Source organism: Vibrio sp. 1557, assembly GCF_033340175.1.
Classification (GTDB): Bacteria; Pseudomonadota; Gammaproteobacteria; order Enterobacterales; family Vibrionaceae; genus Vibrio; species Vibrio alginolyticus.
This window is the reverse complement of the sequence record NZ_JAWOVZ010000019.1, coordinates 1-91,306: the sequence shown is the minus strand read 5'-3', so window position 1 is coordinate 91,306 and position 91,306 is coordinate 1. Positions and strand designations below refer to the sequence as shown.

Genomic DNA, 91,306 nt, shown 5'->3' with positions numbered 1-91,306 from the left:
TTAAAATACAAAACGCCCGATGAAGTACATCGAGCGTTTTAGTTAAAAAGTGTCAACCCATATCAGGACGGGTCAAACACGTTTTTTGTGCGCTTCTGATAGGGCAGTCGACTAGGCTGCCTTAACGAACTTTGCTAGGAATGCATCCTTACGTTCATTAAAGCGGCGTACAAGGTCATCAACCGCTTCTTGGTCATATGGCTTCAAGCCACTGGCAACCATGCGCTTAATACCTTTACCAACGACTTCACCGTCTTCTTTAAACGCAAAGTTTAAGGTGACTACACCTCGTTTTCCTTCTACGTCGAATGTTGCGCCAGTGAAATCCACCTCTGGATGCGTAAGGTCTAAGCGTGAAAATTCGACTTCCATGCTTTCATAAATAACTAATGGACGCTGGCAGTTAATCATCATTTGCTTCTCTTCCATAAGAGGAACCATGATGTGAGGGAAGTTCATACCAGAAAATTGCACGTAATTTGTCACTACATGCTCAATAAATGCCGGATCGTGGTTAGTTTCACCTTCACGGGACATGTGTAAGTATTCTTTACCTGCCTCGTCAACAACAGCGCTTTCTTTGTCACACTTATTTTCAATATGAAGTGCTACACCATCGTTTACCATGCCAGAGAAGTTAAAACGCATCTTTTGGCTAACGCCTTCTTTACTAAGAAGCACAGCGAAAAGTAAATCTCCAGGGACACAAAAGCGTTTGTTGTCTTCATCATGAATTGGGTTGTAGTCACCTGCGACACGTTTTGCAAAGTGGCTTGCTTGTTCGCGAGTGAACTGAAACTGGTGATTAGTGTTTGAAAAATAAGGTGTTAGAAACATAATTTTTACGTAGTAACCAAAACTGTGTGGGATTATATGCGAATATCTGCGTAGCAATGGTCCATCCAGTGAAAACTTCACCGTATCCTAACAATAAGACACAATTTCGGCGGATAAACCGTTAAAAACGCATACTTTAGCAACGCTTTTATTTGTGAAAACAATAAACAACGACCTTTTCGCTCGCCTATCTTTTAAAGTATAGCCATCAAAGTAGACTGGCGTTCATAAATAGTGCCATCAACATGTTTAATCGTATGTAAAAAGGCTCCACGCTGAACGTAGAGCCTTCAAGTCATTATCTGTTTATTCGATGAAATGCCAGTTATGCTTGGTTATTGAACACTTGGTAACAAGCTCTCTGGCATGAGCGTGTTGTGGATAGCCAGCTTAAGCAGAGTATTTGCCTGTTCAATGTCTGGAGCAAAGTAGCGATCTTTATCGTAGAACGATACTTTTTCACGCAACATTTGTTTCGCAATCTCAATACGCTCAGAGGACTTGTTTGGTGCTCTAAAGTCTAGGCCTTGTGCTGCTGAGAGGTATTCTACCGCCAGAATACCGCGAGTGTTTTCGCCCATTTCTTTCAATCTGCGAGCCGCGAATGTTGCCATTGACACGTGATCTTCTTGGTTTGCAGATGTTGGCAAGCTGTCTACTGACGCTGGGTGAGCGAGTGTTTTGTTTTCACTTGCTAACGCAGCAGAGGTAACCTGAGCAATCATGAAACCAGAGTTCACACCACCATTGTCGACTAAGAAAGGTGGTAGTTTTGATAGCGCGCTATCGATAAGTAATGCCATACGACGTTCAGACAAGCTACCGATCTCGGCAATCGCAAGTGCTAGGTTGTCGGCTGCCATTGCAACAGGCTCCGCATGGAAGTTACCGCCAGAGATGATGTCACCATCTTCAGCAAACACCAACGGATTATCTGATACGGAATTAGCCTCTACTTGTAATACTTCGGCCGCATTGCGGATTTGCTGTAAACACGCGCCCATCACTTGAGGCTGACAGCGCAAAGAATACGGGTCTTGTACTTTTTCACAGTTAGTATGCGAATCACCTATTTCACTCGTTGTGTCTAACAAATGACGGTATGCGAGTGCTGCGTCCATCTGGCTGCGATGACCACGTACACGGTGAATGCGCGGATCGAATGGACGTCGGCTGCCGAGAGCGGCTTCAACAGACATTGCACCACAAACGGTTGCTGACGCGAAAAGATCTTCCGCGATAAACAGGCCTTCCAATGCAAACGCTGTGGATGCCTGAGTCCCATTTAGTAGCGCTAAGCCTTCTTTTGGCGCCAGAGTGATAGGCTCTAGACCTGCGATTTTTAATGCTTCTTGCCCGGAAATGATATTACCGTTGTGGCGAGCTTGTCCTTCTCCCAGTAATACTGTGCTCATATGGGCTAGAGGAGCTAAGTCACCTGATGCGCCAACAGAGCCCTTTTTAGGTACGCAAGGGTAAACTTGTGCGTTGACTAGGTCGGTCAGCATATTAATGACTTTTAGGCGAATCCCAGAAAAGCCACGAGACAGACTATTGATTTTTAATACCATCATCAGACGAACCGTTTCATCTGACATAAACTCACCGATACCTGCCGCATGAGAAAGAACGATACTGCGTTGAAGTGTTTCTAAATCTTCTGGTGCTATTCGTGTGTTAGCCAATAGCCCAAAACCAGTGTTAATTCCGTAAACCGTTCTATCTTCCGCGATGACTCGGTCTACGACTTGCGTGCTTTCTTCAATGGCCGGAATGGCTTCAGGATCCAAAGTAAGGTTGACTGGTGAACGGCTCACTTGGCGTAGTTCGTTTAAGCTAATATGACCTGGCTTTAGCGTTAAATTTAACATCTCTTTCATCCTTACTTGAGCTTCTTCAGTTCTTCGTTGAGCATTGGCAAATCTAGCCCTTGCTCTGCTGCACATTGTTTAGCGATATCGTATCCCGCATCAGCATGACGCATCACGCCTGTTGCTGGGTCGTTATGCAGCACGCGGGCAATACGTTCTGAGGCATCTTCACTGCCGTCACAGCAGATAACCATACCTGAGTGTTGCGAGAAGCCCATACCTACGCCACCACCGTGGTGTAGTGAAACCCAAGTTGCGCCGCCCGCCGTGTTGAGTAGCGCGTTTAATAATGGCCAGTCTGATACGGCGTCAGATCCGTCCATCATACCTTCGGTTTCACGGTTCGGGCTTGCTACAGAGCCAGAGTCTAAGTGGTCTCGACCAATGACAACGGGCGCCTTAAGTTCGCCATTTTTCACCATTTCGTTGAATGCTTGACCAAGACGCTCACGATCTTTAAGACCAACCCAGCAAATACGCGCAGGTAAACCTTGGAACTGGATGCGTTCGCGAGCCATATCTAGCCAGTTATGTAAGTGCGGATTATCTGGAATTAGCTCTTTTACTTTTTGGTCGGTTTTATAAATGTCCTCAGGATCGCCAGAGAGAGCAGCCCAACGGAAAGGACCGATACCTTCACAGAATAGAGGACGAATGTAGGCTGGAACGAAGCCAGGGAAATCAAATGCGTTTTCTACGCCTTCTTCCAAGGCCATCTGGCGGATGTTGTTACCGTAGTCGAGTGTTGCGGCGCCGCGATTTTGCAGCTCTAACATCGCTTGAACTTGCACAGCCATGGATTTTTTCGCTGCTTTTACGACCATTGCTTCATCTTGCAAACGCATTTCTGCTGCGTGAGACATGCTCCAGCCCTGTGGTAAATAGCCATTGAGCGGGTCGTGTGCAGACGTTTGGTCTGTTACGACATCAGGCGTGATATTACGTTCTACCAGCTCAGAGAAAACGTCTGCTGCATTACCTAGTAGACCAATCGATACTGGTGTGTCTGACTCTTTAATGATAGCTAGCGCTTCACCTAAAGAAGTCGCTTTCTTATCGACATAGCCTGTACGTAGGCGGTAATCGATACGTGATTCATCACACTCTACTGCAATCATGGAGAAGCCCGCCATTGTACCAGCGAGAGGTTGAGCACCACCCATGCCACCAAGACCACCCGTTAGAATCCAACGGCCATTTGCGTCACCGTCAAAGTGTTTTTTTGCAACAGATACGAACGTTTCGTATGTGCCTTGTACGATACCTTGCGAGCCAATGTATATCCAGCTGCCAGCGGTCATTTGGCCGTACATCATCAAGCCTTGTTTATCGAGCTCGTTGAAGTGTTCCCAGTTTGCCCAATGCGGAACAAGGTTTGAGTTTGCGATAAGCACGCGTGGGGCATTTTTATGAGTAGGGAAAACACCAACAGGCTTGCCTGATTGAACTAAAAGCGTTTGGTCATCTTCGAGTCTTTCAAGTACTTCAACAATCTTGTCGTAACATTCCCAGTTTCGCGCTGCTCGGCCAATGCCGCCATATACAACCAGTGAATGTGGATGTTCTGCAACATCAGGATCAAGGTTGTTCATCAGCATACGAAGAGGGGCTTCGGTTAGCCAAGATTTTGCGCGCAGTTTATCTCCGTGAGGTGCACGAATTGTTCTGCTTGTATCAAGTCGTGGATCTTGTCCCTGGCGCTGTGTCATTTCAGACTCCTTTAGTTTCTCGTGATGACCAAGTACTTGCTTGGTCGTAATAATCAGTGGCATCTGGGATGCATTATGGTTTGTGCTGTTTTTCCGCCATTGCGTTGGCGATATCCCAACACAAACGGGCAGCTAATCGTGCTGTTTGACTATCGACGTCATAATTTGGGTTGTATTCGGCGATATCAGCCAGCATTAACTTATTTTTGTAATGAAGAATTCGATCTAAAAAGGGGGCAATTGTGTCGTAACTCACTCCCCGAGCTGCTGGTGCGCTGACTCCAGGTGCGGTTGCGGCAGGAAATACATCCAGATCAATGGTCAAATAGAGGTGGTCACAGTCGTCAATAAAATGCTGAAGCTGAGTTAAGTGATAACTGTGGTTTAAGTAGCAGAGCTGATTGTCCTCTACATACCAAACATTTAACGCATCTGCTTTTTCAAATAGCGCTTTAGTGTTGCTACTGCGGCTTACACCAATACAAGCGTAATGAAAGTCCCAATCGTTACGTTGACAAAAATGATGAATTTGGTTGAAGGGTGTACCAGAGCTCGGTCTTATGTCGGCGAGGTTACTCTCGAATGCGCGCAAATCGAAATGCGCATCGAAATTGATAATGCCGATTTTAGGCTTCTTCTCTGGATGGTGCGCTTTAAAATATTCCGCTAAGCCGGAAAACGAGGCCCACGCAATCTCATGCCCACCACCCAGCACGATGACTGGCGTATGGGGCAGTGCGCTTGAAATGGTTGCTGCACATAGAGCTTGGCTCTCTTCCAGTAAGTCGTCTTCACACACCACAGTACCTAAGTCATATAGTGGGGCGTCTTGGTGCCATGCTAAATTAGCGAGTGCTCGTCGGATTAAGTCTGGCGCTTTTTTCGCGCCAATGCGTCCTTTGTTTCTCGCAACGCCAGCGTCGGTAGCAAAACCGAGTAATGAGACGCCATGCGCAACGGCACTCAACTCATCTGCTTTTTGGCGTTGAACAACGTGATGAATTCGCTGACCAAGCTTGCCGTCCTCGGCATCATGACGGCCTTGCCAATGAAATAGGGGAGAGTGTAGGTCGAATTGAGACATATTATTGGCCTCCGTGTGAAATGTATTCACCATTTACTATACGACCTACCAGACGTTTTGCTCCGACTTGATAGCTTAAATCCGCAGGGTTTTCGATATCCCAGATAGAGAAGTCCGCATCAAACCCTACTTTGATTTCGCCACGTGAGTTTTGATAACCCAGAGCTTTGGCTGCATGTTGCGTTACACCACGCAGTGCTTCTTGCGGTGTAAGGCGAAATAGCGTGCACGCCATATTCAGCATGAGTGTGAGATCAGAAAATGGTGATGTACCTGGGTTGACGTCCGTAGCAATTGCCATCGGCACGTTATGCTCTCTCAATAACTCAATCGGTGGTAACTGAGTCTCTCTTAGAAAATAAAAAGCGCCAGGCAATAGAGTGGCGACGGTGTTTGATCGAGCAAGTGCTTTAACACCTTGCTCATCTAAAAACTCGATGTGATCCGCTGACAGACCGTTGTATTGCGCAGTGAGGGCTGTACCACCGAGATTAGAAAGTTGCTCAGTATGCCCTTTAACCTTTAAGCCGTGGCGTTTTGCAGCTACAAACACTTTTTCTGTTTGTTCAAGATTGAAACCAATCGATTCACAAAAAACATCGACACTCGTAGCTAATTCTTCCTTTGCGACAACAGGGATTATGTCCTGACAAATGTGCTCAATATAATCATCTGCACGACCTTGAAACTCTGGCGGAATAGCGTGAGCGGCGAGAAGTGTAGTGGTGATTTTAACTTTGCGCTCTTGCTCTAGCATTTTGGCGGCACGGAGCATTTTTATTTCATCATTCAGTGTCAATCCATAGCCAGATTTCACCTCGACAGAAGTGACGCCACTCGCGAGTAACCCATCTAAACGTGGTAACGCTAACTCAACTAGTTGTGCTTCGGTTGCAGAGCGTGTCGCATGTACCGTTGAGAGAATCCCGCCGCCTTGTTTGGAAATTTCTTGATATGGCACGCCGTTTAAGCGCATTTCAAATTCGTTGGCACGATTGCCCGCGTAAATAAGATGAGTGTGGCAGTCGATCAAACCTGGCAGAACTAACTGGCCTTGAAGATCGATACTCTGAGGGTAATGTTGGGCAGACAACAGAGACTCGGTTTGCGGTGCGTCTTCACCAATGGCACAGGTACTGATCGCAACGATTTTTCCAGATTGAATACCAATGCGCGCTGGAGGCGTTGGAAGGTATCCGCATTCTCCCGATTGCATGGTAACTAGACGTGCGTTTTCAATCAGCAAATCCATGTTTGTGTCCCTGTGTTTATTTGTATCATTAAATGTATATACAAATAAATAGAGCAAAATAAGAACACTGACAAGGTTGATGTTGCTAAAATGTGATCAAAACGTAGATCTAGAGGACAAATCTTGTCCTTAAATGAGCACTTTTGAGCTCAGCTTATATTTGCTACCAGGGTGATAAAGTAGGGCGGTACTGACTAATTTATCTTGGCTCCACGTTCTGCGATTCAAGAGAAGGCAAGGTTCATTGGCTTGCATTTTTAAGTCTTGCTTAATACGGCTTTCAGGCACAATTGCCTCTACAGTATGTTCTATCGCGCTGAGTGGGCAATTATTTGACAGGTATTGATTTGGAGTGATTTGTGTGAAGTCTTGATTTAAATAACTCGGAGCATATTGGCTATTCACCCAGCGGAGCTCCAATTGAATCGGCGTTTGGTCTTCATAGTGAATAATTTCACTGTAAAACACTGTCGTGCCTAGCATAACGCCGAGTTTTGTCGCAATGTTGTCATCTGCTTTTATGGCAATCTGTTTGAGCACTTTACTGCCATACTTTCGCCCTCTATCGCTGACTTCTTCGGCAATGTTTCGAATGTCTAGCAGGGGAGATTCTGACTTTTCACTAGGATCACACACGAACGTGCCTAAGCGTGGGCGACGTTGTAATCGGCCCTCATTAACTAAATCCCGAATTGCTTTGTTCACTGTCATTCTACTGACACCAAATTGCTCGGTAAGCTCAATCTCGGTGGCGATGCGATGACCAACTACCCACTCTCCAGCCTCAATTTTATCCAGGATAAATTGTTTAATTTGAATGTAGAGTGGTGCAGACATAATCATTTTCCTTTATTTGACTATACAAATACTGCTTAATTTAGGTACAAATTGCAAACATTTCTCGACGAATGTACAGCTTAGTGACCGAACAATCCTATTGCAGGGCTGAATGACTCTTGCTGCTGAGCATTATTTGGATTGATGATTGAATTCAAACATTTTCTTGTGGTCTATTGCTTGCACAGCAGAAAACAATTGTGTAAACAAACGATCATTAGAAGAAAAGTCGCTAAAAAAGGAAAAATATGTTTAAAAAATTGAAAGCATCACTGGGGATCGGCTCTGCAAAAGTAGATACCATTTTGGACGAAATGAGCGTGTTTCAAGGAGCGACGCTGAAAGGGCATGTTCATATCAAAGGCGGAGACGTCGAACAACAAATTGATGCTATTACGATTAAATTGAACACGGAAATGAAAGTCGAAGTGGATGATAGCGTAAGTTACCAAACCTTCACTATTGATCAATTGAAAGCAGTTGACCCTTTTGTGATTCAACCTAATGAAGAAAAGCAGGTTCCGTTTGAGCTAAAACTGCATGATGAAACGCCAATTACTGCGGTTAGCGCACTTAAGAATCAATGTCATGTTTGGGTCGAGACGACGTTAGATATTGATTTTGCGATTGACCCGCGTGACCGTGACTATATTGAAGTGAAACCACTACCAGTAGCATCTCGGGTTATTCAAGCGATCGAGCAAGCTGGCTTCACTATGGTTAAAGCCGATGTTGAAAAAGGCTTTTTGCGCGGTGGCTCGTTTGCCTCTCGCTCTGGTATTTATCAAGAGCTAGAGTTCCGTAACAGCGGCTTTATCTCATCAAAAGAAATTGAGCTCTCTTTTATTCTGGAAGGGCAGGTCATGCATTGTTTGGCAGAGATTGACCGTTCGCTCAGCTTGGCTGGTGACCAATATCGCTCGTTTACGTTGCCGATCAATGCAACCGATGCTCAAGTCGCTGCCGCAGTTGCACCAACGCTAAATCTATAGCTCTCATCAACTTGATGAAAATATGTACCGATATCCTATTGTGAAAGCGATATCGGTACTGTTATCCATGTTTCTTGCGTTCTCTACGGCTAAAAACTCAAGCGCTGAATTTTCCATTAGATATCGATAGCCCAATACCAGTTCATTAGAGGCATCAGCAAACTCTGTGGGCCCTTCTGTTGAGCCTTGATACCAATGATATTCCAACATCAGGTGATGGTTATCTTCTAAGGCATAACGGTACCCACCCGCAATGGCAATCGTATTATGTCGATAGGGCAGATCGAGCAAGGCACGGTCATCCGAGCGAAAAGTCATGCCAATCATCGAATAAAATGCATGAGCATCACTTAAGTAGCTGTAGTTTAATTGGAAGCCTTGCTCGAAACTGCTACCTTGAAAAGTACCGTGAGCCACATCGTTAAAATACAAACTGCCGCCAATCGATAGGCCGTGATGTTCATTTTGGAACACTTGATACTGTAAGTAAGTAGATAGGTTATTGGCCAGTGTTTGTCCTTCGAAATCATCTTCAAGCACATCATATTGCGGCATTGAAATGTAAAAACGATCTCTGTCTACTTTATCCCGCCCATTTTGTCCGATACCGAAAAGTTTATGGAAGCTTTTCGTCAGTCCATCTAAATGGTTGTCAGCGGCAAAGACCCATCGATAGTTGAGCTCCCACTGCCAACGGTTGCTGACTTGCCATTTGCTGCCTAATTCGATTTGATTGTGGTAATAATCCAGTGCGTATTCATCAGTATGAGCCCAAACACTTGCCACGGTTCCCGAACCATAGGCTTCGACAAACCCAGAGGGCAGACTGTGTCCTGAACGTAGTATGTTGGTGTGACTAACCACTTGCATTGGGGATTGTGCGTAAGAACGCAGCGGGCCATATAAGTCACTTGATGCGAAGGCTTGCAAAGAACATATCGAGGTGCTTAGAAGCACCATAAAGCGCGATTTGAAATAGACCATGATGAATACCTACATACAAACTACTCTATAAAACAACTATATACCTAAATCGCACGTTGAGCTCTCGCCAAGCGTGTTAAGCTTTGTATCGGTTCACACGTAATAGGCAATATTGTAATTTGTTGTGTAAGTTCATTGAGGGGTAATTCCGTTTACAAGTTATGCGGTCTCTTAAAAAAGCATGATCAGATTGTCGTGACGGGTCTGCGGTTAAGTTCTTATGACAAAACAAAATCGCGCTTTGCATTCTAAATGTGAGCTAGGTACAATCCCACTTTCGATAACGGTCCGGTATTCGTGTTACCGAGAGGCCTTTATTGACTCTCAACTATTTTCAACAAATAGCTTCTAATTTGAATAACATGTGTTGCTTGGTGTGCAACACCACTGTAAAGGACATAGCATGCCTATTATTACTCTTCCTGACGGCAGTCAGCGTCAATTTGACAACCCAGTATCTACTATGGAAGTTGCGCAATCGATCGGTCCCGGTCTTGCCAAAGCAACTATCGCTGGTCGTGTAAACGGTAACCGCGTTGATGCGTGTGACCTAATTGAAGAAGACGCAAGCCTTGAAATCATCACAGTTAAAGATGAAGTAGACGGTCTAGAAATCGTTCGTCACTCTTGTGCTCACCTTCTTGGTCACGCTCTTAAGCAGCTTTACCCTCAAGCTAAAATGGCGATTGGTCCAACCATCGACAATGGCTTCTACTACGATATCGACCTAGACGAATCTCTAACGCAAGAAGATCTTGAAAAGATTGAAAAGCGTATGAAAGAGCTAGCGAAAACCAAGTACGAAGTGGTTAAGAAAAAAGTAAGCTGGCAGGAAGCGCGTGATACGTTTGAATCACGTGGCGAACCATACAAAGTGGAAATCCTTGACGAAAACGTATCTCGTGATGATCGTCCAGGCCTTTACCACCATGAAGAATACATCGACATGTGTCGTGGTCCTCACGTTCCTAACATGAGCTTCTGTCAACACTTCACTTTGCTGAATGTTGCAGGTGCTTACTGGCGTGGTAACAGCGACAACAAAATGCTTCAACGTATCTACGGTACGGCTTTCCACGACAAGAAAGCACTGAAAGCGCACCTAACTCGCCTAGAAGAAGCGGCGAAGCGTGATCACCGTAAGATTGGTAAGCAACTAGACCTATTCCACATGCAGCAAGAAGCACCGGGTATGGTGTTCTGGCATCACAATGGTTGGTCTATCTTCCGTGATCTAGAAGTATTCATCCGCGCTAAGCTAGATGAGTACGGTTACCAAGAAGTGAAAGGTCCACTTATGATGGACCGTGTTCTTTGGGAACGCTCTGGGCACTGGGACAAATACGCTGATGCAATGTTCACAACTTCTTCTGAGAACCGTGAATACGCGATTAAGCCAATGAACTGTCCAGGTCACGTACAGATCTTCAACCAAGGTCTAAAATCGTACCGCGACCTACCGCTACGTATGGCTGAGTTTGGCTCATGTCACCGTAACGAACCATCTGGTGCACTACACGGTATTATGCGTGTACGTGGCTTTACTCAGGATGACGCTCACATTTTCTGTACTGAGAGCCAAATTCAAGAAGAAGTAACAAACTGTATCAAGATGGTGTACGATACGTACCAAACATTTGGTTTCGACAACATCGTAGTGAAACTGTCTACTCGTCCAGAGAAACGTGTAGGTTCAGATGAAATCTGGGATCAATCTGAAGAAGCATTGAAGCAGTCTCTTGAATCGATGGATATCCCATACGAAATTCAAGAAGGCGAGGGTGCGTTCTACGGTCCTAAGATTGAATTCACACTATACGATTGTCTAGACCGTGCGTGGCAGTGTGGTACTGTCCAGCTAGACTTCAACCTACCAGGTCGCTTAGGTGCAACTTATGTAGGTGAAAACAATGAACGTCTTGTACCGGTAATGATTCACCGTGCGATTCTAGGTTCACTAGAGCGCTTCATCGGTATCCTTATCGAAGAATATGCTGGTTTCTTCCCAACTTGGTTGGCGCCAGAACAAGCAGTTCTTATGAACATTACTGATAAACAGTCAGGTTATGTTCAAGAAATAGTACAAAAACTACAAAAAAGTGGAATTAGAGCTAAAGCGGACTTGAGAAATGAGAAGATTGGCTTTAAAATCCGCGAACATACTTTGAAGCGTGTACCGTATATGCTTGTTGTTGGTGACCAAGAAATGGAAGCTGGCGAAATTGCAGTGCGTACTCGTAAAGGTAAAGATCTTGGTAAATTTAAAGTGGATGATTTTATTGCATACATCCAAGACGAGATCTCTAGCCGTAAGCTCAATCTGGAGGAATAAGCTATTAAAGGCGGAAGACGTGGCCAACAGCCGGTAAAACAAAACCCGCACCGTATCAACGGTGAAATTCGTGGTATTCGTGAAGTTCGACTAACAGGCGCTGACGGTGAATCAGTTGGTGTTGTATCGATTCAAGAAGCCATTGCAGCTGCTGAAGAAGCTGGTATGGATCTCGTTGAGATCAGTCCTAACGCCGAGCCACCTGTTTGTCGTGTGATGGACTATGGTAAGTTCCTCTTCGAGAAGAGCAAAACTGCTAAAGAGCAGAAGAAGAAGCAAAAGCAGGTCCAGATCAAGGAAGTAAAATTCCGTCCTGGAACTGATATTGGAGACTATCAGGTAAAACTACGCAACCTGACGCGTTTCCTTGAAGAAGGCAACAAAGTGAAAGTAACAATTCGCTTCCGTGGCCGAGAGATGGCACACCAAGACATCGGTGTTGACGTTCTAAATCGTCTTAAGGAAGATACTGCAGAAATTGCTGTAGTTGAATCTTTCCCTAAGAAGATTGAAGGTCGCCAGATGATCATGGTGCTAGCCCCTAAAAAGAAGTAATTAACGGCTCATCAAGTAATTAAAACCTAGCCGCTTTCCTTTATATAAAGGCATATGGCTGGGTTTTGTTCGCCCTAATTACGTTGTTTATTAAACCTACTCAATGCGGAGTTATTCATCATGCCTAAGATGAAAACCAACAAAGGTGCTGCTAAGCGTTTTAAGAAAACTGCTGGTGGTATTAAGTACAAGCACGCTACAAAACGTCACATCTTGACTAAGCGTACTACTAAGAACAAGCGTCAACTACGTCCGAATGCAATCCTTCCAAAATGTGAAGTGGCTGCAGTAATCCGTATGTTGCCATACGCTTAATTCTTTTTAGTTATCAATCGTTTAGTTTAGGAGAAGCATAATGCCTCGCGTAAAACGTGGTGTACAAGCTCGTGCACGTCATAAGAAAGTTCTAAAACAAGCTAAAGGTTACTACGGTGCGCGTTCACGCGTTTACCGCGTAGCTTTCCAAGCAGTTACTAAAGCTGGTCAATACGCTTACCGTGACCGTCGCGCTAAGAAACGTCAATTCCGTCAACTATGGATTGCACGTATCAATGCGGCATCTCGTCAAAATGGTCTATCTTACAGCCGTTTCATCAACGGTCTTAAGAAAGCATCTATCGAGATCGACCGTAAGATCCTTGCGGACATCGCAGTATTCGACAAAGCTGCATTTGCAGTTCTAGTTGAAAAAGCGAAAGCTGCTCTTTAATTAGCAGTTTAGGATTAAGAGAAGGAGAGCATTAGCTCTCCTTTTTTATTGCTAAAATTTATACCCAAATGACTTTTAGCTTGGCTATTTAGAGTATTGTTTATCAGTCTTCTCAATTTATTGGTTAGCATCTTATGTTAGTTATAAGGTAGCTTGGGTATAAATTTTTACGTTTATAAGGGATTAAAAATGATCTACACAACGACCGAAAGCATTCCTGGCCAGCAGATCTCTGAAATCAGAGGGGTTGTAACTGGTAATGTTGTTCAATCAAAGCATATTGGCCGTGACCTCATGGCGGGTATCAAGAGCATTGTTGGCGGCGAAATTCGTGGTTACACGGAAATGATGACCGACGCGCGTGATATTGCTATACGGCGCATGGTGGCGGACGCTGAATCTAAAGGTGCCGATGCAATTGTAGGGATTCGATTTACCACAAGCTCAATCGTAGATGGCTCTTCGGAAATTTTGGCATTTGGTACTGCAGTGAAACTAGCGGACTAGTCTACTTGAATAGCATTGCAAAAATGCTAATAGAGAGCGGTGAATTATTATGCATTTACCGTTCTGTTCCTTTTAGGTTAATTATTCTAGATTTTTGCAGAGCGAATAGATTTATATTCTCAACTTTACGTTACTATTAAAATTAATCACGATAATTTAGAGTGATTGCTTTACTTTTATTTTGCATATTATTTTATATCTATAATGAAATTGAATTCATATTGAATTTTTCATTTGTTGTGTGAATTCTACTTTCAGTATATTAATTCATGTTTTTCTTATAAAAATATGAACTTATACCTTGCCAAGCGGTTCTAAATTGTTACAAATACTATACAGCTGTAACATTGCCAAAAGGAATTGTAGATGAGAGATCTGACTCCCGAATACTTGCTAGCCGCATTACGCCAAGCGATTAAAACAAAAGGGCTAACATATCGAGAGCTATCTGAGAAAATGGGTATGCCACTATCTACCTTTAAGAGACATCTTACAAGCACGAATCTCGCTTTAGATAAGTTGCTGGAATATTGTAGAGCGGTTGATTGCACGTTAGATGAACTACAAAAGCTCGCAAATCAATTGCAAGGTGAAGACGAGGATTACTTTAGTCGTACGCAGGATGAGGTATTCTTTCAATTCCCTCACCTTTACGACTTTTATCGTGAATTGAGAATGCTTCGAGGTAAAGACGGTTATTCTATTTTAAAGAAAAAGTATGACTTGTCTGAGCAGAGCATGTCTGATTACTTAAAAGCATTAGAGTTGTTGGATCTCGTTTACGTTGATGAAGATAAAAATATAACGCTGCACGGGCCTTTATATTATAGCTATGCAGAGAACTCCAAGCTCAACGACAAATATACAGAAATCATAAAAGAGCAGACGACTACCCACGATAAGTGTGTTCGCGTTGCTTTGGCGCGTATGAAAATTACCGAAGAACAGCTTTTGTTACTGGAAGATCAAGTCGCAAAGACCGTCATCGATTTTCATTCCAAAAATGTTGTAGCAGAGAACTTTAATGTCTCTGATTTTACTAATATTGTTCTACTTGCTGGGCCACATCAGCCAGTCACATTCTCTGACGGCATTATTGAGACAGAGGGGCGATTTATTGATGATATTCGTTATGCCATCGCAGCTGCAGGTGATAAGCCAAGCCTATCTATATAGATTTTGAGCCTTTTTTGAAGAGAGTTTCTGAAAGGGCGTTGCAAAAGAAAAAGCCTAAGACAGCAAATACTTTGTAAGTAGGGCATTCAGCGGTGTTTGCTCTTAATTCAGACTTAAAGTGTTTTGGGCTTATTTCGAATAATACCTGTTCAGCATCTACTTTCGTTATTTTTAACATGCTGATTTCCTTCGTTGTTCCTCCCAAAGCCTCTCTCGCTTCCTCTACAAAGAAACCATTCTCGTTGAACCAAGCATCCTGTAGCTACTTGGGTATGCATAATTGGTAGCTATTTATCTTCTAATTATAAATTCATACTTGAAATGTTTGTTTTTTGATCTATTATGACGAAGTGTCATTTATGACGGTTCGTCAACTTTAGTTGCGTTCCTGTATTAAAGAATCGTGTTACAATTATTGGGAGTGTGTTGGTATACGGATCAAAGGATTATGTTTAACTTTCGCTGTAAAAAATATAGCAAGCAAGACGGATGTCGTGTGTCTTCAGGGCTAACAAAAAAGCAACAGGCGATTGCTGATCGTGAGATAGAGCTTATTCAATTGGCTAAGTCTTTAGTTCAAGAGCAAGGCTTTGCCAACTTAACGATGGACAAGCTTACAGCGTCAAGCCCTTATTCTAAAGGGACGATCTACAATCATTTTTGCAGCAAAGAAGATGTGATTCTTGCGCTTTGTATTCATTCGCTGAAAAGCGAAGCAATATTTTTCGAACGTACCGCCAAATTTAATGGCAATACCAGAGAAAAAATCATTGCGATGCATGTAGGTTATCGTATTTACGCTCGTATGGAGCCAGTACTATCAACCTGTGCGATTGTTGCAAAGACGCCCTGGGTTCTAGAGAAGGCTTCACCTAAACGTGTGAATGAACTGAATAACTTGGAAGAACAAGTAATAGATGGTGCTGATGCGCTGGTGAACAATGCGGTAGAATGTGGTGATCTTAAGTTTTCTCCCGCAATTGGTTCTGATGCTATTGTATTCGCCAACTGGTCTATTGCCTTCGGTTCAAACGCTTTGGCGCAAAATGCATCGAACAGTCGATGTATTCAGCGAATTCAAGACCCATTCTCAGTGCTGCACAACGCGAATATGTTACTTGATGGTTTAGGTTGGTCGCCTTTATCTACAGAATGGGACTACCGTAAAACCTGGCGTCGAGTGGAGCAGGAGTTATTTAGTGAAGAGCTTGCTTATTTAGAGTCAGTGAATCGCTAATAAACTGGAAAGGTCAATCTGACGTTATGGTTGGCTTTTTTATCGCACTATTGTGACGAATCGTCATTAAATCTCGAAGGTTGGCGTTCAGCCAATGATCACGAGAAGCATAGGAAGTTACTAAAAACTAACTTATGTAGCCAAATTCATTCGATCTAAAGTTTGCATGTCGAGTTTGTCTGGTTATTTACAGCATTTGCTGTTTTTTTAGTTTTTAAATTTGACGAAACGTCACAAAAGGAGAGTGTGATGCCACATCACAACGTTCAACAATACGCCCGTTCAGGGTGGGGTAAGCTACCAACGAATTACAGTGTATTGGTGATGCTTGCTACCGTTTTATTGATTGTCATAGCAACTATTGGAGGAAAAAATCTTTACTTTAGAGGAGATTACGACATCTTCTTTGATGGAACAAATGAGCAGTTACTTGCGTTTGATGAAATTCAAACCACCTTTGCAAAATCTGACGGTCTTGCTTTGGTTATAGCGCCAAAGAGCGGCACTGTTTTTACTCCTAGCACATTATCTCTTATTCAGCAGATCACTGACGAGGCGTGGCAAGTTCCATACTCCACCCGCGTTGATTCCCTCGCCAACTACCAGCATACCGAAGCGTTTGAAGATGATCTTCTTGTCGAAGATTTACTGTATAGCGAATATGAATTGACACCTCAACGAATAGAGAAAGTCAAAAGTATTGCGTTGAGTGAGCCGGTTTTGAAAAGTTCACTGATTTCTGAAAAAGGAGATGTCACGGTCGTAAACATTACGGTCCAACTCCCTGAAATAGATAAAACTGCTGAAGTACAAGAGGTGGTTGCTTACATAAACGGAATGATTGAGCGTTATCAGCAAGTGTACCCAGACACGGAATTCCACAAGGCTGGTATTATTGCAATGAACTACGCGTTTATGACCGCAGCCCAAGATGATAGCGCAACATTAGTGCCTACTATGTTACTAGTGATATTGGTGTTTCTGACCATCATGTTGCGCTCATTGCTTAGCGTCATCGCGACGCTCATCGTTATTATCGGCACGGTTATGGTGACAATGGGCTTGTCAGGATGGGCTGGTATGTTCTTAAGCACGGCGACCGTTAATGTGCCTACCTTGGTGATGACGCTTGCCGTCGCAGACTGTGTACACATCATCGCGACAATGCGTCAGTCTATGCAAAACGGCTTTAGTAAAGCCCACTCTATTGAGCGAAGTATTGCGCTCAATTTCATGCCTATCTTGATTACCTCCATTACCACCGCGATCGGCTTTTTAATGATGAATATGTCGGATTCTCCAATCCTGAGAGATTTCGGCAACCTATCAGCCCTTGGCGTCATGGTTGCTTGTTTCCTTTCCATCACGTTACTTCCCGCCTTGCTTAATATCCTTCCGGTTGCGGTGAAGTCGGATACTTCTGATGAAAGAAAGCACTTTATGGATCATTTAGGAGATTTCGTGGTGTCAAAGCGACATGCTTTATTGCCGTTGTCGGTGCTTGTTATTGTCGCGAGTGCGAGCTTGATTCCACTGAATAAAGTCAATGATGAATCCGTCGAGTACTTTGGCCATAGCAATGAATTTCGCCGAGCGGCTGATTTTATGGAAGATCGAATCAGTGGCATGGCGAACATCAGTATCGCGATAAAAACCAACGAATCGCAGGGCATTGCCGATCCTAATTTTCTCAATTCCGTGGGTAAATTTACTGACTGGCTAAGGTTGCAGCCAGAAACGGACCATGTTGCGACCTTGAGCGATGTTTATAAGCGCCTAAACAAGAACATGCATGGAGATGATCAGGCTTATTACTCGCTCCCTCAAGACAGAGAATTAGCGGCTCAATATCTGCTGCTTTATGAAATGTCACTACCGTATGGTTTAGATTTGAACAACCAAATCAATGTAGATAAGTCGTCGATCAAGATGGTTCTCACCGTGGAGAACTTGGGCAGCGTCGAGCTTGTTGATTTGGAAAATCGCATTTACCAATGGTTTAACGAAAACGCGCCTCAATATGATGTTGTTGCGTCTAGTCCTTCATTGATGTTTGCGCATATTGGTGAAACGAATATGGCCAGCATGCTGTCAACCTTGCCCATTACTCTTGTCTTAATCTCTGCATTACTGATCTTTGCCTTGCGTTCGTTCAAGCTTGGCTTAATTAGTCTTGTCCCGAATATTGCTCCTGCGCTTATTGGTTTTGGTATTTGGGCGCTGGTTTCTGGCGAGATTAACTTGGGATTGTCTGTCGTTGTGACATTAACGCTTGGTGTTGTTGTCGATGACGCCGTTCACTTTCTTTCTAAATATCAACACGCTCGTAAAGATGGCCACAGTGCGGAGCAAGCGGTTCGCTACGCCTTTCGTACCGTGGGGCGCGCACTCTGGATTACGACGGTCGTGCTTGTTGCTGGTTTCTCTGTTCTGGCGATGTCGAGCTTCCGTTTAAATGCCGATATGGGACAGCTGAGTGCCATTGTCATCTTTATTGCCCTTGTTGTGGATTTCATCTTCCTACCGACTCTACTGATGTTGTTTGACAAAGGCGTTTACGACGAGGTGGAGCGCCGAAATAAGCTTAAATCAATTGACTCTCAAACCAAGACTGTTACTCAGTCATAACGAAATAAAAGGATTGAACATGAATTTAGTAAAAAATGCCGTAAAAGTATCAGTACTTTCTGTCTCGCTTATTATGAGTCATGCGGTGTTGGCGGATGAAGCCAAAGGACTAGAAATTGCCCAAGAGCGCAAAGCCCGTGATGAAGGGTGGGGGGATTCTGTTGCTACGATGCAAATGATTCTGCGAAACGCGCAAGGAGAAAGCAGCACACGTTTAATGCGCTTACAATCACTCGAAGTTGATGACGATGGTGACAAAGGGCTCACGATATTTGATGAACCGAGAGATGTAAAAGGCACCGCGTTTCTCAACCATTCTCATACGGTGGGTGCCGATGACCAATGGCTTTACCTTCCTGCACTGAAACGTGTGAAACGTATTTCCTCGCGTAACAAATCAGGTCCTTTTATGGGCAGTGAATTCGCGTATGAGGATCTCAGTTCCTTTGAGATTGAAAAATACCGTTTCAACTACCTAAAAGATGACAGCATAAACGGGCAAGATGCTTTCGTTGTAGAGCAAATTCCGACCGATAAGAACTCAGGTTATACCAAGCAAACGGTGTGGTTAGATAAAGCGCATTATCGTCCACTTAAAGTTGAGTTTTACGACCGCAAAGGCTCTTTGTTAAAAACGCTTTCTTTTTCCGATTACAAGCAATATCTCAACCAATATTGGCGAGCGCACACTATGGCGATGACAAACCATCAAACAGGAAAAAGTACTGAGCTAACGACTAGCGAAATGCGTTTTAACACTGGATTACAAGACAATGACTTTCATAAGAATGTGTTGAAGCGAGTGAGGTAGTGGAGGAAAAATGAAGCGATTAAATGCTGGGTTGTTGCTTAGTGCAGCAGCCTTTTTTTACTCGATGCCTCTGACTGCCGTCGAGCTCGCAGGACAAGTCAATATTGAGCATCGTCAGTTTTTTAAAACGGGCTCTCAGGGTCAGAGCAAAGCGCAAACGTCATTGGTTTTGCAGCCAGAATTTTACTGGGAGATGCAAAATGGTGATGCAAACTTTACTTTCACACCTTTCTATCGTCTGGATGGTCTAGACGATGAGCGAAGTCATGGCGACATACGAGAGGCACTTTATCTGACTTATTGGGATGATTATGAGCTTCGAGTTGGGATTAGTAAGGTCTTTTGGGGAGTGACTGAATCAGCCCATTTAGTTGATGTAGTAAACCAAACAGATGCCATTGAAGCCGTCGATGGTGAAGATAAACTCGGTCAGCCGATGTTACATTTTACCTCTTTCAAAGACTGGGGCACCGTCCACGCAATGTTGTTACCTTACTTTAGGGAACGAACGTTTGCGGGTACAGAAGGCCGCTTGCGAACCGAACCCGTTGTCTCTGATGATGCTATCTATGAATCAAGCAGAGAAGAGAAGCACGTAGATGTGGCTTTTCGATATTCGAAAATGCTTGGCGATTGGGACGTAGGCCTAAGCTATTTATATGGAACAAACCGGGATCCTTACTTTCGTTTAGAGTACGGAGAATTAAAGCCTTACTACGCTCTGATGAGTCATGTCGGTCTGGATGTGCAAGGAATTGTTGGCGATTGGTTATGGAAACTAGAAAGTGTTTATCGAGATAGCGCTGATAATCATGTCGGTCTTGTGACGGGTTTTGAGTATACCTTCGTCGGTGCATTTGACACGGTTTGGGATGTGGGAGTTATTGGTGAGTACCTCTATGACAGTCGTGGGAACAACGCACAAACTATCGGTCAAAATGATGTGTTTGCAGGTATTCGTTGGGCGCTCAATGATGAGGACGGAACGGAAGTATTGATGGGAATCACGAAGGATTTAGATAACGCTAATGTTTACAATGCTAAGTTAGAAGCATCGAGCCGAATATCGAATCACGTTAAGTGGCAAATTGATGCTTGGTTGTTTAAAAATGAAACACCAAATGATTTGCTCTACTTCGCTAGAGATGACGATTTTATCGAGCTATCTATTCAATACTATTTCTAAAACAAAAGGGCACAACTAAACGGCAGATTAACTAAAGATGACATTTTTGACGTTTTTGTGCTCTTTTTATTCAATAACCTCTTCTTTTCGTAATTCAATTTGGCATTGGTGCCCGGTTTGGCTACTATGTACAGCTATCAAAAAACCAATCACTCCCTTATGGACACTACCTACAGGTAGATGAGGAAACGATGCAACATCTAGAAGAGATCATTGCTAGCGCGAGCACTGCAATTGAAGCTGCCGAATCGCTAGTCGCACTTGATGAAGTGCGTGTTCAGTATCTGGGTAAAAAAGGTGAGCTAACTGCTCAACTTCAAAGCCTAGGCAAACTACCACCAGAAGAACGCCGTGAAGCTGGTCAAGAGATCAATAAAGCGAAAGGCGTAGTTCAGCAAGCTATCGCAGCTCGTAAAGATGCACTACAACGTGCTGAGCTTGAAGCAAAACTAGCAGCAGAAACAATCGACGTAACACTACCAGGTCGTCGTATTGAAAACGGTGGTTTACACCCAGTAACTCGTACTGTAGAGCGTATTGAGAAGTTCTTTGGCGAACTTGGTTTTAACACCGAGGCTGGACCAGAGATCGAAGATGCATTCCACAACTTCGATGCGCTAAACATCGCAGCTGATCACCCAGCGCGTACTGACCACGATACTTTCTTCTTCAACCCAGACTTGATGCTTCGTACTCATACGTCAGGCGTACAGATCCGTACGATGGAAAATGGTAAACCACCATTCCGTTTCATCGCACCAGGCCGTGTATACCGTAACGACTACGACCAAACGCACACGCCAATGTTCCACCAAGTGGAAGGCATGCTGGTTGATGAGAACGTAAACTTTGCTCAGCTGAAAGGCATCCTGCACGATTTCCTATGTAACTTCTTCGAAGAAGAAGTAGAAGTACGTTTCCGTCCATCTTACTTCCCATTCACTGAGCCTTCAGCTGAAGTAGACGTGAAAGGCAAAAACGGTAAATGGTTAGAAGTACTAGGCTGCGGTATGGTTCACCCGAACGTGCTACGTAGCGTAGGTATCGATCCTGAAAAATACTCTGGTTTCGCATTCGGTATGGGTGTTGAGCGTCTAACAATGCTTCGTTACGGCGTGAACGACCTACGTGCGTTCTTCGAGAACGATCTTCGTTTCCTAAAACAGTTCAAGTAATCCAGAGGGTTCATCAACATGAAATTCAGCGAATCATGGCTTCGTGAGTGGGTAAACCCTGCGGTTACTACTGACGAGCTAACTCACCAAATTACAATGGCCGGTCTAGAGGTAGACGACGTTCTTCCTGTTGCAGGTTCTTTTACTGGCGTTAAAGTCGGTCACGTTGTTGAATGTGGTCAACACCCAGATGCAGACAAACTGCGCGTAACTAAAGTTGACGTGGGTGAAGAAGAGCTTCTAGACATTGTTTGTGGCGCACCTAACTGTCGCCAAGGTCTGAAAGTAGCAGTAGCAACAGTTGGTGCTGTTCTTCCAGGTGATTTCAAAATCAAAAAAGCGAAACTACGTGGCCAGCCATCTCACGGCATGCTTTGTTCATTCACTGAACTAGGTATCGACGTTGAGTCAGACGGTATCATGGAACTAGCAGAAGACGCAGTAGTCGGTACCGATTTCCGTGAATTCCTAGGTCTAGACGACGTAACAGTAGACGTAGACCTAACGGCAAACCGCGCAGACTGTTTCAGCATTCGTGGTCTAGCTCGTGAAGTTGGCGTACTAAACCGTGCTGACGTGACAGAGCCATTAGTAGAAGCAGTTGCCCCTTCAATCGACGATAAAGTGTCTATCGAAGTGAAAGCTCCTGCTGCGTGTCCTCGTTACCTAGGTCGTGTTATTAAGAACGTAAACGTTCAAGCTGAAACACCACTATGGATGCAAGAGAAACTGCGTCGTTGTGGTATTCGCTCTATCGACCCTGTAGTAGACATCACTAACTACGTTCTTCTAGAGCAAGGCCAACCAATGCACGCATTCGATCTAGCGAAGATCGAAGGTGGCATCGTAGTTCGTATGGCTGAGCAAGGTGAGAAGCTAACGCTTCTTGACGGCAACGAAGCAGAACTAAACGCAGATACACTAGTAGTTGCTGACCATAACAAAGCACTTGCAATCGCAGGTATCTTTGGTGGTGAAGAGTCTGGTGTAACAACTGAGACTAAAGACGTTCTACTAGAGTGTGCATTCTTTGCACCTGACCACATCCGTGGTCGCGCACGCAGCTACGGTCTGCACACTGACTCTTCAATGCGTTTTGAGCGTGGTGTGGATTACGCACTACAAGTGAGCGCAATGGAGCGTGCAACACAGCTTCTTGTTGAAATTTGTGGCGGTGAAGTAGCACCTGTTGTTGCAGTAGAGTCTGAAGCAGACTTACCTAAGCCAAACAAAGTTGCTCTACGTCGTACTAAGCTAGACAACCTGCTAGGTCACCACATTGCAGATAGCGACGTAGTAGAAATCCTAGAGCGTCTAGGTTTGACTGTTGAAGCTTCAGAAGAAGGTTGGATGGCAGTAGCGCCAACATGGCGTTTCGATATCGCTATCGAGCAAGACCTGATTGAAGAAGTTGGCCGTATCTACGGTTATGACAACATTCCTAACCAACACCCAGCAGCAGCACTTAAGATGCACAACCACGTTGAAGCGGATCTTCCACTGAAACGCGTTCGTGATCTTCTTGTTGATCGTGGTTACCACGAAGCAATTACATACAGCTTCGTTGAGCCCGAGCAACAAAAGCTAGTTGTACCTGGTGTTGAGCCTCTAGTGCTTCCAAACCCAATTTCTGCAGACATGTCAGCAATGCGTCTTGGTCTTATCCAAGGTCTGCTGAACACGGTTGTTCACAACCAAAAGCGTCAACAGCCACGCGTTCGTCTATTCGAATATGGCCTACGTTTCATCCCATGTGAATCTGCAGAAAACGGCATGCGTCAAGAGCCTATGCTTGCAGGTGTTATTGCTGGTACTCGCGGTGAAGAACATTGGGATATCGAAACTAACACGGTTGATTTCTTCGACCTTAAGGGCGATCTAGAAGCGATTCTAGAGCTATCTGCGAACGAAAAAGCGTACTCTTTCGCTGCACTGTCACCTGAAAGCAAAAAAGCTAATCCAGCTCTTCACCCAGGTCAATCTGCGGCAATCATCGTAGACGGCAAAGAAGTAGGCGTGATCGGTACCGTTCACCCTGAGCTTGAGCGTAAGTTCGGTCTAAACGGTCGTACTATCGTATTCGAAATCGAATGGTCTGCAATCAACAGCAAAGTGATCCCAGAAGCGGTAGCACTTTCTAAATTCCCTTCAAACCGTCGTGATATCGCGGTAGTAGTGGATGAAGCTGTTGCATCTGGTGACATCGTTAACGCTTGTCTAGAGCAAGGTGGCGAGTTCCTTAAAGATGCGAAACTGTTCGACGTTTACGTAGGTAAAGGCGTTGAAGATGGTAAGAAGAGCCTAGCAATCGCTCTGACTCTACAGTCACTTGAGCGTACGCTTGAAGATGCTGATATCGCTGGTGCGGTTGACGCTATCGTTGCTCACGTTTCTGAGAAGTTTGGTGCGTCTCTGCGTGACTAATCTCGCGTAACGTATCTTCTTAAGAAATGAAAACCCTGCCAGTTTGGCAGGGTTTTTTATTTTTAGGATTACCTTATCGTTGTTCAAGTTCCTTACTGCTCGCACCATCCCTCATTACTTTAAAATACTAGACCAAACTAGGGATGGCCCTTACCCGAGATTAGGAACGTATTGTTTTTCAGCTAATACACGCTAACGATAGCTTGTTGGCGGTTAGGCAGCGAGTGAGAGGGTATAGCTAAGCAGAAGAGGTAGCGTAAGAATGCTGAAAAAGTTGCCAAATAGTACCATTGACGCCACTTTCATGGGTTCTATATTCAGCCTTTCCGCAAATAGGTAATTCATGACGGCTGGCGGCAGCATTGTGAAGAGCACCATCATTTGTAATTGCATCGTTGGAAGGGGAATTAACCAATAAATAAGTGCAAAAGCGACAGCACCAGTTGCCAGTGACTGCACGGTACACAACACACCAATCTTTAAACCGTCCAACCTTAAATGACACATTTGTGCCCCCAGAGATAAAAGCATCACGGGTACGGCCGCTTGCCCAAGTAGAGCCGTGGCTTCGTATAAAGGCGCCCATGCACCCACATTTGACACGTTGAGAAACAGAGCCAACGACGCTGCTAAAAAGATTGGCATCTTGACTATTTGCTTAAAAGGGTTGCCATGACTAAGCAGCATTACGCCTAAGCTGATATGCAAGCATGCTGACACGACAAATAAAAGCACTGCTGACGACAGCGCAATTTCTCCAAACGTATAGGTAAACAAAGGAATAGCTAGATTTCCGCTATTGCGAAACATATGTGGTGGCGCCCAGGTTTTAAACGAGAGTGACGTCCATCGACATACCGGGATCATGAGTAGTGCGGGAATTAAAACCGCGACAATTGCCGCCAAAAGAAGCGGCCCCTGATTTGAATCGAGCGGCATGCTAACGAGTGACGAAAATACCAGTGCTGGCGTAAATACCTCAATATTAATGCGGTTTATTGGGCGAAAGTCAGGCTTGATGTAACGACCGACCAAATAGCCAACTCCGACAAGAGCAAAAACAGGGAAAAGAATATTTATGATTTGATTAATCATGGTCGCCTAGAAGCAGTGTAAGAAGCTAATGAGGAAATACACGAACTTCCACATTATCAATCTTTATATATGGCGTCATCGTTAAACAGCGAGAAGCGTGGGTTTAATCAAGCTTTCTAAGCACAGTTGCAAAGTACAGGTGGTCATACCTTTTAATCTAATTGTTACGTATCGAGTTACATACAAATCACTGAATTTACGACAAGTTCTATGTCAAGTGTCTGTTAAATAACCAATATCTGATATTTTTATTAAATAGTGTTTAATGTTGATATTTAAACTACTTTTAGTTTTATAATCTGGATGTTTTTCCTGATAAAGATGAAACAAAAACAAAAATATCAAATTTCTGGCGTTTAACAATAATTTACGTAGTGCTATTCCTTTTGTTCGCCAAGAAAAAAGTTGGCGAAAATCATAAGCTTGTCATACACTTCCTGATGTAACCCCGATATGTTGTTGAATTGGTAGGGTAAAACTGCTCTGGCGCTACACTAACGTAGCATTGTTTAACATAGCTTTGAGGAAAGTTTTATGGCGCTCACAAAAGCCGAACTGGCAGAAAACCTGTTTGATAAATTAGGATTTAGTAAGCGGGACGCCAAGGAAACGGTGGAAGTGTTCTTTGAAGAGATTCGTAAGGCACTGGAAAGTGGCGAACAGGTAAAACTGTCAGGTTTTGGTAACTTTGATCTTCGTGACAAGAATGAACGACCTGGTCGTAACCCGAAAACTGGTGAAGATATTCCAATTACTGCTCGACGTGTAGTGACTTTTCGCCCGGGTCAGAAGTTAAAAGCTCGTGTAGAAAACCTGAAGAAAGTACAGTAAGCCGAATAAATGGATCACGCTAAGGCGTGGTCTTTTTTTGCGTAAAATTCGTGTGCATACAAATGAAAACCACCGCAATGCGGTGGTTTTTCTGTTTATGAGAGACGCTTAATGATATCGGTTACGCCGCTTCTAGATGCGTTGTTAAGTATGGTTGCCATGCTTGTTGGTACAAGTTCTTAGACTGTGTACGCATGTTGCGAATAGAGGCAAGCTCTATTTCGCTTAGCTCACGTTTTTCCAACATCGCTTGACGTTCTAGTTTCTGGATTTTTTCGTATAGGTCGTGTTCGGGACCGCTTTTTACATCTGCGATTGCTTTCAAGTGCAGTTGAACTTCGGCTACTAGGTTTGTTTTTGGTAAACGAACGAGCAAGTTCAAGTCTCTATATCCTGAAGGGCCAGGTTTTTTGAATCGATTTTTTACTTTCACAATCGTTGTTTCACGCTCTAACGTTTCATAAATGGAGACTAAGCTCGCGACGTCTTCAGCTACAATCGTTGCACGTGCTAGGTCAGTAATACGTTCAACTTTCCCATCTAACTCTAAAGCTATCTTTTCTTCTGCTCGTTGTTTGGATTTCACGCCTGCGAAGTATGGCTGAGCGTCATTAAGAAGTGCGGTACTCTTACAGATAGTTTCAAGTTCAAATTGTGCTTGGTGAGCTTTGCTGTAAAGGATGTCGAAGTCAGAATATGGCTGAGTTGGTGTGGTGTCGATTGACTGAATGCCATATAAACCGCTAAGGCTGTGTTTAAAAAGTTTCGAACAAACTTCGTTTTGGCTGGTTGAACGATTTTGTTCGCCACTAGGCGCAGGGGTAATTGGAAGTGCGGCAAATGCCGGTGCACGGCTAAGTACCAAAAGCATCAATGCTGTAGTACGAAGAAATAAGCTCATTCACTCTCCTTAACTTGCTTGTACTTAGAAAATAGGGAACATAAAGGTCGCTAAGTTCGGCAAATCAGGTACTAACTTATAAATGGGGCCATTACGAAAGATTCCAAGGTTTCAGTTTTATCTTGAAGTAGAATCGTGCGTTAGATCACCATTTCTCTTTTCTTTATTCTGATTATCAGATAAAGGCGCGTCTCCTATGAGACCGATTACATCCTATCACCGCAGTATTAACCAAAGATGAACGGCATAGACAAATTGAAAAAAAACGTTAGTCTTACCTCTCAAAATGAAAACAGCCGACAAGTAGAAAGTAAAATGAGAGACCAAGAATTTTGGCATAACAAATGGGCCAGCAATCAGATCGGATTTCACTTGGAAGATGTAAACCCGCTATTACCAGTATATTGGAAACACACTAATCCAAAGCGTGAAGATAAAGTGTTAGTTCCTTTATGTGGAAAGTCAGAAGACTTGATTTGGCTAGCGATGAAGCATGATTCGGTTGAAGGTGTTGAGCTAAGCCATATTGCTGTGCGTGCCTTTTTTGCTGAACATTTTTACACGCCAACGGTAACGCCTCTTAATGGCATGCACGAGCTTTATCAATTTGATGAGCTCTCTATTTATACTGGGGACTTTTTCACTGCACCAGTATCTCAAGCCGATATCATTTATGATCGCGCCGCGTTGGTTGCTTTACCGCAAGATATGCGAGAGGAGTATGTAGGGCGTCTCAAGCAACTGCTGAACCCAGGCGGTCGTATTTTGCTTGTTACACTCAACTATCCTCAAGAAGAGATGGCGGGGCCTCCATTTAGCGTGCCGGTCGAAGAGATAGAGCAGTTATTTTCAGGTTACAAAGTTACTTGTTTGAACGTAGATGAAGCTGACGAAAATCATCCTAAAATTGCGAAAAAAGGCTTAAGTCGCTTCTCTGAAGAAGTGTACTTAATCGAGAGTGAATAGGCTCTCTTCGGTTTGGAACACGAAATAGCGCAGCAATTTGAGCTGCGCTATTTTTGTATGAGTGGTTCGTATTTAATAAATGATATTCACTTTTGAAGCACTTTCAACAGCATCTTGAACGGCTTCTTCGGTGGTTTTTCGTCGCGTAAAGACAACACCTAAACGGCGGCGGCCATCGATTTCTGGCTTACCGAATAGACGAACTTGTGTTTGAGGTTGAGCTAAAGCTTTGCTTAGGTTTTCAAAGCGAATGTTTGTGGAAGTTCCTTGTCCAAGAATAACAGCAGACGCAGATGGGCCATATTGCACAATATTATTAATTGGCATTCCGGTAAACGCGCGCACGTGGAGAGCAAACTCAGACATTTCCTGTGAAATCATTGTAACCATACCCGTATCGTGAGGGCGAGGAGAGACCTCATTGAAAATGACTTTATCGCCTTTAACAAATAGCTCTACACCAAAGATGCCGTAGCCACCGAGCGCGTTTACCACTTTCTCAGCCGTGTATTCAGCTGCTTTTACTGCGTTTTCTGACATAGTTTGCGGTTGCCATGATTCGCGGTAGTCGCCATCTTCCTGACGATGACCAATTGGAGCACAGAAATGCACACCGTCAACGGCTCTGATGGTCAATAAAGTGATTTCGTAATCGAAGTCGATAAAACCTTCCACGATAACGCGACCTGCACCCGTACGCCCGCCTTCCTGAGCGTAATCCCATGCTTTTGTAACGTCGTCTTCGGTCTTGATAACACTTTGCCCTTTACCTGAAGAGCTCATCACAGGCTTCACCACGCACGGAATACCCACATGCTCAACCGCGGCTTTGAAGTCTTCAAAGTTATCTGCAAAACGATAAGGTGAAGTCGTCAATTCCAGTTCTTCTGCTGCCAAACGTCGGATACCTTCACGATTCATTGTTAGCCTGGTTGCCTTAGCGGTTGGAACAACATTCAGTCCTTTCTCTTCAAGCTCTACCAGTTTGCCGGTTGCGATGGCTTCAATTTCTGGTACGACGTAAGTAGGTTGTTCCTTCGTAATAACTTCTTCTAAGGCGTTCCCATCTAACCTGTCGATAACATAACTACGGTGAGCGACTTGCATCGCTGGAGCATTGGCATAGCGATCACAAGCAATCACTTCTAAACCAAGTCTCTGGCATTCAATGGCGACTTCTTTACCGAGTTCGCCAGAGCCTAAAAGTAATACACGGGTAGCATTTGCGCTAGTTGCAGTGCCAAACATAGTGTTCCCTTACAAAATAGAGTGATGAGACAGAAATTGCAGGAGATCATACTCAAGTTTCATGACAAAGCAAACGTTTGCTTTTGGTTTTTAGGTAATAAAAAAGCTCTACATGTTGTAGAGCTTTTTGTTGAATTTGTCGTTTATACGTTGACAAAACTAAGCGGAATATCTGGATTCAACGCTTCCAACGTTGATTGCGTATCGGCTAAGTGACTGATCTTACCTTCAGAGTTTTCTACCAATGCAGCGGCTTTGATGCTGTCAAAGGTTTCACCCGCAAGTAAAACTTGGATTAGCGCAACTTGTAGCGGTGGCAAGCTAGGATTAAACGCTGCATTTTCTGCATAAGCGCCTTGGAATACACGGCCGCTAGTCATCTCTAATGCTAAACCACTCAAGTTGTTGGTGTATGGAGAGTGGCTCATGTTCATCGCTTCAACTGCACTTTGGATGAGTGCGTCTTCATCATCACATGAGAATTGGTGTTTAACTTCTGCCATTAAGCCGGACTCGATACCGAGATCGTTTGGTCCAAAGGCTTCAGGCAGGTATTCATGAAGTGACTTTTCTTCGCGTTCTGGGAGCTGGATTTTAAGCTCGTTTGCGGTAGATAACTCATTCATGAACTGGCGGCAGTGACCACATGGGCTGAAGTTGATAGTGATATCCTTAACACCACGTTCGCCTTTCATCCAAGCATGGCTAATCGCAGACTGCTCTGCGTGAACCGTTTGACCCAACTGTACACCAAAGAATTCCATGTTGGCACCGAAGTAAAGGCGACCTGAAAGACCACGAACGATAGCGCCGACATAAAAGTCAGAAAGGGGAGCATAGGAGTACGCTGCGGCAAAAGGAAGTAGCGCAACACGAAGCTCTTTGTCTGATAGACCGGTAGCTGAAAGCAACTGCTCAAATTGTTGAACTGAAAGCGTAGCATCAAAATCATCAGCTTGGATGATAGGAGCAAGTTGTTTGGAAAGTGCTTCTGGAGCGCCTGCTAGCGCCTGTTCAATGCGACTTTTCATGTTGAATCCTTGTTATTGCATGGACAGTTATTCTATGTGAAAGATAGAAATGTTCCGTGCGTTAGATCACGATAAATAATGCAATTGATAATTCTGTTACATAATTAGAGTGAGCTCACACATGTATTCGATTGCACAGGTGTGAAGCGTTATCTCCGTCTCACAATTAACCATATCAGTATATATTCATATGACCAAGGAGCAGGAGTATGTTACCAACGCGACTTTTACCGCTATGCTACTTTATACTTACGTAATCTAGAGCGAGTGGTAGCAGCTAGAATGCTAATGCTATGAATGTATATCTCAGTCAAGTCCCTTCACGATATTACTGGGTGAGTTTGATAGATAAGATAGGGTTTTGAAAAGGGATAAGTAAGAAACGGAAAGGCTACGGCCTGCCGGAAGGAGGGCAGACCGAGAGCGCTTAACTATTGATATAGCCAGACCGCCAAAGCAAAAAAACTTGGAGCCAAAATAGAAGTTATGATCCCACATAAAACCAATGCGAGTGATGAGAACGCGGCATCTATGGGCTGTTTCTCTGCACAAGTAGCGGTGCCTAAGGCATGAGAGACTGTACCCATTGTCAGACCACGTGCAATCGGGTGTTTAATTCCAATTAAGTTGTAAATTGGGTATGCCAAAATCGCGCCCAATAAACCAACAATCAGAACCAAGATCGCCGCAACGGCAGCTTCACCACCGAGGTGACTCGAAATTTCCATTGCTATTGGCGTAGTGACGGATTTACCCACTAGACTTGCGATTAAACTGATATCTGCTTTGAAAGCGACTGCGATCAAGGTGGTTGTCATCATCGACATCACACTGCCTACTGTGCAAGCGAAAGTGATGATTCGCCAGTTTGCTTTAATTTGTGGTAGTTGTTCATATAGTGGATAAGCCAGAGCAACTACAGCAGGTTGAAGCAAAAAGCTAATTCCTTCGTTATCCGCATAATACTTTTCAAATGGCACATTTAAGTAAGTAAACAAAGGAATGAGCACTGCGATACTGATCAGCAAAGGGTTTGCTAGAGGATTGTTCACTTTGATTGCGATTTGGCGAGCGATAAGAAAAACCGCAATGGTAACAACTAACCACATATCAGTGTTTCTCCTTTAGCAAGTAGTCCAGCAGCCAAGCGAGGCTGACTAGTACAATGAGTGAGCCTCCAACTGCGCTGGCAATGATAGGGAGGGCATTAGCGAGTAGCATATCGAAATGTTGCATTAATCCGACGCTAATAGGAACGAACAATAAGATCATATAGCGGATAAATAGCGTGGCGCCCGGTTTGACCCAGTCGACTTTTACAAGCCCAAGAGTCATGGAGAAAAACAGTACGAGCATACCGATGACACTTCCTGGAACGGAAACGCCAGTGAACTTTTGAATGGTAATTCCGATGCCAAGTGCTCCCATGATGAGGAAGATTGAAATGAGCAGCTGGATCAGTTGTAAGAATCGTTCTTTAATCATTTTGACAGTATATAAACAACAAGCACACCATAAGGTGCGCTTGTATTAGGAGGAGTTAGGAAGCTAAGCTCTCTACATAACAGTACACGGATTTTAATATCGCAATCTTCTTTTCGTCACTTTCATGTTCGTGAACTAAGTTTTCTAAATTCAGCATGTACTCTTCAATTTGGCTTTCAAACACTTCTCGACAGTGTAGTGCCCAGCGTCTTTGTTCTTGCTCGTCTAATGTGCCTGGGAAGTTACGCGCACGATAGCGGAACAATAGAGGTTTAATACGCTTGTCATCAAATTCAATGTCTAATGCAGCAAGATTATTCGGGTCGGTTTCTCGAATGATATCCATAGCTGCGCGATCAGCCGGAGAAAAGAACCCGTCGTAAAGCTGTGTATCGACGTCATCACTTTTATCGAATTTACGCTCGACTGAAAAGAGGCTAATCAGCTTTTCTCTAATTTCAGGATGTTGGCGCAACAAAGCGAGATTAGCGAGACATTGCTGGCGATCAATGCCAATAGACTCTGCATTTTCAGCCGTTAACGTTTTTGCAGGGGCGAGAATAGGGCATTTGTTCAAATGAACTAGTTTAACTGGCACTGGTAGCAATTCACCAAGATCTTCGCGCTTAGTGTAGAGTCTTTCGTGCAGCTCTTCTGCGGATAGCTCAAGAATAGGTTGAGGGTCTTTCGCTAAATCGATGGTGATAACGGCATTATTATTGGTTGGATGCCAAGCAACAGGCACAATCCAGCTAGTGTACTGGCATTCGCGCCCTAACATGCCTGAAACGTGCATCAACGGTGTCATGTTGACGATGTCGACTAAATCATTGAGCTTGCGCTTTTGGCGCATAGAAAAAAAGTAATCAAACAATTTTGGTTGCGCTGCTTTTACTTTCTTTGCCATTTCGATAGTCGCAATCACATCTGCCATGGCATCGTGCGCGTTACTATGTTCTATGCCGTTAGCCACAGACAAGTGTTCTAATTTAAAGCTAGTGAAGCCATCTTCGTTTTCTGGCCATTCTACGCCTTCTGGGCGAAGGGCATGGCACGCGCGTAGTACATCGAGTAAATCCCAACGCGAGTTACCGTTTTGCCAACTCCATGCGTATGGATCGATAAAGTTGCGATAACAAGTATAACGGGTCACTTCGTCATCAAAGCGAATGCTGTTGTAGCCTAAACTGGTGGTATTTGGTCTCGCGAGTTCAGCGTGAATCTTAGCGATAAACTCTGGCTCAGAAAGGCCTTCTTGAACCGTTTTTTGCGGAGTAATACCAGTAATAAGCGCAGCTTCAGGAGACGGAAGATAATCAGCAGGTGGCTGGCAGTACATGACTAAAGGCTCGCCGATGATATTAAAGTTTTCATCTGTACGAACACCAGCAAACTGGCTTGGGCGATCTTTCGCGGGGTTGGTTCCCCATGTCTCATAATCAAAGAAGAAAAAAGTGGGCTGATTATCTTGGTGCATTCTGCTTACCGTTTACAAAACCGATGACAGTATTAGACCATTCAACGCCTTGACTAGCAACGAAAGATGCAAGTTGAATTTTTGAAAATGAAAAAAGCCGATGGCGAACCATCGGCTTGATATTTTATGTTTTATCGCTTTGGAAGGAATTTGAGTTCTATGCTCGTGTTTCTTCCAATGTTGCTTCACTTTCTGGTGACTTCAGCACTCGGCTAGCAATTGTACCCGCAGTCATTGAGCCTGAAACGTTTAGTGCGGTACGTGCCATGTCAATCAGTGGTTCAATAGAGATAAGCAGTGCCGCGATGGTCACAGGTAAGCCCATTGCAGGAAGAACAATCAAGGCTGCAAACGTCGCACCGCCGCCGACACCTGCAATACCAAATGAGCTGATGGTGATAATCGCAATCAATGACAGGATAAAGTGTAGATCAAGTGGGTTGATGCCCATTGTCGGAGCTACCATCACTGCAAGCATTGCAGGATAGATACCCGCACAGCCGTTTTGGCCGATAGTGGCACCAAACGATGCTGATAGGTTTGCAATCGCTGGTGGTACGTTAAGCTTCGTGATTTGCGCTTCTACGTTTAGTGGAATTGTTGCTGCTGAGCTACGAGATGTAAACGCGAAGGTCAGTACAGGCCAGATTTTCTTAAAGTATTCCGCAGGGCTAACGCCGACAAAAGAGACTAATACGCCATGAACAACAAACATCAGTGCGATAGCAACATAAGACGCCACAATAAAGCCAAGTAGGTTTAGGATGTCGCCTGCGCTTGATGTCGCTACCACTTTTGCCATCAGTGCTGCGATGCCGTATGGCGTTAGGGCCATGATCATCTTCACTAGTCGCATAACGATAGATTGAGCAGCTTCTACGAAAGTACGAATCGGTGATTCCAACTCTGCTTTTTCCATCATCACTTTACGAGCGGCGATACCAGTTAACACGCCGAAAATCACAACAGCGATAATTGATGTCGAGCGAGCACCTGTTAGATCAGCAAATGGGTTGGTTGGAATGAAGCTAACTAGCATTTGAGGAATAGTTAAGTCACTTACTGTACCGGCACGGCTTTCTAAAACGGCGATACGAGCGGTTTCACGCGCACCTTCAGTTAACCCTTCTGCTGACAGGCCAAATGTCGTTGTCACCAAAATACCGATAAGTGCAGCAATTGCAGTCGTTACTAGAAGAACAGAGATGGTCAGGCCAGAAATTTTACCTAAAGATCCACCTTTCTCCAACTTAACAACTGCAGAGATCATCGATACCAATACTAGTGGCATGATGACCATTTTCAGTAGACCAACGTAGCCACTGCCTACAATGCCTACCCATTCAAGTGTTTGAGCAATTGCGCTGTTGCCTTCACCGTGAATGAGTTGCAAAGCAAGACCAAAAAGAGAACCGGTAACAAGACCGATCAAAACGAGACGTGAAAGAGTGTGTTTCTTTTGTTGCTGATTAAATAGAAAGAACAATATTCCAACAAAGACGGCTAGAGAGGCTATCACTGCAAAATTCATAATTTGACCTTATCAACCAGCCGAAGTGGCGGTTGTTTTTTATACGGGGTTTTATACGGATTTATTTATGGAGCGTAAGATAACGCTCGTGATATAACTTTAAAAATGACAAACGGGTATTAGCTAGATCTAAAATGAATATAAAAACGAGATCTAAGTCGCGTGAGAGTGTGAATTAGCACGTTAATTGTACAAAATGGTTATTCGTAGTGATGCAGTAATTCACGCATTTCTTTCCTTTGTAAGTAAACCACCGAGTCTTCTTGATAACTGAAAAGTTGATAAATCATCGCTTTGGCGACATCTTCTGCTCGAATAGGTAAAAAGTTGGACAGTTTGCCTAGCATAAGTGGGCGAATTACCTTAAACAGAGTTTGTACTAACTTCTCGTCCATTCTTGGGTTTTGACGTTGACCAACAAGCGGGCCTGGGCGAACAAATACGATTTCCTCAAAATCCATAGCTTCGATTCGTTGTTCCATTTGTCCTTTACAAGCTAAGTAATGGGATGGCGATTTACTATTTGCACCGAGGCTAGAAACAACCGCAAGGCGTTTGACTCCGATTGTTGTCATTTGTTGGGCGACTTTGCACACCAGATCAACATCTACTCTACGCAAATTATCCTTACTGCCTGCTTGCTTAAGGGTCGTGCCTAAACAGATAAAGCCGATGGTTGGTGTTGGTTGGTTCTCATCCCATTGGTGGATAGAAAGGTCTGCATCAATGAGAGGAATAAGCTTGTTGTCCACATCTAGGACGCCATCGAGTGGGCGGCGAGAAAGATAATATAATGTTCCAACACCTGATTGATTTATGAGGTTTGCAATGACTTTTGAGCCTACTAAGCCAGTTGCACCGGCGATGATTGCGCAGGTGTTGTTATCCATATCTTTTCTCCTATATGGGAACATAGTCTAAGCTATTGTAGCGGATTTCAACGAGTTACTTATAATCTCGTGCAAGAAAGGTGAGACGCTCTGCGAACTCGGCAGACTATCCTGAGATAAACTTGATTAGCGCTGCCCCAATTGGATGCAAGTGTATACAATAGTGGGCGCGCAAAAACTGTCGCTGAACAAGACCTCTTGAACAACAGAACACCTCTCACCCAGACAACATCAAAGGAACGTAAAAAATGGATGACTCTTTTGCTGCGGAGATACAAGCACGCATAGATAACAAAACCAAACCCGTCGGTTCTTTAGGCTTATTGGAAAAGGTGGCACTGCAGTTAGCTCTTATTCAAAGTCAGAATAAACCTCAGCCAGTTGATTCCATCGCTATCTGCAAACCGAGCATGCTGGTATTTGCTGGAGATCACGGCGTTGCAGAGGAGGGTGTGAGCATTGCGCCAAGCGAAGTCACTCAGCAAATGGTGGCTAACTTTCTCGCTGGCGGCGCAGCCATCAACTGTTTTTGCGACATTAATGGCATTCAACTCAAAGTAATAGATTGCGGCATGTTGGCTCCTATTGATGTGCTGGTTCCAGAATTTAAATCCCATCCCAACTTGGTTGAACAACGGTTGGGTAACGGTACGGCTAATTTTTCTAAACAATCCGCGATGTCCCCAGAACAAGTGGCGTTAGGTTTAGAATATGGTGCGAAGATTGCTGAGCATACCATTTTGCATGGTTCAAACCTCTTAATGTTCGGCGAGATGGGCATCGGTAATACCAGTTCGGCCTCAGCACTGTTATCGGCGCTGAGCTCATTAGATATTGATTATTGTGTTGGCGTTGGCACCGGAATCAATCAACAGCAGTTGAGCCGCAAATATAAACTGGTAGCACAGGGGGTAAACCGATGTCGAGGTCTTGATACCAAAGCGATTCTCGCACAGGTTGGGGGTTTTGAAATCGTACAAATGGTGGGCGCTTTTTTAGAAGCCAAGCGGCTTAAAACTCCAGTTTTAGTGGATGGGTTTATCGTATCGGTAGCGGCTTATATTGCGACGTTGTTAGACGAAGAAACGCGTGAATACATGTTGTTTGCCCATCGCTCTGAAGAAAATGGACATAAATTTGTATTGGAACATCTTAAAGCAGAACCTCTGCTCGACCTTGGTTTACGGCTAGGGGAGGGAACAGGAGCCGCTCTTGCCTTACCCTTGTTAAAAGCTGCCGCTCAGTTTTACAACAAAATGGCGAGCTTCGAGAGTGCAGGAGTTACAGTATAGTGTCAGTCCCTGATAATTCTGAGAAAGTCACGCCGTCATCGTTAAGATACCAGTGGGAGTTATTTCTATTAGCTACCAGTTTTTTTAGCCGCTTACCCGTGCCCCAAGCGTTGCCTTACAGTGAAGAACGCATGAATCAGGCAGGCCGTTACTTTGCGTTAGTTGGTCTCGTGCTTGGAGCACTTTGCGCTTTGGTATTCTCGCTCACCTCAATTTTTTTCCCAGAGTCGGTTGCCATAGTATTAACGATGGTGTTTAGCTTATTGTTAACTGGGGCTTTTCACGAAGACGGCTTGACCGATATGGCGGATGGCATTGGCGGTGGCATGACCGTAGAGCGACGCCTCTCTATTATGAAAGACAGTCGTATTGGCACTTATGGTGCCGCCACTCTCATTATGGCGTTATTGGCTAAGTATGTTTTTTGGAGTGAACTGGCTAACTTGCCGCACTTTTGGTTGGTCATTGTCGTCGCTTACACCGCAAGCCGAGCACTAGCAGCGACGCTTATTTATGACATGCCTTATGTCAGTGACAGTGATACGTCGAAAAGTAAACCGCTAGCAAGTCGCCAGTCTTCTCTAGAAGTCTCCATTTTGTTGTTTACTGGTGGCGTAACATTGCTTGTGCTTGGTATCGCGGATGCGATCTTGATATCGCTTGTTCTCGTGGTATTTCGTTTGATGTTCAAACGTTGGTTAACCAAGAGAATTGGCGGCTTTACGGGGGATTGCCTTGGCGCAGCGCAACAGTTGTCGGAACTGCTTATTTATCTCACTATGATTGGGTTGTATCACTCCTCATGAAGCAATTGATACTCGGTGGCGCGCGCTCTGGGAAGTCGCATTTGGCAGAAAAAACAGCTAAGCAATTATCGGTCGCTTCTCAGCGAGCATTACACTATGTTGCAACCGCGCTGCCATTTGACCAAGAAATGCGAGAGCGAATAGCGCATCATCAAAAGCAACGCGGGGGCGAGTGGCAAGAGCATGAATGCCCCCTTCATTTATCTGAGTTACTGACAAATTTCGCTATCACCGATGTTGTATTGATCGACTGTTTAACCTTGTGGCTCAACAATTGGATATTTGAGTTAGGTGATGAATGTTCCAATGAGAAGCTAGAAGCAGAAATTGAAAAGCTTATACAGGTGGTACGTGGCTCAGATGCGACGTTAATATTCGTCTCTAACGAGGTTGGAATGGGCATTGTACCTTTGGGGGCGGTTAGTCGTTATTTTGTGGATAATGCAGGACGGATGAATCAAAAACTAGCCAGTGTTTGCCATCGCGTTACCTTTGTTGCTGCTGGTTTGCCGTTGGTTCTTAAAGAGTAGGATGGAACAAAATGAAAACACTCAATATCTATCTTGTGCGTCATGGAAAAGTAGACGCTCCACCAGGACTCCATGGCCAAACAGATGTAAAAGTTACGCCTGCTGATCAAGAGAGTATTGCTCGGGCTTGGGCCGAGAGTGGACGAGGTGTGGGTGGAATAATTTCTTCTCCGCTTTCACGCTGTCAAGAACTGGCAAACATCATTGCTGAACAGCAATTATTACCAGTAATGACGGATGAGTCTTTACAAGAGATGGCATTTGGTGATTTTGATGGTATGCCTTTTGATATGCTCACTAAGCAGTGGAAAAAGCTAGATGCTTTTTGGCAATCGCCAGCACAACATACGTTGCCGAATGCTGAGAGCTTAAGCACATTTTCTGAGCGCATATGTCGCGTTTGGTCTCAAATCATCAACGATATCAATGACAATCTACTTATCGTCACGCATGGTGGCGTCATTCGTATGATTCTTGCTCATGTATTGGAGTTAGATTGGCGTAACCCAAAGTGGTATTCGACGTTGTCGATAGGAAACGCTTCTGTCACGCATTTAACAATTACCATAGATGAGCAAATTTACGCCTCGGTGCGTTCGATTGGCGTACCTCTTTTAACTCGTTAATTTATAAATATTAAAATGCCCAGAACGATATTGCTTACGGGCATAGTCACGGAAGATGTCAGTGGAAGCCCATCTGCTAGGTGCAGGAAGCGAAAATTGACTCAGTTACATAAAAAGGAAATATAGAAATGACAACGCCGAGTTGGGATTTGTCCATCGTTTATAACGACCTTTCTGACCCACGAATTCAAGACGATATTGCTCTTGTAGAACAATGTATTGATCTTTTGAATAAACAATCAGCAGATTGTGGCAACGTAGAGATCATGCAAAATGCGATTTTGACCAATGAAGCTGCGAGTCGTTTAGCGGGCACAGTTGCAAATTTTGCGAGTTGTTATGCTTCTGTTGATGCAACAAACGCCGAAGCGAAATCGTTACTTGGTAAAATGACCCGCATCTTTTCGGAGCTTTCCCAAGCGTTCAGTCCCTTTGATTTGACATTAACTCATGCCGACGAAGAGTTTATCTTGCGCGTGTTAGACCATGAGAATCCTGATATCAGTGGGCAAGCTTTTTCTATCTTGAATTCTAGAAAGTTGGCGGATACTCGTCTTAGCAACGCAGAAGAACAGTTACTGGCTGCGATGAGTGTGGATGGCAAATCGGCTTGGGGTAACCTATACGATAACCTGACTGGCTCATTGAAAGTGAAGCTTGAGTACACAGATGGTAATAGTGAAGAGCTTGGGTTTTCTCAAGCGGCAAGCATTCTTTATGGTTCTGAATTCGAGCGTCAAGAAGCCGCGTGGCGAGGCGTACAAGATGCAATGCAAACGCACCAAGAATCATTCGCTGCGATTTTGAATGCGTTAGCAGGATGGCGCTTAACTGAAAACAAAAAGCGTTCTACGAAGCGTGAAGTTCACTTCCTAGAGCCGAGTTTGCATGGTAGCCGAATCCAAGCTGAAACTTTAAATGCGATGATGACCGTAGCCAAAGACAGTCGAGCTATTGGTCAGAAAGCGGGTTTATTGATGGCGCAAGTACATGGTCTGGATGAGATGAAACCTTGGAATCATCTGGCGGCTATGCCTGCTTTGAGCGGTGAAGCGAAGGTTTACGACTTTGATGAAGCGATTGAGGTTATTTGTGAAGCATTTGAAACAGTAAACCCTGAGATGTCGGAATTTGTCCGTTTGATGGTACAAAATGGTTGGATTGATGCCGCGCCAAATGCTAACAAGCGTCTTGGCGCATACTGCACCAAACTGCCAGCAACGCGAACACCGCTTGTGTTTATGACTTGGAGTGGCAGCCGGTCAGACCTTATGACTCTGGCACATGAACTTGGCCATGCGTTCCATAACTGGGTTATTCGTGATTTGCCACTTTGCCAAACTTACTACCCAATGACGTTAGCAGAAACCGCCTCTATCTTTGCAGAAAACATCGTTCGTGATCATTTGATTTCGAAAGCTGAGAGCGTTGATGAAAAGCTCGAGATGTTGTGGGAAGAGTTGTCATCTGCGCTAGCTTTAATGATCAACATTCCGGTTCGCTACGAGTTTGAAAAATCGTTTTATGAACGCCGCCAGGATGGAGAGTTAACCGCAGATGAATTCTGTGAGTTGATGTCAGAAACTTGGAAAGAATGGTATGGCGACGTAATGAGCGAACCGGATCCGTACTTCTGGGCAAGCAAGCTGCACTTTTCTATTGATAGCGTGAGCTTTTATAACTACCCATACCTATTTGGTTTCTTGTTTAGCAAGGGTATCTATGCACAGCGAGAAACCAAAGGCGAAGCGTTTTACACCGATTACATCAATTTGCTGCGCGATACAGGCTGCATGATGGCGGAAGATGTCGTCGAAAAGCATTTGTCGATGGATTTAACCCAGCCAACGTTTTGGCAGCAGAGTGTTGAGCTAGTGCGTGAAAAAGTCGATGAGTTTGAGCGTTTGCTCGCACAGCGCGGCTAAGTTTTTCGCAGTGTTGATGCATAATCTGCTTTATAGCTACAAAAATTTGATCAAATCATAATGATCTTAATCAGGGCTGTGGTAAAGTTCACAGCCCTAACACTTTGTAATTGTTTGAAAATTAAACGCCTCAATGCTTGATTTGAGTGCCTGGCGCGAAAAGGCATCGGATTTTCGAGGGAAATAGTGATTTCTACTCATAAGTGAGATCGCAGCAACAAAAATCCTTTGTACAATTTATTAACATATCCGCCGTGCTATTAAGGAGTAACGCATGACGAAGTCTCTCTTTCGCCAATCGTTTTTAACTGACACGTTAGATGTTCATATTGATGTTGCACCAGCGGAGCAGGTGCTTTCTAACGGTGTAAAACTTAAACTCTATCAGCGTGGTGTATTAGAAGTAATCCCTGCGAATTATACTCAGGATACGAAGAACATCATCATCTCTTGTGGGGTTCACGGAGATGAAACCGCACCGATGGAGCTGGTGGATTCCATTATTCAAGACATAGAATCTGGGTTCCAGACGGTCGATACCCGTTGTCTGTTCATTATCGCTCACCCAGAATCCACTCTGGCGCACACGCGATTCCTCGAAGAAAATCTCAACCGTCTGTTTGACGAAAAAGAACACAAACAGACAAAAGAGCTTGTTATCGCCGATACGCTTAAGCTGCTTGTTCGAGATTTTTATCAGGATACCGACCCGACAACACGCTGGCACCTTGATTTACACTGCGCGATTAGAGGCTCGAAGCACTATACGTTTGCAGTAAGTCCTAAGACTCGTCATCCTGTGCGCAGCAAGGCATTGATCGATTTCTTGGACAGTGCACACATTGAAGCAGTGCTCCTGTCAAACTCACCATCGAGCACGTTTAGCTGGTACAGTGCCGAGAATTTTGGTGCGCAGGCTCTCACAATGGAGCTTGGCCGTGTGGCTCGTATCGGTGAAAATGACCTCGATAAACTGACCGCGTTTGATTTGTCTTTACGTAATTTGATTGCGGAAACGAAGCCAGAACACTTACCAAAACCATGCATTAAGTATCGCGTAAGTCGCACAATCGTTCGTTTGAACGAAGACTTTGACTTTATGTTCGACGACAATGTTGAAAACTTCACCTCATTTGTTCACGGCGAAGTGTTTGGTCATGATGGCGACAAACCATTAATGGCGAAGAATGAAAACGAAGCGATTGTCTTCCCGAACCGCCACGTCGCAATAGGTCAACGTGCAGCTCTGATGGTTTGTGAAGTGAAAACCCGTTTTGAAGAGGGTGAGTTGGTTTACGATTAATCCAACATTGCTTTGAGAAGTTAATTGCAATTTACCGAGGCTTAACTGTAAGGTTAAGCCTCGTTTGTTTTTATCGGCCGCTATGGATTTTCAACAACTTATCCTGAACAAGGAACGACGCTGGCAACGTAACCTGATGGTTATGTCGATCGTGCTCGCTGTACTCTCTGCCATTCACTTGATGGTCGGAGAAATTTTCCTTTCTCCTTTTCAATCCTTATCTGCATTTGAACAGAAGTTATTGGTGGACTTGCGTTTACCGAGGTTAGTGTCTGCGGCAATTATTGGTGCTGCGTTAGCGGTATCTGGCGCGACGTTACAAGTGTTGCTTGGGAACGTGTTGGCTGAACCTGGCGTGCTTGGTATCTCTGGTGGCGCAAGCTTAGCAATGGTCTTAATCATGTTCGCGTCACCTGTTCTTCCTACCCCGATTGTTTTTATGTTGGCAGCGATTGCTGGCTCGATGGTATTCACGTTTGTTTTGGTGGCGATAGCAAGGGCAATGCACCTGACGACGGCTCGATTGCTTTTGGTTGGGGTCGCATTGGGTATTTTATCGAGCGCGATTGTGACGTGGGCATTTTACTTTAGTGATGATCTCAGTTTACGCCAACTGATGTATTGGTTAATGGGCAGTATTGGCGGTGCAAGTTGGTATCAACATACCGTTACTTTGGTGATGTTACCGGTGCTTATCTGGTTATGTTGTAAAGGCAAGTCGCTTGATAAATTGATGCTGGGTGAGATTCATGCGACCCAATTGGGTGTCGATGTGCATCAAATGCGTTGGAAATTGATCCTCGCCATTTCTGTTTTGGTGGGTAGCTCAGTCGCTTTGGGTGGCATCATCAGTTTTGTTGGTTTGGTGGTGCCGCACTTGTTGCGTTTGGCTTTTGGTACTGAAAACCGTTATTTATTGCCACTTTCTGCAATATCTGGTGCTGCGTTGCTTGTATTTGCTGACATCGGCGCAAGACTGTTATTGGACTCCGCAGAGTTACCTTTAGGTGTCATGACAACATCGATTGGCGCACCTATTTTCATCTGGATGCTGGTGAAGAGTCATGATGCACGTTAAACATATGTCGGTTGGTAGTCGATTATTGCCTCTTTCTTTTGAATGCAAAGCTGGCGAAATCGTACATATCGTTGGGCCTAATGGTTCCGGTAAGAGTACTTTATTGGCTGCGATTTCTGGTACGTTAAGTCACCGAGACGGTATGAGTGGTGAAGTGTACGTTGGCAACAAAAACTTGCTTACTTTACCGTTGTCAGAGCAAGCTCATGTTCGAGGTTATTTGTGTCAGCAATCGCGCCCAGCGTTTAATGTTGATGTGTTTCAGTATCTCGCTTTATCTCTGCCAAGTGGTGCTGAGATTGCGGATATCAAAGTGCGTGATGCTGTCAATATGGTGGTGGAGCTGGTACAACTGCAAGATAAGCTTCATCGCAGTATTCAAACATTATCCGGTGGTGAGTGGCAGCGTGTCCGATTAGCAGGTGTATGTTTGCAGGTGTGGCGTACCATTAATCCTTTTTCGCAGTTTTTAATTTTGGATGAGCCAGCAGCACCGTTAGATATTGCGCAAGAGGGTCTGCTCTATCAATTGATTAACACTATGGCGGCGCAGGGAATTGGAGTATTGGTTGCTAATCACGATCTCAATCGCACATTAAAGCACGCAGATAAAGTATTGCTGCTTAACAACGGTGTGCTGCACTCATCAGGAAGTGCCGATACTGTGCTAACGGAAGAAGCTCTCGGGGAAGTGTTCAATACTCAAGTCAAAAAGGTCATCGTAGATGAGCAACCTTATTTAATCTTTGATTAATGTTTAGGGACAATAAAAAACGACCTACTTGAGGTCGTTTTTTTTTAATCGAGATAGCCAAACTCAACGCTTATTGAGTTAACGGTTTTAGATCTGCAGGGCGGTAGTAAACAGATTTGAGTACTTTGCCTTTACGAATGGTTTTACCTTCCGATACGAAATCTTCGGCGCATTTCGCGATGATGTATTCACCTTTCTGCACCGCCATCAACTTGATGCCTTGTTCCGCGTAGAATGCTTCTGTTTCTGAGTACTCTTGCTCGTTACGGCATACTTTGCTCATGTTGCTTGAATGTACTTCATCCCAGCAAGGAATAAATTCGATACCACGGTTTACCGCAACGTTTAATAGAAGATCAATTAAGTAGCTGATCGCCAGGTTGTCTTCTATTTTGCTGTGGCCAAGATGAACGAGACGGCCCATTAATACATACACGCTGTCTACGATGGCATCTGCTTGCTCAGTTTTACAATCTGCTTCTGCTAGCTCTGTTAGCTCTTCGATCGCCAAAGAGGTGTGTAGTGTATCTGCTTGTGCATCAAGGCTTGCAGCGTCTGCGACTGGTAAGTCGAACGTACTACGGAACTCGGTGATATCACGGTATAAGTGATCAAAAATCTCTTGGGTTAGCTTTGACAGTTGCATTCTAATTTCCATTGAATCGATTGAAGCGGCAATGATACCAAACCGCACTTTGAACCCCAAGGGCATTGCATCTAACTGGTGATAAATCTGCCTTTGGGGAATGGTGGTGCTTAACGAAATAGGTAAGGGAACAGCTTTTTACGTTCTTCCTCTGAAAGGGCGGAAACACGAGCGATGTTCGTATCGGGAATGGATTTAGGATCAGGATAGTGTTTTAGTACCTTTTCCATACTCTCTTCGCGAATCAAATGGAAGATCGGGTAAGGAGAACGATTGGTCAGGTTTTCGTCGTCTTCAGGCCTTGCGCCGCCAAAACAGTAATCAGGATGGAAAGTCGCTACTTGGAAAATACCTTCCCAGTTTTGCTGCTTAATTAATCCTTCAACCCAATCTATGCAAAAGTTGTAGTCCCAGAAATCTTGTAGCATGTTGGGAACCACAACCAACGTGGTCTCAAGTTGTTCGGGTTCTGTGTTACTCAGCTCAATCAGCTGCAATAAAATATCTTCAAGAAGCGCTTCTTCTTGAGTCGCTTCACTAACAAAAATTTTGATTTGTTTATTACGTTGCGGTTTGGCAGCAAACGGACAAAGGTTGAGTCCGATTACCACATCGTTGAGCCATTGATCGACCTGTTGAGTGATCGCTTCGATATCTGTGTTTTGTGTTGAACGCGTTGACATACGACTTTCTGGTTTTTATTAAAGTAGCCCAAGCATAGCAGAGTTGGTTATCCAAGTAACCAGAGAGGTATTACGCAAATGAGCGTACCTTAGCTACTCTTTAAACTCGCAGCGTCAGGTGTTTGGTCAGTATGCTTTCTTTCGGCAATGTGTTTCAAATACGCAATCGCAGCAAACATCGCTAGGTAGACGGCGCTTCCCCCCATGAGAACACTCGACCAACCACCATGTTGCCAACAATAAAGAAGTAAGAATCCTCCCAAACTACCGCCTACATAGTAGTGTACTAAGTAGAGCGCTGTCGCGGTGGCTTTGGCACGAGTGGCATTCTGACCGACCCAACCGTAGGCGAGGGTATGAGTAAAGAAGGCACCAAAACTTATCAGCAACAACCCAAATAGCATTGCAGTCAAGCTTTCAACCGCCGCAATCCACATCCCCGTCATGCTCACTATCGCGCCCAAGAACATGCCGAGGATTGATGAATAACGTTTACTCCAGTGGCCTGCGCAACGAGAGGAGAAAGTTCCTCCCAAGTAACAAATAAAGATCAGTGAGGCCAACCCGACGGGCACATTGTGAGGTTCACTCACCAGACGGAACCCCATTACGGAGTAAAGGTTGACGAACAAAGCAAAGTTGAGTCCTCCTATCAGCATCGCGAACCATACGCGTTGGTTTTTAAAATGACCAATAAGCGCACGATTTTGATGGCGCAAGCTGCTTGATGACGGGGTGAAGTTGCGCTGTGTTGGCAATAAATAGTGAACGCCAATGACACCAAGAAGAGTGAACACCATCATAACTTCAATGGCGACATCAACATTGAAATTGTCCGCCAATAAGCCGCCGCTAATACGTCCTGCAATACCGCCTAATGAGTTAGCCGCAATGTACGTTCCAATTGCCATCGAGAAAGCGTGCTTGTCGAGCTCTTCTGCCATGTAAGCCACGGCGACCGCAGCAAAAGCGGCGAGCGCGACACCGATCAGTGCTCGACATACCACCAAAAACAGGAATGAGTCACCAAACAGCATCAAAGCGGAAAGGGTAGGAATCGAAAACAGACCGGCCATCATGACTGGTTTTCGTCCCACTGATTCTGATAACACAGCCATTGGAACGAGGCTAAAAGAGAGAGCGAGTGTTGAGGCCGCAAATAACCAGTTCACTTGCGTTTCTGAGATCGTAAAAATTTGGGCAAAAGTGGGCAGCATTGGCTGTAGTAGGTATAAATTTGAAAAAACCAAGAAGGAACCAAGCGCTAGCGAGAGCGTAATGCGTTTGTATTCCGGTGTGCCAAAACTGACCATGAATCCTGCCTAATGTGAGCAAATGGAGAGACTGTGATCAATCTATCAGTTCGTTATAAATTAAAAAAATATATTAAAAATATGGACACCATATATTTTTGATCTAATGGAATCGAAACAACTTAAACATTTTCTGGCGGTCGCTGAACACGGAAACATTACCCATGCGGCGAAAGCCCTGCATATTGCCCAGCCCGCATTAAGCATTTCTATCAAAAAGTTTGAGCAGTCTTTGGGCGTTACCCTATTTCGCCGTGATGATAAAAAAATCAGCTTAACGAAAGAGGGCGAAACGTTATTTGTACATGCTAAGCGGGTGATTCAACAGTTGCACGACGCGCAGCTCGCGATTGATGAGTTGAAAGGTTTAGCGAAAGGCGAAGTAAGACTAGGGACGCCATCAATGATGGGCAGTTATTTCTTTCCACGAATTGTGATGGCGTTTAAAAGCCAATTCCCTGAGTTAAAATTGACCTTGGTCGAAGCTGGAACTCAATCGATTCGTCGTATGCTGCTCAATGGTCAACTCGATATTGGTGTGATCAGTTGTGATAATGTGCCTGATGATCTAGAAACTGACCATTTGTTTACTAGCCAAATGGTCGCAGTTGTTTCACCTGAGCATGAGTTAGCCCAGCGACACGCTCTTACTTTTGATGAGTTCTTTGAACACGATTTGGTTATGTTTCAGCATGGCTATTTTCACCGCGAATTTTTGGATCAGGTGAGTGAGGAGCATGGGTTTACCATGAAGTCATCATTCGAGACCAACTTACTGCCTTTGATTTTGAGTATTGTAAAACAAGAGTTTGCGATTACCGCGTTACTGGAATTGGTGACTCAACATGAGTCGGGCGTTGTTGGCTTACCGTTTGAACCACCAGTTACGCTGGATCTGGCACTTGCTTGGCGCAAGCAGGGGTATTTATCAATAGCAGATCGAACGTTTATCGACTTTATCAAGCGCTACGTTTAAACGCAGCGCAGATTCATCGTCCGAGCACTAGTCGCCTTTGTACATCTTCTCGAAGTTCTTTGGGTTCCAGCCAATCATTACCCGATCACCAATTTTTAAAACTGGCACTGAACGAGCACCAAGCGCATCAAGTTCTTTGCGACCGCGTTGCATCTTAGCATTGCACAAACGATAGTTAATATTTTTCGAATCCAGATAACGTTGAGCATCTTTGCAGTGAGGGCATTTGTCTTTGACGTAAAGGACGACACGTTTCATTGAGTTTCTCTCCATTATCATTGGGAGGCGAAGTTTAACGGCCTTTCACCATAAATGAAAGGCGAAAGCTAAGGTGAAACTGTCCTTTATCTCAGGTATATTGAGCGCCTTTATTTTGTCATAACAGACGTTAACTCTATGCATCCGTCACTTCGATACATTCAAGGCTACCCACAAAACATCGTAGAGCAGGTGAGCTCATTGATAGCGAGTGGCAAGTTTGTTCCTTGGTTCGAAAAGCGTTATCCCGATAGGCACCAAATCAAAAGCGAAAGGGCGCTCTATGAGTACGCCATGGCAATCAAAAATCGCTACATGAAGAAAGCCGCGCCAATCAGTAAAGTTGTCTACGATAAGAAAATTCACGCGGTAAACAATGCGCTTGGTTTGCACAGTGTAATCAGTAGAAACCATGGTGGTAAGCTTAAGTCGAAAAACGAGATTCGCATTGCCAATGTATTTAAAGATGCGCCCGAGCCACTATTAAGAATGCTGGTGGTACATGAGTTGGCACATACTCGTGAGAAAAACCACGACAAGGCGTTCTATCAGTTATGTTGCTGCATGGAGCCTGAGTATCACCAACTCGAATTTGATGCTCGTTTGTTTATGATTTACCTCGATTTAAAAGCGAATTTGAATGAAGAACAATAATCACAACGCGAAGCAAGCAAAGCCAAAGGCTTCAAAGGCGGCTCAGAATACAGACGCGAATAAAGCCAAGCCGAAGCGTGTTAAAGACAAAGTTGCGCGCAAATCCTCGCAGCCTGCAGGAAAGAGCGAAGTCGAGTTCATAAAAATAGCGAAGAATGGTTTGCATGAGCGTAATGTTCATCGAGGTCGTTACGATTTTAAAAAACTCGTGGAAAGTGAACCACAGTTAAAGCCATTCGTTATCAAAAATCCGAAAGGGGAAGACTCCATAAACTTCTCTGATCCTAATGCTGTTAAAATGCTCAATAAAGCATTGCTTGCTGCGTATTATGGTATCGAGTTCTGGGACATTCCCGACACCTACCTTTGCCCACCGATTCCGGGCCGCGCTGATTACATTCACCGAGTGGCAGAACTACTTGATGGTGAAGTAAAAGGTCAGTACGCGCACCAAAAAGTGAAAGCGTTGGACATTGGCGTGGGAGCAAACTGTATTTATCCGATTGTTGGTGTAACAAAATACGGTTGGCACTATACGGGCAGCGATGTCGATCCAAAATCCATCCAATCGGCTCAAACGATCGTAGAGCACAATCGTGTTTTGACGGGAAAAATTGCACTGGTACAGCAATACAATGATGCCAATATTTATCGAGGTATCATTCAACCGAATGATCGTTATGATGTGACGACATGTAATCCGCCATTCCACCGTTCGGCGGAAGATGCCGCTATGGGCAGCCAGCGTAAAATCGATAATCTAAAAGCAAACCAGCGCAAGAAAGGGCTAAAACCTCAAACCGCACAAGTAAAGACAAGTAAACCTGCGTTGAATTTTGGCGGTCAAAACGCTGAATTGTGGTGTGAAGGCGGAGAAGCGGCGTTTATCCGAAAAATGGCGAATGAAAGCCAAGCTTTTGCCGCGCAGGTCTTGTGGTTTACAACACTTATATCCAAAAAAGACAACGTTCGCCCGATGCGTAAGCAGCTTGAAAAATTGGGTGTGAAAGCCGTTCGTGTGGTTGAAATGAGTCAAGGGCAGAAAGTGAGCCGCTTTGTAGCTTGGTCATACATGGATAAGCAACAGCGCAGAGCATGGATTGAACTCAAGTAACGTTGACCGTTTCACACTGAACAATAAAGTAGGAAGCCCGCTGATATCAGCGGGCTTCTATTTTGGGAGATCTAAAACTTAATGATGGGCTCACAATCTAGTGAACTGAGAGAGACAAAAGTATCTGTTTTGGCATAGTACAAGCCACAGGTTTCACCTCTTATCTGCAACGTATATTGGTCTGGAAGATCCGTATAGCTGCCATCCAACAGTTGATTGTTGTTCCCTTTTACTCGTCCTTTTTCAATCAACAAATGCGGTGAGGATTCAAATACGTTATTTGCGATTCTAGGTGCTGGTGTCCCTTGGATTTCTGCGATCGCGTTTTGAATCTCTATGACTGTTTCCGGAGAGTTCTTTTTACTCAATGCTTCAACGGGTTCTTGTGACATAGCTTGGCATCCTATCAAAGAAATCGAAGTGCCTAAGAAAAGCGCAACCCGAATCAGCATTCGTAAAAAGTTAGTTGATCTCAACATGAATTGCCTCTGTTCGTAGCGGAGAGCGAAGATCGCTTAACTCCGGAGATGAAATGTTACGCGGCATGGCGTTGAAACTTAAAGGGGATACTGGCGGACAGGTTCCTGTTTCCATGTAGTTTAGCGCCGCAGAAAGCATACCTTCAGACGGATCGCCTAATGGTTTTGTTAGGTCGTCATTGACCCAGCAACCTTCCACTCTATTGTCTAAGCCTAGCTCGGTATTGATTTGGCTCTTTGGAGTAGGAATAAAACCATCAGCGAAGTCGCCAAATTTTTTCTCGTTCGCCGACTTGAACTGAATAGTGTAGTACATAGTGCCGCAGTTTTGTTCTGGTGAGAACCCGTACGGTTTACCTGTGGTTTTTGAACCTATTTGGATAACCTCCACATCAATGCCGCGCAAAGCGTTGATTAGCAGTTCACTTGAGGAAGCCGTGCCTCCTGAAGTCAGCACATATACGCGCTTTTTGTTCAGTGTCGGAAGCACTTGATCCGAATATTTCTGTGCTGCCCAGTCTATTGCTAGATTCGTAAAGCGATAGATGTTATCCCCATCTTTAATGGTACGCATCACTTTGTCATTATGAATCAACTCACTGAAGACTCGGTTCTGACCAGCACCGCTTAGCATGTAGCCTACTTGCGAGGACTGAAGGACTAAGCCACCACCGTTGTAACGTAAATCAACGACGATCTCGTCAACATTCTCTGCTGAGAGCGTACTGAACGCCTCAATAAGCGGGGCTTGAGCGCTTGGTTCAAAGGAGTTGTATTGCAGATAGCCGATCCGCATACCATTTTGTGTAATCACTTTGGCATTTTTAACTGGAGAGGTCATGACATCAGAGGCGGTAAGCGTCACGGTTTTCTCTAGACCGCCAACACTCTCAAATGTGAAGGTGTAATCTTGATTGATGTCAGGGTTAAAGAGCGTTTTATTAATAAAATCAATGTCGGACTGACTACCGGTGTTAACCACATCAATATTATTGATTTTCAGAAGCTTATCACCACGAGCAATGCCGCTTCTATCAGCTGGCGAGGCTTCTTCAGTGTAGGAAATACGAACGTCTCGAGGTTGTACGCCACGTAGGAATGCCCAGTTAAAACCAAATCCAGCAACTAAACCGGATTGCGATGATTTCATATCATCCTCATAAGGGACGGTAAAATGGAAGCGATCTTTTGGTTTACCCGTCGCGGTAGTAGCAGAGGTGACCAGCGTATTGAAGTAATCAGTAACAGTTTTGTAGTTTGCTGGATTATTATCAGGAACCTCGTCATACCATAGATACGTTTCGTTAGTAAAAGCTCTTAAAAAGAGTTTTTCGTGTAATGCAGAGCCCAATTTATCTGGATAGGCGGCATAGTTGTCATATGGGTCCAGTCCGACGCGGGGCGTTTCACATTGGTTGATAAACGTTTTCGACGGTTGGCTAAAATCATGAACTTTCCACGTTGGACCGTTTGCACTGCTAGTGGACGGAGTAGGTGATGAGCTATCACCGCCACCACCGCCACAGCCTTGTAATAATGCGAGAGTGACTGCCGTTGCTAAAGAATACTTAAATTTCACTTTTCTATGTCCTTATAAATAATAGAATTATAATTATGTGTTTTGCTTTTGTTTTTATTAGCTAGGTGAATGTATTAATTTAATTTGTTCGTCTGCAAATTTATAGTTAAATAGTGTGAGGTAAATAACGTAAAAAAGTTGTCTTTTATACTTAAGCTAAATTAGTCATTACTTAAGTTTTCTGTCTATTTCAAAAGAGCTAACAAGACAATTAATAAGTGTGAAATTAAGACAAGTTCTTAGTTGACTAAGCGACGCTTGCTAAATAAAAAATCAGAATTAGATTCAGGAAACGCTTTGAATCAATAGTTTGGTAGGGATATATGATGTTATCTCGGGGGTGTTTGATTTATTTATCTGATGCTTTAACTTAATTTAGTGAGTTGAGCGACGTGCTTTAATAAGCTTCCGTCAATGTTAGGTAAATCATCAGCGAAAAATATCTGAGCACCGGGAGTGCAGCGCATTAATATATTTGTTAGTTCACCTTCATTGTTGGAAGTGTTAACTGCGTTAAGTTTCGCTAATTTATTACAAAGCTCGTCCTCTATTTGCACTTTCTGCTCTTCGGTGAGCCTAATGCGACCTATACATACGCCTGGGTTGATATCATGAGAAAGCGAATCTTGTTGAAATCGCTCTTTGAATAAGGTGTCTAATGCCGTACCTTCTTCCATAATAAATCGACGACCAGAACGGTAAAACAAGCCGTCTCCGAAGTTTTCGACATATCCTAGAATTTCCGCGATACGCAAATAGAATCGTAAGCTTGTATCAGAAAGTCCGTAAGTTTGGGCTATCTCTTGCGGTTTAATATCACGAGAAGTCAGCATATAAATAAAATCAAGTAAATAAGGATGCTCAACGAAAAGGGCGCTCTCTTCATCTGTTAGCATTTGCTCGTTTTGGTGCTGAAGCTCGTTGGCTAAGGTTGCGAGTTCGATGAGATCGGTATTCAGGTAGTTCAGATAAATAAGTACTTTATCCAAACCTAAAGCTGGATTATGTAGGTGGCGTTTAATACTAGATAAAGGGATGCCACTTTTCTCTGACAAGGAATTGTAGCAAAGCCCTTCTTCTTTAATCTTTTGTCGTAGCGCTGCAAGTAAAAACTTTGGTCCAACATTCATCCTTGAATATCACCTTATTCGTTATTCCGTTTACTGGCTGATATTTTGCCTTTCAAGCAGCAGGTTTCGAATCGCTGTGCCTGCTTCTAGAATGTGCTTTTTCAGTAGGTACTTGGCGCCTTCGATATCGCGATTTTGGCACATTTCAAACAAGCTTAAGTGCTCTTCTTCTGCCTTTTTAATGCCTGTAGTAAACAATAGCTGCATGCGTATGTATCGGTCACACTTTGTGTTCAGGTTGTAAATGACGTCCATAGTTTCAGGCATGTTGGCTGGCGCATATAGGGCTTTGTGGAACTCGTAGTTGTAGTTGCTCCATTCTTCTACTTCGTCGCCACTGTTCACTACTGACTCGAAACGTTCGCGAACTTCGCGCGCGCGTTCAAGGTCAGCGTCTGTCATATTTTGAATCGCGCGCTCTAAAATGTGGCATTCCACGACAGCGCGCAGTTCAAATAGCTCATTGATTTTCTCTGGAGATAGCTCAGTGACCGTCGCACCTTTGTGAGGTTCAAAGCTAACGAGTCCTTGTGCTTCCAATTGAACTAACGCTTCACGCACAGGAATTCGGCTAACATTAAACTCTTTTGCTAACGCATCTTGACGTAAAGGTTGACCAGTTTTTAACTCGCCCTTCAAGATCTGAGTTCGAATTGCTTCCTCAACGAGCTGAGTGCGCGTTTTAAAAACAGGTTTCTGTGACATTGAAGTCTCCCGTGAAATTAATATTGTATCCAATCCATTTTACTTTAGTAGTTTATTGTTTTTCTGGCACAAACCAACTAGGAAAGAAGGTTTTGAGAAGTAGAGTGAAATAAAAGGCATCAGTTGATGCCTTTTTGAGCCATTTGGTGGGCTTATTGGGACACACTGCCATCTATGGCGCGTTGAATACCCAGTGGGTTCGACGCTTTTAATGAATCCGGCAATAAAGATTCTGGCAAAGCTTGATAAGCGACCGGACGCAACCAACGATGAATAGCCTCCGCACCGACAGATGTTGAGGCAGAATTGGTTGAAGCCGGATATGGTCCACCATGAACCATAGCGTAACCAACCTCGACGCCAGTTGGCCAACCGTTGAATACAAGGCGTCCGGCGATTTCTTCCAAACTTGGAAGCAGTTGCTTCGCTTGTTCTTCGTCTTCAGCGGTAGTGTGAAGGGTTGCGGTGAGCGAGCCAGTCAGTGAATCACTCAGTTTCAACATGTCATCGAAATCTTCACAGATTACGATTAACGATTGAGGACCAAATATTTCTTCCTCCCATTGTGGGTTTTTACGCCAGTTTTTACTGTCCGTCACGAACAGTGCTGGTGAGACATTGGTCGCTTCTGCTTGTTCAGAACGAGTGACGTTAATGCCTGTTTCGGAAGTTCGCTTATCCACTTCGGATTCATACGTTTCCCGGATTCCTTGCGTTAGCAAAGTGGCCGTTGATTGTTGTCGAATTAACCCTTGAGCGGTTTCGATAAAGGCTTGCGTTTCTGGGCAATTCAAGACAAATACAACGCCTGGTTTTGTACAAAATTGTCCACAGCCCAAAGTCATAGAAGCCACAAACTCTTCAGCCAATGAGGCGTTTGCTCGTATGGCTGAAGGGAGAATAAATGTTGGATTAATCGCCCCTAGTTCACCATAGAAGGGGATTGGCTCTGGTCTTTGCTGAGCTAGATTGAACAGCGCACGGCCACCACCGACGGAACCTGTAAACCCAACCCCTTTAATTTTTGGATGGGTAACGAGTGCTTGGCCAAGTGCGCGTTTGTTGCCTTGCAATAGCGTGAAGATGGCTTGCGGTAAGCACTCTTTCTCAAGTGCAGCCTCAATACACTCTGCAACAAGTTGACTGGTGCCAGGGTGGGCGGTATGGCCTTTTACAATCACAGGACAGCCAGCTGCCAGTGCCGAAGCCGTATCACCACCTGCCGTAGAAAATGCGAGCGGAAAATTAGACGCACCAAACACGGCGACAGGGCCAATTGCGATTTGCTGACGACGAATATCTGGTTTCGGCAGTGGTTGACGGTCTGGGTTTGGCGTATCGAAAATTGCTTGATGGTGATTACCCGAGCTCACAACCTCGGCAAATAGTCTTAATTGGCTCGCTGTACGTCCTATTTCACCGCTTAAACGTGCTTCGGGAAGGGCAGTTTCTAAATGAGCACGAGCAACGATTTCTTCACTCTTCACTTCCAATTCAGAGGCGATAGAGCAAAGTAAGCTCGCTCGCTTTGCATTGCTTAGTTGGCGAAACTCACGCGCAACGTTTTGGGCGGCTGAGGCGGCTTGATTAACTTCTTGCTCTCCATGTACCGGAAACGCAATAGGTAGAGGCTCACCAGTAAAGGCGTTGACTGCGTAAAAAGTGGTTGGTTCTTGTGGGTTCATCATTCTTCCTTACTATCCTTATTACTTCACTTCAAATCCGTACGCATATGGGTCTTCATCGTCTACCCATATTGTGTTGTGACCGTATACTTGTGCCCATCCTTCAATACTTGGCAAAATAGCGGCTTTGCCATTCACTTCGGTAATGCCTTCTATACGTCCTTGAAATAGGCTGCCGATGATACTTTCGTGAATAAAGTCTTCTCCTTGATTGAGTTTGCCTCTTGCATGCCATTGCGCCATGCGTGCACTAGTACCCGTACCACATGGCGAGCGATCCAACGCTTTGTCGCCGTAAAACACAGCATTTCGAGCGGTGGCGTTTTCTTGAGTGGGCTCTCCGGTCCATAGCACGTGAGAAACACCGCATACTGTTGGATCTTCTGGATGTACGCACTCAACCGCTCGAGATACCGCTTCGCGAACTTTTGGTGAAAGCATCAAAATTTCATCTGGAGAGTAGTGTTCAAGTCCGGCATAGTTTTCTTGAGGATCGAGGATTACGTAATAGTTTCCGCCATAAGCAACATCGACAGTGAGCTCACCTAAGCCCTCTATGTCCACGGTTACGTCTTGGTGGGCAAGGTAAGCTGGTACGTTAAATATCCTCACTGACGTGACCTTGTCACCTTTTGTTTGGTAGTGCACTTCGATTTGTCCTGCTGGGACATCAAGTATCAAACGGCCTTCTTTTTTGGGAGTGATAAGGCGATTCTCGATAGCGGTAGTGACGGTTCCAATGGTGCCGTGGCCACACATTGGTAAGCAGCCACTGGTTTCAATAAACAGAATTGAAGCGTCTGCGTTATCGCTGCAAGGAGGCAAGACAACTGACCCCGACATCATTGAGTGTCCGCGAGGCTCAAACATGAGTGCCTGACGAATCCAATCATAATGCTCAAGAAAGTATTGGCGCTTTTCGCTCATGGTATTGCCTTCGAGTGGAGGCACACCGCCTGCGACCAGCCTAACTGGGTTGCCGCAGGTGTGGGCATCAATACAGAAAAAAGTTCCTTGTCTCATTTTTCGCTCCTTGCTGAAAAAATGGTTGAATTAAACAATAGTGATGTTAACGTAATGTAAAATATATTGTATACAATCTACGTTTTCAAGTGTGACTCGGAGCATATTTATGTTGGTCAAGGATGAAACAAAAAAGGAAAGGATCGCCGTGATAGGTGCGGGGATTATTGGCTTATCAATTGGATTGAAGTTGCAGCAGCAAGGTTATCAAGTCACAATTTTTGATCCCAATGGCGTGGGGAATGGATGCTCTAAGGGAAATGCAGGTCATATCGCGACTGAGCAAATCTTCCCTCTTGCAACGCCAGCGCTGCTTCCACAATTACCTAAAATGCTGCTAGATCCCAAAAGTCCGGTTTCGATCCGTTGGCAAGATATTCCAAGCACTATCGGGTGGATGATTCGTTTTCTATTACAAACAAAGCCATCAGCCGCGGAGCAGGCAAAAAACGCGATTAAAACTCTTAACGAGCGGTCAGTGGCAAGTTGGCGTGGCGTGCTTGATTCAATCGGAAAAGCGCATCTAATAAAAATGAATGGTTCATTGCTCACTTTTGAAAACGAGAAACTGTTTAAAGACTACCAAAGTACGCTTAACTCACTGGCCAAAAACGGTGTGGCGTATCAAGTTTGGACGCAAGAGGCGATTCGAAAGCGGATACCTGATCTCAGCCATAAGGTTCGTGTCGGCGTCTTTTTTCCCGATACAGGACATACGCTAGACCCTTATCAGATCTGTGTTGAGCTAAGTGAAGCTTTTGAAGCTCTTGGCGGTAAGATTTTACAAAAAGGTGTATCTGCGTTGGAGAAAAATGGTGATGTGTTGGTTGAGTCTCAAACACATTCATTTGACCGAATCATCGTTGCCGCTGGTGTACATTCTAAGCCTTTGATATGGCAGCTAACCGGAGTCAAAGTGCCTATTCAAGCCGAGCGTGGTTATCACCTAATGGTGGATGACAAGCGTGATGTACTGCCATTTCCTATTAGCTCTGCCGATAGAAAATTCATCATGACTCCGATGTCTGGCGGGCTACGCTTGGCAGGCACTGTTGAGTATGCCGATGTAGAATCACCACCCAATATGAAACGTTCAGAAATGCTTTTTCAGTTAGGTGATGAGATGTTTGAATCGGAGTTAAATCCACTCAAGCAAGGAGAAAAGTGGATGGGTAATCGGCCTTCAACAGTCGACTCGTTACCGGTTATTGATAGCATTTGGGATGGAAATGTATTACTGGCATTTGGCCACCAACACCTTGGATTAACTCAAGCGGCGATTACGGCAGATCTCCTTTTAGAGCTTATCGAAGGAAAGCCGACATCGATTGATCTATCACCTTTTTCATTACAACGATTCGCCTGAAAAATTTAATATTAAATATTGTATAAAATATATTAAATGCTAATGTTAACTTAATTTTAACAAAAATGGTGTCCAACAGCCGTACTCGGATGCCTCCAGAAAAACAACCAAAAGGAGTAAAACATGTCACGAATGACCAAAGCACCATTGGCGCTGTTGATTTCAGGAATGCTGTTGGGGGCCTCTGCTTATGCTGAAGACAAATTGACGGTCGTATCTTGGGGTGGTGCATTCACCAAGAGCCAAGTGGAGGCATATCATAAGCCTTTCATTAAAAGAACAGGTGTTGAGATCGTATCCGAGGATTTCAGCGGCGGATTAGCTGAAATTAAAGCACAGGTGGAAGCGAACAACGTGCGCTGGGATTTGGTTTCTCTCGACAAGCCAGACATTGTTCGTGGTTGCGCCGAAGGGTTACTAGAACCAGTGAACCCAAGTATTTTGCCTCCGGGCGCAGATGGAACACCAGCACAAGAGGATTTTATTGATGGTGCGATTCACGAGTGCGCAATCAATACCATCGTAGTGTCCACTGTATTAGCGGTGAACGAAGACGCGTTTAAAGGTAAGGCTTTGCCAAGCAAGTTGACCGATCTTTTTGACCTAAAAACTTTTCCAGGTCGACGTGCATTGCAAAAACAACCTCAGGGCAATCTTGAGTGGGCACTATTGGCTGATGGTGTAAAGCCAGAAGAGGTCTACAGCCTGCTCGAAACCGAAGCGGGGCGTGAGCGTGCTTTTGCTAAGTTGGATACGATCAAATCAGAAGTACTGTGGTGGACAACAGGTGCCCAGCCACCTCAAATGCTTGCAGACAAAGAAGTGGTGATCGCCTCGGCGTTTAACGGCCGAATCCACAATGCCCGTAAGGATGAAGGTCAACCATTTCGGATTATATGGGACCGTCAAATGGGTTACATGAATGGATGGGCGATACCTAAAGGGAGTGAGAACACAAAGCTTGCATTGGACTTCATTGCTTTTTCTTCAGGAACAAAACCATTAGCTGATCAAGCTAAGTACGTTGCCTATGGGCCTACGCGTAAGTCGTCTTCGGCGGAGGTGAACCCAGACATTTTAGCGAACCTTCCTACCGCACCTCAAAACTTCCAAACCGCCTTCCTGATTAACGATGAATGGTGGTCAGACTACGCGGATGAACTCAATGAAGAGTTCAATACCTGGCTGCTTAACTAGGCGTTAATTTGTGTATGGGGTCGAGTTTTCATCCATAAGCGAGGTTCCGTACTTTCCTCAACTGTATTTATGTTTTCGGAGAAATGATGAAAGTCATCGAAGCACAGCAAGTCGCGCAATGTTTAACAATGAAGTCTCTTATTGAAACGATGCGTGAAATGTACTCGCGGCCAGCAACAATACCTCAACGCCGAGTCATGCCCTTAGAAGAGGGAGAATACGAGGCGTTTGCGCTACTTCCAGCTTGGAACCAGGAGTTGATTGCGGTGAAAGCCTTTACGTATTTCCCGCATAACCCTGAGCAAGGCAAAGATACGCTTGCATCTAAGCTGCTTGTTTTTAGACGAAACGATGGTGAGCCGCTCGCACTCGTGGACGGTAAAGTTTTAACGTTTTGGCGCACCGCCGCAGCTTCTGCGTTGGCAGCGGACTATTTGGCGCGTCCCGATGCTGATCGTCTGTTGATCTGCGGAACGGGCAATCTTGCGCCTTATTTTGCGTGGGCATACGCTGCGGTTCGCCCACTTAAGCAGGTTTATATTTGGGGGCGTAACTCAGATAAAGCCGAGGCGACGGTAAATGCCATTGTGTCATCTTCAGAGTATCAGTCGCTTCCTGATGAGCGTCGGTTTCGCGTTTCAGTCGTAGAAAAAGTGGACCACGTTATCAAACACGTTGACATCATCAGCTGTATTACTGCATCAGCAGAGCCTTTGTTTAATGGCGCAGACGTGCAGCCGGGCACCCATATTGATTTGGTCGGTAATCATGACTTGGACAAGCGTGAATGTGACTCCGAAGCAGTGCAACGAGCACAGGTGTATGTTGATAGCCGTATTAATGTATTAGCCGAAGCGGGCGATCTTCTCATTCCAATTCAAGAGGGCGTATTCACGTCAGACGATATCAAAGGGGAATTACCGCAGCTTTGCGCCCAACAAATCTCAGGACGTCAAAACGATGAGGTCATTACTTTATACAAATCAGTTGGCAGTGCTTTGGCTGATTTGGCCGCTGTAAAGGCGGTGTTGTTAGAAAATGGCATAGATAGCCATGTCTGAGCATTTTCGCTCGTTCATTTAAATTGCATACAATATACATATAAGGAAAGTAGTTCATGAAAATTGATTGGAAAGGTGTTTATCCGGCGGTCAGTACGCAATTTCGTCAAGATCAGTCAATTGACTTAGACGCAACGCAAACCGTTATAGACAACCAGATTAAAGATGGTGTGAATGGCATTATCTGCTTGGGTACTGTCGGTGAGAACTGCGCGTTGTACCCGGAGGAGAAACGCCAGGTTTTGCAAGCGGCAAAAGAAGTCGTAAATGGCCGTGTGCCTTTGATTGCTGGTACAGCAGAGTCTATTACCACAGCAGCTGTTGATTACATGCAGGATGCGTACAAAATTGGTATCGATGGTTGTATGGTGATGCCTGCCATGGTTTACCGCACGTCTGAGAGCGAAACGTTCGAATATTACCGCACGCTAGCAGAAGCAACGCCAGAAATGCCAATCATGATTTACAACAACCCGGTTGCTTATGGTGTCGATGTAAACCTCGATATCATGGCGAAACTGGCTGAGTTTGAAAGTATTGTAGCTATCAAAGAGTCGACCACTGATACTCGTCGTATCACCGAGCTTTACAATAAATTTGATGACCGCTTTACCGTGTTCAGTGGTGTTGATGACATCGCTCTTGAATCATTGGTGTTAGGTGCGACCGGCTGGATTTCTGGTTTAACCAACGCATTCCCAGAAGAGTCCGTTGCGATTTATAAACTGGCAAGCCAAGGTCGTTATGCTGAAGCGTTAGAGATCTACCGTTGGTTCTTACCCCTACTGCGTTTAGACACCATTCCTACGCTGGTTCAGTGCATAAAATTGGCCGAGCAAGTCTGCGGACGTGGCTCTGAACAAGTTCGTGCGCCACGCCAACTCTTACAAGGTGAAGAGCGTCAACAAGTCATTCAAATGGTTGAACACGCGTTAGAAACCCGCTTAGACCTATCCAAATACAATCTGTAATTGTGCTGTTTAGTAGAGCGTTAACTGACGCTCTACTCATTCGTAATATTCAAAAAATGAGAAGAGGGAAGTCATGAGCACGGAAAACAAGGACTATGTCAGCTTTCAACACGTTAAGAAAACCTACGATGGCACGAATTTGGTGGTGAAAGACTTCAACTTAGATATTGCTCCCGGAGAGTTTGTTACTATGTTGGGGCCGTCAGGATCGGGCAAGACCACTTGCTTGATGATGCTAGCAGGCTTTGAAACTGCGACCGGTGGAGACATTTATATTGATGGCGTTCCTGTTAATCATCTCGCGCCGCACAAGCGCGATATCGGTATGGTGTTTCAAAACTATGCGTTGTTTCCACATATGACCATTGCTGAGAATCTTGCGTTTCCTTTAAAGGTGCGAAAACTCGACAGTGACACGATTCAAAGCAAAGTTCAGAGTGTATTAGAAATGGTCGAGCTTGAGCATGTTGCGACTCGATACCCGAAGCAGTTATCAGGTGGTCAACAACAGCGTGTTGCGTTAGCGCGAGCATTAGTGTTTGAGCCTAAACTCGTGTTGATGGATGAACCACTAGGCGCGTTAGATAAGCAGCTGCGTGAGCAAATGCAGATGGAAATTAAACATTTGCATGAAAAGCTTGGCATTACCATTTTGTATGTGACGCACGATCAAGACGAAGCTCTCACTATGTCCGACCGTATTGCGGTTTTTAATCACGGCGAAGTGCAACAACTCGCGACACCAACCGAGCTTTATGAATCTCCGAGTAATACGTTTGTAGCGCAGTTTATCGGAGAAAACAACCAACTCTCAGGTTTAGTCAAAGAGTGGAACGGAAAGTATTGCCAAGTGCTCGTTGGGAAAGAGTTATTTACTGCGAAACCTGTCAGAGTCTCTGAGCAAGGGCAGAGAACAACACTTTCCATTCGACCAGAAAAGATTGTTATTCAACCAGAGAAAGCGTCTTGTGAGAACCAAGTCTCGGGCGTCCTACGAGAATTGAATTATCACGGTGATCATTATCGTCTGGTCGTCGAAGTAGAGAGCGTTGGTCACTTCATCGTTAAAGTACCTAACGATAATCGTAAACACTTGCAGTTAACGCCTGGCTCAATTTGTCGTATTGGTTGGCAAAGTGACGATTGCCATGCTCTTGATGGGACACAAACTCAAAGTAGCGAGGTAGCAGCATGAGTCGAGAGCTAACCGCATTAGATTCTGTATTGGAAATCGAACGCCAAGTTCATGAGCAAGAAACCAATCTGAAAGCGCAGCTGCAAAAGGCAGAGCGCCGAAAAAAGCTTCGCTCCATTATGCTCACAACGCCATTGGTGTGTTTTATTCTGCTTACGTTTGCTTTTCCTATTCTCGACATGCTTTTTCGAAGCGTGGATAACCGAGAAATATCCCAGTCACTCCCACAAACTATTCAAGCTTTAGAAAGTTGGGATTATCAAGGTCAGCCTCATCAAGAAGTCATTGAGGCATTCTCTGTTGAGGTACTTGCGCTTTATCAAAGCAAAGAGCTACCGAAAATAGCCAACCGGATGAATATTGAAGAGTCTGGTATGCGCAGTTTACTCATGAAAACCGGCAGAAAGTTGTCTCGGTTGACGTCGCTGCCGATCTCGGTGACACAGCTAGCTAAGCTGGATAAGCGTTGGGCTAATCCTAAATATTGGGCGGCGTTTAAGAATCTTAGTGGCGCATTAACATTCAGTCATTATCTTGCAGCGCTAGACTTGCAAGTGAATGAGTTTGGAGACATTGAGCCCCAACCAGAAAAACGCCAAATATACGTCGACCTTTTCTTTAAAACTTTTTGGATGTCTATCTCAATCACCTTAATTTGTTTGGTGATGGCGTACCCCGTTGCTTACCTGCTTGCCAATTTACCTGATAAGCGCGCGAACTTACTTTTAATTATTGTGCTGCTGCCATTTTGGACATCATTATTAGTCAGAACCACGTCTTGGATTGTTCTGCTGCAAAACCAAGGGGTCATTAATGATCTCCTTATTTGGTCGGGTTTTACTTCTGAGCGAATTCAGATGATTCACAATACCTTCGGAACGGTGGTGTCTATGGTTCACATTCTGTTGCCGTTTATGATCCTGCCTCTGTATAGTGTAATGAAAGGAATTAGCCCAACTTATTTCCGTGCCGCTCGTTCTCTAGGCGCGACGCCTTTCATTGCGTTCATGAAAATTTATATGCCGCTTACGTTACCTGGGATAGGTGCGGGGGCCTTGCTCACTTTCATTCTTTCTATTGGTTTCTACATTACGCCCGCTTTGGTTGGTGGAAGAAGCGGACAGATGATCTCCAATATGATTGCCTATCATATGCAGACATCACTGAACTGGGGGATGGCTGGCGCATTGGGTGGACTGCTTTTGTTCGTTGTACTGGTTCTGTTTTATATGTTCAACCGTGTGGTTGGCATTAACAACCTTAAGGTAGGGGGATAACCATGGCATTACCAAACTATGCATCAAAAGTAGAGCGAGTTGCTTACGCAGGTTACTTAGCTTTTTGTGGGGTGGTGCTGTTCTTTTTAATCGCTCCAATTCTGACCATCATCCCGTTATCGTTTAATGCAACGCCTTACTTTACTTTTACCGAGGGGATGTTAAACCTTGACTCTGCAGCGTATTCTACTCGCTGGTATCAAGAAATGTTTACTAGTGATCAGTGGCTGTTGGCGCTGAAAAATAGCACGTTCATTGCTTTTATGGCGACACTCGTTGCAACAGGGCTGGGAACTCTGGCGGCGTTGGGTTTAGCAAGTAGTAACTTGCCTTTTCGCAATACGATTATGGCGCTGTTGATCTCGCCCATGATCGTACCAGTCATTATCTCTGCTGCTGCGATGTACTTTTTCTACACACGCCTTGGCTTATCACAAACTTATTTAGGCGTCATTTTGGCACACGCTGCGTTAGGTACGCCTTTTGTCGTCATTACCGTTACTGCGACGTTAAGCGGCTTTGACCATAGCTTGGTAAAAGCGGCGGCTAGCTTAGGAGCAAACCCTGTTTATACTTTCAGACACATTACCTTTCCTCTGATTCGTCCGGGGATGATTTCTGGCGGCTTGTTTGCTTTTGGCACTTCGTTCGACGAGGTTGTGGTGGCGTTATTCCTGACTGGGGCAGAACAAAAAACCGTTCCTAGGCAGATGTGGTCAGGAATTCGAGAGCAAATCAGTCCGACTATATTGGCGGTCGCTACGTTGCTGATTTTTATGTCGGTGTGTTTGCTCGTGACTTTAGAAGTTCTACGTAGGCGTAATGTACGCATTCGAGGCATTCAAGAATAACCAAACTTTTTCTTTGTTGCTCGCTACGCACTTTTGTTTAGGTGCTCCTCAATTTTTGACCAAATGCGCCTCATTGTAGGCGCTTGTCTTTTGTGTTTATCATCAGCGATGACTGACATGTCACTCCTGTAGATTAATGCCAGCCTGCTCGAAACGTGCCAAAGGCGACTTGTTTGATCGCTGATACCAACTAGCTGGCATGTTTGGTTTAAGTCGGGCTTTCTCTTCCTTGCTAATCACAACATAGTGCAAAAACGCATTAAGTGTGGTTACCATCACGTTAAACGTCATTTCCCCATCTTTGCTGATGGATTTCAATAACCCAACGACGGTTTCCTCAGAGACTAACGGTTCAACCACCGCCTTTTTTCGCTCTTTTATTGATGTTGAAGCGGGCAGTCTTGCACGTGCCGTCTCCCAACAAACTTTGTTGGTTTTACTGACAAGGTTGTGCTTGTAGCAGTAGTAACTGAATAAAAAGCGTGGCAGGTTTTGCCAGCGTTCGGCTTGGACTTCTAACCAAAGATGTTGTAGCTCAATATCAGCGTCTGTCATAAATATTATGGAAGATTATTAAAGTAGTGGCATTCTAACGTTTCATCAGCGATGCCGTCTATGATTCGGTTACTTCCCATCTTTATGTTGACACTTTGATTTTCAATGAAACAGTGACTTCTTATTACTGTAAATAGTGAGTGATTTGTCCAGTTTCTGACATTAGTGTTTGACTTGGGTAGTAGAGTGTGGGCGTTTTTTGTTTTGAAGCGTCAATATACATCATCACATACTTACGTCTTACTCTTTCTGAAATAAATACTTTTATCAAAGTAACTGTGTGATTTTCATTCAAATAGTATGTGTTTCATGGTGATGAAAATTCTGTTTATTGCGCTACAATCGAGTGTCGTTCGTAGAATGTAGCCTAATGACGAAAACCTTGCGTCTTCTATCTGGCTTTTTGTGTGCTACTTTTTAATAAGTATCTTTTGGGTGGGTTTTTATGTTTGGAGTTAAAAGAAATGCTGCTATCTCTGGCTTGTACCAAGCGAGTGAACTTAAAGCAAAGCTGTTCTCCAAGGATTTGGAAATCTTAAGACTTAGAGCTGAAACTGAGTTTAATAAAGTGCTTGATGAGCTACTAAGAATTAAAGATAACAATTCAAGGCTTCGTGAAAGTGGGCTTATTGATAAGCTTGAGCAAGAGAAGTCTAAATGGAACAGTGATCAGCTCAAAGACATCGAGCAACGTATAAGTAATGTCGAGTTCTGTATTAAGGATTGTGCTTTATATGTCAGCAACATAGAGTCCCAATTCGCTGAGGATAGCGGTTTAGGATATGGTGAACTGAGCAGTCGTTCCCTTGAAGACGAGTTGGAAACACTATCTTTTAGTAAGATCCTTAACGCATCTGCACATGAGTACTTTTATAACTCTAAAGAGTATGAAATGTACCTTGAAAACACACCAAATACCGAATTTTTGCACGCGTTAAAAGAGCAAATTACCGCACTCTTCGACCACAAAGCAGCCTAGAACCTACAAAGTATTCGCCCATTGCCCGATTCCTTCTGCAGGGGCTTTGATTCGCGAATTTTTACCGACCCACTTTGGAGTATACCTAGCCATTTAACGTGCTGGGTATACCCGTTTAACTACACGTTTCTTCTCTAGATCATCTCTATTTTTTAACAAATACGAATTTTAAAAGCTCACTCCGTGTTCCTTCTGGTACCAAAAACTGATACCGCCACATCTATTTGTTAACAAAATGTTTCTTCTTATCTTGCGAGTAGATTATATGGAGATGCTCTTGCAGTAATAAGGGCAGTGGCGATGCAAAAGACGTAATGCATCTAAGGAAAACTCAATATAGAAGAAATTAGATGGAACTGAAGACTTTGAGTGTCGCGATTGCGACAACATTAACCAGCACTGGCGTATTTGCGTTAAGCGAGCCAGTTTCTCAAGTTACAGAGCAACATGCACATTCGGCTCATACACACGGTGTTGAATCCAATCGAGTTGAATACCAACCAACCGCAACTCTCCCTATTCAGCCCTCCAAGGCAACTCGAGTACAGTCACTTGAAAGTCTTGATGAGTCGAGCACTGCTTGTGATTTGGAAGCATTGGTTACCGAAAGCAGTAACCAATTGATCGGCGAAATTTTAAGTCAGGGCGCGACGTGTGTGAACCAGCTATTCTCTGCTGAAAGTCGGATTCAAGAGTCGGTATTTAGCTCCGATCATATGTACAACATTGCGAAGCGTACTACGACATTGGCGAAGGGGTATACAGGTGGCGGGAGCGATGAACTAGAAACGTTGTTCTTATACTTGCGCGCGGGTTATTACGCCGAGTTTTACAATGACAACATCTCATTTATTGAATGGGTCACACCAGCGGTGAAAGAATCAGTGGATGCGTTTGTTAACAACGCAAACTTCTACGAGAACAGCGATCGTCACGGCAAAGTGCTTAGTGAAGTCATCATCACTATGGATAGTGCGGGCTTGCAGCACGCGTACTTACCACAAGTGACCCAGTGGCTTACTCGTTGGAATGATCAATACGCCCAGCACTGGTATATGCGCAATGCGGTTAACGGTGTTTTTACTATTTTGTTTGGTGGGCAGTGGAACGAGCAATTTGTGCAAATAATTGGCAATCAAATGGACCTTGCCAAAGCTTTAGGCGATTTCGCTCTAAGGGCGTCATCAATCGGTGCTGAAGATGAGTTTATGGCCGCGAATGCGGGGCGAGAGCTCGGGCGTTTGACCAAGTATGCGGGTAACGCGAGTTCTGTGGTGAAGAGTCAGCTGAGTCGAATCTTTGAACAGTATGAAATGTATGGTCGGGGTGACGCGGTTTGGCTTGCGGCGGCGGACACCGCCTCATATTACGCAGATTGTAGTGAGTTCGGAATTTGTAATTTCGAAACTGAGCTAAAAGGCTTAGTGCTATCGCAAACTTATACTTGTAGTCCAACAATTCGAATATTGTCCCAGAATATGACGCAAGAGCAACACGCGGCCGCATGTTCTAAAATGGGTTACGAAGAGGGTTACTTTCATCAGTCATTAGAAACTGGTGAACAGCCAGTAAAAGATGACCACAACACTCAGCTCCAAGTCAATATCTTCGATTCAAGCACCGATTATGGTAAGTACGCAGGGCCAATTTTCGATATTAGTACTGACAATGGCGGTATGTACTTGGAGGGCGATCCTTCCCAGCCGGGGAATATTCCCAACTTTATTGCTTATGAAGCCTCTTATGCGAACGCGGATCACTTTGTCTGGAACTTAGAGCACGAATACGTGCATTACTTAGATGGTCGATTTGATCTCTATGGAGGGTTTAGTCATCCAACTGAAAAAATAGTGTGGTGGAGTGAAGGCATTGCAGAGTATGTCGCTCAAGAAAATGACAACCAAGCAGCACTTGAGACGATTTTAGACGGCTCGACATATACCTTAAGTGAGATTTTCGAGACTACTTATGATGGGTTTGATGTCGATCGAATTTATCGTTGGGGGTACTTAGCTGTACGTTTTATGTTTGAAAATCATAAAGATGACGTAAACCAAATGCTGGTGGAAACACGCCAAGGGAATTGGAGCAATTACAAAGCAACGATCACCCAATGGGCGAATTTATATCAAAGTGAGTTTGAGCAGTGGCAGCAAGCCCTTGTCTCAAATGGTGCACCTAATGCAGTCATAACCGCAAACAACAAGGGGAAAGTCGGTGAAAGCATTACATTTAGCAGTGAAAACAGTACAGACCCAAACGGGAAGATCGTCAGCGTCTTATGGGACTTCGGTGATGGCTCGACAAGTACACAAACCAAGCCGACGCACCAATATGGGAGTGAAGGGGAGTATTCGGTCAGTCTAAGTGTGACAGACAGTGAAGGCTTGACGGCAACCGCCACTCATAGTGTTGTTATCTCAACGTTGGGCGGTAATGACACATTGCCACAAGACTGCGCGGTGCAAAGTAAAGTAAGCGGTGGGCGCCTAACAGCAGGAGAGCCTGTTTGCTTGGCAAATCAACAAACCATTTGGCTAAGCGTGCCAGCGGTGAATGAGAGCTCAAATCTGGCGATAACGAAGGGGAATGGTACGGGCAACCTAAAGCTTGAATACAGTAACTCTGGTTGGCCGGATGATACTAATCGTCACGGGTGGTCAGATAATATTGGTAATGGAGAGTGTATTACGTTGTCAAATCAGAGTAACTACTGGGGCTACGTTAAAGTCTCTGGTGACTTTGAGAATGCCGCCATCGTCGTTGATTTTGATGCTCAGAAGTGTCGTCAGTAGGGCATTTTAACTGCATCATTTTAATTTAATTGATCGCCTCGCTAACATTGCGGGGCGTTTTTGTTTTTCACGCCGTTATCTCTATAAAAAAAACCAGCCCGAAGGCTGGCAAACAAGGAGTTTGAGGTGAAAATGAAAACGTTATAAAGCTTGCTGATATCCTATTTCTCAATAAGTTGGGTTGTGCGTTGAAGCCAGTTTTTATCTTGCGTATCAAGAAAAGGGCTAAGTGCTTGATAGACTCGTGAATGGTAATGATTGAGCCAGTCTAGCTCTGCTTGATCTAGCATTGATAAATCAAGGGCGTTGGTCGCAATTGGAGCAAGAGTGATGGTCTCAAAACCGTAGAACGTGCCGAACTCATTTTGTTCTACTTCTACAACTTTAAGAATGTTCTCTATTCTTACCCCGTACTCACCTTCGCGATAAACGCCTGGTTCATTAGTAATGACCATACCCGGTTTTAGCTCAACCTCATGGTGGCTTTGCGAGAAATTTTGTGGGCCTTCGTGAACATTCAAGCAAATGCCCACGCCGTGTCCAGTGCCGCACTTGTAATCAATACCATGTTGCCATAAGACGCCACGCGCCATGATATCAAGATTGGCACCCGTAGAGCCTTTCATGAATCGAGTCTGAGTCAGTCGGATGACCGCTTTGAGCACCAAAGTATAATCTTTGCGCTGCTTAATGGTCGGTGACCCGAAGTGGAAAGTACGGGTGATGTCTGTTGTCCCGCCAAGGTATTGGCCACCAGAATCGACGAGAAAGAAGTTGCTTTCATTGACTGCCGCATTGCTTTCTTCATCGGCGGCATAATGCATTTTTGCCCCGTGAGCTGCGAAGCCTGCGATAGTGCGGAAACTGTCACTCACATAATGTCGGGTTTGACGGCGATAGTGATTCAGTTGTGCCTCAGCAGACAATTCTGTAACGAGTCCGCTTGGAACTTGCTCTTCGAGCCAGTTCATAAACCTTACGATTGCCACACCATCATCTGTTAATGCCTGTTCTAGGCTAGTTAGCTCGGTCGCATTTTTTATGGCCTTCATTGCCGTTACAGGGCAAGCCATTGGCTTTAGATTCACATTCCCTTCAATCGAACTCACCAATAAGCTGTCTGTGTGGGTCGGGTTAAAAGCGAGCGATAATCCCTCACATTGCTGATTCAAATACTGACTTACGTAGTTGTAATGGCGAATGTGTACACTCTGCTCGGTCAGCGCTCTTTCAACGTCTTGAGGCAGTTTGGCTTTATCAATAAACAGTGTCGCAAGTGATTGCTCTACGACTAGATAGGCTTCAGAAACTGGGCAGTAATTCGTATCACCACCTCGAATATTCATTGTCCACATGACATCATCTAGCGTTGACACTAATAAGCTATCTACTTGGTTCTCGGTTAACCAAGAACGGATTCTCGCTAACTTATTTTCAGTGTCAACGCCAGCAAAAGCGGTGGGGTGCTCGAATACGGGTGCACTTGGGCGAGGTGGTCTTTCAAGCCAAATCGGTGTGAGCAAATCTAGGTCGAGAATGATCTTAATGTTTTTCGCTTCAAAGGCTTGTTTGAGGCCTTGATAAAAAGCGAAACTGATGGCGCGCCCGTCAACCGCGACAATACTGTTTTCTGGGAGCGTGGTAGCCAGCCATTTGGCAATTGTCGGCGTTTCTGGTTGTTTGGCTTTAAACAGTTCAAGTCCTGTGCCGTGTAACTGTTCTTCAGCTTGAATATAGTAACGACCATCAGTCCACAGGCCACCACCTTGTTGGGTAATGACGACATCGCCTGCAGAACCGGTAAAACCTGAAATCCAGCTTCGCGCTAACCAATGATCCGCTGAGTATTCACTGTTATGTGGGTCATTGTTGGTCACGATATATGCAGACACGTTGTGAAAGGACATTGCCTCACGCAATAACGTAAGGCGTTGGTTTACTGAGTTAGTATTGTTCATTAAATGGTTCCTAAAGTCATATTTGAGCAATAGATATGATGCTGCTCCGAGCCTGTTTTTATTGGGTTCTGTTGCCCGCATATTTCTGTGGCTTCTGGGCATCGAGTACGAAAAACACAACTGCTAGGTGGGTTAAGTGGAGAAGGAAGATCGCCGGGCAATAGTTGTATTTCACGGTCACGTGCTAATTGCGGATTAGCTATCGGGACAGCAGATAACAGTGCTTTGGTGTAGGGGTGTTGTGCATCATCAAATACTTTATCGTAACGTCCTACTTCCATAGGTTTACCAAGATACATCACCATAACGCGGTCGCTGATATGGCGCACCACGCTTAAGTCATGCGCAATCATCACCAGTGTTAACCCCATTTCTTGTTTAAGGTCATCTAGAAGATTGATGACCTGAGCTTGTATGGAGACATCTAGCGCACTAACGGGTTCATCACACACGACCAAATCTGGATTGAGAATTAATGCTCTGGCAATGCCCACACGCTGGCATTGACCTCCGGAAAATTCATGTGGATAGCGGTTTCGCTGGCTCGCCAAGAGACCCACTTTATCCATCATAGCGATGACACGCTTTTCTACCTCTGCCCGTTTAAGTTGTGGCTCGTGGGTGAGCAGTGGTTCGGCGATGCATTCTGAGATGGTTAATCTCGGATTCAAACAAGCGGATGGGTCCTGAAACACCATCTGAAATTCTCTACGTCGAGAGGAAAGGTCTTTTTTACTAAACCCGAGCATGTCTTGGCCTTTCCAAGTCAACTCGCCATGTGTAGGTTCAATTAAGCGAAGTAAGGCGCGTGCAAGCGTTGATTTTCCGCAGCCTGATTCCCCCACAATGCCAAGTGTTTCACCTCTATAAACATCTAAGTCGATACCATTGACCGCTTTCACGATTTTACGTCGACTTGGAATAAGGTGACGCGACACAGGAAAGTGGACGTTTAAATCACGAGCAGACATGAGGACTTCTTTTTTATTCATAACGCCTCCTTAAGCTTTTATTTGAATAGGAGTGATAACACTGGGTGCGTTAACGTGACAGGCAATGGACTGGCTCGTGTTCAATGGGGAAAACCGTGGGGTTTCGTATTGGCAACGCGTCTCTCGATGCTCGCACCGCTCTCTAAACGGACACCCTTGATGGTTAATCAACGCACTTGGTGGGTTACCTGGGATGGTTGGTAAACGTGGCATATCTTCAGTGATAGAAGGAATAGCCTTTAGCAGGCCTTGAGTATAGGGGTGAGCAGGTTGAGCGAACAATGTCTCGGTATCGGATTGCTCCATTTTTTGACCACCATACATGACCAATACGCGATCACACATCTCGGCGACGACGCCCATATCGTGAGTGATCAGTAAAATTGCGGTGTTGAACTCTTGTTGTAAGTCTCGTAATAGCGTCAAAATTTGAGCCTGAACGGTTACATCTAATGCGGTGGTTGGTTCGTCGGCAATTAACAACTCGGGCTTACACAACAACGCCATCGCTATCATGATTCGCTGACGCATTCCGCCAGATAGCTCGTGAGGGTATTGATTCATCCGAGTTTCGGGAGAGGGAATACGCACCGCATCTAACATGTGAATCGATTCAATTTTTGCTTGTTTTCGGCTCATTCCTTTATGAATCATGAGAACTTCACAAAGCTGTTTGCCAATTTTCATGAATGGATTGAGTGACGTCATCGGATCTTGAAAGATCATTCCGATTTTCTCTGCACGGATGCGGTTGAGCTGCTTTTTAGACATCGCGAGTAAATCATCACCGTGGAACATCGCGCTGCCAGACACGGCGCCGTTGTCCGCGGTTAACCCCATTAATGCGAAAACAGACTGGCTTTTTCCCGAACCTGATTCCCCAACAATCCCAAGAGTTTCGCCCGCTTTAATCGAGTAGGAGAGATTACTGACCGCTTGCACTTGCCCATCTGGCGTATCGAAGCGCACGTTCATGTTTTCAATAGATAGCATGGGTTTGTCCTTATCGGTCTTTCGGGTCAAGAGCATCACGCAAGCCATCGCCGATGAAGTTAAAACAAAAGAGGGTGGCAACTAAAAACAGAGAGGGAAAAAGCAGCATCCACAATGCAACGTCAATCGTTTTTGCGCCTTCGGAGATTAGTATTCCCCAGCTCGTGTCTGGTGGTTGAACACCAAGCCCTAAGAAGCTTAAAAACGATTCGAACATAATGAATCCTGGTACCATTAAGGAGGAGTAAACCATCACGATCCCAAGAACATTAGGCAGAACATGGCGTCGGACAATTGTCAATTTAGAAACCCCAATAGAGTGTGCGGCTTCGATGAACTCTCGCTTTTTTAGACCGAAGGTGACACCACGTACAACACGGGCAATGCCCAGCCAAGATACCATTCCGATCACGATAAAAATCAGGTAGATGTTGTTGCCAAAAAGGGTAACAAACAGGATAACCATAAACATAAATGGCACCGAATCGAGCACCTCAATAATGCGCATCATTACGCTGTCGACAACGCCACCAAGATAGCCGGAAATACTTCCCCAAATCGTACCAATAACAACGGCGACTAAGGCGCCGACAAAACCCACCAAAATAGAGAGCCTGCCGCCTTGCATCGTGCGAGCAAAGACATCTTGCCCGAGATCATCGGTACCAAAGTAATGGCCACTGCTCAGTGAAGGTTTCCCTAGCTCGTATGGATCGATGAGCACTTCCCAGTCAATTTCATCATGGCCAAAAGCGGCAAGAGAGGGGCCGAAGGTGATGCATAAGGTAATGAACGCCAAAACATACACTGATGTCATCGCGGCTCTGTTTTTACGAAATCGAGTCCATGCATCCTGCCAAAGACTGCGACCTTCGACGGCTTCAATATTGTCGACGACTTGATCTTGAAGAGCTTGTGTATCCAGTTTTTTGATCGTTAACATGCCGGACTCCTAAACGCGTATACGAGGGTCGATAATCGTATATAGCAAGTCGACCACAAGGTTAAAGAAGATAGTGAGTGAAGCGACAATCAGAGTAATGCCCATTACTAGGCCGTAGTCGCGGTTGAGAGCCCCAGACACAAAGTGTTGTCCCATGCCACCTGTACCAAAGAAAATGTCGATAATTACCGAGCCTGTCACGACAGACACAAACGCAGGGCCGAGCATCGCAACGACGGGAATCAGGGATGGTCGCAAAGCGTGATGGAATAAAATGTAGGTTGTGGACAAACCTTTGGCCTTTGCCGTTCGAATGTATGGTTGGTTGAGTGTTTCAATCATTGCGCCACGCATGACGCGTGCAATACTCGCAATGGAGCCAATCGCCAGGCTGAGCACGGGAAGAACAAGAAAAGCCAGCTTTCCTCCTTCCCAACCACCAGCAGGGAACCAGCCGAGCTGAATAGCGAAGATCATGACTAAAACTGGAGCAAGAACGAAGGCCGGCACCACAACTCCAGTCATCGAAAGTGTCATCAGGCCGTAATCTAGGCGGCTATTTCGGTTCAATGCCGCAATGGTGCCAAGCAACATGCCAAGTGGAACGGAAATACAAAAGGAGAGTACGCCTAATACTGCTGAAACTGGCCATGATTGTGCGACGAGCTGTGTAACACTGAAGTCTTGATAAACGAAGCTCGGACCGAGATCTCCTTGTATGAAATTACCAATGTAAATCCAAAACTGAGTAAGGAAGGGCTGGTCCAAATGGAATTTTGCTTCGATATTCGCACGTACCACCTCTGGCATAGGCCGTTCCATATCAAATGGCCCCCCTGGTGCAATGTGCATCAGCCAAAATGATACGAGTGCGATGAATAGAAGCGTGGGGATAGCGATAGCTAATCGCTTAACAATGTACCAAATCATGATCCATCATCCTTTGGTCATCCGAAATCACTTCGAACGGTTATGAATAAAAAATGGTCTGAGCTCAGGTTGCCTTCTCCACCGAGAGATATGAGGAACGGCAAGTAAACATTGAACTTGCCGACTCAGACCGAAAACATGCTTTTAGTGGGCTTTTACATAGACATTCTTGCGGTAGTACGACGACTCAGGGTTTGTCAGTTCGTAGCCGCCCACGTAAGGCTTGATGAGGTATTGATCGTTACCCGGACGATAAATAGGAATAATGGCCATGTCTTCAATCAGCATGCTTTCTGCTTGTAGATACAGTTCTGATGGGTTGCTCATGGTCTTTGAGCGAGCCATTAACTCGTCGTATTGCGGGTTGTTATAACGAGAATCGTTGTACTCGCCACTAGAAACGAAGATATCCAACCATGTAGAGGCTTCATTGTAGTCAGCCGTCCAGCCGCCGCGAGTAATGTCGGTCGGCTCTTTAAGTGCGTAGAACACTTTCGGTTCTAGCTGTTTTATCGTGACTTGCGCACCCAATCGGCTTTTCCACATGCCTGCCATGGTGGTTGCCATTTTTACGTCCATCGAGAAAGTTGGTACGGTAAACGTCAACTTAAGCGGATTGCTTTTATCGTATCCAGCTTCTGACAGTAATTGCTGCGCTTTTTCGATACGTTTATGACGGTTCCAAGTTGCGAACTCAGGAGTGTGAGATTTAAAACCATCTGTTTGAGGTGGCACAAGGGTATACATTGGAACCCCACCGTTTCTCAAGATAGCACTCGTTAACAGTTGACGGTCAATGGCATATGAGAGGGCTTTACGGACCCGCACGTCTTTTGTTGGTCCTTGTTGAGTGTTGAGGTAATAGAATGTGGAGCCAAGAGACGCACTGGTGCTTGCCACTTCTTGTGGGCGTTGTTGAATTAACTTTTTCTTCTGAGCGGCAGGAATGGAAACCGCTTGGTCTATCTCACCGGCTAGGTAGCGGTTTAGCACTACGTTTGCATCACCAATTGGTAGCCAGGTGACTTTTTCCAGCACTACATTGCTTGCGTCCCAGTAATGTGGGTTTTTAACCATCACCAGTTTTTCGTTAACTTTCCATTCAGAGACAGTAAACGCACCATTTGTAACGATATGCTCAGGCTGGGTCCAACGGTTGCCATGTTTTTCAACGGTCGCTTTGTGAACGGGGGCAAGCACTGGATGACTTAATAGTTTCGTAAAGAAGGGAATAGGCTCTTCGAGTGTTACCTGGAATGTTTTTTCATCCAGCGCCTTCACGCCCAAGGACTCGGGTTCGGCTTCGCCCTTCATAATCGCTTGCGAGTTTTCGATATTTGGAATGGCCGCAAACCAAGCGTAGGGTGAAGCAGTGCTTGGATTCAGTAAGCGTTGCCAGCTGTAGACAAAATCTTGTGCAGTGACCGTTTCGCCATTTGACCATTTTGCATCACGTAAGTGGAAGGTATAAACCGTATTGTTGTCATTGACTGACCAAGACTCAGCAACACCAGGAATGGTTTTACCTTGCTTATCTTGAATGACCAGACCTTCAAACAGGTCTCGACCGAGATTAAAAGCGGGCTCTGCGGCTTGCTTGGCTGGGTCAATAGAAGTAACTTCAGCTCCATTGTTTAGCGTAATTTCTTGTATCTCATCGAGGGTCACACCTGCGGGATACGGTGCGGCATAGCTTGATGTTGCCAGTATTGGACTCATCATCGACGCTAATAAAAGCAACTTAGGTAATTTCATCCTTGTCTCACTCTTTTCATCCTGAAAGATGCCAAAAATGTATATTGTATAAATTGTCTACACAATCGAGTTTTAACATTACTGTAACAGGGTGTCAGGTGTTGAGCTGTCTGGTCTCAAAAAGTGAGCTAGGGGAATTTCTTTGAAGATCTGATATCAAGTTGGCATGACGGGAAGTAATTTTGCTTCGATACAAATTAAAATCCCCTTCAAGCACAGGCAAGAAGGGGAAGATAGTCAGTCTGCCCTTCAAAAGGCACGACGTTAACTGACTAGGAAATGTTTCACGAACTCAGTGATTTTGACCATATCACTTACCGCGATAAACTCTTCTGTCGTGTGTACTTTTGCCATGCCAGTTGAAAGGTTGACCGTTGTGAGACCTTTCTTGTTAAAGTTGTTGGCATCGCTACCGCCGCCAGTGCCTTTTGTGAAGGCGTCAATTCCCAACTCTGAAAACGCTGCTTTTATAGCGTTTACGTGTGGGTGGTTTTCTTCAATAACAAAAGCGTCGTAGGCTCGGCTAGATTCAATTTCGACTTCTGCACCGTGTTTTTCACAGACAGACTCTAATGTTGAGATCATATGATTGACCTGAGCATCTAGTTTATCGCCATTCAGGGAGCGGGCTTCTGCCACGATTTTTAATTCAGGCATAACAATGTTTGTGGCCTGACCGCCATTCACTACACCGATGTTGGCTGTCGTTTCTTCGTCGATGCGAAGTAGCTTCATTTGGTTGATAGCATCAGCCGCCACCATGATCGCACTGATGCCTTCTTCTGGCGCAAGCCCTGCGTGTGCTGGTCGACCTTTGATTTTTGCCATGATTTTTTGCTGGCCTGGGGCTGCGGTCACAATGGTGCCAATAGGGCCACCCGTATCTAACACGATTGCTTCCGTTGAAGTGACGTGTGACATATCGAAGTATTGTGAACCGAATAAACCGCCTTCTTCATACACGGTGAAAGCAAGTTCTAACGTTTTGTGCTCACGGTTTTCCGCTTGAATACAACGAACGGCTTCCATGATGGCAGCAATACCAGATTTATCATCGCCACCGAGAATCGTATTGCCTTTTGAACGGATAATGCCGTCTTCGATGATTGGCTCAATGCCAATACCTGGAGTGACCGTATCCATATGACAGCTCATGAGAATAGAGCCGTCTTTTTTGCCGTCTAAACGGGCGTACACGTTAAAACCGTTAGAAATGTGCTCAGGTACTGGAAGTTTGCGTACGGTAAAGCCTAGCTCGCCTAGCTGTTCTGCCAGTGTTTCTGCAATTTGTTTTTCGTTTTTTGATTCGCTGTCGATACGTACTAGTTGGCAAAAGTGTTCAACTAAGCGTTCTTGATTGATGTGTGTCATTAGATGTCTCTTTTTCTGATCGAGCGTGAAGCCTTGTGGCTCGGCTCGATAGGGAACAGAGCACCACTTATGGCACAGTTACTTTTGAATAAAACTGAGGTGAATCAATAAAGGGGTATCCATGACACGATTCTGACCGATGAGCCTTTCGAACTGTATGAAGCGTCACGAAACATTACTTTTGATGTTTTGCAGGATCAAATGAATAAATCGGATAGAGATAGGGTGCAATAGACTTTCCATCCCCTTTTGCTTTTTGAGCTATGTTGCCAAGATAAAATGCCAAAGTAACAACTTGTTTACATTTTATGTGGTGGCGTAAAGCCGAAAATATCAATCTAATATATTGAAAATAAGCAGTTTGTTTGATGTTTACGAAAGTGGGTTCGATGTGCTCGCTATGTGTAACATATGTTTTACAATTATGCGTAAAAATCGCCAAGATAAAGATTTCTCCCCACGTATTCCAATTTCTCAAGACCTGCGCCAAGTTAGAAAAATAAGTCCAAACAAAAGCTACTGAGACAAGGAGAAAGTCATGGTTGATGCATATAACCCACTAGGAACAGACGGATTTGAGTTTGTTGAATATACCGCTGCTGACAACAAAGGCATTCAACAGCTTAAAGATCTGTTTATATCGTTAGGTTTTGCGGAGATTGCAAAGCATCGCTCAAAAGAAGCGTGGTTATATCGACAAGGTGACATTAGCTTTATTATGAATGCGCAGCCGCATAGCCAAGCTGAGGGATTCGCCAAAGTTCACGGTCCGTCGGTTTGTGGCATGGCATTTCGTGTGAAAGACGCCACCGTTGCTCTGGCGCATGCGTTAGAGAATGGCGGTAAAGAATATAAAACGGAAATTGGGCCGATGGAGCTTAGCATTCCTGCTATTTATGGCATCGGTGAAAGCTTGCTTTATTTTGTCGATCGTTATGGAAAGCAGAGCATTTATGATGTCGATTTTCGTTTTTATGATGATGCTGATGAGCGTTTATCAAAAGCGAATGTTGGTCTTTACGAAATCGACCACTTAACGCACAACGTTAAGCAAGGCAACATGGATGTCTGGTCAGGTTTCTATGAGCGCATTGGTAACTTCCGCGAAATTCGTTATTTCGATATCGAAGGTAAGCTGACTGGTCTTGTCAGCCGTGCGATGACCGCACCTTGCGGCAAAATCCGAATTCCTATCAATGAGTCGTCAGATGATAAATCACAGATTGAAGAGTTTATCCGTGAATACAATGGCGAAGGTATTCAACACATCGCATTGACCACTGACGACATCTACGAAACGGTCAAAACCTTGCGTGAGCGAGGCATGGACTTTATGCCAACGCCAGATACTTATTACGAGAAAGTCGATCAGCGTGTTGAAGGCCACGGCGAAGATGTAAGCAAGCTTCGTGATTTGCAGATTCTTATTGATGGTGCGCCAACGAAAGATGGCATCTTGCTACAAATCTTTACTCAAACCGTTATCGGCCCTGTGTTCTTCGAAATCATCCAACGTAAAGGCAATGAAGGCTTTGGCGAGGGTAACTTCAAAGCGTTGTTTGAATCGATAGAAGAAGACCAAATTCGCCGAGGAGTATTGAGCGATGCATAAATGGATCACATTCCCTCAACGGGAGGGAGTGTGCTCTAAACAAGCGCATGCTGACTTCCCGGAAGAGGCAATTTATGAACGTGAGGCAGGTCGAAGTGGCTTCTTCGGCCCCGCAACACATTTTCATCATCAACATGCCCCAACGGAGTGGTCTGAGTGGGAAGGCGAGCTACGTCCACGAGCATTTGATTTTAATCTAGTCGAGAAAGCCAGCCATATTACCCCTTGGGCAGTCCCACATCTATTACACAACACGAATTGTAAAGTTCGTGTCTGGCGTATGGATGAAAAAATGGACTTCTTGGTGAGAAATGCAGATGGCGACGAACTGCTATTCATCCACCAAGGTACGGCAGATCTCTACTGTGATTATGGTCATTTGAAAGTGAGCGAAGGGGATTATGTCATGATCCCGCGCTCAACGAGCTGGCGTTTAGAGCCAAGCGAGCCGATGTTCATTCTGATGATCGAAAACACCGATGCGGCTTATACATTGCCCGAAAAAGGCATGGTTGGAAACCACGCGGTGTTTGATCCGGCGGTTCTAGAAACGCCGTCGATCAACGATCAGTTCCGTGCTCAATATTCTGAAAATCAAACACAGGTTCAGGTGAAACGCCACGATAAAGTCAGTGTTATCACTTACCCATTCAACCCGTTGGATGCGATTGGGTGGCATGGTGATTTGGCGGTAGTAAAAGTGAACTGGCGTGATATTCGTCCACTTATGTCACATCGTTACCATTTACCGCCTTCTGCACATACTACATTTGTAGGAGCAGGATTTGTGGTGTGTACCTTCGTTCCTCGTCCAATTGAAAGTGATCCTGGAGCGCTCAAAGTACCGTTCTACCACAACAATGACGATTATGACGAAGTCTTGTTCTACCATGCAGGTGATTTTTTCAGCCGTGACAACATTGAAGCAGGCATGTTGACATTCCATCCAGCAGGATTTACGCATGGTCCTCACCCGAAAGCATTCAAAGCAGGGCGAGAGCATAAGAAGACTTTCACCGACGAAGTTGCGGTCATGATTGATACGCGTCACGCACTTCAGTTTTCGGATGAGCTGGAAAAAGTAGAAAACAAAGAATACGTCTATAGCTGGCAAGAGAAGTAAGAGGCAAGGATGAAATTAGCAACCAAGAAAAATAGCACTCGTGACGGTTTGTTGATGGTCGTGAGCAAAGACTTAACGCGCTGCGTACCAGCGACAGAAATTTTCCACCCCATGAACTTAGCACCGACGATGCAGGTGGCACTTGATAACTGGGATACGCTAGCACCGCAACTGGAAGAGCTATACGTTGCACTGAACAATGGCACGGTTGCAGGGTATGAAGAGTTTGAAGCGCACTACTGCGAGTCGCCGCTTCCTCGCGCTTATCAGTGGGCTGATGGCAGTGCTTACGTAAACCACGTTGAGTTGGTTCGAAAAGCTCGCGGCGCTGAAATGCCAGAGAGTTTTTGGACGGATCCGTTGATGTACCAAGGAGGCTCTGATGCCTTTATTGGTCCTTGTGACAACATCGAGTTTGCGAGTGATGAATGGGGTATTGATTTCGAAGGTGAAGTGGCTGTGGTAACTGGTGACGTACCAATGGGCGCGAGTGTTGCAGAGGCTCAGGAGTCGATTCGTTTGATCATGCTGGTGAATGATGTCTCACTACGTGGGCTAATTCCCGCAGAATTAGCTAAAGGGTTTGGTTTTTTCCAATCTAAACCTTCTTCTGCGTTTTCTCCTGTGGCAGTAACACCAGACGAACTAGGCGATGCGTGGTACGAAAACAAAGTGCATTTACCATTGGTCTCGACCTACAACCACAAGCCGTTTGGTCGCCCAAATGCGGGTATCGATATGACGTTTGATTTTGCAGACTTAATTGTTCATGCGACTAAAACGCGCCCGCTATCTGCTGGGGCAATTATAGGTTCTGGCACGGTATCTAATAAGCAAGGCACCGAACATGGCACTTCGATTGAGGAGGGTGGCGTTGGCTATTCATGTATCGCGGAAGTTCGCATGATTGAAACCATTCGTGATGGCAAGCCGTCGACTAACTTCATGTCGTTTGGAGATTCAATCAGATTGGAAATGTTCGATGCGGATGGCAACAACATATTCGGCTCGATTGACCAACAAGTTAGCCAATATCTCAAGCACTAACAATGCTGGTTGGGAGACGATATGAGCGATAGCATGATTTTATACGGATACTGGCGATCATCGGCGGCGTATCGTGTGCGTATTTGCTTGAATCTTAAAGAGTTATCGTATGATTCAAAATCGGTACACTTGGTGCGCAATGGTGGCGAACAACACAGTGACGAGTACCATGAGTTAAACGCTTCTGAACTGGTTCCTTTGCTGGTGGATGGGGAGGTTCAGTTAACCCAGTCACTGGCGATCATTCAATACTTAGAAGAACACTACCCGGATTTCACTGTGATCCCCGAGCAAACGCCGCTTCGATACCAAGCGCTAGCTTTGGCTCAGGATATTGCAATGGAGATTCATCCCCTGAATAACTTAAGAGTTCTACAGTATTTAGAGGGGGAGTTAGCTTGCGAACCAGAGCGCAAAGTCGCTTGGATTCATCACTGGATCCACAAAGGTTTTACAGCATTAGAAGAGAAACTTCAGAAGCATCGTAAACTAAATGGTGATTGCAAGTTTAGCCTGACAAGCTCGCCATCTATTGTCGATATTTGTCTGGTACCACAATTTTATAACGCACAACGCTTTGGTGTAGATACTTCTCTTTATCCAACCATTAACGCTGTTGTGCAGTCATGCAATCAACTGCCAGCTTTTATTGATGCGATGCCAGAGAATCAGCCAGACGCTAATAGTTGATTCTTAGCATACATAATGTATTAACAAAATTTAAACGAGCCAATCCAAGTGTGTGATTGGCTCGTTTTTATTGGTGAGCAAAATTTTCTGTTTCTCGCTATCGTCGTGGCGCCTCAAAATTGCGAGGTTTTGTTGCTCTGCATAACATTTCCATTTACGCTTTGAGCAACGAGTTGTTTTGGATGCACTTTATTTATGACCAACATTTTTATCATTGTTGTTCTTCTGGTTTTATTCTTCTTTGTTATTCAAAAGTACGTGATTAAGCACGATGACACGCGTGATTATCCTTATCGCTCGAAAGGCCCTCTGCTCAGAGGTCAAGAGGGTGCGTTCTATAATGCGTTAAGAGCGGCGGTAGGGGAGCATGCCGTAGTATTCGCGAAAGTAAACATGTCCAGTTTGGTTACGCCAAAAGAAATCAAAAATAAGAAGCAGTTTTTTGTCGCGAACAATCGTATATCTCGAAGCTATTTTGATTACGTTATTTGTGACCCAAGGACACTAGAGCCGCGCGTTATCGTTGAATTGGATAATGGGCAGGAGCTAAACAAGGGTAAGATAGAAAGACAAAAGTTATTGATTCATGTTTGTAAGACGGCCAACCTGCCTTTAATCGGCGCTTCGATAAAGCACAGTTATCAAGTTGGGCGATTACGTCGTTTGCTTGCGGCACACATTGATTTGATTGAGCCCGATAAAGAAGTGCGTTTTTGTAAAAAATGCGGCAGTCCGATGATCATTAAAACCGCAAGCCAAGGTGAGTTCAAAGGGAGACGTTTCTTTACTTGTAGCCGTCAGCCGAATTGTACGTACACCGAAAATTATAACGTTGTGTTTGAGGCGGACGACTAAACACGACAATTAACCAGCAGAAACAAGGGGCTTTGATTAGAGATGATCAAAGCCTTTTTTGTATCATTCATCAAGGCAGGGCCTATACTTTGAAAAAGAGGGCAGAATAGGGCAGCCATATGCGATACGGATGGATTTTATCGGCGTTGTTCATCGCATCGAATGCTAGTGCGATACCTAATTTGAAACCACTGGAGTGTGAATTGACAGAGACACCCCAAGATCATTTCTTGTTTTACCGAGAGCAAATGGTTTACCACAGTGAGCAGTTTGTCATATTTCAAAACTTCAAAGGCAGGGTGAGCACTCAAGTAGACGTCAAAACAGGAGAGTTGATCCGTACAACCTATATCGGCGAACCATTTAAACCTAAATATCAGATTTTGTTCGGTACTTGCCCTAAGGTATCGCAAACCTTACAGATTTGGATGCTCAGTGAAGTGCCTTACGACAATTAAGTGAGATAATAAAAGTTATATAGATCACACTTTTAAACCCTGCAGGCTCAGTCCTTGTCGATAAAATCATCTGAAAACGCGTGTTGAGTTTACATTTTCGCCAAACGGTTCAAAGTTGGTAAATTTGTGCTTGCACCGTCGTTCGCTTATAGCTAATATCCTCGTCGTTCCAGAGAAATGCGTCCGTAGCTCAGCTGGTTAGAGTATCGCCTTGACATGGCGGGGGTCGGTGGTTCGAGTCCACTCGGACGCACCATTCTGAATTGAATGGTTAGGAACATAAAAATTTGGGTCCGTAGCTCAGTTGGTTAGAGTACTACCTTGACATGGTAGGGGTCGGCGATTCGAGTTCGCCCGGACCCACCAAATTTTAAAAAAGCCCACCTTTTGGTGGGCTTTTTTGTGTCTGTAATTCATTGATATTCAAGTAAAACTACTTCTTTTCTTGTCCCTTGTTTTTGCTCTGCGTTAGCCCCTTGTTAAAGATAAAAGCGCACTACCTGATCCGCAACACAACCTCAAAACCCTAAATGCAATGCATAAGGTGCATACACTTCAAACCCACTAGAGCCGTCTATAAATTATGTTGCGTGCCACTTGCTGTGGCTTTAGAGACACTGACTACTAATCTAAATTATCTGGCGTGTGAAGATTGGTGCCGCATATTGTACATTTGTAGTCACCAGTCGCTTCGCCTTCCATTAATGAGCTAATTATTGCTGCAAATAGACCAGAGAAGAAACCTTTAGCTTTTTTCTCGGTCTTTTCCTGCGCTTTAGAGAAGCTTTCGTACCGATGTAGCGTTACTTCTTTACAATTACAGCAAAACGCTCTTGTCTCTTCAGAACCGTACATTTTTACCAATTGATTTACTCCCTGTAAGTTAATTTCCCCAAGTGGCGTTATGTTCAAGGGTAAGTCACACAAGACTGATGTGTGACTTACCCTAAACACTAAAACTAACGTAATGTAAAACACCACATGTTATGAATGATTATTTAACGCCTTGTTATCCGAGCTTGCTAACTCTGCTGATTGAATAGTTGTGGCAATAAGCTCTTCAAATAGATCTAATTGCCCAGCAGGTATCAATTGATTTTGTATAGCTTTTCGTTTGTTTGAGTCAAATAGCCGCTCTGTTAACCAACCAATTAGATACATCAGTGAAAGACAGCCACCAGCCGTCGCTACATTACCGTCTATCACGAGAGGCAGATCCTGAACATCTCCTCCCATACTTTGTAGAACATCCTTTGCATCTGGGTTTGTTGTTAATCGCTTGCCTTTTAGTAAACCTAGTTCATGGAGGATGAATGATCCCGCACAAATCGAACCTATTAGCTGCCTATTTGGATCAAGATTCAACGCTGACATAAATTCAGCATCTTTTAAAGCGGCTGGAATACCCCGTTTGCCGCTTGTAATAAGAACGACATCTTGATTCGTCACCTCAGAAAGGTGTCCGTCTGTTTTAACTTTCATACCGAGGTGGGAATGATGTTCAGATTTAGTTCCAAGTATACTTACTGTCCAACTGTCGGTTGTGCGCCCCAGCAAGTCATACATAAGAAAGAAATCGATATCCGTGAAATCATCAAATAAAACAACGCCGATTTTATACATAACATTTATCCTTTTGGACTTACTCGTAAGTCGCAAAATGTGTAGTAGGAGGGGGTATTCGATACACAAGCTTCTGCTAAGCACCTTAAACACCAAACGCGGTGCAAACTAACAATGCCATGTGTGCCAAATCCCTATTATAAAACTTTGTTATGTTTGTTTTACGAGCCCGCCCAGAAAAACTCAACCCTAATACCACTTGGGTCGTAACACATTAAATGTTTTGCGGGTCCTGTCTTAACAAGCTCGGGACCAAACTCAATTTCGATTCCCGACGCCATAAATTGATCACGCAACTCATCGAGTTGCTTCTCAGTCTCTACGAGTAAAGCTAAGTGATGCAAACCAATATTCGTTTTTCTGTCAAATGGAGTGGCGGCATCAGCCTTAGCCGCCCATAGTGTAAGCATGATATGCCCATCACTCACAAATATTGCCGGGTAGTCTGGGTTTCTTTTTACTTCACTCCAACCTAATTGTTCAGTGAAAAACTTCGCGCTTGCTTCTAGGTTAGATACGGTTAAACCTACGTGGTGTATGCCTTTTGTTAACACAGTCACTTTGTTTCCTTACTCGTTTTAATGGCTATCAAACAAAGATAACTCGATAAAAAGTAAGCATCAATACACATATATTGATTAACTTCGTCAATCTATTCGAATACGGTAATCCAACTGGAAACATTACATTGTAAACAAGAAACCCAATCTTGAACTAAAAATTAAACTTAGAGTTCATTCTTAAGTCCTGTATTAATCAAATACATTAATAGCCATAATATTTAAGCCAGCCTATAGGGCATATCATTCCATTAAAGGTTTGAATGTTCTTATTCAAGCTAACGTCTTCCAATTTGTAACAGTGAACAACATTACTAGTCGAAGTAGATGCTGGTGTTGAATACGTCACAGGTTTAGAAGCGTTTGCTTTATGTATTTCATGTGCTCGCTGTTGGTCTATCGCCACTTGATTCTTATGATTGTTAACTTCTCGCAATCCAGATTCTAGGGGTAGGTGCCAATCCTTACATGTTGTTCCTAAACCATCATTCTGAGACTGATATTCTGATAACGCTACACGAGCTTCATTTACCGACTGATCGATATCGGACTGATCGACTAGCCAAGTAGAAAAAGAATAGTTAATGGCCTCTCGATAGTTTACCGATTGCTCTAAGCTATAAGCATCGGAATGAAAACAGGCCTCTACCACTGCCCATTGAGTCGATAGGTTTGATAATACGTTTTCAGGTATAGGCTGTAGCTGGCTTTGCGTAGACTGGCAACCGGCTAGAAGAAAAGGGACAGGGAGTAGTTTTAGAAAAAATTTTTGGTTCATTTTAATCTTAAAATTAATGCAATCTTTTTCATTATCATAATACAGGACGATTGAAGAAAGTAGCATTTCTATCAGTAAGGGAATGTGGCTAACGCACTGATAAGGTGTGAGTAAAGCGATATCAAAGCCCTCAACACACCTTAACTACGAATACTACCGCATAACAAAGATGCTATGCGGTAACGGTAGTATTCAGGCTTGAACAGTTTGTCGCACGTTGCTCTCGCCTGACAGCACGGAAATTCTCTCAAAATCTCGACTCGGGAAGTCAGGGTCTACGTACACAAACATACGACTTATCATTTTTCCTTCAAACTCAAATACACTACAAAAACGCCCTGTGGAAACTTTGTTGTCCGGCCAAGAGGTACCATCACTCATTACGCCGCCTTCCTGTCCTTCAACAATGACCTTGTTTCCAGCAGTCGTTATTTGAAAGCCGTCTATGTCGTGCCAGATATTAATCAACGAGCTACCAATCCTATTGCCAAACTCCACTAAGGCACTCTTTCCTTTCGCTTGCCCAAATTTAGGAAAGAAAAAATCAACATCCTCTGAGAATAGATCCAGATAGCTAGGATCACCGGCATCTATTTTCTCGAAATACTTAACTACTAGCCCAACTAAATCGTCTTTTTCCATAATTATTTCACACCCATATTAGCTTTACGCACAACGCAGGGTTAAGTAGTAAGCGGAGCGACCACTCGACCTGAACGTTTGCATCTTAAACACTGAGTACATTTAAACTGAAATTGCCAAGAGTTGCGAATCTTATTGAAGTGCTTTGTTAGATGTAATCCGTTTAGCCTACGTATACTCCATTGAAGTACTCGACGCGTTCTAACGTCATTCTTAACTTACACTCTTCAATCTGGACACCTTGCCAGGGTGAGGGTGTGGAAGACAGGCCCGTAAATTCACATTCGGCGTCTCTGTATTTTAGCCAAGCTCTTTGGGCCTTTCGAAATGGCTCTACCAGTTCGGTCTGAGACCATGTTTTCCTTAGTGCTTTTTCTTCCTCACCTATTCTAGCGATTGCTTCCTTGTAACTTTCGTTAAGCTCTTTATCTGCAGACTCCATCTTCTTTTCTACACACTGATAACCAGCCATAACGCCACCGCCTTTTACTTTGCAGGGATCTTCAACATCAGCAGAAGCCAAGCAAGGTAAAGAAACCAACGCAAATATCATAAGTAATTTGTTCAAAATTGCCTCCAAGCTCCGAGTGCTTGTTAAACCGTTATCAGCTATTTTTCCTTTTTAATCATGCAGCTTTTTGTCTGTGCCTTCAAAGATAAAATAGAAGGTTAGTGATTCTAGTGCCTAAATAGAAGGTAAAAGAGATTGATACACGGGTTAAATGACGCCTTAATCTGAGTTACTTTTAGTGGGCGTTTTGTATCAATCTTTTCTGTGGAATCATTAGTTTGATGGCGTCTGAGGATGTTAATATGACTCCCATTGAATTTATTATCGCCCTGAAACACCTAGGTTGAATTAAGTGGTGACTATTCCCCTCCAATCATGAAGTTGGTTCAAAGGTAGGGCGATAAATGTTGCGATTCGTAATAAAAATTTATGCCAAGTGCAGTTCGCTATCGCGGCTTATATTGAGTTGGGCAATAACCTCTAATGATGTCTGAGTTTCGTAGCTTGTTGTGTTTTGTATTGCGCCCCGAAACCCTTTTACGCCACAATTTAAAGCTACTTGATTTGAGCCGGCTACGCATAAACTGAATCACGTCGGATTCATTCAAACCAAATTGAAATTCGATAGCCTCAAATGGGGTGCGGTCTTCCCATGCCATTTCTATTATTCTTGACTCAGTTTCCGAGGTCAGTTTCATTTCAAATAACCTATTTTAGAAAAGACATTGTTACGACGGAAATTGAGTCTTGGTTCAAATGTTCTTATATGCGTGCTTAGTGTTTAGCGACTTAACACCTACAAAAACTTCTCAATGAGGACTTCGTCTACGTATTTCCCACGAACTTTTGCATGCTTCTTCGCGGTCCCTACGATTTCGAAGCCTTGTTTGAGATAGGCTGATAACGCTCGCTCATTATCGCTGCGAACGTACGCAAATAGTTTTTCGTAACCCTTTTGTTTGGCTGCTTCGAATGTCGATTTGAAAAGCTGTTTAGACACACCTTGGCCACGAACACCGTCACTAACAAACGTACCAATTATGCCAACATGGTCAAAAGCTTTTGTATATTGTGCAAAGGGCTCGATATTTTGGAAACCAATGACTTGTGAGCTATTTTCGGATAAAGCGACTGTAAACACGCCCCGTTCTGGGAAATGAGTAATGAACTCTTTTTCTTCTTCAGGTGTGAAAGGCGTATCTAATACAGTGTATAAACCTTCAATAATGATGGGATTGAGGACGTTTGTAATGCCTTCAGCATCACCTAAAGTTACCTGACGTACAATTAAATTCATGCCACTTAGCTCCTATTAAAATTAGGGCTGTTTTGTACATGAGTTGGAGAATTGCGGCAACAAGTAACGTCATTAAGTCGTAAAGAATATACCTATTACACTTAAGCGGCGGTTAATAGTGCTGATTGTTACTTTAGTATTTCTGATATATCACTTTTTAAGTGACGGCTTAACTTCTACAGAATATTTCCACATCACGATCCCGTTTTCTACAAGATCATAACTCGCGCTTTGACCCTCGGAGTTGAGAACAAATACCGGCATTTCCATCCTTGACGTAGCGCCATCTCGGTTGCATGACATGGTAGCTTCAAGCTGTATGCTATTTTTGCTCGGTTCTGAAAGGGTTCCTAAGTACGCGCAGCCGTCGACAAAACTGGTTTTGCTTTTTCCTTTAGAGGATATTTCAAAAGTCGGAAAAATGAATGTTGATTGAGGCTCTGTTACTACCACATTGACTTGATAGTTCGTCGCTGAAAAAGCATTGAAATGAGCTCCAAGCATAAGTAAAAACAAGATTTTTGATTTCATAAACTCTTCTTTATTTCGATATTACTAGTTTGGTTACGGCGCTATTAAGGTGACCACTTAATCTAAAACTTTACTGCGGAAGCATTAAAAAGGATACAAAGGTAGAGTAGTTGAATATGGTTAATCGGCCGTAAATAGTTTTATTAAGCGATCTTACATACCTAAAAGAGGTAAGTTCTTTCGCTTTTGATAGGTTAATGCTAATTCTAAACAGGTCTTGATTGAAGCTTCTGGCAAAGGTGCTGATAAAGATAGAATTATTGCTCGATTACCCTGAAACTCAAGTGAGTCACTATACAGTTCGCGGAATGTGTCGACGAGCTTAGTTTGGCAATTAAAGAACAGATAATAACGACTAGGCGTTTTCTGTTTCCAATCCATCCTTACCGGGCTACCTGTTTTCACACTGTAGCTTGGCTCTCCCCATTTTAGAGATTCTTCAACTTCCCCCAGTTTTAATTCAGAAGCGATAGTTAAGACGATATTTCGTAGCTCTTCTATCCGAATACGCACATGTTTTGGATACTCATCAAATCTTGCCTTCACTGCATGGTTCATTGGTATCTCCTATAAATAGCGCTGTTTTGGGGTGAAGCCCAAGCGTACTTTGGCTATGTAGCAATTACGTCATAATGTTATTAATCAATAAATCTAGCACATAGCCAAAATACTAAGCGTAGGGATTTCCCTCGGTTACGTTTAGGATGCTCTGGGTGAAAACATGATGATTGACATGCCAAGCATAGCGACAGAAACCCCCACTATGTCCCAGAGCGTCGGTCGAACGCCGTCGATACACCACAACCATAGAATTGCGACAAAAATATAGACACCTCCGTAAGCAGCATAAACTCTGCCAGTTGCGGTAGGATGTAAAGATAGAAGCCAAGCAAACATAGCAAGGCATAGCGCTGCTGGTACCAAAAGCCAAACTGACTTATCTTCCTTTAACCAGAGATAAGGTAAGTAGCAGCCTAATATTTCTGCAATGGCGGTTATAAAGAAAAGCCCAATGGTTTTGACTTCAGTCACTTAAACATTCCTATCTTTTTCTACAAATATATGAGGCTGGTTAAATGGGCAATTGCTCGGCTCATTACATTTCGCCCAGCTTAATCTTGGATTGAGCCTCACTCACGGTTTGTTTACCGAATAACAAATCCATCATCGAAATGATTCGTTTGTTGTCTTTACCCCATTTATCTGGATTCGCGCTGTTTGGTGCTTTAAATTCAACTTGTCCTACTTTTTCGTTATTTTTGTAGGCTTTGATCTGAGCATCAGCGATAAATGTTCTAAAATCCCAGCTCCAGCGTGATACGTAAGTAAGTGTCAGCTCAGAGCTAACAGGAGGAGTGCCATCGCTTACGACTGTGCATTTATGGGCGGTATCCAAACACCAGTCTTGCATCGAATCTAAGAAAACATCTCGCGTGGCGTTGTCTTTTACGATGGTGATTTCCTTGCTCTGATTTTCTTTCGAGATTGTTTCTACCGTATACTTTGGTGCCGCACATGCGGCTAATAGAATAGGCAAGCTTAGAACGATGAGTTTTTTGTGCATCTTATGTCTCTTTTTTTAAATTTATATATTCAAACAACTTCAAGATACTGAGTTCAACGAGAATAACTAACAAGCATGGCAACTGTTATTAACAAAACCTTTAGAGTAGAAGGGTTTGTTTCGGGAGTATGCCAATGTCTCGAAGCAAATTATTAGTAAGAGATTGCTATAGCGTTATGTTAACTCTTGAACTTATGTCCGTATCAATGTCCAGAATTCTTCGCATTGAAGTTTTTGATGTGCAATTCTAACGGAATTTTAAATTGCTGCATAATGCTCAATTAAGAGGAACAGGGGATCTTATCGTTAAACATAACGTGTAGTGCTGTAAATTCGTCCCTAAGACTAAGCTAAAAGGGCCTAATGTTTTAAAATAGCTTCTTGTCTATTCTGTTGTGTGAGTTTTCAATGCTGTCTCATACTAGCCACGGCTTTGTTGCTTAAATCGATGGAACTAAATCAAGAAGCTACGATCTGATCGGCTACACCCATTAATCGTCGTAGCC

Annotated in this window: 88 protein-coding genes and 2 tRNA genes; 43 read left to right on the top strand and 47 right to left on the bottom strand. The window is 44.3% G+C overall.

All coding sequences use genetic code 11. The features are described 5' to 3' along the window. Window positions 1-111 precede the first annotated feature (111 nt). The 6 genes from R7070_RS18925 to hutC form a co-directional block, all read right to left on the bottom strand. The gene (locus R7070_RS18925; protein WP_017821813.1) at window positions 112-837 is read right to left on the bottom strand and encodes a DUF3581 domain-containing protein; all 726 of its coding nucleotides are present in this window, start codon (window positions 835-837) and stop codon (window positions 112-114) included. Between the two features lie 335 nt (window positions 838-1,172). Continuing rightward, entirely contained in the window at window positions 1,173-2,708 is a 1,536-nt protein-coding gene (gene hutH / locus R7070_RS18920) for a histidine ammonia-lyase (protein ID WP_170893862.1), read from the bottom strand. Between the two features lie 11 nt (window positions 2,709-2,719). After that, the gene (hutU, locus tag R7070_RS18915) at window positions 2,720-4,417 is read right to left on the bottom strand and encodes a urocanate hydratase (protein ID WP_256900571.1); all 1,698 of its coding nucleotides are present in this window, start codon (window positions 4,415-4,417) and stop codon (window positions 2,720-2,722) included. Between the two features lie 73 nt (window positions 4,418-4,490). Next, window positions 4,491-5,501 carry a formimidoylglutamase gene (hutG, locus tag R7070_RS18910; RefSeq protein ID WP_170897140.1) on the bottom strand — a complete coding sequence of 337 codons (1,011 nt, stop codon included), beginning with the start codon at window positions 5,499-5,501 and terminating at the stop codon, window positions 4,491-4,493. A gap of 1 nt (window position 5,502) precedes the next feature. Further along, a complete protein-coding gene (gene hutI, locus R7070_RS18905) occupies window positions 5,503-6,753 on the bottom strand; it encodes an imidazolonepropionase (protein ID WP_115385886.1) in 1,251 nt (416 codons plus the stop codon). A gap of 129 nt (window positions 6,754-6,882) precedes the next feature. Beyond that, on the bottom strand, window positions 6,883-7,590 hold the full coding sequence (gene hutC, locus R7070_RS18900; RefSeq protein WP_213889996.1) for a histidine utilization repressor: 708 nt from the start codon (window positions 7,588-7,590) through the stop codon (window positions 6,883-6,885). Window positions 7,591-7,838: 248 nt separating this feature from the next. Here hutC and R7070_RS18895 point away from each other — a divergent pair, with 248 nt between their 5' ends. After that, a complete protein-coding gene (locus tag R7070_RS18895; RefSeq protein ID WP_017821818.1) occupies window positions 7,839-8,582 on the top strand; it encodes a sporulation protein in 744 nt (247 codons plus the stop codon). 6 nt (window positions 8,583-8,588) lie between these two features. Here R7070_RS18895 and R7070_RS18890 read toward each other — a convergent pair whose 3' ends face one another. Further along, window positions 8,589-9,566 carry a DUF3187 family protein gene (locus tag R7070_RS18890; protein ID WP_054576442.1) on the bottom strand — a complete coding sequence of 326 codons (978 nt, stop codon included), beginning with the start codon at window positions 9,564-9,566 and terminating at the stop codon, window positions 8,589-8,591. Window positions 9,567-9,969: 403 nt separating this feature from the next. On the opposite strand from R7070_RS18890, the gene thrS reads away from it, so the two are divergent. The 6 genes from thrS (at window position 9,970) to R7070_RS18860 (ending at window position 14,845) form a co-directional block, all read left to right on the top strand. Further along, window positions 9,970-11,898 carry a threonine--tRNA ligase gene (gene thrS, locus R7070_RS18885; protein WP_005395892.1) on the top strand — a complete coding sequence of 643 codons (1,929 nt, stop codon included), beginning with the start codon at window positions 9,970-9,972 and terminating at the stop codon, window positions 11,896-11,898. Window positions 11,899-11,901: 3 nt separating this feature from the next. Beyond that, the gene (gene infC / locus R7070_RS18880; RefSeq protein ID WP_080276913.1) at window positions 11,902-12,453 is read left to right on the top strand and encodes a translation initiation factor IF-3; all 552 of its coding nucleotides are present in this window, start codon (window positions 11,902-11,904) and stop codon (window positions 12,451-12,453) included. A 120-nt stretch (window positions 12,454-12,573) separates the two neighbouring features. Then, a complete protein-coding gene (rpmI, locus tag R7070_RS18875) occupies window positions 12,574-12,768 on the top strand; it encodes a 50S ribosomal protein L35 (RefSeq protein ID WP_005377932.1) in 195 nt (64 codons plus the stop codon). A 40-nt stretch (window positions 12,769-12,808) separates the two neighbouring features. Next, complete coding sequence (gene rplT, locus R7070_RS18870; RefSeq protein ID WP_004727974.1) at window positions 12,809-13,162, top strand: 50S ribosomal protein L20; 354 nt, start codon at window positions 12,809-12,811, stop codon at window positions 13,160-13,162. Between the two features lie 189 nt (window positions 13,163-13,351). Beyond that, entirely contained in the window at window positions 13,352-13,669 is a 318-nt protein-coding gene (locus R7070_RS18865; protein ID WP_256900570.1) for a heavy metal-binding domain-containing protein, read from the top strand. Between the two features lie 366 nt (window positions 13,670-14,035). Next, window positions 14,036-14,845 carry a helix-turn-helix domain-containing protein gene (locus tag R7070_RS18860; protein ID WP_005385480.1) on the top strand — a complete coding sequence of 270 codons (810 nt, stop codon included), beginning with the start codon at window positions 14,036-14,038 and terminating at the stop codon, window positions 14,843-14,845. Here R7070_RS18860 and R7070_RS18855 read toward each other — a convergent pair. Continuing rightward, window positions 14,838-15,023 carry a hypothetical protein gene (locus R7070_RS18855; RefSeq protein WP_005377915.1) on the bottom strand — a complete coding sequence of 62 codons (186 nt, stop codon included), beginning with the start codon at window positions 15,021-15,023 and terminating at the stop codon, window positions 14,838-14,840. The genes R7070_RS18860 and R7070_RS18855 overlap by 8 nt on opposite strands. Before the next feature lie 270 nt (window positions 15,024-15,293). Between R7070_RS18855 and R7070_RS18850 the strand changes: the two genes are divergently transcribed. The 6 genes from R7070_RS18850 (at window position 15,294) to pheT (ending at window position 24,306) form a co-directional block, all read left to right on the top strand. Further along, window positions 15,294-16,082 (top strand): TetR/AcrR family transcriptional regulator, encoded by a 789-nt coding sequence (locus tag R7070_RS18850; protein ID WP_005377913.1) that lies wholly within the window; start codon window positions 15,294-15,296, stop codon window positions 16,080-16,082. Between the two features lie 249 nt (window positions 16,083-16,331). Next, window positions 16,332-18,710 carry an efflux RND transporter permease subunit gene (locus R7070_RS18845; protein WP_318141276.1) on the top strand — a complete coding sequence of 793 codons (2,379 nt, stop codon included), beginning with the start codon at window positions 16,332-16,334 and terminating at the stop codon, window positions 18,708-18,710. A gap of 19 nt (window positions 18,711-18,729) precedes the next feature. After that, a complete protein-coding gene (locus tag R7070_RS18840) occupies window positions 18,730-19,521 on the top strand; it encodes an outer membrane lipoprotein-sorting protein (protein ID WP_238854746.1) in 792 nt (263 codons plus the stop codon). Window positions 19,522-19,531: 10 nt separating this feature from the next. Next, a complete protein-coding gene (locus R7070_RS18835; protein WP_086046656.1) occupies window positions 19,532-20,707 on the top strand; it encodes a hypothetical protein in 1,176 nt (391 codons plus the stop codon). A gap of 191 nt (window positions 20,708-20,898) precedes the next feature. After that, window positions 20,899-21,882: a phenylalanine--tRNA ligase subunit alpha gene (gene pheS, locus R7070_RS18830; protein WP_005385470.1), complete on the top strand. Its 984-nt coding sequence runs from the start codon at window positions 20,899-20,901 to the stop codon at window positions 21,880-21,882. Window positions 21,883-21,900: 18 nt separating this feature from the next. Further along, window positions 21,901-24,306 (top strand): phenylalanine--tRNA ligase subunit beta, encoded by a 2,406-nt coding sequence (pheT, locus tag R7070_RS18825; protein WP_225472800.1) that lies wholly within the window; start codon window positions 21,901-21,903, stop codon window positions 24,304-24,306. Between the two features lie 213 nt (window positions 24,307-24,519). On the opposite strand, the gene R7070_RS18820 is transcribed toward pheT, so the two are convergent. Then, window positions 24,520-25,401: an AEC family transporter gene (locus tag R7070_RS18820; RefSeq protein WP_005377901.1), complete on the bottom strand. Its 882-nt coding sequence runs from the start codon at window positions 25,399-25,401 to the stop codon at window positions 24,520-24,522. Window positions 25,402-25,935: 534 nt separating this feature from the next. On the opposite strand from R7070_RS18820, the gene ihfA reads away from it, so the two are divergent. After that, window positions 25,936-26,232, top strand: coding sequence for an integration host factor subunit alpha (ihfA, locus tag R7070_RS18815; protein WP_005377899.1), 297 nt, complete (start codon window positions 25,936-25,938; stop codon window positions 26,230-26,232). Window positions 26,233-26,353: 121 nt separating this feature from the next. Here ihfA and R7070_RS18810 read toward each other — a convergent pair whose 3' ends face one another. Beyond that, window positions 26,354-27,133: a phosphoribosylglycinamide formyltransferase gene (locus tag R7070_RS18810; RefSeq protein WP_025766820.1), complete on the bottom strand. Its 780-nt coding sequence runs from the start codon at window positions 27,131-27,133 to the stop codon at window positions 26,354-26,356. Window positions 27,134-27,448: 315 nt separating this feature from the next. Here R7070_RS18810 and R7070_RS18805 point away from each other — a divergent pair, with 315 nt between their 5' ends. Next, window positions 27,449-28,099 carry a thiopurine S-methyltransferase gene (locus tag R7070_RS18805; protein ID WP_213973290.1) on the top strand — a complete coding sequence of 217 codons (651 nt, stop codon included), beginning with the start codon at window positions 27,449-27,451 and terminating at the stop codon, window positions 28,097-28,099. A gap of 72 nt (window positions 28,100-28,171) precedes the next feature. On the opposite strand, the gene purT is transcribed toward R7070_RS18805, so the two are convergent. The 7 genes from purT to R7070_RS18770 form a co-directional block, all read right to left on the bottom strand. Continuing rightward, on the bottom strand, window positions 28,172-29,347 hold the full coding sequence (gene purT, locus R7070_RS18800; protein WP_318141275.1) for a formate-dependent phosphoribosylglycinamide formyltransferase: 1,176 nt from the start codon (window positions 29,345-29,347) through the stop codon (window positions 28,172-28,174). A gap of 143 nt (window positions 29,348-29,490) precedes the next feature. Next, window positions 29,491-30,378: a cytidine deaminase gene (gene cdd / locus R7070_RS18795; protein ID WP_005377892.1), complete on the bottom strand. Its 888-nt coding sequence runs from the start codon at window positions 30,376-30,378 to the stop codon at window positions 29,491-29,493. Window positions 30,379-30,809: 431 nt separating this feature from the next. Further along, on the bottom strand, window positions 30,810-31,487 hold the full coding sequence (locus tag R7070_RS18790; RefSeq protein WP_318141274.1) for an LrgB family protein: 678 nt from the start codon (window positions 31,485-31,487) through the stop codon (window positions 30,810-30,812). Window position 31,488: 1 nt separating this feature from the next. Further along, window positions 31,489-31,863: a CidA/LrgA family protein gene (locus R7070_RS18785; protein ID WP_005397786.1), complete on the bottom strand. Its 375-nt coding sequence runs from the start codon at window positions 31,861-31,863 to the stop codon at window positions 31,489-31,491. 55 nt (window positions 31,864-31,918) lie between these two features. Then, on the bottom strand, window positions 31,919-33,340 hold the full coding sequence (sbcB, locus tag R7070_RS18780) for an exodeoxyribonuclease I (protein WP_047100708.1): 1,422 nt from the start codon (window positions 33,338-33,340) through the stop codon (window positions 31,919-31,921). A 157-nt stretch (window positions 33,341-33,497) separates the two neighbouring features. Further along, the gene (locus R7070_RS18775; RefSeq protein ID WP_005377885.1) at window positions 33,498-34,871 is read right to left on the bottom strand and encodes an L-cystine transporter; all 1,374 of its coding nucleotides are present in this window, start codon (window positions 34,869-34,871) and stop codon (window positions 33,498-33,500) included. A gap of 200 nt (window positions 34,872-35,071) precedes the next feature. Beyond that, window positions 35,072-35,761, bottom strand: coding sequence for an NAD(P)H-binding protein (locus R7070_RS18770; RefSeq protein WP_318141273.1), 690 nt, complete (start codon window positions 35,759-35,761; stop codon window positions 35,072-35,074). Between the two features lie 248 nt (window positions 35,762-36,009). Here R7070_RS18770 and cobT point away from each other — a divergent pair, with 248 nt between their 5' ends. The 8 genes from cobT to btuD all read left to right on the top strand — a co-directional run bounded on the left by cobT (window position 36,010) and on the right by btuD (window position 44,075). Then, window positions 36,010-37,053, top strand: coding sequence for a nicotinate-nucleotide--dimethylbenzimidazole phosphoribosyltransferase (gene cobT, locus R7070_RS18765; RefSeq protein ID WP_005377883.1), 1,044 nt, complete (start codon window positions 36,010-36,012; stop codon window positions 37,051-37,053). Then, a complete protein-coding gene (locus tag R7070_RS18760; RefSeq protein ID WP_054576446.1) occupies window positions 37,053-37,859 on the top strand; it encodes an adenosylcobinamide-GDP ribazoletransferase in 807 nt (268 codons plus the stop codon). The genes cobT and R7070_RS18760 overlap by 1 nt, the downstream gene beginning before the upstream one ends. Further along, a complete protein-coding gene (gene cobU, locus R7070_RS18755) occupies window positions 37,856-38,389 on the top strand; it encodes a bifunctional adenosylcobinamide kinase/adenosylcobinamide-phosphate guanylyltransferase (RefSeq protein WP_042521941.1) in 534 nt (177 codons plus the stop codon). Before R7070_RS18760 ends, cobU begins: the two co-directional genes overlap by 4 nt. Before the next feature lie 11 nt (window positions 38,390-38,400). Beyond that, window positions 38,401-39,015: an alpha-ribazole phosphatase gene (gene cobC, locus R7070_RS18750; protein ID WP_042521940.1), complete on the top strand. Its 615-nt coding sequence runs from the start codon at window positions 38,401-38,403 to the stop codon at window positions 39,013-39,015. 128 nt (window positions 39,016-39,143) lie between these two features. Next, entirely contained in the window at window positions 39,144-40,940 is a 1,797-nt protein-coding gene (locus R7070_RS18745; RefSeq protein WP_042521938.1) for a M3 family oligoendopeptidase, read from the top strand. A 274-nt stretch (window positions 40,941-41,214) separates the two neighbouring features. Further along, window positions 41,215-42,243 carry a succinylglutamate desuccinylase gene (locus tag R7070_RS18740; protein ID WP_005377878.1) on the top strand — a complete coding sequence of 343 codons (1,029 nt, stop codon included), beginning with the start codon at window positions 41,215-41,217 and terminating at the stop codon, window positions 42,241-42,243. Between the two features lie 82 nt (window positions 42,244-42,325). Next, on the top strand, window positions 42,326-43,321 hold the full coding sequence (btuC, locus tag R7070_RS18735) for a vitamin B12 ABC transporter permease BtuC (RefSeq protein WP_042521936.1): 996 nt from the start codon (window positions 42,326-42,328) through the stop codon (window positions 43,319-43,321). Further along, window positions 43,308-44,075 (top strand): vitamin B12 ABC transporter ATP-binding protein BtuD, encoded by a 768-nt coding sequence (btuD, locus tag R7070_RS18730; protein ID WP_080773704.1) that lies wholly within the window; start codon window positions 43,308-43,310, stop codon window positions 44,073-44,075. The genes btuC and btuD overlap by 14 nt, the downstream gene beginning before the upstream one ends. Before the next feature lie 70 nt (window positions 44,076-44,145). Here btuD and R7070_RS18725 read toward each other — a convergent pair whose 3' ends face one another. From R7070_RS18725 to R7070_RS18715, 3 genes are all read right to left on the bottom strand, one after another. Continuing rightward, window positions 44,146-44,721: a nucleoside triphosphate pyrophosphohydrolase family protein gene (locus tag R7070_RS18725; RefSeq protein WP_042521933.1), complete on the bottom strand. Its 576-nt coding sequence runs from the start codon at window positions 44,719-44,721 to the stop codon at window positions 44,146-44,148. Between the two features lie 110 nt (window positions 44,722-44,831). Beyond that, window positions 44,832-45,404, bottom strand: coding sequence for a DUF1415 domain-containing protein (locus R7070_RS18720; RefSeq protein ID WP_042521931.1), 573 nt, complete (start codon window positions 45,402-45,404; stop codon window positions 44,832-44,834). Between the two features lie 89 nt (window positions 45,405-45,493). Further along, window positions 45,494-46,717 (bottom strand): MFS transporter, encoded by a 1,224-nt coding sequence (locus tag R7070_RS18715; RefSeq protein ID WP_005377873.1) that lies wholly within the window; start codon window positions 46,715-46,717, stop codon window positions 45,494-45,496. Window positions 46,718-46,823: 106 nt separating this feature from the next. On the opposite strand from R7070_RS18715, the gene R7070_RS18710 reads away from it, so the two are divergent. After that, window positions 46,824-47,693: a LysR family transcriptional regulator gene (locus R7070_RS18710; RefSeq protein WP_005389786.1), complete on the top strand. Its 870-nt coding sequence runs from the start codon at window positions 46,824-46,826 to the stop codon at window positions 47,691-47,693. 27 nt (window positions 47,694-47,720) lie between these two features. On the opposite strand, the gene R7070_RS18705 is transcribed toward R7070_RS18710, so the two are convergent. After that, window positions 47,721-47,951, bottom strand: coding sequence for a glutaredoxin family protein (locus tag R7070_RS18705; RefSeq protein WP_005377871.1), 231 nt, complete (start codon window positions 47,949-47,951; stop codon window positions 47,721-47,723). Between the two features lie 138 nt (window positions 47,952-48,089). Here R7070_RS18705 and R7070_RS18700 point away from each other — a divergent pair, with 138 nt between their 5' ends. After that, the gene (locus tag R7070_RS18700; RefSeq protein ID WP_047100699.1) at window positions 48,090-48,605 is read left to right on the top strand and encodes a M48 family metallopeptidase; all 516 of its coding nucleotides are present in this window, start codon (window positions 48,090-48,092) and stop codon (window positions 48,603-48,605) included. Further along, entirely contained in the window at window positions 48,592-49,719 is a 1,128-nt protein-coding gene (gene rlmF / locus R7070_RS18695) for a 23S rRNA (adenine(1618)-N(6))-methyltransferase RlmF (protein ID WP_170893855.1), read from the top strand. Before R7070_RS18700 ends, rlmF begins: the two co-directional genes overlap by 14 nt. A 71-nt stretch (window positions 49,720-49,790) precedes the next feature. Here the strand turns inward: rlmF and R7070_RS18690 are convergent, their stop codons facing one another. The 6 genes from R7070_RS18690 to R7070_RS18665 all read right to left on the bottom strand — a co-directional run bounded on the left by R7070_RS18690 (window position 49,791) and on the right by R7070_RS18665 (window position 56,320). Continuing rightward, window positions 49,791-50,111, bottom strand: coding sequence for a hypothetical protein (locus R7070_RS18690; RefSeq protein WP_005397755.1), 321 nt, complete (start codon window positions 50,109-50,111; stop codon window positions 49,791-49,793). Between the two features lie 70 nt (window positions 50,112-50,181). Then, entirely contained in the window at window positions 50,182-51,777 is a 1,596-nt protein-coding gene (locus R7070_RS18685) for a S41 family peptidase (RefSeq protein ID WP_256900568.1), read from the bottom strand. A gap of 365 nt (window positions 51,778-52,142) precedes the next feature. Continuing rightward, window positions 52,143-52,907, bottom strand: coding sequence for a hypothetical protein (locus R7070_RS18680; protein ID WP_005377865.1), 765 nt, complete (start codon window positions 52,905-52,907; stop codon window positions 52,143-52,145). 30 nt (window positions 52,908-52,937) lie between these two features. Beyond that, entirely contained in the window at window positions 52,938-53,612 is a 675-nt protein-coding gene (locus R7070_RS18675) for a GntR family transcriptional regulator (protein ID WP_005377862.1), read from the bottom strand. Window positions 53,613-53,764: 152 nt separating this feature from the next. Next, window positions 53,765-55,297, bottom strand: coding sequence for an aldehyde dehydrogenase (NADP(+)) (locus R7070_RS18670; protein ID WP_033905156.1), 1,533 nt, complete (start codon window positions 55,295-55,297; stop codon window positions 53,765-53,767). Between the two features lie 21 nt (window positions 55,298-55,318). Further along, window positions 55,319-56,320 (bottom strand): 4-hydroxyproline epimerase, encoded by a 1,002-nt coding sequence (locus R7070_RS18665; protein ID WP_318141272.1) that lies wholly within the window; start codon window positions 56,318-56,320, stop codon window positions 55,319-55,321. Between the two features lie 109 nt (window positions 56,321-56,429). Between R7070_RS18665 and R7070_RS18660 the strand changes: the two genes are divergently transcribed. The 7 genes from R7070_RS18660 (at window position 56,430) to R7070_RS18630 (ending at window position 64,238) form a co-directional block, all read left to right on the top strand. Further along, complete coding sequence (locus R7070_RS18660; protein WP_033905157.1) at window positions 56,430-57,686, top strand: NAD(P)/FAD-dependent oxidoreductase; 1,257 nt, start codon at window positions 56,430-56,432, stop codon at window positions 57,684-57,686. Window positions 57,687-57,809: 123 nt separating this feature from the next. After that, complete coding sequence (locus tag R7070_RS18655) at window positions 57,810-58,883, top strand: polyamine ABC transporter substrate-binding protein (protein WP_033905158.1); 1,074 nt, start codon at window positions 57,810-57,812, stop codon at window positions 58,881-58,883. A gap of 86 nt (window positions 58,884-58,969) precedes the next feature. Further along, a complete protein-coding gene (locus R7070_RS18650) occupies window positions 58,970-59,944 on the top strand; it encodes an ornithine cyclodeaminase family protein (RefSeq protein WP_318141277.1) in 975 nt (324 codons plus the stop codon). Between the two features lie 56 nt (window positions 59,945-60,000). Then, entirely contained in the window at window positions 60,001-60,915 is a 915-nt protein-coding gene (locus tag R7070_RS18645) for a dihydrodipicolinate synthase family protein (protein WP_256900567.1), read from the top strand. Between the two features lie 73 nt (window positions 60,916-60,988). After that, window positions 60,989-62,110 (top strand): ABC transporter ATP-binding protein, encoded by a 1,122-nt coding sequence (locus R7070_RS18640; RefSeq protein ID WP_256900566.1) that lies wholly within the window; start codon window positions 60,989-60,991, stop codon window positions 62,108-62,110. Further along, entirely contained in the window at window positions 62,107-63,387 is a 1,281-nt protein-coding gene (locus R7070_RS18635) for an ABC transporter permease (protein ID WP_191116081.1), read from the top strand. The genes R7070_RS18640 and R7070_RS18635 overlap by 4 nt, the downstream gene beginning before the upstream one ends. Window positions 63,388-63,389: 2 nt before the next feature. Beyond that, window positions 63,390-64,238, top strand: a complete 849-nt coding sequence (locus R7070_RS18630) for an ABC transporter permease (RefSeq protein WP_006741629.1) — start codon at window positions 63,390-63,392, stop codon at window positions 64,236-64,238. Between the two features lie 120 nt (window positions 64,239-64,358). Here R7070_RS18630 and R7070_RS18625 read toward each other — a convergent pair whose 3' ends face one another. After that, a complete protein-coding gene (locus R7070_RS18625; protein ID WP_042521922.1) occupies window positions 64,359-64,793 on the bottom strand; it encodes a hypothetical protein in 435 nt (144 codons plus the stop codon). A 445-nt stretch (window positions 64,794-65,238) separates the two neighbouring features. Between R7070_RS18625 and R7070_RS18620 the strand changes: the two genes are divergently transcribed. Then, window positions 65,239-65,772, top strand: coding sequence for a hypothetical protein (locus R7070_RS18620; protein ID WP_054574080.1), 534 nt, complete (start codon window positions 65,239-65,241; stop codon window positions 65,770-65,772). A gap of 350 nt (window positions 65,773-66,122) precedes the next feature. Continuing rightward, window positions 66,123-68,567 carry a collagenase gene (locus R7070_RS18615; RefSeq protein WP_256900565.1) on the top strand — a complete coding sequence of 815 codons (2,445 nt, stop codon included), beginning with the start codon at window positions 66,123-66,125 and terminating at the stop codon, window positions 68,565-68,567. A 161-nt stretch (window positions 68,568-68,728) separates the two neighbouring features. Here R7070_RS18615 and R7070_RS18610 read toward each other — a convergent pair whose 3' ends face one another. The 7 genes from R7070_RS18610 to R7070_RS18580 form a co-directional block, all read right to left on the bottom strand. Next, the gene (locus tag R7070_RS18610) at window positions 68,729-70,525 is read right to left on the bottom strand and encodes an aminopeptidase P family protein (protein ID WP_213885350.1); all 1,797 of its coding nucleotides are present in this window, start codon (window positions 70,523-70,525) and stop codon (window positions 68,729-68,731) included. Beyond that, window positions 70,525-71,517: an ABC transporter ATP-binding protein gene (locus R7070_RS18605; RefSeq protein ID WP_256900564.1), complete on the bottom strand. Its 993-nt coding sequence runs from the start codon at window positions 71,515-71,517 to the stop codon at window positions 70,525-70,527. Before R7070_RS18605 ends, R7070_RS18610 begins: the two co-directional genes overlap by 1 nt. Window positions 71,518-71,526: 9 nt before the next feature. Then, window positions 71,527-72,510 carry an ABC transporter ATP-binding protein gene (locus R7070_RS18600; protein ID WP_109168417.1) on the bottom strand — a complete coding sequence of 328 codons (984 nt, stop codon included), beginning with the start codon at window positions 72,508-72,510 and terminating at the stop codon, window positions 71,527-71,529. A 10-nt stretch (window positions 72,511-72,520) separates the two neighbouring features. Beyond that, window positions 72,521-73,453: an ABC transporter permease subunit gene (locus tag R7070_RS18595; RefSeq protein ID WP_005377839.1), complete on the bottom strand. Its 933-nt coding sequence runs from the start codon at window positions 73,451-73,453 to the stop codon at window positions 72,521-72,523. A 9-nt stretch (window positions 73,454-73,462) separates the two neighbouring features. Continuing rightward, on the bottom strand, window positions 73,463-74,383 hold the full coding sequence (oppB, locus tag R7070_RS18590) for an oligopeptide ABC transporter permease OppB (RefSeq protein ID WP_005377838.1): 921 nt from the start codon (window positions 74,381-74,383) through the stop codon (window positions 73,463-73,465). Window positions 74,384-74,527: 144 nt separating this feature from the next. Continuing rightward, on the bottom strand, window positions 74,528-76,138 hold the full coding sequence (locus R7070_RS18585) for a peptide ABC transporter substrate-binding protein (protein WP_213876501.1): 1,611 nt from the start codon (window positions 76,136-76,138) through the stop codon (window positions 74,528-74,530). Between the two features lie 264 nt (window positions 76,139-76,402). Then, entirely contained in the window at window positions 76,403-77,509 is a 1,107-nt protein-coding gene (locus R7070_RS18580; RefSeq protein WP_213885348.1) for a M20/M25/M40 family metallo-hydrolase, read from the bottom strand. Window positions 77,510-78,047: 538 nt separating this feature from the next. Here R7070_RS18580 and hppD point away from each other — a divergent pair. The 8 genes from hppD (at window position 78,048) to R7070_RS18540 (ending at window position 83,660) form a co-directional block, all read left to right on the top strand. Beyond that, on the top strand, window positions 78,048-79,121 hold the full coding sequence (gene hppD / locus R7070_RS18575; protein WP_256900563.1) for a 4-hydroxyphenylpyruvate dioxygenase: 1,074 nt from the start codon (window positions 78,048-78,050) through the stop codon (window positions 79,119-79,121). After that, window positions 79,114-80,244 carry a homogentisate 1,2-dioxygenase gene (locus tag R7070_RS18570; RefSeq protein ID WP_318141271.1) on the top strand — a complete coding sequence of 377 codons (1,131 nt, stop codon included), beginning with the start codon at window positions 79,114-79,116 and terminating at the stop codon, window positions 80,242-80,244. Before hppD ends, R7070_RS18570 begins: the two co-directional genes overlap by 8 nt. 9 nt (window positions 80,245-80,253) lie before the next feature. Then, the gene (locus R7070_RS18565) at window positions 80,254-81,291 is read left to right on the top strand and encodes a fumarylacetoacetate hydrolase family protein (RefSeq protein ID WP_256900562.1); all 1,038 of its coding nucleotides are present in this window, start codon (window positions 80,254-80,256) and stop codon (window positions 81,289-81,291) included. Between the two features lie 21 nt (window positions 81,292-81,312). Beyond that, window positions 81,313-81,981, top strand: a complete 669-nt coding sequence (maiA, locus tag R7070_RS18560; protein WP_182039000.1) for a maleylacetoacetate isomerase — start codon at window positions 81,313-81,315, stop codon at window positions 81,979-81,981. 195 nt (window positions 81,982-82,176) lie between these two features. After that, window positions 82,177-82,836, top strand: coding sequence for a DUF2726 domain-containing protein (locus R7070_RS18555; protein WP_005377831.1), 660 nt, complete (start codon window positions 82,177-82,179; stop codon window positions 82,834-82,836). Between the two features lie 119 nt (window positions 82,837-82,955). Continuing rightward, window positions 82,956-83,294: a hypothetical protein gene (locus tag R7070_RS18550; RefSeq protein ID WP_053303140.1), complete on the top strand. Its 339-nt coding sequence runs from the start codon at window positions 82,956-82,958 to the stop codon at window positions 83,292-83,294. A 179-nt stretch (window positions 83,295-83,473) separates the two neighbouring features. After that, window positions 83,474-83,550, top strand: a tRNA-Val gene (locus tag R7070_RS18545). Between the two features lie 33 nt (window positions 83,551-83,583). Next, window positions 83,584-83,660, top strand: a tRNA-Val gene (locus tag R7070_RS18540). A gap of 258 nt (window positions 83,661-83,918) precedes the next feature. Here R7070_RS18540 and R7070_RS18535 read toward each other — a convergent pair. The 12 genes from R7070_RS18535 to R7070_RS18480 all read right to left on the bottom strand — a co-directional run bounded on the left by R7070_RS18535 (window position 83,919) and on the right by R7070_RS18480 (window position 90,800). Then, a complete protein-coding gene (locus R7070_RS18535) occupies window positions 83,919-84,149 on the bottom strand; it encodes a hypothetical protein (RefSeq protein ID WP_017820907.1) in 231 nt (76 codons plus the stop codon). Window positions 84,150-84,278: 129 nt separating this feature from the next. Beyond that, window positions 84,279-84,917: a DJ-1/PfpI family protein gene (locus tag R7070_RS18530; protein ID WP_053303139.1), complete on the bottom strand. Its 639-nt coding sequence runs from the start codon at window positions 84,915-84,917 to the stop codon at window positions 84,279-84,281. Between the two features lie 161 nt (window positions 84,918-85,078). Continuing rightward, window positions 85,079-85,477, bottom strand: a complete 399-nt coding sequence (locus R7070_RS18525) for a VOC family protein (protein ID WP_017820909.1) — start codon at window positions 85,475-85,477, stop codon at window positions 85,079-85,081. Between the two features lie 205 nt (window positions 85,478-85,682). After that, window positions 85,683-86,255, bottom strand: a complete 573-nt coding sequence (locus R7070_RS18520; protein ID WP_225466652.1) for a hypothetical protein — start codon at window positions 86,253-86,255, stop codon at window positions 85,683-85,685. Between the two features lie 192 nt (window positions 86,256-86,447). After that, a complete protein-coding gene (locus tag R7070_RS18515; protein WP_318141270.1) occupies window positions 86,448-86,897 on the bottom strand; it encodes a nuclear transport factor 2 family protein in 450 nt (149 codons plus the stop codon). A gap of 163 nt (window positions 86,898-87,060) precedes the next feature. Continuing rightward, window positions 87,061-87,450: a lysozyme inhibitor LprI family protein gene (locus tag R7070_RS18510; RefSeq protein ID WP_042522523.1), complete on the bottom strand. Its 390-nt coding sequence runs from the start codon at window positions 87,448-87,450 to the stop codon at window positions 87,061-87,063. Window positions 87,451-87,854: 404 nt separating this feature from the next. Further along, on the bottom strand, window positions 87,855-88,106 hold the full coding sequence (locus R7070_RS18505) for a TIGR03643 family protein (protein ID WP_005377824.1): 252 nt from the start codon (window positions 88,104-88,106) through the stop codon (window positions 87,855-87,857). Window positions 88,107-88,204: 98 nt separating this feature from the next. Then, on the bottom strand, window positions 88,205-88,705 hold the full coding sequence (locus R7070_RS18500) for a GNAT family N-acetyltransferase (protein ID WP_213961785.1): 501 nt from the start codon (window positions 88,703-88,705) through the stop codon (window positions 88,205-88,207). A gap of 150 nt (window positions 88,706-88,855) precedes the next feature. After that, on the bottom strand, window positions 88,856-89,236 hold the full coding sequence (locus tag R7070_RS18495; protein ID WP_025766737.1) for a hypothetical protein: 381 nt from the start codon (window positions 89,234-89,236) through the stop codon (window positions 88,856-88,858). Window positions 89,237-89,389: 153 nt separating this feature from the next. Next, complete coding sequence (locus R7070_RS18490; RefSeq protein WP_017633973.1) at window positions 89,390-89,794, bottom strand: DUF1801 domain-containing protein; 405 nt, start codon at window positions 89,792-89,794, stop codon at window positions 89,390-89,392. Between the two features lie 141 nt (window positions 89,795-89,935). Next, on the bottom strand, window positions 89,936-90,268 hold the full coding sequence (locus R7070_RS18485) for a YnfA family protein (protein WP_005377819.1): 333 nt from the start codon (window positions 90,266-90,268) through the stop codon (window positions 89,936-89,938). A 64-nt stretch (window positions 90,269-90,332) separates the two neighbouring features. After that, window positions 90,333-90,800, bottom strand: coding sequence for an Sbal_3080 family lipoprotein (locus R7070_RS18480; protein WP_025766736.1), 468 nt, complete (start codon window positions 90,798-90,800; stop codon window positions 90,333-90,335). Window positions 90,801-91,306 lie beyond the last annotated feature (506 nt).

Bases quoted from the DNA above. Each gene is read 5' to 3' on its own strand.
- R7070_RS18490 (WP_017633973.1), bottom strand. From the start codon at position 89,794: ATGAACCATGCAGTGAAGGCAAGATTTGATGAGTATCCAAAACATGTG.
- hutH (WP_170893862.1), bottom strand. From the start codon at position 2,708: ATGTTAAATTTAACGCTAAAGCCAGGTCATATTAGCTTAAACGAACTA.
- R7070_RS18610 (WP_213885350.1), bottom strand. From the start codon at position 70,525: ATGAACAATACTAACTCAGTAAACCAACGCCTTACGTTATTGCGTGAG.
- hutU (WP_256900571.1), bottom strand. From the start codon at position 4,417: ATGACACAGCGCCAGGGACAAGATCCACGACTTGATACAAGCAGAACA.
- hppD (WP_256900563.1), top strand. From the start codon at position 78,048: ATGGTTGATGCATATAACCCACTAGGAACAGACGGATTTGAGTTTGTT.
- R7070_RS18715 (WP_005377873.1), bottom strand. From the start codon at position 46,717: ATGGTCAGTTTTGGCACACCGGAATACAAACGCATTACGCTCTCGCTA.
- R7070_RS18675 (WP_005377862.1), bottom strand. From the start codon at position 53,612: ATGTCACAGAAACCTGTTTTTAAAACGCGCACTCAGCTCGTTGAGGAA.
- R7070_RS18705 (WP_005377871.1), bottom strand. From the start codon at position 47,951: ATGAAACGTGTCGTCCTTTACGTCAAAGACAAATGCCCTCACTGCAAA.
- R7070_RS18520 (WP_225466652.1), bottom strand. From the start codon at position 86,255: ATGAACCAAAAATTTTTTCTAAAACTACTCCCTGTCCCTTTTCTTCTA.
- oppB (WP_005377838.1), bottom strand. From the start codon at position 74,383: ATGATTTGGTACATTGTTAAGCGATTAGCTATCGCTATCCCCACGCTT.
- hutI (WP_115385886.1), bottom strand. From the start codon at position 6,753: ATGGATTTGCTGATTGAAAACGCACGTCTAGTTACCATGCAATCGGGA.
- R7070_RS18655 (WP_033905158.1), top strand. From the start codon at position 57,810: ATGTCACGAATGACCAAAGCACCATTGGCGCTGTTGATTTCAGGAATG.
- R7070_RS18645 (WP_256900567.1), top strand. From the start codon at position 60,001: ATGAAAATTGATTGGAAAGGTGTTTATCCGGCGGTCAGTACGCAATTT.
- R7070_RS18660 (WP_033905157.1), top strand. From the start codon at position 56,430: ATGTTGGTCAAGGATGAAACAAAAAAGGAAAGGATCGCCGTGATAGGT.
- sbcB (WP_047100708.1), bottom strand. From the start codon at position 33,340: ATGCACCAAGATAATCAGCCCACTTTTTTCTTCTTTGATTATGAGACA.
- R7070_RS18555 (WP_005377831.1), top strand. From the start codon at position 82,177: ATGACCAACATTTTTATCATTGTTGTTCTTCTGGTTTTATTCTTCTTT.
- R7070_RS18805 (WP_213973290.1), top strand. From the start codon at position 27,449: ATGAGAGACCAAGAATTTTGGCATAACAAATGGGCCAGCAATCAGATC.
- R7070_RS18570 (WP_318141271.1), top strand. From the start codon at position 79,114: ATGCATAAATGGATCACATTCCCTCAACGGGAGGGAGTGTGCTCTAAA.
- rpmI (WP_005377932.1), top strand. From the start codon at position 12,574: ATGCCTAAGATGAAAACCAACAAAGGTGCTGCTAAGCGTTTTAAGAAA.
- R7070_RS18810 (WP_025766820.1), bottom strand. From the start codon at position 27,133: ATGAGCTTATTTCTTCGTACTACAGCATTGATGCTTTTGGTACTTAGC.
- R7070_RS18845 (WP_318141276.1), top strand. From the start codon at position 16,332: ATGCCACATCACAACGTTCAACAATACGCCCGTTCAGGGTGGGGTAAG.
- R7070_RS18620 (WP_054574080.1), top strand. From the start codon at position 65,239: ATGTTTGGAGTTAAAAGAAATGCTGCTATCTCTGGCTTGTACCAAGCG.
- cobC (WP_042521940.1), top strand. From the start codon at position 38,401: ATGAAAACACTCAATATCTATCTTGTGCGTCATGGAAAAGTAGACGCT.
- R7070_RS18550 (WP_053303140.1), top strand. From the start codon at position 82,956: ATGCGATACGGATGGATTTTATCGGCGTTGTTCATCGCATCGAATGCT.
- thrS (WP_005395892.1), top strand. From the start codon at position 9,970: ATGCCTATTATTACTCTTCCTGACGGCAGTCAGCGTCAATTTGACAAC.
- btuC (WP_042521936.1), top strand. From the start codon at position 42,326: ATGGATTTTCAACAACTTATCCTGAACAAGGAACGACGCTGGCAACGT.
- rplT (WP_004727974.1), top strand. From the start codon at position 12,809: ATGCCTCGCGTAAAACGTGGTGTACAAGCTCGTGCACGTCATAAGAAA.
- R7070_RS18820 (WP_005377901.1), bottom strand. From the start codon at position 25,401: ATGATTAATCAAATCATAAATATTCTTTTCCCTGTTTTTGCTCTTGTC.
- R7070_RS18740 (WP_005377878.1), top strand. From the start codon at position 41,215: ATGACGAAGTCTCTCTTTCGCCAATCGTTTTTAACTGACACGTTAGAT.
- R7070_RS18615 (WP_256900565.1), top strand. From the start codon at position 66,123: ATGGAACTGAAGACTTTGAGTGTCGCGATTGCGACAACATTAACCAGC.
- R7070_RS18530 (WP_053303139.1), bottom strand. From the start codon at position 84,917: ATGTATAAAATCGGCGTTGTTTTATTTGATGATTTCACGGATATCGAT.
- R7070_RS18835 (WP_086046656.1), top strand. From the start codon at position 19,532: ATGAAGCGATTAAATGCTGGGTTGTTGCTTAGTGCAGCAGCCTTTTTT.
- R7070_RS18510 (WP_042522523.1), bottom strand. From the start codon at position 87,450: ATGATATTTGCGTTGGTTTCTTTACCTTGCTTGGCTTCTGCTGATGTT.
- pheS (WP_005385470.1), top strand. From the start codon at position 20,899: ATGCAACATCTAGAAGAGATCATTGCTAGCGCGAGCACTGCAATTGAA.
- R7070_RS18925 (WP_017821813.1), bottom strand. From the start codon at position 837: ATGTTTCTAACACCTTATTTTTCAAACACTAATCACCAGTTTCAGTTC.
- cobU (WP_042521941.1), top strand. From the start codon at position 37,856: ATGAAGCAATTGATACTCGGTGGCGCGCGCTCTGGGAAGTCGCATTTG.
- R7070_RS18850 (WP_005377913.1), top strand. From the start codon at position 15,294: ATGTTTAACTTTCGCTGTAAAAAATATAGCAAGCAAGACGGATGTCGT.
- R7070_RS18640 (WP_256900566.1), top strand. From the start codon at position 60,989: ATGAGCACGGAAAACAAGGACTATGTCAGCTTTCAACACGTTAAGAAA.
- R7070_RS18720 (WP_042521931.1), bottom strand. From the start codon at position 45,404: ATGTCAACGCGTTCAACACAAAACACAGATATCGAAGCGATCACTCAA.
- R7070_RS18505 (WP_005377824.1), bottom strand. From the start codon at position 88,106: ATGAAACTGACCTCGGAAACTGAGTCAAGAATAATAGAAATGGCATGG.
- R7070_RS18495 (WP_025766737.1), bottom strand. From the start codon at position 89,236: ATGAAATCAAAAATCTTGTTTTTACTTATGCTTGGAGCTCATTTCAAT.
- R7070_RS18680 (WP_005377865.1), bottom strand. From the start codon at position 52,907: ATGAATGTTGGACCAAAGTTTTTACTTGCAGCGCTACGACAAAAGATT.
- R7070_RS18670 (WP_033905156.1), bottom strand. From the start codon at position 55,297: ATGAACCCACAAGAACCAACCACTTTTTACGCAGTCAACGCCTTTACT.
- R7070_RS18700 (WP_047100699.1), top strand. From the start codon at position 48,090: ATGCATCCGTCACTTCGATACATTCAAGGCTACCCACAAAACATCGTA.
- R7070_RS18535 (WP_017820907.1), bottom strand. From the start codon at position 84,149: ATGTACGGTTCTGAAGAGACAAGAGCGTTTTGCTGTAATTGTAAAGAA.
- R7070_RS18710 (WP_005389786.1), top strand. From the start codon at position 46,824: ATGGAATCGAAACAACTTAAACATTTTCTGGCGGTCGCTGAACACGGA.
- R7070_RS18625 (WP_042521922.1), bottom strand. From the start codon at position 64,793: ATGACAGACGCTGATATTGAGCTACAACATCTTTGGTTAGAAGTCCAA.
- R7070_RS18745 (WP_042521938.1), top strand. From the start codon at position 39,144: ATGACAACGCCGAGTTGGGATTTGTCCATCGTTTATAACGACCTTTCT.
- R7070_RS18725 (WP_042521933.1), bottom strand. From the start codon at position 44,721: ATGCAACTGTCAAAGCTAACCCAAGAGATTTTTGATCACTTATACCGT.
- rlmF (WP_170893855.1), top strand. From the start codon at position 48,592: ATGAAGAACAATAATCACAACGCGAAGCAAGCAAAGCCAAAGGCTTCA.
- R7070_RS18865 (WP_256900570.1), top strand. From the start codon at position 13,352: ATGATCTACACAACGACCGAAAGCATTCCTGGCCAGCAGATCTCTGAA.
- R7070_RS18565 (WP_256900562.1), top strand. From the start codon at position 80,254: ATGAAATTAGCAACCAAGAAAAATAGCACTCGTGACGGTTTGTTGATG.
- R7070_RS18585 (WP_213876501.1), bottom strand. From the start codon at position 76,138: ATGAAATTACCTAAGTTGCTTTTATTAGCGTCGATGATGAGTCCAATA.
- R7070_RS18770 (WP_318141273.1), bottom strand. From the start codon at position 35,761: ATGGATAACAACACCTGCGCAATCATCGCCGGTGCAACTGGCTTAGTA.
- hutC (WP_213889996.1), bottom strand. From the start codon at position 7,590: ATGTCTGCACCACTCTACATTCAAATTAAACAATTTATCCTGGATAAA.
- ihfA (WP_005377899.1), top strand. From the start codon at position 25,936: ATGGCGCTCACAAAAGCCGAACTGGCAGAAAACCTGTTTGATAAATTA.
- R7070_RS18635 (WP_191116081.1), top strand. From the start codon at position 62,107: ATGAGTCGAGAGCTAACCGCATTAGATTCTGTATTGGAAATCGAACGC.
- R7070_RS18605 (WP_256900564.1), bottom strand. From the start codon at position 71,517: ATGAATAAAAAAGAAGTCCTCATGTCTGCTCGTGATTTAAACGTCCAC.
- R7070_RS18890 (WP_054576442.1), bottom strand. From the start codon at position 9,566: ATGGTCTATTTCAAATCGCGCTTTATGGTGCTTCTAAGCACCTCGATA.
- R7070_RS18790 (WP_318141274.1), bottom strand. From the start codon at position 31,487: ATGTGGTTAGTTGTTACCATTGCGGTTTTTCTTATCGCTCGCCAAATC.
- hutG (WP_170897140.1), bottom strand. From the start codon at position 5,501: ATGTCTCAATTCGACCTACACTCTCCCCTATTTCATTGGCAAGGCCGT.
- R7070_RS18600 (WP_109168417.1), bottom strand. From the start codon at position 72,510: ATGCTATCTATTGAAAACATGAACGTGCGCTTCGATACGCCAGATGGG.
- R7070_RS18860 (WP_005385480.1), top strand. From the start codon at position 14,036: ATGAGAGATCTGACTCCCGAATACTTGCTAGCCGCATTACGCCAAGCG.
- pheT (WP_225472800.1), top strand. From the start codon at position 21,901: ATGAAATTCAGCGAATCATGGCTTCGTGAGTGGGTAAACCCTGCGGTT.
- R7070_RS18840 (WP_238854746.1), top strand. From the start codon at position 18,730: ATGAATTTAGTAAAAAATGCCGTAAAAGTATCAGTACTTTCTGTCTCG.
- R7070_RS18515 (WP_318141270.1), bottom strand. From the start codon at position 86,897: ATGGAAAAAGACGATTTAGTTGGGCTAGTAGTTAAGTATTTCGAGAAA.
- R7070_RS18650 (WP_318141277.1), top strand. From the start codon at position 58,970: ATGAAAGTCATCGAAGCACAGCAAGTCGCGCAATGTTTAACAATGAAG.
- R7070_RS18480 (WP_025766736.1), bottom strand. From the start codon at position 90,800: ATGCACAAAAAACTCATCGTTCTAAGCTTGCCTATTCTATTAGCCGCA.
- purT (WP_318141275.1), bottom strand. From the start codon at position 29,347: ATGTTTGGCACTGCAACTAGCGCAAATGCTACCCGTGTATTACTTTTA.
- R7070_RS18855 (WP_005377915.1), bottom strand. From the start codon at position 15,023: ATGTTAAAAATAACGAAAGTAGATGCTGAACAGGTATTATTCGAAATA.
- R7070_RS18895 (WP_017821818.1), top strand. From the start codon at position 7,839: ATGTTTAAAAAATTGAAAGCATCACTGGGGATCGGCTCTGCAAAAGTA.
- R7070_RS18775 (WP_005377885.1), bottom strand. From the start codon at position 34,871: ATGAATTTTGCAGTGATAGCCTCTCTAGCCGTCTTTGTTGGAATATTG.
- R7070_RS18630 (WP_006741629.1), top strand. From the start codon at position 63,390: ATGGCATTACCAAACTATGCATCAAAAGTAGAGCGAGTTGCTTACGCA.
- cdd (WP_005377892.1), bottom strand. From the start codon at position 30,378: ATGAAAAGTCGCATTGAACAGGCGCTAGCAGGCGCTCCAGAAGCACTT.
- R7070_RS18595 (WP_005377839.1), bottom strand. From the start codon at position 73,453: ATGTTAACGATCAAAAAACTGGATACACAAGCTCTTCAAGATCAAGTC.
- R7070_RS18580 (WP_213885348.1), bottom strand. From the start codon at position 77,509: ATGACACACATCAATCAAGAACGCTTAGTTGAACACTTTTGCCAACTA.
- maiA (WP_182039000.1), top strand. From the start codon at position 81,313: ATGAGCGATAGCATGATTTTATACGGATACTGGCGATCATCGGCGGCG.
- btuD (WP_080773704.1), top strand. From the start codon at position 43,308: ATGATGCACGTTAAACATATGTCGGTTGGTAGTCGATTATTGCCTCTT.
- R7070_RS18665 (WP_318141272.1), bottom strand. From the start codon at position 56,320: ATGAGACAAGGAACTTTTTTCTGTATTGATGCCCACACCTGCGGCAAC.
- R7070_RS18690 (WP_005397755.1), bottom strand. From the start codon at position 50,111: ATGTCACAAGAACCCGTTGAAGCATTGAGTAAAAAGAACTCTCCGGAA.
- R7070_RS18500 (WP_213961785.1), bottom strand. From the start codon at position 88,705: ATGAATTTAATTGTACGTCAGGTAACTTTAGGTGATGCTGAAGGCATT.
- cobT (WP_005377883.1), top strand. From the start codon at position 36,010: ATGGATGACTCTTTTGCTGCGGAGATACAAGCACGCATAGATAACAAA.
- R7070_RS18785 (WP_005397786.1), bottom strand. From the start codon at position 31,863: ATGATTAAAGAACGATTCTTACAACTGATCCAGCTGCTCATTTCAATC.